This is a genomic window from Anaerolineales bacterium (assembly GCA_015075625.1).
GTDB lineage: Bacteria > Chloroflexota > Anaerolineae > Aggregatilineales > UBA2796 > UBA2796.
The window spans coordinates 576,715-692,057 of record JABTTZ010000002.1 but is presented as its reverse complement, the minus strand read 5'-3'; the positions used below and the strand labels follow the sequence as shown (position 1 = coordinate 692,057).

Below are 115,343 nucleotides of genomic sequence, written 5' to 3'. Positions count from 1 at the left end.
GGGGGTGGAGGCTGCCGGTAAGAGGTTTTAATGTGCCAAAATTTGCGATAAAAACAATTTTGTTCGCTCGTGCTGCGGGTTGGTAAAGAACGCCGACGGCGTATTTTCCTCCACAATCACGCCCCGATCAAAGAAGATGACGCGATCCGCCACTTCGCGGGCAAAGCCCATCTCGTGGGTCACACAGAGCATTGTCAGCCCTTCTTTTGCCAAATCGCGCATGACATCGAGAACTTCTTTGATCATCTCCGGGTCAAGGGCGCTGGTTGGCTCGTCAAAGAGCATGATGCGAGGCTGCATTGCCAACGCCCGCGCAATGGCAACACGCTGCTGCTGCCCGCCGGAGAGTTGACCGGGATATTTATGCGCTTGTTCGGGGATGCGCACACGCTCTAGCAGTTCCATGGCGATCTTTTCCGCTTTCCCCTTTGCCCAACGCCGGACATTGATGGGCGCAAGGGTGATGTTCTGCAACACGGTGAGGTGCGGAAACAAATTGAACTGCTGAAAGACCATTCCGATCTCGCTGCGGATTTTAGCAATATTACGGACATCATTCGTCAGGCTAATGCCATCCACGATAATATCGCCCTTTTCGTGTTCTTCGAGGCGGTTGATGGTGCGAATGAAAGTTGATTTTCCCGACCCCGATGGGCCGCAAATGACGAGAACTTCGCCCGCCATGATCTCTACACTCACCCCGCGCAGGGCGTGGTAATCGCCATACCACTTGTGGACATCACGGACGGTGATAATCGTTTCTTTGGTGGCTGAATCACCCATGATCAAATCCCCTTTGGGGGGATTGTAACGAGTTTGCCAAAAACGAGAAAGGTAGGGCGTTCGGTGACGCTGCTACAGAGTGAGACGGGATGGGACGGACGCCCCAGGGGGCGCCCCTACAAAGAGTGTACATCCCGCACTAGATAGTGCGATCTACTGCCTCGGCAATCTTCTTGATCTCACCCACCATCTTGGCAAATTTTTCCGGGCGGAGCGACTGCGCCCCATCGGAAAGGGCGTTCGCCGGATCGCAGTGGACTTCAATGATCAAGCCATCAGCGCCCGCAGCAATTGCTGCCCGCGCCGCTGCCGTGACATACTCTGCCTTGCCTGTCGCGTGGCTTGGATCGGCAATCACCGGAAGGTGTGTTTTCTCTTTCAGGACGGGGATAGCGTTAATATCGAAGGTATTGCGGGTATACGTCTCGAAGGTGCGGATTCCACGCTCGCAAAGCATAACACGTTCGTTCCCGTGTGAGAGGATGTACTCCGCCGCCATGAGCAGTTCTTCCATGGTGGACATCATCCCCCGCTTCAAGAGGACAGGATGCTGAGACTCGCCAGCGGCATGGAGCAGCGCATAGTTTTGCATGTTCCGTGCGCCAATCTGCAAGACATCGGCATACTTTTTCACAAGGTCGATCATGGCGGGTTCCATCACCTCGGTGACAACGGGCAGTCCGGTTTTTTCCCGCGCCTCGGCAAGCATCTCCAAGCCCTTCTCGCCTAGCCCCTGAAAGGCATAGGGGGAGGTACGCGGCTTGAATGCGCCACCGCGCAGTGCTGTTGCGCCAGCTTCTTTCACCGCTTGTGCCGTCTCTAAGATTTGGTTGCGACTCTCTACCGAACAGGGCCCGGCGATGATAGCAATCTTGGAACTGCCCACTTCCATCCCATTCAGGCGGACGAAGGTGGGGTGTGGGTGAAAATCGCGGCTGGCAAGTTTATAGGGGGCGCTGACGCGGGTAACGCGCTCTACACCGGGCATTACGGCGAAAATATCTGGCTCTGGGACTTTCCGATCATCCCCAATAATTCCGATCACGGCACGTTCCTCCCCTTCACTTAAATGCGCACGAAAGCCTAATTCCTTGATGCGGGCGATCACCGCTGAGGTTTCTTTGGTGGTAGCAGCGATGGACATTATGACGATCATCACGAGTTCTCCTCCTGTATTGGTTGTGTTTCTGGCTGATCTGGCTTAAAACCGTGTGGGTAAAGGGCATCTAGCTCATCGTCTTCAACAATGATGGGCATTTTCCGATCTGGACGAAGGTGTTCCGCCCCACGAATATAAACATGGTGAACTTCATTTTGCGCCCGTGTGGTATTCCAATGAACAAGCACGCGGATACATTGGGGCAGCCCGTGTGGGATTGCCATCTCGTGGGCGCACATCAGAGCGACATTCAACCACCCCAACTGCCGCGCTGCAATTGCAGGGTAATCGGCGTTTAGGTCAAGGGTCGTTGTGAAAAAAGCGCTTGCCACATCATCGGGGGCAATGCCGTTTGCTTTGATGATCAGCCGCAGCAGTTCTCGTGTTGCCGTCAGAATTGCCTCTCGTGTGTTCACGGTGACGGTGGTTGCCCCGCGCACACCTCGACAGACCTTCCCGCCGATTCCGTTTGGATAGCCCATCCCTTCCCCTCCCTGTGATATACCCCACCCTGAATAGCGCTGATGAACCTCTCTTATTCCCGATCTCTACGCAAAAAAAAGCCACTGAGCGGCTGCTCAGTGGCTTTTGACATCCATTGCCTTGCGGCGTTGGCGTTTTCAGCTACCCAGCGTCAACCGCTCTAAGGGGGTGCCCTTAAAGTAATAAAACGAGTAGCTAAAAAAGAATTTGCCGTTGCGCTGCATGGGTTTGGTTTGTATCTATTCTATGCGTTTTCGTAGAATGTCATTAGCATAACACGAGATTGTGTTAAGGATCAACAGTAATTTGTTGTGCGGAATATACAAAGCCGTTTTTCAACTCTTTAGGTTTGATCAGCTTAAACCCCGCCCCTTTCCAGACCTCTTGCCCATTCTGAACTGGTGAACGGTGAAGAAGGACATCGATCACACCGCGTAAAATACCATAACCATAGTTCAGATGGTAGAGCAAAAACAAAAACGGCAAGATGGGGAGCATCCATTTGCCATATTTGTAGCTTTGCTGTGCGGCACTGATCAGCGCCAAGATGCCGTAGAGGAGGAGAATCATCCCGTAGGGCAAGACCAACACCGGCAGCAGGTGGATAGCGAGTATCCCCTTAAGCAGCCCTAGCAAGAACAAGCCCGGTATGGCATGGCGGGGGGAAAAACTGTAGGGAGCAACTACCCACATGTAGGGATTCCAGCGCCCGGTATAGCGTGCCTGCTGAAACAACTCACCGAGTGTTGGCTCATTGTAATAATAGATGCGGATGTCGGGGTTCAGCCAGATGCGCCCTCCGGCAGAGGTCAGGCGGCGGTTGAATTCGTAATCTTGGTTGCGCACCAAGCGTTCATCAAACAAGCCAATCTTTTCAAAAACGTCTCGTCGGTAGCACCCGAAGGGAACGGTATCGACATAGGCGCTTGTTGTCTCTAAGCGGAATTCGGCATCGCCCACGCCAAAACTGTGCGTCGTCAGCGCTTGGATCAGGCTGGCTTGGCGTGTTTCATCTTTCCGCTGGGGAATGACAACGCCGCCCACATTATCGGCATTACTGCTCATCGCCGTATCTAGACATAAGCTGAGGTAATCCGAAGGGTACATGCTGTGGGCGTCCAAGCGAACGATCCAGCGCCCCCGCGCCTCCCGAATCCCAATATTCATTGCTGTCGGGACGATCTGATAGGGATTGTCTAAAACACGCATGTATTTGGGATAGCGCATTGTCCACCAGGCAAGGGCATTTCGCGTGCCATCAGTAGACATACCATCCACCACAATTACTTCAAAGGAGCCAGAATTTAATTCAAAATTTAAGACAGACGTTAAGCACGTATCAATAAAATTAATCTCGTTCAGACAAGGGATGATGATCGTTACAACAGGTATGTCATTCACCTTGCCTCTGCCTCCCCAGTAAGTTCGATGAGGGCGCGGCGCAGCACATTAACTGCCCGCAAGTATTCATCGATCTCGATATGTTCTTCCGGGGTGTGATCGAGTGTCGAGTCACCGGGTCCATAGGCGACAATCGGACACGACCAGACCGCTCCGACGATGTTCATATCGGATGTTCCTGTTTTGTAGACATAGCCCGGTTTGCCGCCTACATCACGAATGGCATTGTTAAATACACGAGTCAGTGGGGTATTTTTCTCCGCCCGATAGGTGCGTTCTCCCCCGCGTGGGGTCAACGTTCCCAATTCCGCAAAATCACCCAGACGGGCGAACAGATCATCGGGGGTAATATCGGGTGGCAGCCGAAAGCCGAGCGTCATTTCCGCCGTATCGTGGAAGCCATCGCTGCGCGACTGAATTGAACGGATGGAAGCAAACACCTGATCAAATGCCTTATCCCGCCCTTCGTTGATCTGGGCAACTGCCGTTTGCACAGCGTTCCAATAGCGCACCGCATGTTCAATGGCGTTTGGTTCAAGGCGGGCAGTATGAACGACAGGGCGCATACAGCAGTAATCGACCAACAGCCGCCCCTTATAGCCCAGTGTGATCCGATCCCAACGGCTTGGTTCACCAATGACGACGTATTCAGGGGTATAGACGCTGAGGGCATGGTGCGCCCCTTTACTGGTGATCGCTTCTTCTTCTGTTGCCCCAATGACGACAATTCGCCAGCCTTCCCGCGCCCCGACAAGGGCTGCTGCACAGGCGAAGGTGGCAAGGGGTCCTTTGGCGTCCACCGTCCCGCGCCCATACAGCTTGCCGTCCCCGAGGGTGACTGGAATATAGCCGGCAACGGTGTCAATATGCCCCAAGAGGACGATCTCCCGCGAACCTGTGCCAATGACACCCACCGCGTTGTCGGCGGCATCGACAAAGGCGTTGTCAAAGCCCATCGCCGTCATTTGGGCGGCAAGGTACTCCGACGCCCGCCGTTCTTGGTGGGAAGGGCTGTAGTGTTCAACCAGCCCTTTCAATACGGCGAGAGGATCAAGGCTGATTCCAGCGGGTGTGGTATGGGTCATAGCCATAATCGGGCGAGGATCGCCTCCGTCATTGCCTGTGTGCCAGCCTCACCGCCCAGATCGCGGCTGTAGATACCATCATAAAGGGTTGCCCACACCGCTCGTTCAATACGTCCAGCGGTTTCTGGTTGTCCAACATGCGCCAAGAGCATTGCCGCGCTGAGGATCGCCCCTGTGGGGTTGGCAACCCCCTGCCCGGCAATATCCGGCGCTGAGCCATGCACCGGCTCAAAATAGGCGATTTTTCCCGCCCCTATGTTTGCTGAGGGGGCAATACCCAACCCGCCAACCAAACCCGCCGCTTCATCGGAGAGAATGTCTCCAAAGAGGTTTTCGGTAACGATCACATCAAACCGCGCCGGATTTTTAACCAACCACATAGCGCAAGCGTCCACCAGAAGTTCATCGACTGCCACATCAGGAAATTCTGCTGCCACGCGGAAACACACCTCCCGAAACAAGCCGTCTGTTTCTTTCAAAACATTAGCCTTGTGGACGATGGTCACGTTTTTGCGGGGTCGTTTTTGGGCAGCGGCAAAGGCATAGCGGGCGATACGTTCTGTGGCGGGGACGGTGATCACCCGTTCGCTGATTGCCGTGTCGCCCTCGCGCCGTTCACGCCCGCTGTACATCCCTTCGGTGTTTTCGCGGACGATTAGAAGGTCAATCCCCGGCGGGCAGCCCGGCACGGGCAGCGAGACGGTGGGGCGCAGATTGGCGTAGAGATCAAAGGCGCGGCGCATGGCAAGGACAGGGGAACGGTAGCCTTCCACCTTTGTCGAAGGGGATTGCGTTGCCCCGAAAAGAGTTCCATCGGCGGCGCGGATTGCTTCTAGGGTTGCAGGGGGAAGAGCATCACCCTGTTTTTGGAAACAAGCCCAACCCGCTTCCGCTTCGCTGAAGTGAATATCCAGCCCTAATGCTTCTAAGACCCGCCGTGCAGCGGGAATGACTTCCGCGCCCACACCATCGCCGGAAATCAAACACACGTTGATTGCAGCCATAACGCCCTTTTGAGTCGATGTCTAAGACGATGATTTGGCGCTTTGCCGAGACTTAGTAGGTCTCGGTTGTCGTCAAATAGGAAGATGAGACCTTTATGCGGTTAGGGGTGTGACTGTGCCGCCAGTTTTACTTTGAGCATCTCGATCAGCCCGCCCGCTTCTAAAATTGTTTTCAGCGAAGGCGATAATTGGGGAAACTCAAAGATCCCTGCCCCACAGGTGATGGTGCATGTCTCTGTATCGACAGTGACGACCTCCCCGGATTCGATTGCCGCCACTGCCGCCGGACAGACCACCGGCAGCAAACCACCGTTCACCGCATTCCGAAAGTAGATACGGGCGATGGATTTGGCGATGAGAACGCGCACCCCCGCCGCCACCAAACAGGTCACGGCTTGCTCTCGTGACGATCCGTTCCCCCAATTGTTTCCACCAACGAGTATATCGCCAGCGCGGACGGTCTTGGCAAAGGTCGGATCGAGGTCTTCGAGGGCGTGCGCTGCCATCTGTGCCAGATCGGATACCGTGTAGGTGTATTTGCCGGGGAAGATTACATCCGTGTTGACGTTATCGCCGTAGACCCATGTTTTCCCTGTATAGCGCATCCTTATGTATTTGATCCTCTAAACGAACCACAAACAAGAGCAAATCATGATAGATTGAGACACTATAGCACTAAATTGCCTTGAAGGGAATTCTCCTCTTGCCGAATTTCCAAAATGCATTATACTAGTATCTTGATAGGGAAAGTTCAATAGTTAAGGTCACCCTCATGGTTGTTTGGGGAATGCTGAATCAGATGTGCTGTGGCTGTATGATGTGTAGTGCGCGTTGCGTACTATGGCGTCCGGTTGCGTCACGCTGAAAAGTCGCTCCCCTGCGACGGTGTGTGAAAAGCCCTGAGCCATAGTGCCGGGGCTTTTTTGTTGCCTTTTCTAGATGACTTGCCCTGCGATAGGGTGGTGTGGCGAAGTGGGAACGCTATGGTCTGCAAAACCGTAACGAGTGGGTTCGACTCCCACCACCACCTCTGAGCGAAACCTGTCCGTCCCAATTGCGCTCATCGTTCAAGGAGTTTTTCTACCATGTCTGGATCAAACGGAAACAACCACGAATTGTCGTTCCATACCCAAGCGCTTCATGCGGGGTACAGCCCTGACCCAACCACCCGCGCCCGCGCCGTGCCGCTTTACCAAACGACGAGTTATCAGTTCAAGAACACCGATCACGCTGCGGCGCTCTTTGCCTTGCAAGAGGCGGGGAACATCTACACGCGGATCATGAACCCGACGAACGATGTCTTTGAGCAACGCATCGCCGCCTTAGAGGGGGGTATTGGGGCGCTGGCAACGGCGTCTGGGCAGTTCGCTGAGACACTGGCAATCCTCACACTAGCCGATACGGGTGACGAGATCATTTCTTCGGCGGCGCTTTACGGCGGGACGTACACGCTCTTTTCGCAATCGCTCCGCCGTTTGGGGATCACCACCCACTTTGTGGAAGGGGATGATCCCGCCGATTATGAACGCCTGATTAATGATAAAACACGGGCGATCTACCTCGAAACAATTGGCAACCCAAAATTGGAAATCCCCGATTTTGAGGGAATCGCCAAGGTTGCCCATAAGCATGGCGTTCCAGTGATTGTCGATAACACCTTTGGGACGCCTTACCTGATCCGCCCCTTTGAATACGGAGTCGATATTGTCGTTCACAGCACGACGAAATGGATCGGTGGGCATGGCTTGAGCATCGGCGGGGTGATTGTGGACAGCGGGAAATTCGATTGGAAGGCAAGCGGGCGGCATCGCGGGATTGTTGCCCCCGAACCCGCCTACCATAACGCAGTTCTGGCAGATGTGGCAGGGGCAGCAGCCTTCATCATCCGCGCTCGCGTCGTCGGCTTGCGCGATTTCGGCGGCTCGCAAGCGCCTTTCAACAGTTTCTTGAACATCATCGGCTTGGAAACGCTTGCCCTGCGCGTTCAGCGCCATGTGGAAAATGCATTGGCGGTGGCGCAGCATCTTGAAAAACACCCCGCTGTCGCATGGGTGAATTACCCGGGTCTGCCCAACCACAAGAGCTATGAACGGGCGAAGAAATACCTTCCTAAAGGCGCGGGTGCGGTGATTGGGTTTGGGATTAAAGGGGGGCGCGAGAGCGGACGCGCCTTCATTGATAACTTGAAAGTGTTTAGCCACCTTGCCAACGTGGGCGATGCGCGGTCTCTCGCCATTCATCCGGCAAGCACGACCCACAGCCAACTGAGCGCGGAAGAACAGAAGGCGACGGGCGTCACTGAGGACTATGTGCGTTTGGCCGTGGGCATTGAGGATATCAAGGATATTCTTTGGGATTTGGATCAGGCGTTGGCGGTGGCGCAAAGCGCTCTGACAACAGCCTAACAAATCATACCGTTAGGGCGACCCTATAGAGTCGCCCTTGTTCCCTTTTCGCATATGATGGCGGAGAACTTATCGACACCCGCCTCTACACCCGATTTTGCACAGGATATTGCTATGTGTGATAGTCATTCAGTAGGCATTGTCCAGCGCCACCTCGTTCATTTTAACGAGGCGCTCCCCCTTCAGGGGGGGGGTGTTCTCCCCGCCTTCACCCTTGCCTATGAAACCTATGGAATGCTTGATGCCGACTGCCGAAATGCAATTCTGATCTGTCACGCACTCTCAGGGGATTCTCATGTTGCCGGCTACTACACCGATGATCCTGCCGAAGCGCCCGGCTGGTGGGACGAGGCGGTAGGTCCGGAAAAAATGTTTGATACGAACCGTTATTTTGTCATTTGCAGCAACGTCATTGGCGGCTGTCGGGGAAGTACGGGACCATCGTCGCTTGCGGCGGACGGTCAGCCCTATGGACTGCGTTTTCCGATCCTGACCGTTGGCGATATGGTAGCAGCGCAGCGGCATTTGCTCGATCATCTTGGCATTCACCGCCTGTTTGCCGTCGTCGGAGGGAGCATGGGCGGGATGCAGGCGCTTCAATGGGCAGTGGATTACCCAGACCGTGTTCAGAACGTCCTCTTTCTTGCCAGTACCGCCCGTTCGTCCGCACAAAACATCGCCTTCAACGAAATTGGGCGGCAGGCGATTTACGCCGATCCAAATTGGAACAACGGGGATTATTACGGGAAAACACCACCTGATGCGGGTCTTGCAGTGGCACGCATGGTTGGGCATATCACCTATATGAGCGAGTATTCACTCGAAACGAAATTCGGGCGCGATTTGCAAACGGGAGGGCGTTATACCTTTGCTCCCGAATACACCGTTGAAAGCTATCTGAAATATCAGGGTGAAAAGTTCGTCCAGCGCTTTGATGCCAACAGCTATCTTTATGTGACGAAAGCACTTGATTATTTTGATATTGCCGAGGGCTGCGCCGATATGGGCGAGGCGCTGGCGCATGTCACCGCAAAATTCTTGGTGATCAGTTTCAGCAGCGATTGGCTTTACACGGCGGCACAGGCACGCGAACTGATTACCGCACTGTCGGGGCGTGCCGTAGAGTACCATCATGTGGAGGCGTCCTTTGGTCACGATTCCTTCTTGGTTGAGGTGGAGACAATGACTCATTTGGTGGGAGGCTACCTAAACCGGCAGTGGGCAGCACTCATTGAAGCGTAAGTGAGAATTTCCTTCATTACCTGTTGTATTTTGCGGTTGGTGCTTTCAAAATGGGTCTCTATGCTGCACACTTATAGCATTCGGCTTGAGTGGCAGAATAGACCATGAGGATGGCACGCTGGTGAGTCGCTTTTTCGCTGCTGTATTACTATTGGTTACCGGAATCACGTTGATCCTCACCGTAACCTTTGGGCTACCCCGCCGCTTGGATACACGCCCCGCCGCCGTTTGGATGTTCCGCAATGCCGATGGATCGCCCTGCGCCACCCCCTGCCTGTTTGGGATTCGCCCGGGTGTAACGCCCTATAACGAGGCGTTGATGATTCTTCGCCAACATCCCCTCACCCGCGATCTGGCGCTTAGCCCAAGCATCACGAACAACGGCGTTTTGTTGAACGGGGAAGGAGTCGCTGTGGCGGTTCGGCGCGATGCCTACGGCGTCCTTGCGTCGGTTGCCCTCGAAATCAACCCGATCCATCTGCGCAGTGTGACAAACCTCCCTTATTCGCCGTTGAGGGGGTTAGTCTATGCGGATATGGTTGCCGCACTTGGCGCACCCGATTATGTCGAATTTAGCTCTGTTGGGCAGGGTCCAGTTGTGTATTCCTACTATCAAGCGCAAGCGCTGCGCTTTATCCACGTCCGCCCAGACTTGGAAGGACAAGAACGGCTTTACCCAGAACTGCCGCTCTTTCTAGTGTTTATGAACCGCGAATCGTTGGACACCCGTCCAAATTTATTTTCGTGGATCGGGTATAGTTCTCTGGAACGGTATTTTTTCAACGCGCCCCGAACACAGTGAGACAGAATTCACGGGCGACACAGCCATAGGAGACATACCTCTATGTCGGACATGATCGATCATTATCGCTTAGATCGCCAATTAGGGGCGGGCGGGATGGGTACAGTCTACCTCGCTACGGATGTCAATCTTCAGCGCCCTGTCGCTTTGAAGTTGATGCACCCGCACCTTGCCAGCAATACGGACTTTCAACGGCGTTTCCTCCAAGAGGCGCGGGCGGCTGCCAGCCTTGATCACCCAAACATCATCAAGGTGTTGGAATTCCGCGAGATTGAGGGCAAGTTGATCCTTGTCACCGATTATGTCAGTGGGGGGAGCGTCCGCGAATACCTGACCTACCTTGCCCGCGAGGGGAAGATGTTGGATGTCGGCGAGGCGCTGGATCTCACCCGTCAGGTGGCGGATGCGCTTGCCTATGCCCATGCGCAAGGGATGGTACACCGCGACATCAAGCCCGATAACGTCCTTCTCAAGCCCGTCACTAGCGGCGGCACGACGAATGGTTTCCGCGCTGTGTTAACGGACTTTGGCTTGGCAAAACTTGCCGAGAGCATCGTCCAATCTATGCCCGGCACAACCATGGGGACGTACCCGTATATGTCGCCCGAACAGTGTCGGGGCGAGGAAGTGGACGGGCGTACCGATATTTACGCACTCGGCGTCATGCTCTACGAGTTGGTCGTTGGGCGGCTGCCCTTTAACCCCAAGACGATCACCGAAGCGATTCGGATGCACACCAGCGATCCCTTGCCAATGCCAACGCAAATTCGCCCAGGTATTCCGGCGGCAATTTCAGAAATCATCTTGAAGGCATTGGCAAAAAGTCCCTCAGAGCGCTACCAATCGGGCAGCGATATGGCGCGGGCGTTGGGCAATGCGGCGGGCGCAGCGCGTTCGATGGTGACTATCCCCCCACCCAAGCAGCCCTCCGCCATGCCCGAATCGATCCCAACCACGCCGGAAAGTTTGCTGACCTACCTTGCCAGCCAACCGCCGATCAGCGATTTGCCGGCTTACACCGCCCAAGCGTTGCCCGCCTCCCAAGCGACGATGGATCGCGTCATTATCGCCTCGCAAAGTGGGGAGACAAAAACCTTTGCCCTGGATAAACCCGTTCTCACCATTGGGCGCGACAGCACCTCAGACATCATCTTAAAGGGGGAGAAGGTCTCTCGCAGCCACGCTAAGATTGAGCGCAAGGCGGACGGTAGCTACACCCTGACCGACCTCGGCTCAACGAACGGCTCGTATGTGGCGGGGCAAAAACTGCTCCCGAACATCCCCCAAAAGCTCGATTATGGCGTCCAAGCACGGGTTGGTGAATTTGGGCTGCGCATTGAGGCAGGGCGTGCGGCACAGCCTTCGCCAAGCCAACTGCGCACGGTGGGAGCATCGCCCGACATGGCGCGCACGGTTATGGCGGCGGGAATGGGTGGCAATGTGCCACCCCCCGCACAAGTGGGGTTTGCCATCAGCGGCTACCCGGCAAAGCTGAAAGCGCCGAACCCCTTCATGTTGACGATCAACAATCGCAGCAATGTTCGCGCCTCGTTCAACGTGAATGCCGCCGATAACCAACGATTACTCAGTTTTGGGATGGCGCAGCCTGTGGTAAGCCTAGAGCCGGGCGAGACGCAAACGCTGCCGATCAGCATCACCCCTATCCAGCGTCCAGCGCTTGGTGGGGCGTTGATTCCCTTCCGCGTCATCGTGGAGGTGATCCCCGATCCGGTCAACGGGATTCTCCCTGGGGCGGCTGACCCGCAGTTGGTTGACTCCGAATTGCAGGTGAGTCCCTCCATTCCATCATGGTTGTTTCCGGCGGCGCTCTTTGCCTGCGCGGTCTTGGTCGCGCTCAGCATCCCACTGATCAGCTTGGTGAACAACAATCGCGCCACCGAACAGGCGGTCATTGCTGGACGGACGCTGACCGCACAGGCGCTTCTCGTCACAGGGACAGGGACGAGTACCCCCACTGTGACGGGGACGGCAACCCCTGACTTCAATGCAACGATTGGCGCACAAATCACCCTGACACAAGTTGCCAACGCAACGCTGGCGGGCAATTTCGTCCTCACTCAACTGGCGATCAACCAGACGGGGACTGCCGCTGCGGGGAACAATGCGAATGGGGCGACCCAAACGGCAATTGCCAACTACCAAGCCACCCTGTTCACCTACTACAACATCCTGACAGCGACGGCGCAAGCAGCACAGGCAACCCAGTTTTCCTTTATCCAAACGGCGACGATGGCGGCGCTCATTGCCCAACAGCAAGGGACGCAAACGGCGATTTCCGTGAACAGCACGAACACAGCGATTGCCCAAACGCAGCAGGCAAATTTCCTGACCCTGACCAGCCTTGCCGTGACGGTACAAGCGCAAGGGACGCAGATTGCTGCTACGCAGACGGCGCTTGCTGGCAATGCAACGGCGACAGCAATCGCCGGTGCGGGGGCTGCCACCCAAACCCAAGCGGCGATCAACGCTCAAGCGACGATCAATGCAGGTGTGGCGGCAACCCTGACCCAAAACGCCATTAATGCGCAAGGGACAGCAAACGCTGGTGCAAATGCTGCGGCAACGGCGACGGCAAGCGCTGTCTTTGCGCAGGGGACGGCGAATGCGATTGTCTTTGCCACCCAAACACAAGATGCAATTAACCTTGGTGGGACGGCGGTTGCCGTTGCCGCCACCCAAACACAAGATGCGATCAACCTCGGTGGGACGGCGGTTGCCGTTGCTGCTACCCAAACACAAGCCTTCTTCGATGCCCAAGCGACGGCGAACGCGGCGCTCACTCTGACAGCGCTTGTTCCCACCGCCACCACCGCGCCGCCCGTGATCAACACCGATGGCTTCCGCTTCACAGGGGATGGCAGCAACACCTTTGGCAACCAGACGATCCTAGATGCACTGACAACGAACGGGCAGCCGGGGAAGGTCGTTTTTGCCGTTTCGATGGTCAATGGGGCAGCGCCCGTCTACAATGCGAATCCATTAGGGGTTTACTTCACCGGTTCGCAGTGGGCAGTGTTCAACGAAAACAACGCCGCCATGCCGATTGGCGCGTCGTTCCTTGTCTATTCGATCAACCCGGGCGCAGCGGCGTTCACCCATACCGCTGTTGGGCATAGTGGACCGACCTCACCTATCTTGAATCCGGCGCTAACAGGCAACAGCAGTGCCATTGTGATCGTCACCCAAAACTGGGGCGCTTCGGTGAACAATCCGAATGAGGTAGCTGTCTTTTTCGATGGGTCAAATTGGGTGGTGACGAACCTAAACGGGGCAGAACTCCCCCAAAATAGCGCCTTCAATGTCCTGGTGGGCAGCCCAAGTGGGAATGCCTTCATGGTCATTGCCGATGGGAGCAATACCATCGGAGCGCTGACCTACCTAGACACCCCCGCCTTAAACGGGCGTCCAGATGCGGTGTTTTTGATCACCAAAAACCTGACCACTGGTGGGGTCGTCGTCAATGAGCCCGTCGCTGCTTACTACGATCCAGCACGCAATCAGTGGGCGGTGTCGCTGCAATCGGGCGATATGTTCCCCCCGAACATGCCCATCGGTGCGGCGTTCAATATCATCGTGGTGCAGTAACTTTTTGTGCGTTTTTTCGCCCGACGCTTGCGCGTCGGGCGAAAAAGGAAAAGGGTGAGCCGGCGTAGCTCACTCCACCGCCACCAACACCTGCCCCTTCTCTACAATCTGACCCGGCGCACAACTGACCATCGTCACCACCCCATCCACTGGCGCGGTGATGCGCATCTCCATCTTCATTGCCTCCAAGACGACGAGGGGCTGCCCTCTGACAACGGCATCGCCCACTGTCACCAAAACGCTGATCACTTGACTATGCATGGAGGCGCTCAGGCTACCACCGCCCTCTCTCGCGCCGGAACGTCGCTGCCGTTGGCTTTCTGCCTTTATCAGGGTATGCGTCCCCCCGCGCCATGCCACATGCCGCGCCGCACCCTCTTGAGCATAATGCGCCGTTTGCCATACGCCATCGACACGAAAAAGCAGCCGCCCTTCCTCGGCGCGAACGTCCTCTACGCGATAGGTGACCCCATTCACGGTAATGTCGTATACCCCATCCGCCCGCCGTTCGATCTTGGTACGCACCCCGGATTGGTAACGAAACTCGCTCACAGCGCCCCTCCCATCCCTGTGCGATAGCCATCCGTCCGCACCCATGGGGAATAGAAATCGCCCTCGGCTACGGCAGCGTTCGCTGTAGGTGCCGCCGCCGTCCCTAAGAACATCTCTCCCAATGCCGCCGCAATAATCACCTCTGCTGGAGGGGGTTCGCTGAACGGCTGCCATGCGTTGAAATGCCGAGCGATCAGGTTTGTCGTTGTCTCGCCAGCGAGAAACACCGGATGGTTCAACAGGTCACGCAGGAAAGGGATATTCGTTGTCAGCCCCAAAATGACATATTCGGCAAGGGCGGCATCCATCCGCCGAATCGCCGCTTCACGTGTTTCGGCATGGACAATCAGCTTGGCGATCATAGGGTCGTAGTGGATAGTGATTTCATCGCCCGTCCCCACGCCAGAATCGACACGCACGCCCGGCGCACGCGGTTCAACGGCGCGGAGGATCGTCCCTGTTTGGGGGAGGAAGTCTTGGGCGGGGTCTTCGGCGTAGATACGGCACTCGATGGCATGTCCGCGCTGCATCACTTCCGCCTGTTGGAAAGGGAGAAGCTCCCCCTCGGCAATGCGCAGTTGCAGGTGAACGAGGTCAATGCCGGTGACCAGTTCGGTGATAGGGTGTTCCACCTGAAGGCGGGTGTTCATCTCCAAGAAATAAAACCGACCATCGCGGGCATCAACGATGAATTCCACCGTTCCGGCGTTCAGGTAGCCAATGGCGCGGGCGGCATTCACCGCCGCCTCGCCCATCTGTGAGCGGAGATCGGGCGTTAGGTAGGGAGAGGGCGTTTCTTCGATGATCTTCTGGTGGCGGCGTTGGACGGAACATTCGCGTTCAAATAGATGCACTGTGTTCCCCGCCGAATCGGCAAAAAGTTGAATTTCAATATGGCGGGCATCCTCGATGTATTTTTCGAGGAAAACTCGAGCGTCACCAAAGGCACGTCCCGCCTCACGCTGCGCCGATTCGAGGGCATCGGGAAGATCGCCTTCGGCGTGGACAATGCGCATCCCTTTGCCGCCGCCGCCCGCCGCCGCTTTGACGAGGACGGGGTAGCCAATGCCCGCTGCTGCCCGCAAAAAATCGGCTGTGGTGCTGGATGAATCGCCGGCAAAACCGGGGAGGGTTGGCACACCCGCCGCCCGAACGCGCTCTAATGCGGCGGTTTTGACACCCATCGCCCGAATCGATTCGGCAGTGGGTCCGACGAAGATCAGCCCCGACGCACGAACACGTTGGGCGAAATCAGCATTTTCGGAGAGGAAGCCAAAGCCCGGATGGACAGCATCGCAGCCCGCAGAAAGGGCGGCGGCAATGACACGCTCCCCTTGCAAATACGACTCAGCAGGCGACGATCCGCCAAGACTCACGGCGTGATCGGCAAGGCGGACAGGGATCGATCCAGCGTCAGGGTCGGCATAAACGACGACGGATTCAATCCCGCGTTCACGGCAGGCGCGGATGATGCGGACGGCGATCTCGCCCCGATTGGCAATCAACAAACGACGTATGGTATGGATTGTGTGGATCATGGCAAAAGTATAGCGTGTACAGTACCCTCCCTGGTTGGATTGCAATTAGCCTTCTCACAAGAAGGAAGGGCGTCGTGATTCTATCCCGTGATCACCACACCATACCCTAGTGGTAAGTATAGTGTGATGAGTAGGGCTGTCAACCAATAAGGGGTAATCTTTTTGAAACATGCTATGGCTATAGGGGGAGTCGCAATCCCGCCGCAAATCCGGTAAGCTCCCTCGCCATTCTGTGAAATGTGGAGTGTCTATGTGTGGGATTGTCGGCTACATCGGGCAGCGTGACGCAGCGGGCGTGATCCTCGGCGGTTTGAAACGCCTTGAATATCGTGGCTATGACTCAGCGGGCGTTGCCGTGTTCAAAGATGGGACGATCACCCTCCGGCGGGATGTCGGAAAATTGGAAAATCTAGAGCGTCAACTAGCAGCGAACCCCTTGATAGGGGCAACGGGCATTGGTCACACACGATGGGCAACGCATGGGCAGCCCAACGAACGGAACGCCCACCCTCATATCAGCATGGATGGGCAGTTTGTTGTCGTCCACAACGGGATTGTCGAAAACTATCTTGACCTGCGCGAAGACCTCAGAAAACGCGGGGTTGTCTTTGCTTCCGAAACGGATACGGAGGTGATTGTTCACCTCGTCGCTGAGTTTGCCCGCGCCGGTCATGATCTGACCGAGGCAACGCGCCTAACCTGCCAACACCTGCGCGGCGCTCATGCCATTGTCGTCATGAGCGCCGCGCAGCCGGATCGCCTCGTCGCTGTGCGCATTGGAAACGCTGGGGGGGTGGTCTTGGGTCTGGGCGAGGCGGAGATGTTCATCGCCTCGGATATTCCGGCTATTTTGGAATACACGCGGCAGCTTATTTTCCTTGAATCGCGGCAGATGGCAACCGTCACGGCGACGGGCTGCAACGTCCAAACGCTGGAGAGTGTCCCTGTGGATGCCGAGATTCACGATATTGCCTGGGACCCGATCAGCGCGGCACGAGGCGAATATCGCCATTTTATGCAGAAGGAAATCTTTGAGCAAGGGCGCTCATTGACGGACACCATCCGCGGACGGATTGACTTTGACTCTGGCTGTGTCTCGCTGCCAGAACTACCGCTGAGCGCAGAGGACGCGGGGCGGCTCAAACGGCTGGTCACCGTCGCCTGCGGGACAAGCGCCTATGCCGGTTTGGTAGGAAAGTTCATCATCGAACAGCTTGCCCGCCTGCCTGTGGAGGTGGATTACGGGAGCGAATACCGCTACCGTGACCCGATTCTTGATCCTGATTGCGCTGTCCTTGCCATTACCCAAAGTGGCGAGACGGTGGACACCCTTGCCGCGATGGAGGAAGCGCGGGCGAAAGGGGCGCGGTTGTGGAGCATCGTGAATGCCATTGGCAGCCAAGCGATGCGCCAATCGGATGGCTATATTGCCATGCACGCCGGACCGGAAATCGGCGTCGCCTCTACAAAGGCATTCACCGCCAGCGTTGTTGATCAATACCTGTTGGGGTTGTATCTAGGGCAGCTTCGGGGGACGATCACGGCGGAAGACGCCCGCGCTCACACCGCCGAACTTGCCAAACTGCCCGACCTTGTGGGGAAAATCTTGGATCGAGCGCCTGAAGTGGAGGCGCTGGCGAAAAAGCTGTTCCACTACACCGATTTTCTATACTTGGGACGGGGAATCAACTACCCGATTGCCCTTGAGGGGGCGCTCAAACTGAAGGAGATCAGCTATATCCACGCCGAGGGGTATCCGGCGGGTGAGATGAAACACGGACCCATCGCCCTCATTGATGAGGACATGCCCGTTTTGGCAATCGCCCTAAAAGACGCCGTGTACGAGAAAATGATCAGCCAGATTGAGCAAGCGAAGGCACGGCGCGGGGTGGTGATTGCCATTGCCACAGAGGGCGATCAGTTCATTGCGACAAAGGCGGATCATGTGTTGTATGTGCCGGAGGTCTCCCCGCTGCTTTCGCCGCTGCTGAGCGTGATCCCACTCCAACTACTGGCGTACTACATTGCGGTGGAACGCGGCTGTGATGTTGACCAACCGCGCAACCTAGCAAAATCCGTCACGGTGGAGTGAGCATCAGGGGAGGGGTGCTGCCCCTCCCACCCACTCTGTTTGAGAGCCTTCAAGAATCCATAAGCTGCTTGCCAACGGTGCGTTTTTCACCACTGTCTCAAAAATCACTCCCAAATTTATGGCTAGGGTGTTAACCACTGGCGCACACGAGCCAAGTCATCCGGTGTATTGATATTCGCAAAGGATTGTCCATTAGGATCAAACTGGCGGATTACCTGTGGTTCGATGAACACAGTGTGGATCGCGGCGAGATAGTTATTCATGGCTCCGGCTTGCAGCACTTCTTGCACAAGCTCATCTTCTTTTGAACCTGTCAAGATAACGACATGCATTTCTGGGTGCGCGGCGCGGATGGTGCGAGTCACCGTGATGCCATCCATGTCGGGCATGACCATATCCATCAGCACCACATTAGGAAGCAACTGACCCTACACAACCGGATCGCGTCGGCTCCATTCGCCGCCTCACCAACCAAGAGCAGATCCTCAAACCCGCTGAGAAACAAAGACAGACCACGACGTACAACATCATGATCGTCTACAATCATCACCTGAATATGGCTATTCACTGCGCTTACATGCCCCGCTGCTACGATAACGGCGTGCCTTCGCATGAGCGAATCACGGTCATGTGGGTGCCTTGACCGGGCATACTTTTCATGCGGAAATGTGCGCCGATCTGCTCGGCTCGTTCGCGCATGATATTCAACCCAAAATGACCCTCGCACAGATGATCCATTTTGAAACCGCGCCCGTTGTCACGGATATGCAGTTGTAGGTGGTCTTGCTCCATAGACACCTGAATCCAGACTTGGGTGGCGGAAGCGTGCTTCACAACGTTGTTGAGCGCTTCTTGGGCAATGCGGAAGAATGCCATTTGCGTCTCAGGCAAAAGGCACTGGCAGTCTTTAAGGTCAAGCTCAATTTTGAGGGGTGAACGCTTCGTGACCGACAGGGTGAGGTCGTTTAACATTACAGCAAGATTAGGCTGAGGAACTTTGGTGTTGTTATTGACGGGTCGCAGTTCAACCAACAGTTCGCGCATTTCCATCAAAGCACTGCTCGTTAATTGGTGTAATTCATCAAGATTGGCAGGAACTTGTTCGGGCGAACGACGCCACATGTGCGGTAGCATCTCGGCGATCACGCTGGCGGCGAACAAAGTTTGAGTCAAGGAATCATGTAAATCGCGGGCAAGCCGCTGGCGTTCTTCGAGTGCCGCTAATTTGCGGGACTGTTCTTGTTCTGCCAATTCGATGCGTTTGCGCTCGATAAACAGTCCAATTTAGCTGCCAATTGTATCCAGCATACGCAAAAGATCGCGATCCGTATTTTCGATATGACGGCTAAAGAAGGTCATTACGCCGATAACTTCGCCTTCTGTATGGATCGGAATACCGAGTCCGGCGTGTAAGCCGTCACGTTCAGCCAGCGATCCGCGCAGAAAGCTGCTCTCAATGACAACATCCTTGATCCACATTGGTTTGCCACTAGCCCACACTTGACCGGGTAAGCCCGTCCCCGGCGCAAACGTTACATCAAGGCAGCTAGGGGTAAACGCAGGGAAAGCATAGGCGGGCGTGTGCCAACTCGCCTCGCAAAACAACCAATTTGTTTCACGGTTAAGGTGCCACACTGCACCAAAATCCCACCCAATCATTTCACACAATGCTTGGATTATACGAGAGATAGCGTTATCGAGATTGCTTGAACGTGCAATAATCTGGGTTACAGCATGGTGCATTTGTTGACAGTGTTCAAGCTGCGCAATGCGCTGTTCAAGGTATAGAGCGCGATCTTTCCAGTTAATGACGCTGCTTAGGGTGCGCGTTACTGTCCGAACCAAAGGCATCTCAAATGCCATATCAACCTCCCCTTTGCTCAACCGATAGTAGTGACTATGAGTTGAGTACAAGGAGATCATAGTATTCGTAGAGGTAAACCTCAACGTACATAGTGTCTATGATGAATAGATAACTTTTCGTGAAAAATGCTCAAAACCAAGTTGCCGCCAACGGCTGTTCGCATACAGCCATCCATTGCCGCTATGGGGTGCGGCAGGCGTCCCCATGGTCCTTCAGATAGGCGGCAATGGTCGCTCCGGCAAGGTCATGCCCCGCCTGATTCCAGTGGGTATCGTAGGTGTAATAGAGAACTTCCCCTCGCGCCGCCGCCGCTTCAAAGACAGGAACAAGATCAATAAAGGCTATCCCACGTTTTTCGGCAAGCGCCCGCAGCGCATCGCGCTGGTTGCCTAAGCGCGGCAGCACATCTTCAAAGGCAGAGGGGATCACCGTCCCTTCGATCAACGCGCCGGCTTTCGGTAGGCTCATTTCCTCTACCGTCGAGAGCATCTGTGTACGGTCTTCGGGGACGACATACGGCGCGTAAATATGGGGTGCGGCAGGGAAATAGGCGATGAAAAGGCACGTTTCGGGAAGGGTTTCGCCCAACGCGGTTTGCATCTCGCCCCAATAGCGATCTACTTCACGGAGGTTGTCGGATTCGGCATAGGTGGCATAGTCACCGTTCACCCATCCCAAATAGCCATCTAGAAACGCTATGTCGTGGGTGATTCCCTTGATCGCTATGCGCACAGGAAATTGATAAGGCGGCGGATGGGGCGTGGGCGGGGTGTAGTTTGTGCCGAGCGTGTTCAGTTGTTCCCGTTGGACGTTCGGTGGAATGAACTCCCCTCGCCAGCGGGCAGAGACCGCATCGTAAAGATCGTTCCCCTCGAAAAAGCCAACAATGACGTAGCGCGGCGCGTGTTTTAGCCCGTAATCCTTCAACACGCGGGATTCTTCCGCCGGACCGAAGCCGCGAAAACCCATGTTGTAGACCGCCAAACCGGATTGCTCTGCCAGAACGTCCGACCAGGGGCGGGCGACGTTTGTCCCTTCCGTATAGGAATCACCAAGCGCCACCACATCGTAGCGGGCGGCGGGGCGGGCGGGCAGGCGAAAGCCATCGACATCCCAGGCAATCCGGTGCCGGCTGAGGATTTCATTGGGGTTTGGTGGGGGGGCAACTGCCGCCGGACGGTGGAAAAAAAGATCGCCCATTCCGGCGGTGAAGATCACCTCGCTGCGGCGGTCAACCACCCGCAGCAAAAGCAGGGTGACGAGGACAGCAACCAGAACGCCACCGCCCATGAGGGCAGCCCGTTGAGCGACGGTGAGACGTGGTTGGCTGCTTGTTGGTGTGGGCATGATGGCATGGCGGGTGATCGAGAGCGATCACCCGCTGAGTGGGGGTTAGTCGTTCCCGCGAGGGAGTTGCCCCAGACCGCCGGTGGTGGTGGTGATATTCGGGATGTAGACCCACCCCGTCAGATTATCATAGATAACCTTCACCCACGCCCGATTCGTGCTGAGTTTGGTGATCAAGAATGCCCCGCCTTTGGGAATCACACCGAGGCGTGTGCCGGTGCGTGTGCTTGGCGCACTACGCACGGTGACGTTCACCTTTGCCACCCCGCGTGCTTCATAAGCAACCACCGGATCGCCGGGCTGCCCCGACCCTTCCGGTGCGCTGAAGGTAGCAGCCGAGGTTGGCAAATCTGCTGGGATGTTATAAGGATAAAAGACGCGGCGGTAAATCCAACCTTGCCCACCACTGGGAAGGTTGATCAAAAACCACGTTTCCATCCCATAAATGCCATTGCGGGCGGCGACAAGGACAGTGGTATCGCGGAACAATTCGGCAACCACCGGATAGTTCACCCCCGGACCACTGCGGACGTTCGCCTTATCCACAATCACCACCCCTTTGGGGGTCAGTTGAACGGTGGGAACAACCGGAATCGGTGTGGCAAAGAATGCCGTTCCAACAGGGGTTGGCGAGGCAGCCCCTATGGCGCTGATCGGCAGCCAATCGAACAGGACGCCGGCATCGCCAACGCCTTCAAAGTAATCAACAATGATCTCGTAATCGCCCTGAGCAAGGCTGACATCCGCCGTGTTGATGGTGAATGCGCCGGGGGCGGTACTGAATCGGTTGATGATCAACTGCCCGTTGATCGCGACGCGAATACCATCATCCGCGCCTGCCCGGAAGCGGTATGTTCCGGCGGTGAAGAAAATCCGGTTGCTCCAGCGGACGCTGAAGTTATCGGCATTGATAATGCCGGGGACGGGCGAACCAGACGCCCAGTTAAAATTTATCGCCGGGTCGATCCGAGAGAAGGCAGGGCTTCCTGAGAAGTTTGTGTTGTTCCAGTAAAAGCCTGTCCAATTTGATCCGGTTTGCCCTTGCGCATGGGCAGCGGGCGCGGGCATCACCAAAACGGTGACGAACAGCGCAACAGCCAGCGCGAAGGCAGCGACGGAATAGAGCTTACGCATACAGCCCCCTGAAAGAAACGTTTCGCCTCGGAATAATACCCTACCCCTCGTCAGGCGCAAAATCTCACCGCGAATTCTACCCACCGCTTCCCCGCCGATCTGCCAGATCAGGGTGTTCCGGCGCGAGCGACCACGCTGGGTCGCCCCTACGGGGTGGGGAGACGTAAGATTACCCCACCCTTCCGCGCAAGAAGCGGCGGATAAAATCGTAGGGATAGACGCCCTCTGGTTCGCTCACGCGATCCAAGCGCTCTATGTGTTCCGCCGAGAGCATCCAGCCCACAGACGCCATGTTGTCACTGAGTTGATCCATCCGCCGCGCCCCGATGATTGGCGCAGTGACGGCAGGTTTTTGCAGCAGCCAACGGAGCGCCACCTGTGCGGGCGATTTCCCAATCTCGCTGCTGACCGCCAGCAGTTCGTCTAGAATCGTCCATGTCCGTTCGGTGGCAAGGTTGCGCCAAGACTCGCTCCAGCCGTGTTTTTCAGCATCTTCAACACGGGTATTTTGCGGTGGGGCGCTCATGCCGCGCTTGTATTTGCCGCTGAGCCAACCACCCCGCAGCGGCGACCAGGGGATGATCCCGATCCCTTCATTCCGGCAGACGGGCAGAAGTTCCCATTCCAACGTGCGATGCAGCAAATTGTAGAGCGGCTGCAAACAGGTGAACGTCTCCCATCCGTTTGCCTTAGACAAATCAACGGCTTTTTGAAGCTGCCATCCGGCGTAGTTGCTGACGCCGATATAGCGCACCTTGCCCCTTTGTACCAACCCGTGCAGCGTGCCGAGGGTTTCCTCAAGGGGCGTCCCATCATCCCAACAGTGAACTTGGTACAGATCGATGTAGTCGGTGTTCAGCCGCTTTAGACTGGCATCCACACCGGCAAGGATGTGTTTGCGGCTCAACCCCACATCATTCACGCCCGCGCCCATCGTAAAACGAACTTTCGTGGCGATAACCCACGCATCGCGCACTTTATTGGCTAACCACTTGCCGACAATCGTCTCCGAGACGCCACCCGTGTACACATCGGCGGTATCAATAAAATTTCCCCCTTGCGCGGCGAAATAATCCATCAGCCGGAAACTTTCCGTCTCGTCCGCCTCGCGCCCAAAGGTCATTGCGCCCAAGCAAAGCTCGCTGACGCGCAATCCGGTTTTCCCCATATAGCGATAATCCATCGTGGGTGTCACTCCTAATGTTTCAAAATCTTGCTCAGGAACTGCTTCATTCGGTCTGTTTGTGGGTTTTCAAAGAGCGTATCCGGTGCGCCTTCCTCCACAATCTCACCACGATCCATGAAGATCGCACGGGTAGCGGCGGCACGGGCAAAGCCCATCTCGTGGCTGACGACGACCATCGTCATCCCTTCGCGGGCAAGGTCAAGCATGACATCAAGCACTTCCTTGATCATCTCTGGGTCAAGGGCGCTGGTGGGTTCATCAAAGAGCATAATTTTGGGGTTCATCGCCAGCGAACGGGCAATGGCAACGCGCTGCTGCTGCCCGCCGGAAAGCTGACCGGGATAAACGTTCGCCTTTTCGGGAATCCCAACCTTTTTGAGCAGTTCCAAACTAACCACCTGCGCCTCTTTTTTATTTCGGCGGCGGACGACACGTTGTGCCATCGAAACGTTATCCAAAACAGTGCAGTGAGGGAACAGATTGAAACTTTGAAAGACCATCCCAATCTCAGCCCGTACCTTGTTGATGTTGTGGGCGGTATCCAGCGGCGTCCCATCCACAACAATCGAGCCGCTGTCAAACGATTCAAGGCGGTTCAAACAGCGCAGCATCGTTGATTTACCCGACCCACTCGGTCCGATAATCATGATCACTTCGCCCGTGTAGACCTTCAAAGACACATCGTTCAGGGCGTGAACCACTGCCCCTTGTGGCGTGCGAAAGCGCTTGTGGATATTTCTGACATCAATAATCGGCGTGCGTTCTGGTGTATTCATGAAACGTTCCCTTGTTTAAGCCCATTTACCCGTTTAAGCTGTCCTCAAATGCCTGTTTCGCGGCGTCGCTCAGTTCGGCGGCGTTCGCCTCGGTGGGGAAGGTGCGCCCTTGCACCGCCTCGGCATAGCCGCGCAGCGCTCTTACCATCACTTCACCCGCCTCGCCAAAATGCTGCGCATGTTTCGGCGTCCGTTCGGAAAGCCCAACCAAATCGTGAAAAACCTGCACTTGTCCATCGGTATGCATCCCCGCCCCAATGCCAATGGTGGGGATGTGAAGCGTCTCGCTGATCACCTTTGCGACGGTGATCGGGATCATCTCCAAGACGATGGCGAAAGCCCCTGCCGCCTCCAGCGCCTTTGCCGCCTCCAACAAGGCATTGGCGGCGGTTGCCTCGCGCCCCTGCACCCGCCAACCGCCCTGCTGGTGATAGCTTTGCGGCGTCAGTCCCACATGGGCAATCACCGGAATCCCGCTTTGGACAATCCGATAAACCGTTGGGGCAACCTCCAACCCGCCTTCCAATTTCACGCCGCCAGCGCCCGTTTCTTGCATGACGCGGGCGGCGCTCGCTAGGGCTTGTTCAGCGCTGATTTTATAGGTCATGAAGGGGAGATCAACAACGATGAGGGGTTTTTTCGTCGTGCGGACGACAACCCGCCCATGATAGATCATCTCCTCTAGGGTGACGCTGATTGGCGTCTCGTTGCCCTGTACCACCATCCCCAAGGAATCCCCAACAAGGATCAAGGGAATACCCGCCGTCTCTGCGATCCGCGCCGTTGTCGCGTCATAGGCGGTGAGGACGGGGATTGGCGTCCGTTCTGCCTTCATTTTTTGAATGTCGTAAAGGGTTGTGCGCATCGTGTGGCGTGCCTCAACGCCGCGTTTAACCATAGGTAGACGCTAACACGGAACAATGATCAAGTCACGCTGTGGTTCGTGAAGGTACTCTGCCCCTGTCTCGGTGACGACAACATCTTCCTCTAGGCTGACCAAGCCATAGCCCGCCACACTGACGCCTAATTCCAATGTGAAACAATTGCCAACCTCCACCACCCCATAGGGGGTTTGCCCATAGCGTTCCCATTTTGGACCCAAGAGCGTTGCCCCATCATGCACCGTCCGTCCAATGCCATGCCCAACGGCGTGCTGGTATTCAGGGTAGCCCGCTGCGGTGATCGTCGTGCGGGCGGCATCATCAACCACCCACCCTTCAACACCGGGTTTCAGCACAGCACGGGCGGCTTCAATAGCCGCCCGGACGGACTCGAAGGCATGGCGGACGGGCTGTGGAACGGCGCTTTCCCCGGCGGGCTGTAAATACCACACACGCTGAATGTCGGAGATGTAATCGTTCAGCACAACGCCCTGATCGATGCGCACAAGGTGACCTGCTTGCGTCACATAGTGCTCGGAGGCAGAGACATGCCCCACCGGAGACTCCGGACCCACCGTCACCGTTGGGCAGTAGGCAGCATCCCACGAGGCGATCACGCCGCGCTGTTTATATTCGTTATGGACGAATTCGTAAATCTGCTGCTCGCTCAGACCTGGACGCAAAAATTCGGTGATCTGATCGACAATTTCATCGGTCATTGCCACCGCCGCACGGATGCGGGCGATCTCGGCAGCAGTTTTGCGCCCACGCAAGGCATTCAAAACCCCTTCCGCCGAGATCAATTCCCACCCTTTTCCAGCAAAATAGCGCTGCAAGGTGAGGTACATCCCGTGCGAAAGCCCATCAGCGGCGGTATCGCTCTCCGAATAGTTCACGGCGATCTGACGGGGGGCAATTTTTTCCAGTACCTCTAGCAAGGCGGGTTGGATGCTCTTGTCGTAACCGATCACCTCGTCCCAAACATTCATGCGCTTAAAATTTTCGACCTCATAGCGCCCAACAATGACGACCTTTCGCCCCGTTTTCGTCAAGATGAAAGCAGAGTGCCAGGTGACATCGGCGGGGGAGATCAGCGGGAGGGCGGGGTCGGCATTGTGGCTTGTCTCGCGAACAAAAGTCAACCAGACATCAACATCTTTTTCCTTCAGGATAGCAAGGGCTTGGTGAATTTTTTCAATTTGAACAGAGGAATCCATCATGAGGTGTCATTCCTTACTCGGTGTTTTACGTTTTTAAAGAGGAGTTAGCTTCTGATCTCGTAGGCAAGCTGATAGCCGTCGTCCTGATAGCCCAACGCGGCATACAAGCCGATGCCCAAGGTGGAGGACGCCAACGCCGTCCCCGGATAGCCACAGCGGAGCGCCTCGGCATGGAGTGCGGTCATAATTGCCCGACCCACGCCGCGCCGTCGCACTCCGGGCATTGCCGCCACATTATAGACGCCGGCAACGCCCCCACACAGCATGACCGTTCCCGTTCCTACAGGCTCACCCTCTAGGTAAGCGACCACATGATAGCCATTCCGCAGGCGCAGCATCAGGTCGAGAAAGGATTTCGCCTCGTTCATCAAATCAAAGGCGGTAATCACCACGCGGGTGTAATCCTCTGTGCTTGCCCCCATTTCCAGACTGCGCACCCTGATCTCTGGTGTAGGAATAACGGGCAGCGCCCCACCATGCCAACGCAGCGGATCGATGAACAAATTGAGGTAATGCCCACGCTCCAGAATGGCAAGATCGGACTGCGGCTGGCGAAGGTGGTGGCAAAACTGAATCGAGTAAGGTAAGGGGATGTTCATCATCTGCACGCCAATCCGCTCCAACCGCCCTGCTGTCAGCGGTTGGCGATCCTCCAAAATGGCGACATTAAAGACAGAGGTATCCATGCCAGTGATGCCGTAAAAAACGCCGGCATCGCGCCAGCAATATGCCCCCTCAATCTCGTTGGCGATTGCCTCAAAGAGGGCTATCCAGTTTCGGTGAAAGTGCATCTGTGTCATAGCCACAAGTATATCAGCCTTCGCTCGGGAGGGACGATTGACGCTGTGCCTGTCTCATGATAGACTCGCGCTGATGATCGCACAGACGTTCTGAGACACAGCAGACACTATGGCACTCCCTTTTGAGAAGATTGAACCGCAAGTCGCGCAAATGGGCTTGGAAGTTGCCGATCAGCGCAGCAGCATTTTGGAGCAGACCGAAACTGCCTTTGATCTGCTGATGAAGGCAACTGATCTGAATGAAATTTGGGAGCGCATCTTACTCGCCCGTCACAATGACGCCGGGTTTCGCGGCGCTGCGCCAATGGATGAGCCGCTGAATAGACCGATTGACCTTTGCCCCGCGCCAGATTTGGCAACGATCTACGCGGCGGATGGTTCGCAAATCTACCCCGACCAACACGCGCCCGCCCCTTACTGGCTAACGAATATTGGTGTGTTCATCTATCATCACGGCACGGATCGCCTGCCGGAGATCGTGGTTGAGCCGCAGTTGTACTACCGCGAGGAAGACATCCGTGACAGCGAGGGGCGCTTGATCAGCAGTGGGGCAATCAATGCGCGGCGAACGGTCTATGAAATGCAAACCCTTGCCAAAGTCGCCATCCGTAAAGGGGACGACGCCACGCCGCGTATCGCGCTTTATGACGGACCCCTGATCGGAATGCCGATGGGGAAAGATATTCCGAACGCGGGCATGTTGACGATGGACTACCACGAGGCGATGGATTTCCTCTTTGATGAGGGTGTTGCCCTGACCGGCTATGTGGATCGCCCCTCCAGCCGCTTCCTTGTCTATACGCTTTACCTGATGACCCTCACCGAAGACGAAGTAACCCGCCTGAACGTCAGCGTTCCGCTTTTGGAGAACATCACCGACAGCGATCTCTATGCCCGCCTGCTGCCCCCTGGGAGTCGCTCTGGGCTGATGATTCAGCAAAGTCCGCTGAACAAAGAATACAAAGAACGGCATGGCGACCATCAAGAGATCGTCTTTTTCTATCTAAACGCCGCCTCAACCGGACAAGCCCCCTACATTGTGCGGGTGGAACTGCCCATGTGGGTGGCACGTAACAAGCCGCTGGTCAACGCCGTGCAGTCCATCCTTCACCGCCAGTGCCAGATCACAGATCGTTATCCCTATGCGTTAACCCGTGCCGATGAAATCGCTGTGGTGCAGCCCGCCGAGAAGCGTTATCTTGACGACATGATTGCAGTAGCGCTCTTGAAAAATCGGCAGCGGTTGGAAATGTCTCAAAAATTGAGCAGCAAACACCTTGCTCGCTATGGTCGCCGCCACCATGAAGGGGTTTAATTGAAGGAGTCGATGCCAACGTGGACGATTCGGGCTTGATTGGGCGCGTCTTACGCGCAAGCACAACAGGGTATGCCTGCGGGATGCGCGGCAGTGAGATTACGACGCCGTATTTTGGCGCGTTCGTCTACACCGAACATGATGAGTCCTTGCGCATCATCGGGCTGATCTACGCCATTCGCATTGACGACGATCCGCTCGTTCGCCAGTTGATCATGGCGAATAACCTGACCACCGCTGCCATCCGTGACCAGCGCGAAAACCGGATGATTCCGGTTGAGATCAGCATCGTCAACATTGGCTATCAGGTGCGCGGCGATATTTATCAAGCGCTGCCGCCGCGTCCGCCGCTCAGCCTTGATCCAGTCTACCTATGCGATGCCGACACCGTGATCGCCTTCACCGAGAACGCCGATTTCTTCCGCCTGATTCTGAACACCTCGGAAGTGCCGGCGGAGGAATTGCTGGCGGCAGCGGTCAAAAACGCGGCATTGGCACGTCATGAGCGCGAACAACGCGATTTTCTGGTACGATCTGGACGGCGTTTGGCGCAATTGTTAAGCGGTGATCTCCCCCGCTTAAATCACTTGCTGCGCCTCATCAAACCATAAGAAAGACACGAATCATGAAGATTACCTTTCATGGGGCTGCCCACGAAGTGACGGGTAGCAAACACCTCATTGAGGTCAACGGGCGGCGCATCTTGCTGGACTGCGGCTTGTTTCAGGGCAAGCGCTCGGAAGCCTTTGATAAAAACCGCAAACTTCCCTTTGATGCGGCGCAGATCGATGTGATGGTTCTCTCCCACGCCCATACCGACCACGCCGGAAATATTCCTATGCTGGTAAAGAACGGCTTTCGGGGGGATATTTTCTGCACAGGGGCAACTCAAGACCTGTGCGGGGCAATGCTCCTCGACAGCGCCCACATTCAAGAGAGCGATGTCAAATTTACGAACAAGATTCGCACCCGTGAGGGACTGCCCCCCTTCAAACCGCTCTACACCCAAGAGGATGCGGTGAAGGCACTGAAATACCTGCGGAGTGTGGGCTACGAACGCACTGTTGAGATTTTGCCCGGAATCGCACTCACCTTTCGTGATGCTGGACATATGCTAGGGAGCGCCATTACCAGCCTGACCATCGAAGACCGTGAGGCGGGCAAAGACATTCAGTTGGTCTTTAGCGGCGATATTGGCTCACCCGGGGCGCCCATCCTGCGCGACCCATCGACCATTGATGAGGCGGATGTGCTGATTATGGAAAGCACCTACGGCGATAAAGATCACGAAAGCTATGACGATGCGAAAGCGATCCTCCAAGATGTGATCGGACGCACCTATGCACGGGGGGGCAAGGTGATCATCCCCTCCTTTGCCGTTGGACGGGCGCAAGAGCTTGTGTACACCCTACACCAACTCACCCTTGAGCAGAAAATCCCGCCGATGGAGATATATGTCGATAGCCCACTCGCCGTGAATGTCACCGGTGTGTTCAGCAACCACCCTGAATGTTATGATGAAGAAATCCGCGAATTCATTAGCGGCTCAGCCGCCAGCCGCGATCCCTTTGGGTTTAGGGGGTTGAAATACACGCGCTCGGCGGATGACAGCAAGGCGCTGAATGGGATTGATCGCCCCATTGTGATCATTAGCGCCAGTGGGATGGCGGAATCGGGGCGCATTTTGCACCATCTGCGCAACAACATTGAGCAGAAGCGGAACACCATTTTGCTGGTTGGTTTTCAGGCGGAACACACACTAGGGCGTAAACTGGAAAACCATGAATCGCCCGTGAGCATCTTTGGCGAAAAGTTTGATGTTCGTGCGGAGATCGTTCGCATCAGCGGCTTTTCGGCACACGCTGGACGGACGGATTTGTTAAATTGGGCAGGGGCGATCAAGAAGAAGCCCCGCCGAACCTTCCTTGTGCATGGCGAAGAAAAGCCGCTGCTTTCACTGAAACAAGGCTTGACGGCAGAGGTGGGTTTGGAACACATTGATCTGCCGACCTTTGGGCAAAGTTTCACGCTGTAATTCCTAACAGAATTCATCTCGGAACGAGGAGGCAAAAGGTCTAACCGATGCCCACCTATAATCCCTTTGCGGAGGAATGGTACGCCTGTTTGATAGCACATTACCGTTTCGTGGTAGTGGAGCAAGATACCTCCAACGAGGCAAGTTTGCGCGGTGTCTTGCTCCGTATTGGGGTCGATTCTCACGAGTTGGACGCCCTTCAGTACGAAGGGATCCCTCCCTCGCACGATGCCGAGTCGGAAATTAACAGCCCACCCGTTGAGGAGGAATCAGACATGCCCCGCGTGGAGACAACCCCCGCCGAGGAGATGGCGCTGGCACGCTTGGAGGCTGCCCTTGCCGTCATGATTGAGCCGAAGCCGGATGTTTCCCCTGCCACATATGTTGAAGAACCACAGGCACACGACGAATCGGAAATTGCCTCAGCCCTCCCGTCGCCTGCAGAACAACCGCCGCCCCCCCCCGCCCAAGACCTGACGCAGTTGAGTTTGTTTTAGGCTGAGTTCGCTTTTGTATAGACCTTAGAAACGAGAGCTTATGACGCGCCGTTGGAATGGTTGGGGGGATGATTCGGTTAATCCCCCGCTGCACGGACTCGATCTGATCACCCGTCTTGTGGGGTCGCCTGTGCGCCTGAAGGATGCCACATTGGGCGATGTGCTGCGAACCGTCCCTCCCTCGCGCCTTCCCGCCCACGCCCTGATCAAGACCGATCCTGAGATTCGCCTGCGCCATGCGCGGGGGCAAAGCTTCCCGGACTGGGTAGCGCTCCGTTCGGGGGAAATCGGCGTTTTTCCTGATGGCGTAGCCTTCCCCGAAAGCGCCGATGAGGTGGCAGCGCTCCTCCGGTTTGCCCGTGATCACGGCGTGTGGGTGATTCCCTACGGCGGGGGGACAAGCGTCGTTGGGCATATCAATCCTCGCCGTGAGGATGCCGCCGCCGCACCCATTCTGACGCTTTCGTTGGCGCGGTTGAACCGCCTTCAGGGGCTTGATCGGGACTCTCAGATTGCCACCTTTGGGGCGGGGGCGAACGGCGTTGAGGTTGAATCGCAACTGCGGGCAGCGGGCTACACACTGGGGCATTTCCCGCAGTCGTGGGAATATTCCACCATTGGTGGGTGGGTTGCCGCCCGTTCCAGCGGTCAGCAGTCCCTCTACTATGGGCGGATTGAGCGGCTCTTTGCCGGCGGGCGGGTGGAAACCCCCATTGGGCGGCTTGACCTTCCCGTTTTTCCCGCCTCGGCAGCAGGGATAGACCTCCGTGAGATCGTTTTAGGATCAGAGGGGCGTTTGGGGGTGCTTACCGATGCCGCCATGCGCGTGATGCCGCTGCCCGAACGGGAGGTGTTCACTGGCGTGTTCTTCCCCGATTTTGCCGCAGGGATGGCGGCGGCGCGGAGCATTGTTCAAGCGGGTGTCCCCCTCTCCATGCTCCGGCTGAGCAACCCAACGGAGACGCTGACAAACCTTGCCCTTGCCGGACGGGAGCAGCTTATTGCCCTGATTGAGAGCGTCTTAGGTCGGTTGGGAATCAGCGCGGGAAAATGTCTTTTGCTTATGGCAGCTACCGGACAAAACCGCCTTGTACGGGCAGCCCTTGCCGAAGCTGGCGCATGGTGTCGCAAACACGGCGGTGTCTCATTGGGGCGTGTGGGGCGGCTCTTTGGCTCAACATGGCGCAAAGGGCGTTTCCGCACGCCCTACTTGCGTAACACCCTTTGGGAAAGCGGTTACGCAGTGGATACCCTTGAGACAGCGACGACGTGGGCGAACGTCCCCGCGACGATGAAAGGAATTGAGGATGCTATTCGCCCTGCGCTCAGTGATGTGGGCGAGCGTGTCCATGTCTTTACCCACCTCTCCCATGTCTACCCGCATGGGGCAAGCATCTACACGACCTATGTCTTTCGTCCCTCCCTCAACCATGAGGAAACGCTCCGCCGCTGGTTTGCCCTGAAGGACGCCGCCAGCCGCGTGATCATGGCGCGGGGGGCAACGATCAGCCACCAACACGGCGTTGGACTGGATCACACTCCCTACCTAAAGGCGGAAAAAGGTGTTTTAGGTTTGCAGGCAATGGGAACTCTATTCGCCACCTTTGATCCAGAGGGGCTTATGAACCCCGGAAAGTTACTGCCATGATCCACCGCAGCGAACGTTGGGAACGCTTGAAAACGACGGCATGGGATGTGCTGGTCATTGGCGGCGGGATCACTGGCGCAGGCATTCTTCACCAAGCGGCACGGTTGGGATTGAGGGCTTCGCTCATCGAACGGCGTGATTTTGCGTGGGGGACGAGCAGCCGATCCTCAAAGATGGTTCACGGCGGGCTGCGCTATCTGAAAACAGGCGATGTGCAGTTAACCTACGAGAGCGTCCGCGAACGAGGGGCATTGCTGAACGCCGCGCCCGGGCTGGTAGAAGAACTCGGCTTTCTGATCGCCACCTACGCGGGCGATACACCGGGGGCGCTTGCCTACCGCGCCGGACTATCCCTTTACGATGTCATGGCAACGGGCGAAAGACGTCACACCGCCCACAGTCATTACAGCGCAGAAGAATTCCTCATGCTTGCCCCCCATCTGCGTCGCGAGGGGCTGCTTGGCGGCTTTCGCTATGTAGACGCCCAAACGGACGACGCCCGCCTTGTCATGCGCGTGCTGAACGATGCCGACGCACGGGGAGCGTTGGCGCTCAACTACTGCGCCGCCGAACGCCTGATCCGTGAAGGCGGGCGGGTCGTTGGGGTGAATACCCTTGAGGGTGCGACGGGCGAAGAAGCGCCGATTCGCGCCCGTGTTGTCATTGCGGCGACAGGGGCTTGGGCGGATGATCTGCGCGGGCAAGTTGGCGCGGCAGCGAAAATCCGCCCCCTGCGGGGAAGTCACCTTGTCATTCCCGCGTGGCGTTTGCCAGTGGCGCAAGTGGTCAGTTTTGCCCACCCGCTGGATGGTCGCCCCGTCTTTGTCTACCCCTGGGAGGGTGTCACCCTCATCGGGACAACCGATGTTGACCATCACGACGATCTGCGGGCAGAACCGCGAATCAGCCCGGAGGAGGTGAGCTACCTCTTAGCCGGAGCGCTGTGGCAGTTCCCCGCTGCGGGGGTGACTCTGGACGATGTGATTGGGACATGGGCGGGCGTCCGCCCCGTCGTAGGGACGGGGAAAGCCGATCCCTCGAAGGAATCCCGCGATTATGCCGTTTGGGACGAGGAGGGGCTGATCACCGTCACGGGCGGCAAGCTGACGACCTTCCGTCTCATGGCGCTGGATGCCCTCGCCGCTGCCCACCGCTACCTTCCCGACATGCCCGAACCAGATCGCGCCGCGCCGCCCATCGATCCTAACCCGCCCATGCCCACCGAGGATGATTTAGCTGCGATACCTCTTTCGGTAGCGCAGGTTGAACGGATTATGGGGCGTTACAGCACGCACGCACTGGAAATCTTCGGCTTTATCGCCGCCCACCCGGAGGAAGCTGAGCCGATCCCCGGCACACTGTCTCTGTGGGCAGAACTGCGCCATTCGGCACACTGCGAGTCCGTTCAGCACCTTGATGATCTCTTGCTGCGACGGACGCGGATTGGGATGCTCCTGCCGCGTGGGGGCGTCGATCACCTGCCGCGTATTCGGGCGGTTTGCCAGCGTGAGTTAGGGTGGGACGATGGGCGATGGGCGGCGGAAGAAGCCGCCTATCAGGAGTTATGGGCGGCTCATTACAGCGTCCCGGATCGCGCCCTGATCTCCGATCCTGCCACGCTGCTGAGGGGCATTGTGCGGGCGAAAAAGAAAAACCCTCTGCCGCTGCTCAGCGCGTTTGCCGTGCTTATCGGCGTGTTGGGGGTGTGGCTGCTGCTCCGCCCTCAGCGGGGGTAGGGTGGGGGACACTCATCCTTTCAGCGCCTGTCGGATTGCCTTGGCGACAATTTCCACCTCTGACCCGTAGGAAAACTTACGAATGATTTCCCCTTGCGGATTCACCAGATAGGACGAGGCGGTATGATCCACCGTGTAGTTATCACGCAAGCCCCCCCCGTTGTTCAGGGTAAACTGCCCGCCAAACTGCCCGATCAGCGCTCGTGCGGCAGCATCGTCGCCGGTGAAGCCAAGAAAGTCTTTGTCGAAGTTGTTCAGGTACTCGCGCAGACGTTCGGGCGTATCCCGTGCGCCATCAACGCTGACGAACAGAATCGTCAACCCTGCGGCGTCCTCGGCAAGCGCCGCTTTGATCTGGGTGAAATAGCCAAGCGTAATGGGGCAAACATCGGGGCAATGGGTGTAGCCAAAGGACAAAAGCGTGTAATGCCCCTTAAGCGTGGCAAGATCGGCGGGGCTGCCATCGGCTGCGGTCATCGTGAAGGCGCTCAGGATAATCGGCGGGTCGAAAGTTGTCACCCCGGTTGAAGGTGTGCTGGTTGGGAATGCGGCGGGCGCGTTGCAGGCGCTCACGATGAGGACAAGGGCAAGGCATCCAAACCACAGACGGGCGATCCATTGACGCATACGGCACTCTCATGCTTTGTGTTAGAGGTTGCCACAGTGTAACATGCCCCTCCGTTAATGAGCAGTGAGGGGCGTCACGCCGAGGGGTGTCGTTTGTCAATATACTTAGAACTTACGCAGTTGAACTTGTTTACCCTATATTCATCGAAAGGGGGAGTTTGAGGGGGAAGCCCCTCAAAAAATGGATTCCCCCTTCTCCTACTGAGAGAAGGGGGTAGGGGATGAGGGCAACTGCGTAACGTCTATATGCTTTTGAAGGTCAGCGCTCTCGCACGGTTCAGACCCTTAGCACGCCGCGAAACCCCCTCGCCGCATAGTATGAGTCCGCGCCATTGTGATAGATGAATACCGCACCATAGCGGTAATCGGCAAAAATGGCGCCGCCACGTTCTCTAATTGCCACTGGCGTTTTTACCCAACTTGAGGTTTTTGTATCAAACTCCCCAAGCCTTTGCAATGCCCGGTATTCGCCTTCGGTCAAAAGAACAATGCCCATAGCGGCTGCTGCCCCCACCGCGCTGCCTGTTGGTTTATTCGCTTTCCGTGCCTCCAGCGCGTCGTCGTCATAACACAGGCTGCGGCGACCCTGTGGACTTTCTGGCGAACAATCATAGATGAGATACTCGCCCGTTGCCGCATCATAACCGACAACATCCGGCTCACCACCCGTTCGTTCCATCTCATAAAGCGCGTGCAGCGCACTAGGATTTGCCTCTAGCTTTGCTTGGACGCTCGCCCATTCGATTTTAGGGTGGCGTTTCAGGTGGGTCTCAAAACGGGCTTTCACAAGGCTGAGGAGTTCCTTCCGCTGATCTTTTGACAATCCCATGGAAAATAACCTTTCTACATTCGGCAAGCGATAGCTCGTATGTTCTATTGTGTAGGATACACGGACGCGCCACTGCCGTCAAGAGACCAGTTCTACGGGCGTGGGTCACGATCCAGCAGAATCGTGACAGGACCATCGTTGGCTAACTCCACGATCATCTTTGCGCCAAAAATGCCGGTTTCCACATGGCGAACACCCATGCCGCGCAGGTACTCTACAAAGCGATCACACAGCGGCGCGGCAATAGCAGGGGGAGCGGCTTTGATAAAGCTAGGGCGGCGTCCGCCAGCAGCATCGCCAAAGAGTGTAAATTGAGAGACGACCAGCGCTCCGCCGCCTGTATCGAGAAGGGATCGGTTAAATTTATCGTCCTCATCGGGAAAAATGCGCAGAACAGCGATGCGCTCTGCCAGCCATTTTGCCTCTGCCTCGGTATCGCCCTGCCCAATCCCGAGCAAAATGAGGAGTCCGCCGTCCACTGCACCCACAACCTGATCATCGACACGCACGGCGGCACGCCGCACCCGTTGAATAACTGTTTTCATCCCTCGCGCTCCGTTCACAGCCCTTAAAAGGAAACGATGATGCCCATTGAGGGGGAATCGTAAGGTTTGTTTCTCTCGGTGTGTCTAACAAACATATCAAGTTCACAACATTTCCCCGAACATACATTGAATCAGGGTTGTCAAAATAGGCTGCACACTGATAGAATTCATTTCTAAGTGGGCGTGTCCAAGATCATTGACGCAACCTAAGCGAGAACGCCACAATTCGCGCAATCCCTCATTTCCTACTCTGAGGATTCACCTGCTCGGTTGTGCGCCGGGTCATTTCGCCATTCTGCGAAAGATGTCGTGGACAAAACATCGTAACCCCCTGTTGAGGGGGAATCCTAAACCACAAAAGGCGGTTGAACGGGTCATGGGCGTGGATAAGTCGGAACGTGAGAAGCAGTTGCGGGCGGAATTTGAGCAGTTATTGGAAGAATCGCTCCAAGCGCAAAAACAGCCAGAGCGTGGGGATATTTATCCCGACGCGGAGATCATCCAGATCGACGGCAAAGGCGACATTATTATTGGGATGGGTTTGAAGCAGGATGGCATTGTCCCTGCCCAAGACCTTGACCACCTTGACGAGGATTACAAGGCACTTCTCGTTATCGGGGCGAAAGTTCCGGTCTATGTGTTGAGTACCCGCGATGCCGAAGGCAATTTGATCGTCTCGATCAGCCAGGGCTTGCAACAACACGACTGGGACGAGGCGCGGCGCTTGCACGGCACAGAAGATGTCGTTGAGGTCAACATCACCGGACACAATCGCGGCGGTGTGCTTGTCCGTTGGCGGCGCTTGGAAGGGTTCATTCCCACCTCGCACCTGTTAACGATGGGCGCCGGTGGAACAGACCGCCGCGATTCGCTTGGGACGCTGATGGGGCGGACGTTGGGAGTGAAAGTGATCGAGGTCGATCAAACTCGCCGCCGCCTGATCTTCAGCGAACGCGAAGCACAGAAAGAATGGCGTTTGCAGCAGAAAGCACGGCTGCTTTCCGAATTGATGGAAGGTGACGTGGTGAAGGGGCTGGTCACCGGGCTGCGCGATTTTGGCGCGTTCGTCAATCTGGGTGGGGCAGATGGGTTGATCCATGTCAGCGAACTGGCGTGGCACCGCGTTGACCACCCGAAAGATGTCTTGCGCATTGGCGATGAGATTGAGGTGTATGTCCTCAGCTTGGATCGCGATACCAATCGTATTGCCCTCAGCCGCAAGCGCCTGCTGCCTGATCCTTGGTCGGATGCGATGAATCGCTACCACGAGGGGCAGCAGGTGGAAGGCACAGTGACGAACGTTGTTGAGTTTGGGGCGTTCATCGCCCTTGATGACGGGCTAGAGGGGCTGCTGCATCTCAGCGAGATGGGCGACGGCACACTCAAAGAGCCGCACAGCTATGTGAAGAAAAGTGATCGTCTGGGCTTACGCATCAGCCGTCTAGAGCCGGATAAGCGCCGTGTGGGGTTCACCCAACGGTGGGGTGTAGAGCAGCCGATCATCGAAGGGATGGAAGGTGCTGAAGGTGGCGCGATACTCCTCCCTGGTGAGACACTCTTAGAGAGTGTTGAAGGGGCAGAGGGGGCAGTGCTGGAAACACCCCTTGCCAGCGCGAACGGCGGGGCAGAAAACGGTAGTAATGGACATGACGATCATAACGAGATGTCCGAAGCCGCTCCTGATGCCGAGGAAACAGAAGAACAAACCGGCATTTAACTGCCAGCGCATTTTTTCTTTGGGCGGGTCATCAGACCCGCCCTTTTGATTCCCTCAGCCCCTATGTAGGAGGAAGGGGGTGTGCGCCCCCCGTCATTCTTTACTCTTTCGGGGCAAATTGCAGTGCATCGTAAAGGGGGCGTGTCCCCCAATCGCTGTTCAGAACGCTGAACCCCGCCTCTGGCAGACTCGGCGTGTTCTCGTTGATATAGCCCGTTAGGGAAGCGAAATTCATGTTCCACAGAAACAGCGGGCCCATGAAGCCCGCTAAATCCCCTGTTTGGGCAAGTTCAAAGGCACGGATGACGTAGGTTGCTTGCTGTATTTCTGTCAGACGATTCATCCATCCCAACGCGGGGTCGCTAGGTGGGATAGCAGGTGGACCGCTGAGATGATCCTTGTAGCGCAGCCCATCGAAGGTTGCCCACCCAAATTCCGTTGCCCACAGTTTGCCGTTGGCATGATTGTTTTCGACCATAATCTGACGGTAATCGGCAATCGTATCGAGGAAAAAGAAAAAACGTTGATTGTCCCATCCTTGCGAGGGGTTCGCACAGCAGCGGGCATCCGGCGCGTTTGCCCATCCATAGGGGTGAATCCCAATGGCAAAATTCGGATCATTTACGGGCAAGCCCGCCGCGTAGAGTTCCCTCAACCAGCGCCGATCATCGACAGAGCCATCGGCGGTATCGCCCGCCGGAGCAAGCCCCGCCGTAATGACGACGATCTCGCCACTGTGGGCGCGAATGGCGTTGTAGGCAGCGTCGAAGTAGGGTTTGTAGGCGGCAGCGGTGGCGGGATGCCCCGTCCATTCGCGGCGGAGGTTTGGCTCGTTCCAGACCTCTACTGCTTGAATATACTGTGTCCCCCAAGCGTTGAAAATGGCGTTCAGAAAGTTTGCGTAGGTTTGGGGGTCGCTTGGCGCACCGTTCTGCTGCCCCCGCGCCGCTGCCGGACGCGCCCAATCGGGGGCGTTGACAACGCTGATCAGGATGTTAAAGCCGCGCTGTCCGGCATAAAAGAGATTATCCCGAACGACGCTGAATGCCTGTGAATAGACGCCCGGCTCTGTCTCCATCTCTGCCCAGTTCACCTGCACCTTGATCCACTTAAAGCCCATGAACTGCGCCCGATCCACCATTGCCCACCACGCGCTAATCTCTAGAATGGGGTGAATTTGAATGCCCATCATGGCGCTGTGTAAGGTGGGGAGGGTAGGTGTTGGGGCGGGTGGTGACGGGGTGAAGGTTGGCTGTGCTTGCCCGCCACCCCCCAAAATAGACCCAAATGTAGGGGGGATCGGGGTTGCCTTTGGTTGGGCAGCCGTGAGGGTTAGGGTGGTGAAGGAGAATGTCACTAGGACGACAAACATAACCAGCGCAGCGCCCCACAGCAGCGAGGCAGTTGATAAACCCGATAGGCGGCGTAAACTCACGAGGACTCCTTCACTACAGCGTGAATAGGACAGACCACAATCAGGGCGATTCTATCACAGCACGGTGGGAAAATGGCGCGTGGTGGGCTTTCTTGTATCAATTGCTCATGATCACGTACAATTCATGGTGATTTGGGGAAGGGATGAGACCGATCATCCCCTCTACTAGCGCTCATAATGGGTAATAAACGGTAGGCGGCGATTCTATGGGTGGACTGATCAACCTGATTCAGGTGTTTTTTTTCCTGTTCAATCTGCTCATCTTAGCGCGGGTGCTGATGAGTTATATCAATCCCGATCCAACGCTGAACCAAGCGTACAAGATCGTCTATAATTTAACCGAACCGATTCTTGCCCCCGTCCGGCGGATGCTTCCCCAACGAGGGATGATCGATTTCAGCCCACTCGCCGTTTTGGTGGGGTCGTTTGTAATTCAGGCATTGTTGATTTCCCTCATACGCGCACTTTTCTGATCTGTGTCGAAAGGATTATGGGATGACGACGCGCAAGGACGACCATAAGTTTTCTAATGCCAAGCTGGGCGCCGCGTTCGCCGTGCGGTTGGTAACACGCGCCCAACGGGATGAAGTGGTTGGTGTTCAGGAGGACGGCACATTGAAAATCCGGCTGACTGCCCCGCCAACCGATGGGCAGGCAAATGCCGCTCTGATCGCCTTCCTTGCCTCGCGTTTGGGCGTTCCCGAAAAAGCCGTTGAGATCATCGCCGGACACGACCACCGCGACAAAATGATCTCCATCGAAGGGGTGACTACCGCCGACATTGACGAGCGTCTGCGCCCCGATCCGGGCGTCTCGGATTCGGATTAGCCCGCTCTTGGCAAAGCCGAGCAGCTACTTTGAGTGTTCCAACTGTGGGAAGCGCTCCCCCCGTTCGATGGGGCGCTGTTCTAGCTGCGGGGAGTGGAACACCTTTGTCGAGGTGATGGAAACGCCCGCCGAACCGACAAAAAAGCGCGGGGCGGGGAGCGCCGCTGGGGTGGGTGGGAGCGTGCTTCCCCACTCGACGCCGCAGCGCCTGCGGGACATCCCCGCCGAAGATGATGCACGGTGGATACTGCCTGTACCGGAATTCTCCCGCGTCCTCGGTGGCGGGATTGTGCCGGGGAGCATCGTCCTTGTCGGAGGTGATCCGGGCATTGGCAAATCAACCTTGCTAACCCAGATCGCGGCTGTGGTTGCCGAGACGGTGGGAAAAGTCCTCTATGTTTCTGGCGAAGAGAGCGTCCGCCAAATCAAAATGCGGGCAGAGCGCCTAAACGTCAATGCCGAGAGCCTCTACCTTGTCACCGAGACAAATCTTGAGGCAATCCTGAACCACGCCCAAGCCCTTCAACCCCATGTGATGATCGTTGATTCGATCCAGACCACCTACAGCGACGACAAGCCATCCTCCGCAGGGACGGTGACGCAGATCCGCGAATGTACAGCACGCTTGCAGGCATATGCCAAAAACACCGGCACATGCGTTTTTCTAGTGGGGCATGTGACCAAAGAAGGCGTCATTGCCGGACCCCGCGTTCTTGAACACATTGTCGATACCGTCCTCTATTTAGAAGGGGATTCCTTTCAGGCGTATCGCCTTTTGCGCAGCGTGAAAAACCGCTTTGGGGCAACCAGCGAAGTGGGCGTTTTTGAAATGCGCGATTCGGGCATGGTGGAGGTGACAAACCCTTCAGAGGTGTTCCTTGCCGAGCGCCTTGTGAACGCGCCGGGGTCGGCAATCGTTGTGACGATGGAAGGGACGCGCCCCCTCTTGGTAGAAGTGCAGGCGCTTGCCAGCGAGACGGCATATCCCAACCCCCGCCGCACCGCGAACGGGGTCGATACGAATCGCTTGCAGTTGGTGACAGCGGTACTGGCGCGGCGGGTGGGAATCAAGCTCTTTAATCAGGATATTTTCGTGAACGTGATCGGCGGCTTGGCAATTGACGAACCTGCCGCAGATTTGGCGGTTGCCGTCGCCATTGCCTCCAGTGTGTGGGATCGCCCTATCCCTGCCGACATTGCCATTATCGGGGAGATCGGCTTGAGCGGCGAACTCCGCGCCGTGAGCCAGCTTAGCACGCGCCTGCGTGAGGCGGCAAAATTGGGCTTTAAGCGCTGCCTGATCCCCAAAACAATCCGGCGCGGCGACCCTCCTCCCGAAGGAATTGTGACCATCCCTGTGCGGCGCTTGATCGACGCGCTGGATACCGTCTTACCCCGCGAAGGACGCGCCAAAGGGGGCGAATCTAAGGAGTCTTCCTCCTGACCATTCAGAGTAGAGAAGGGCATTCCCTATGAATCTAAAGGATTTTTCTGCCTTAACACTTTTGAATGAAGAAGGCAAGCCCATCCATCTTGCCGAATATGTGGGGCGCCGTGTCTTGATCTTCGTCTTTCCCCGCGCCGATACGCCCGGCTGCACCACGCAAGCCTGCGGCTTTCGGGATGCCTTTCCCCAAATCACAGAAAATCATACCGTTGTCTTTGGCTTAAGCAGCGATCCCCCTAGCGCCCTTGCACGGTGGAAGAAAAAACAGAATCTCCCCTACACCCTGTTGAGCGATCCCACCCATGCCCTGATCGAAATACTTGGCGCGTGGGGTGAAAGATCGTTGTATGGGCGGAAATTTATGGGCATTATTCGCAGCCATTTTATCTTTGACGAGGCAGGGGACTTGGCAGTTTCACAGGTGAAGGTTAGTCCGGCGGATAGCATCCGCGAGGGGGTGAAGCGCCTGATTGAGGAAGGGTAGCTCAAATTGTTTGAACTCGTATAGTTCCCCCCTAAAGGCTTTTGTGATAGGCTAAGGGCAAGCCAAGAGCAATTCTTAAAAGCGATTTGGGGGTGATTTCATGACAAGACAGCCAACCATCCTCGTCATCGAAGATGAACTTCATATTGTCCATGGCATTCAAGATATTCTCACCTTGCAAGGCTACAACGTCGTCATTGCGCTGAACGGGCGAGAAGGCTTAACGGCACTTGAGGCGATGGGGCGTCCGCCAGATTTGATCGTCTCGGATATTATGATGCCAGAGATGAGCGGCTTGCAGTTTCTTGAAGAAATGCGCCAAAACATACAATGGGTGAATATTCCGCTCATTTTTCTGACGGCGAAGGGCGAAAAAACCGATATTCGGATTGGCTTTGAGGCAGGCGTCGATCATTACCTTACAAAACCCTTTGACCCCGATGATCTCGTCATGGTCGTTGCCAACAAACTGCGCCGTTTCCGCGATATGAGCGCCGCCCAACAAGAACAAATTGGCGAACTGAAAAAGCGCATCTTGACCATCCTTCACCACGAATTTCGCACGCCGCTGACGCCGATGGTTGCCTATGCCGACCTGCTGAACATGGATATTGGCAAACTCTCTCTAGACGACATGCGCGAATACCTGAAGGGTATCAGTTCGGGGGCAGATCGCCTCCGCCGTTTGGTCGAAAACTTCATTTTGCTGGTGGAATTGGAGACGGGCGAGGCACAGCGCACCTTCGGTATTCGCAAGCGCCCAACAAAGGATATTGCCGGAATTATCCGGGGGGCGTGTCAACACTGTGCCGTCCTTGCCAGCGAGCATGGGGTGCGCTTGATCAGCGATCTGAGCGAGAGTTATCCCTCCATTGTCACCGATAAGGAACTGTTTCGTTCGGCGCTCATCCAACTGATTGACAATGGGGTGAAATTCAGCGACAAACCGGAAGGATCAGTCACCGTGAGCGCCCGCGCCGAAGATGGGTTTGTTCTTTTTTCGGTCAACGATAAAGGGCGCGGCATTGATACTGAAGAACTGGAGCATATCTTCGAGATTTTTTACCAAATCAAGCGCCATGTCCATGAAGATCAGGGGGCGGGGGCAGGGCTGCCCATCGTCCAGCGCATCGTTGAACTGCACAACGGCGATGTTTTGGTAGACAGCACCTTTGGGGTGGGAACAACCTTCACCATCCGTATTCCGATTGCCCAATGAGGTGCGGAGTTAGCCAGAACTCCCAACCCCCATCCCCTTCCCCTGTGTACGGGGGAAGGGAAGAGCGCCGTGCGGCACGTCCGATGATGTGATGTGCCGTTGAGCGAGAGGTGGACACCCCTTGGGACGTCCCTACGGGGGTGTGGGGTGCTTACCCATTCACCGATAGGGGCTAAACCATTTGATGCCTTTTGATGGGAAACATCCCAAACGATTCCGTCTGGCAATGCTGTTTTTTGGCGTCGCCGTTTTTGTGTGGGTCACCCTTGATCTCAATGATCTGCGCATGGTTGCCACACTAGGGGTTGCGGGCGGGATTCTGGCGGGGTGGCGAGTGACGGGGAGTGGGCGCGGTGGGTTACGATGGCTATTTTTTGGGGGGGCGGCGGGGGTGAGCGCGGCGCTGATCAGCGTGGGGCTGATGTTCCTGAAAAACGCCGTCCATGCCCACCCCTTACCAGATTTTCCCCTGCCGATTTTGCTTGGTATGTTGGAACGCGCCCCCGCGTGGGGTGCGGCGGGGGCGTTGATCGGCGCGGCGGCGGCACTTATGGCGCAGGGGGAGTGAGCTTGATCGCCTCAATCTGGGCTTGGCGGGCAAAGTTGATCGCATCGCCTAAGACCCGTGCCGATTCTTGTGGGTTATGAAAGCCCGTGCTGTTTTCAGAAAAGACGAAATCCCAACGCATTTGAGCGCGACGGATGAAGATTAGCGCAGCGGAGAGCGTCTCATCGGTGGCGCCGCCGTTCCGCGCCGCAATGATAGCATCCATCGCATCGGTGAGGGCGCTTTCGGCGCTGCGCAACAGCAGACTGGTGTTGTTTTGAATGATGTCGATTCGGGCGCGGAGCGTCGCCTCGTCAAACTTGTGACAGGTTTGGCAGGCGTTGCTGATGTTGGCAATCGGGCTGCGCCAATGGTGATCGGAGACTTTGACCGCCCCTTCGCGGACGTAAGGCATGTGGCAATCGGCACAGCTAACCCCTGAACGGGCGTGCAGGCTGCTGCTGAACATCTCGTATTCGGGATGCTGAATCTTGATCATCCCCGCGCCGGTCTCTTTGTTTTTGAAATCGGTGAAGGCAATGTCTTGGTAGTATTGATCGATGGCGTCGATGGACAGCCCATTTTTCCAGGGGAAGGTCAGCGCTTTCCCCTCACCCGCAAAGTAATATTCAACGTGGCATTGGGCGCAGACATAGGTACGCATCTCTTGACGGCTGGCGGTGGCAATATCGACCCCGCGTACCGCCATAGCATTCATAAAGGCAGGGCGCGTCACGCGCAAGGTCATTGTGTTCGGCTCATGGCAATCGGCACAGACCGACCCCGAATGGAGCTTATCAGAGAGTTCAGCGTAGGGTGTTTTGTTAAATGCCTCCCACCCCATCGAGGCAATCAGCGAGGGCGCTTCACCAGCGTGGCAGTTGGCGCAGGCGCCGGGTTGCTTGACCACCTCTTGACGCTTCGTCTCTTTTTGGTCAATCAGGGCGTAATAATGCCCCCGTTCTTCGCTGTAGGCGACGCTGAAGGCATAGCCCGCCCACAACCGTGTGAGGACGGGGTAGCGCTCTAACTTATCAATCGGTTTGCTGCCGCCAAAAGGTGTTTCTAAGGTATCTTCTTTCGTCTCCATAAAACTAGCATATTGGCGGGGGAAATTCATCCCCCACACGGCGGGATCAATCTCGCCTTCGGGGATGGGTTGAATTTGGGCGGGGAACACCCGTGCCTCAACTTGGCGCTCGTTGATGTTCAGCAGCAGTGCCGCCAAGCCCATCACTAAGACACCGCCAAAGACAAACGCGCCAAAGAGCGCCGCCAGATGAACCCGTTTAAACTGTCGGGGGGATGAGGACATAATAGGCTATCTCCCTGAACGTTGTTCGTCGTGACCGACTTCAGCATGGCAATGCAAACAGTCATTCACCGCGCCGCGCCCATCGTGGGCAATCCACGAGACGGCGGTGGCATGACAAGAAAGGCAGTTATGAAGGGCAATCTCCCGATTCATGCCAGTGATCTGGATTGGCTCGTGAAAGTTGCCGGTGGTGAAGGCGACGCTGTGGTTGAAGCCATTGATCGCTTTGACGAGGTACTTTTCCACAAGGGAAGTATGCGGCGTGTGACAGTCGTTGCAGGTGGCAACGGCTTTATGGCTGCCCCGACTCCACGCCTTAAAAACATCGTTCATAATATGGCAGTTCGCGCAGGCGTTGGGGTCATCGGTAAGGTAGGAATAGCCCCGCGCATAAATGAAGGTGAAACTTCCCAAGCCGATGGTGCAGCCGATGATACCAGCGATGATCACCCACATGGCAAAGGGAAAGGGACGGCGTGGGGGGGCTACGGTTGGGGGATTTGGTGCAGAGTCCATGCCCACTCCTGACGTGTAAAAACTCACCCGCGAGGGACTGTAACAAATGGAAATATGATTTTCAAGTGTTCTCTGTCACTAAATTTCCCTAATTTTTGTCGATTGCGATCAAAGATGGGCATCCATTCGCCGTGCATCGATCTTCACCCCTTTTCCGACCCGACTGAGGATTCCCAACCAAGTTGGGGTACAATGCTCGTGTGATGAATACCCAACCCCAACACGTGATGAACCACCCACAACCAACCACCATTCTCAAACCGATCCTTTCTGTCGTGGCGCCCGTTTACAACGAAGGCGAAGGGATCGTCCGCTTTTATGAACGCTTGCGGAATACCCTTGACAGCATCGGAGACCCCTGGGAACTGGTCATGGTCAACGATGGCAGCCGCGATAATTCGCTAGAGCAAATGCGCCAAATTCACGAACAAGACTCCCGCGTGCGCCTTGTCGATTTCGCCCGCAACTTTGGACACCAAATCGCCGTCACCGCTGGTATGGACTTCACACAAGGTGATGCCGTGATCATCATTGATAGCGACCTTCAAGACCCGCCCGAAACGATTATTGATATGGTGGCAAAATGGCGCGAGGGCTACGAGGTGGTCTATGCGGTACGCAATAAGCGCCCAGGGGAAACGTGGTTCAAGCTCTTTACGGCGAAACTGTTCTACCGGATCATCTACCGCATCACCGATATTGACATCCCTCTTGATACGGGCGATTTTCGCCTGATGGATCGACGTGTGGTGAACGCCATCAACGCCATGCGCGAACACAACCGCTTCATTCGTGGGATGACCAGTTGGGTTGGCTTTCGGCAGGCGGGCGTGAACTATGACCGCAATCCCCGCGAATGGGGCAAGACGAATTATCCCCTCCGCAAGATGGTGAAACTGGCATGGGATGCCGTGACAGGCTTTTCCTTCTTCCCCTTACGCCTTGCCATGTACGCCAGCTTTGCCTTGTTCATCCTCTCGGTAGTGGCAATTCCCATTGTGGCGCTGCTGCGACTGGCGACGGGGATTCAATTTTTTGAGGGGCAGGCAACGGCGATCTCGCTCATTTTGCTTCTTAGCTCGTTCCAGTTCTTCTTTTTCTTCGTTTTGGGGCAATATCTGGGGCGGATTTACGACGAGGTGCGCGGGCGTCCGCTGTACATTGTTGCCGATACCTTTGGCTTGGAGCGCAACCATGCCCCCCGCCATCGCGCCCCCGCGCCTACACCAGATGCCCCCCCCTCTGAAACTGCGTAGGGACGCGCTACAGCGCGTCCGAAAATGTATGTAGGGTGGCATTAAACGCCTCTATGTCCATTGGGTCGCCTCCAAGTTTGATCACTTTTGAGTTTTCCCCTTCTTGGCAGAAGTTCCTTTTTCTATTTGCGGACACCCCAATTTCACATTGGGTGTATTACTGTTGCCCCAGTGTGTCGCACAAACTATTGAACAGGTACATGAAAAAATACGTGACGCGGATTGCAATTGCCTTGCTTATTGGTGTGATCATAATCGTCATTTCCGCCGTTGTGATCCTATCCATTGCCCCAGAACGTGCCGTCTTTTTCAGCCCTGACGGAAAATACAAAGTCATTACCTACACAAAGCCAGGAATCCCCATTTTTGCCATGCCCGGTCAGGGGAGTGACCGAGATGGGTTTGCCCGTGTTTATGATTTGGCTGGCAATCTTTTATGTCAAGTCGATGTGCCTATGGTTGGCAGTGTATACAGCACTGACATTCGATGGCGGAAAAAGTATGTGTCAATACCTAGTACCAATGGCTTTGAAACCTGTTCACTGCCAGAATGAAAGCGATACGCCTGGTCACGACCATCTTTATTGTGATGTTAGGCTGCTTCATCGCCACAGCAAGATCACTAGGGAATAGTCAGCCTATACATGCAAAATGCCGCTGAACCTATTTTTGCCAACTTAACTAAAACCTTCTAAAATCTACAGAAGCTCATCTTGTTTATGTAGATTTTAGGGGATTTCCCTCATGCAGCTTGCAAACACAGCGGGGAGCGCCGCCCCCCCGTTGACTCCTGCCGCGCCTTCCGAGGCGTCTACAACAAAGACGACAGCACTCTTTAGCAATCTCTCCCTGCTGCGTAACCTGAAGATCGGAACATTCCACATTGGCTCAGCCCTTGCCGATATTTTGGCAAATGGCGTGTGGAATCGAGTCATGATTCAAGAGCTAGGCTATGCAGCGACGCCTGTTGCCCTGCTTTTGGCGCTGCGGTACTTCCTTGCCCCCCTTTCTGTATGGGTTGGGCGGCGCTCAGATAAACGAGCGATCTTCGGCTACCACCGCCTTCCCTATGTGTGGGGTGGGCGGCTGATGATGGTTGCCAGCTATGTGCTGCTTGGGGGTTCCACACTGCTTTTGGCGCGGGGCTACGATCCCTTTGTGGAAATTTTCTCGCTAGGGACGATGAACATCACCGTCACCGTCAATCACAGTGATCCACTTGGCTGGTTAGGGGTGGTTGCCGCCCTCTTGCTCTTTAGTTTGGGATCAACCTTCAGCGGGACGACATTCCTCTCGCTGCTTTATGACCGCACGCCAAAAACGCAGCGCACCCGTGCCGTGAGTGTTGTGTGGATGTTTTTGATCATCGGGTTTGCGGTGGCGGGGATTTTCTACAGCCGCCTGCTGCCCGATTTCACCCGTGAGGGGTTTCTGAGCCTGTTTCTGATTGCCCCGCTGTTTATGGCGGGCATCTGGTTCTTCGCTGTAGTGGGCGAGGAAAAACCAGCGCAGAAAGGCTCTTACCGCGAAGGGGCGGAAAGTGCCCCGGATACGCTTCCTTTTTGGGGGGAGATGCGCCGCGTCCTCGCCAGCAAGCAAACGCGCCTATTTTTCATCTTCCTTGCCTTTGGAAATCTCTTTTTCTATATCCAAGATGTGATCCTTGAACCCTTTGCTGGAAAAGTGTTCGGGATGCCCCTTGCCACGACGAATCGATTCTCTACCTATTGGGGCAGCCTCGCTCTGATTGGGATCGTCGTCAGCTTGGTTTTGGCGCGTCGCTACCCCAAACGGGTCACAAACATGGCGCTCTCGCGGTGGGGGGTCGCCGTTCTGTTGATCACCTTTGCCTTATTCATCGTCTGTGCCGTTTTTCAAATCCGCCCGTTGGTGACGATTAACCTGATCGTCATGGGCATTGGCTTGGGGATGTGGACGGTCGGATCGCTCGGCTTGATGATGGACATGACGCGGGTCTGGGGGGCGGGGCTATACCTTGCCCTTTGGACGGTCTCTAGCACGCTGGCGCGGGGGATGGGCGTTGCGCTCGGCGGGATTATCCTTGATGTGGCGCTGGCGCTGACGGGTGAACGCGCTCCGCTTGCCTATGGGGCGGTGTTTGCCGCACAGACGGTAGGTTTTGGCGTGACATTAGCAATCTTAAGTCGGATCAGTGTAGGCGAATTTGAACGGGAAGTTCCCTCCACAGAGGCAGTTTTGGCGGGGTCGTTGGATTAAGGGGGGAAGGGGGAGGGAACAACCACGCCCTTGGGACTTTAAAGTGACGGGCGACCATATTGGGGCGCCCCTACGGGGTGCAGATGCGCAGCCTATAATGATGCGACGAAGGCACGGGGCGAAAGCCTGCGTGCCGAAAGCAGGGTATATCTCTTTCCCTGATCTCAGCCCGCTGCTTTCGCGGCGGGCGATTATACGGCTCGATCCTCTTTAATTCTTTTTCGCCCGCGATTCCATCTCCATCTTGACCAATTCGCGGCGGAGGACTTTCCCCACCAGCGTCTTGGGTAGTTCGGAGATGAACTCAATACGGTAGGGAACTTCGTAGGGGGCAAGTTTTGTTCCGGCAAATTTGATCAAGTCCTCGGCGGTGGCGGTCTGCCCCGGTTTGAGAATGATCCACGCCTTCACTGCCTCTTGCCCTTCCTTCGATGGATCGGGGTGTGGAATAGCAGCAACGCCCACATCTTGCACAGCCGGGTGTTCCATGAAGATTTTCTCAACATTCGCCGGATAGACGTTGAATCCGCCGATGAGCGCCATGTCCTTCTTGCGATCCACGATATAGAAGTAGCCGTCCTCGTCCATATAGGCAATATCGCCGGTGAAAAGCCACTTCCGTCCGTCGTCCATAACCCGCAGCGCCGTCTCGGTCTCTTTGGGTTTGTTGTGGTAGCCCTTCATCAAGTTGGGCGACCAAATCGCCAACTCGCCCGCCTCACCTTGCGGCATTTCCGTCTTGCCATCATCAATGTTGATGATGCGCATCTCAACATCGGGCAGGGGCAGCCCAATGCTGCCATCACGCGGGACGCCATCCAGCGGGTTGACGGCTACCGCTGTTGGGCATTCGCTCATCCCAAACCCTTCGCAAAGTTTGCCGCCAGAAAGCTGTTCAAAGCGCTGCTTTGTTGCCGGGGCAAGCGGGGCAGAGCCACTGCAACAGGCTTTGATCGACTTAATGTTGTACTTCCCCTCCAGCACACCCTTGTTGTTGTTGATCGCGTTGTAAAGCGCGGGGACGCCCATAAAGACCGTTGGTTTGTAGGCGGTGATCACCTCCAACATTTCGTCAATCTCGCGGGGGTTTGCCACCATCAGCAGTTTGCTGCCCGTAGAGATGCCGAGGGTTAGGACAGCAACCATCCCAAAGACATGAAAGAGGGGAATTGCTGCCAACAGCACCTCGCCAGATGGATCGAGATAGTTCCCAAACGCCGCTCGCATCATGAGCGCGTTATTGACCAACGCCTGATGGGTAGCTACGGCGGCTTTGGAAATGCCCGTTGTTCCGCCCGTGTATTGGAAGATCGCCTCGTCTTCAGGCGTCACCGTGACGTTCGGTTTGCGTCCGGCATATTTCCCCACCAGATCGCCCATCCAGTGATCGGCGGCGTGTTTCTCGATGGCGTGACCTTCCTTTTTTTCTTTGGCAATGGTAAAGAGGAAACCAGCAATGGGAGGAAGGTATTCTTTGATATTTGTGGCAATGACGTTCTTTACTGGTGTGTCTGCCTGTATCTGCTTAATCCCGTCGTAGAACTTCGTCAGGACGACGACGGTGTTTGCCCCGCAATCTTGGAGCAGTTCTTTCAGCTTGTCAGGCGGGTAGGTGGGGTTCAGGGCGCAGACAATCGCCCCCGCTTTCATAATCCCATAGAAGGCAATGACGAATTGAGCGCAGTTGGGAAGGATAATTGCCACCCGATCTCCCTTTTTCACCCCAAGTTCGGCAAGCGCAACAGCAAAAGCATCGCTCTTGGACTCGATCTCGCCATAGGTGGTGGTTGCCGCTTGCCTTCCCAAGAGGGGTAAGTGTGCCGAAGTGAGTGTACACAGCGCACTTGGGTTCTTTTTGGCGGCATCCGTCAGAAATTGAAAGAGGGTGTGCTTGGGGTAGGGCATACATGAGGCGGGAACACCCTTGTCATAGCCTTTGATCCAGGGTTTATCAGCGTAAGTAACTGCCATTGTGAAACTTCCTTTCAAAAAATCGTTTCTTACAGTCTTAACTATTATAACGCAGGGTACGAAAAGGGCGATCATCTTCTGGGCATGTCATAATTCATGACTTAGTGGTGAGGAATGTCACAACCAAAAATCCCCTCCCAAGGTAATGAGGAGAAGGAAGGCGTATTTTTGCTCGATGGGAGTCATTTTGAGATGAACAGACGTAGGATGAATGAAAGGGGAAAAGGGATTTCGATAGCAAGCATCTCTCACCCGATGCTAACGCACCGGGTGTTGATCAGATAGCGAAAAATTCCTGTCGCGTTGAGGGCAGCGGTTCAACACTTCCCACCCTCTGTTTATTTCGCTACGGGTAAGGTGAAGGTGATCGATGTCCCCACCCCAATCTGACTGGTCACCGCCAATTCACCCTTCATCGCCTCAATCAGCGCCCGCGTAATAGCAAAGCCCAACCCTGTCCCTGGCTGCTGTAAGCCGTTTTCTGCCCGCCAAAACTTTGTCCCTAGCTTGGTCACTTGTTCAGGGGAAAGACCCACTCCGTTATCCGCAACAGCAATCCCGACCAAATTCCCCGTGCGTTTGGCGCTGATCGTAATTTTGCCGCCATCGGGGGTGTATTTGTAGGCGTTGCTGGCGGTGTTTAAGAGGACTTGCAACAGCCGATCTTTATCCGCCCGCACCAGAGGCAAATCTGGCTCCACATCGACAAGGAGTTGGTGGTTGCGTTTCTCCACTTCTAGGATGATCGCCTCGCGGGTGGAGTTGATCGTATCCAAGACACTTGTTTCCACCACATCGACGCGCATTTGTCCGGTTTCGATGCGGCTGATATCGTTCAGATCGCTGACGAGCAGTTTCATCCGTTGGACAGCGTTTTTGATTGTGTTGATGAAGCCTTGCTGTCTCTCGGTGACGGGTCCTGCCATCGTCATCAGGTCAACATAACCGCTGATGCTGGTCATGGGTCCTTTCAGTTCGTGGGCGACAATTCCCACGAATTCGGTCTTTGCTGTGTTTGCCGCTTGTACTTGGTCATAGAGGCGAGCGTTTTCAATGGCGATGGCGGCACGGTCTGCAATGCGCATCAAGAGGGCGCGGTTGTCTTCTTTGAAACTTGCCGCGTCGGGGCTGCTGAGGGCAATGATCCCGATTACGCGGCGTTCGCGGCTGATCGGCACAATTAGGCGGTGCTTGCCCTCGGTGACATCCTGATACGCCGTTCGGCTCTCCAATACAGGGCGCATCAGAGGATGATCAAGGGGCAGGACTTGTTGATCGGTAAAAATATCGGGGGCGCCGTGTTGCGCCACAACCCGAATCATCATCCCCTCGCTATCCAAAAGCCCCAAACTTGCCCCTTCTGCCGCGCAGGAACGGCTTGACCACTCTAGGGTGGTCGCCATTGCTTTTGTCAGATCAAGTGTCTCGTTCAGTTGACGATCCATACGCTGCATTTGGGTGAGTTCTTCCACGCGGGCAGAGAGTGCCTGATCGGTGGCGCTGAACAACCGCGCATTCTCAATGGCAATACCCGCTTGTCCGGCAAAGGCATCCAACACATCAAGGTCTTGCTCACTGAATAAGCCCGCCCGCACCCGATTATCGACATAGACAACCCCGATCACCTGCCCACGTACCCGCAGTGGGGATGCCATGATGCTCCGCAGCGATTGAGCAACGATGCTGTGCTGTCCGGCAAAGCGCGGGTCTTCTTGGGCATTCGTGGTGACGATGGGCTGTCCGGTTTCGAGGACTTTGTTCGTCACCGTGCGGCTGATCGCCACAGCGCTTGCCTCAATGTTGTTTTGGTCAAAGTTGCGGGCAACCTTCACATCTAATTTGCCGTCATCATCGAGCATGACCAAAAAACCGCGCTCAGCGCCGCTCAGTTGGATAATGGCATCCATAACCTGATTCAACACGGTGGTCAGATCGAGCGACGAACCAATCACGCGGCTGACCTCGTAAAGTTTTGCCAAGCGTTGGTGCTGCCCGCTTCGTTTGCGGTCTTCCATCAGCGATTCAAGAAGTTGTTCCAGCGCTCCTAAACGCTGATCGACAAACTTTGCCTCTAAGCGCCCGGATTGCGCCTGCGAACGCAAGATTGAGAGAGTCTGGCGGGCGCTCACCAACGAAAGATCAAGCTCTTGAGCAGTGGGAGTTGGCTGTCCGGTCATGAGGATGTCCCTTTGGATTTCGTCTGAGATGATTTTTGAGAATGTTGATAATAATCGCACCACGCGGTTAACGGGCAACGCTCGCAATAGGCGCGGCGTGCGGTGCAAATCTCGCGCCCCAAGCGGATGAGATTCAGGTGTCCCGGATAATAATCTTCCGGGGGGATGATCGATTCCATCAGATCGTGTGCCTTCTCCGCGCTCATCTTCGCGGGGAGCAAGCCAATCCGTCCGGCAACACGATGAATGTGTGTATCCACAGGGAAGGCGGGCTTGCCAAAGGCAAAACAAAGGACGATGGCGGCTGTTTTGGGTCCAACCCCATCGATGTCCATCAACCACGCTTTCGCCTCGCTCACTGGCATGTCGCCAAGGAAATCAAGGGTGATTGATCCACGCTGTGCGGTGATATAGCGAAGGGCGTTTTGGATGCGCGGCGCTTTCTGGTTTGCCAGTCCTGCTGGACGGATCGCTTCTACTACTGCGCTCAGCGGCGCATCGCGCACAGCTTCCCATGTTGGAAAAGCGCCTTTCAAGAGGGCAAATGCCCGATCCCGATTCGTATCTGTCGTTGATTGGCTAAGAATACAATTGACGAGTTCATCCACAGGCGGACAGCAAGGAACCCATAGCGGTGTTCCGAATGACTGCCGAAGCACCGCAGCCACTGCTTGATAGGTTGCCTGTAAGCGAACGAGTTTGGATGATGGCACGCCGTAGACTCTTTCCCCTTTGATTATTATTCTAGCCGTATCCGGGGATGCGGCAACAGAGTAAACCTGTGTCAATCTGGTTTGAGAATGGTTTGAGATACGCCATAAGGGAAAATCCCTCCCTCTCATAGAATTTTCGGATAGAATTTAGAGAAAGAACACCCTGTAGTGAATATGGCGCCTAGCGGGGGGCGAGAAAATGCCCAATGTGACGGATATTTATTCAGAATATGTGAGGTTGCGGCAAAATGGCGCTTCGATTGATGCGGCGATCAAAGCCTTACAATCCCTTGTAGATCAGTTGGATCAGGGAGATCGCAGCCAATTGAACTTGCTTGTGCGGCAGTGGGAAGCGCGGGAGACGAACAACTACCTTTTGGAAAAAACAAAAGACACGCCCCCACCACCTAAGAAAAGCCCTGTGATTCGCCCGATTGGGGGGAACTCAGCCACGCCTTCAGGCGGCACATCCTCACCGATCAAGCCACTTCCTTCGGCTGCGCCAGATGTGAATGGCTTTGGCGATCACCCGCCAGCGGGAAAAGTGTTCTGTTCCCAATGCGGGAAACAAAATCGGCAAGGCGATAAGTATTGTTATGCTTGTGGGTCGCTTTTGGCAACAGCAGGCGCTTCGGTAGGGTCTACGAAGGGGTTGATCGATCAAAGTGGTGACCCCCGTGAACGGCTTGGGACAGCCTACTTTGGGATGTCCTCCAAAATTCTGATCATGATTCAAGGGGTCTCTATTCCGGTGAGTGTGTTTTCCGATAAAGAAATCGTTCTAGGGCGTTCTTCCGCAGATAGCCCGATGAAACCGGATGTTGATCTTTCCAGCTTTGACGCCGAAGGCTTGGGAGTTTCGCGCCTTCATGCCTCTTTGAAGCGCGATGAGCATACCGTCCAGATCATGGATTTGAGCAGTAAAAATCACACCTTTATCAACAATCAGCGCCTTCACCCGCGTGAGGTGCGCGTCCTCCGCGATGGCGATGAGGTTCGCTTAGGGCGACTCAGTTTCACAATCACTTTTCGGCATTCATAAGAAATCACCGAAAAACTTGATTGTCCCCACCTGGAGAGGAGAACCAGGGGAGGATGAAACGAAAAAGAAACGAAAAGGAGGGAAAGAAAATATTGCCCCTTGCGCGTGTGGAGAGGTGTGCTAGAATGTGGGACATAAGGCGCTGAGGGACTGAGAAGAAGCTGAGCGGCTTAAAACAACCAAAGGAGAGGGCGCAGGGTAAGAAGACGGCAGACAAGATGTGCAAACAATCTTGGATGGTAGTCCCCTGTGACCGGCGCGCAGCCGGTTTTGTCCCCTGTTTTGAACAAACAGCGTTGGTGGCACCTTAACAATTGAAACGTGAGAAGAAAGCAACAGCATACCAAGCAAGGTAGCTTGACCAACGGTTAGTCACTGTTGGCAAGCACAGTAAAGTCAAAACCCGTCAGAGGAAGGAACTTTCTCTGCTGTCCGAAAGGACACCAACTTGACGGAGAGTTTGATCCTGGCTCAGGATGAACGCTGGCGGCGTGCTTAATACATGCAAGTCGAACGGACGTAGCAATACGTTAGTGGCGACCGGGTGCGTAACACGTAGTTGACCTACCCCTCAGCGGGGACAACAACCGAAAGGGTTGCTAATACCGCATGACCTCGAAGGCATTAGAAAACTTTGAGAAAACTTACGGGGCTGAGGGAGGGGACTGCGACCCATCAGGTAGTTGGTGAGGTAACGGCTCACCAAGCCAACGACGGGTAGGGGGCTGAGAGGTGACCCCCACACTGGAACTGACACACGTCCAGACCCACGGGAGGCAGCAGTAAGGAATATTGGGCAATGGGCGAAAGCCTGACCCAGCAACGCCGCGTGGAGGATGACGGATTTCGGTTCGTAAACCCTTTTGAGGGGACGAGGAAGGACTGTACCCCTAGAAAAAGTCACGGCTAACTACGTGCCAGCAGCCGCGTAAAACGTAGGTGGCAAGCGTTATCCGATTTACTGGGCGTAAAGCGTGTGCAGGCGGTCTTCCGGTGGTGTATGAAAGCGCCCGGCTTAACCGGGCGAGGTTATGCCAGACTGGGAGGCTGGAGACAGAGAGAGGACGTGGAATTCCGGGTGTAGTGGTGAAATGCGTAGAGATCCGGAGGAACACCAGAGGCGAAAGCGGCGTCCTAGCTCTGTTCTGACGCTCAGACACGAAAGCATGGGGAGCGAACGGGATTAGAAACCCCGGTAGTCCATGCCGTAAACGATGCAGACTAGGCGTTGGGGTCTCAACCCCTCAGTGCCGAAGCCAACGCGCTAAGTCTGCCGCCTGGGGACTACGACCGCAAGGTTAAAACTCAAAGGAATTGACGAAATGGCCTGCACAAGCAGCGGAGCGTGTGGTTTAATTCGAGGCTACACGAAGAACCTTACCTGGCTTGACATAGACGTGGTAGGAAAGCGAAAGCTGACCGACCCTTCGGGGAGCGTTTACAGGTGCTGCATGGCTGTCGTCAGCTCGTGCCGTGAGGTGTTAGGTTAAGTCCTGTAACGAGCGCAACCCTCGGGAATAGTTACACGGTGTCTATTCCGACCGCCCGCGTTGAGCAGGGAGGAAGGTGGGGATGACGTCAAGTCAGCATGGCCTTTGCGTCCAGGGCTACACACACGCTACAATGGTCGGTACAATGGGTCGCCAAGTGGTAACACGGGCCCAATCCATCGAAAGCCGATCCCAGTTCGGATTGTGGGCTGCAACCCGCCCACATGAAGTCGGAGTTGCTAGTAACCGCCGGTCAGCCATACGGCGGTGAATACGTTCCCGGGGCCTTGTACACACCGCCCGTCACGTCATGGGAGCTGGTCACGCCTGAAGCCGGTGGGCTAACTGCAAAGAGGCAGCCGTTTAGGGCAGGGTCGGTGACTGGGACGAAGTCGTAACAAGGTAGCTGTAGCGGAAGCTGCGGCTGGATCACCTCCTTTCTAAGAGTCCGTGCGCGATGAGGGTGAAAGGTAACACGAGTACCCCTTCTGTAATATCATCGTCGCCAACTCGGTTGAGCTTGTTCTGGGATGCCCTTTCTCCTCACGTTTCAATGGTTAATGTGCCTTCGCACCGCCTGACCGCTCCTCATCGGGTGAGTAGCTCAGCTGGTTAGAGCATCCGGCTGATAACCGGAAGGTCAGAGGTTCGAGTCCTCTCTCACCCACTCCCTATATTCAATAAAAAAAGCGCCCACGCTCTCAAACAGCGCGGGCGCTTTCGTTGTGTGCCTAAGCAAGGCATACACGAGATAGTATGCCAAGCCTTTGTCTCCCTACGCGGTGCGCCCTGAAACGGCGCCGCCATAGCGGGCAAGACTGGCGCGGATTGCCGCTAATTCAAAGCCGGCGTGCAGCCGCCCACTATCATGCTGCGAGCGCACTTCTTCCAGCGTACACCACTGGGTATCAACGATCTCTTTACGATCAATGGTGAATTCCAATGAGCGCGGAGTCGCCAGAAAAATATGATGTGAGCGGTCCCGGAAGGTATACATTGCCACAAAGCCAACCAAATTAATCTGCATGGCAAATTCTTCGTGAAGTTCGCGCTCTAAGGCAAAGATCAAATCCTTGTCGGTTGCCTCAATGCGCCCACCCGGCAGTCCCCATTTTCCGGCATTCGCGGGCAGTTGGTTATGATGTTGGACAAGAAGAAACCGACCCTCGTGGGCAATTACTGCCCGAACCGCAGGTACACGGGCTGGCATCGCCATAATCTTTTCTCCGTCTGTGTGTGCGATAAGGCGAATCAGCCTCAAGAGGTGATTCGCCGACATATACACAAATTATATGCTATTTTTGCAAAAATTTAAACTTACAGAAATCTATCAGTTTGCGCTACGGCATGGCGGGCAGCACGGCGTTTTAAGGGATTCTCTATCCCTTTTAACGATTTTCACCTTCCTATCTGATAAAATCCTATCATTCACACGAGGCTCACCAAGATGACTCACCAACCTGCCCCATCAATGCCGGCTGCTCCCTCCCCCCAAGCCATACCCTTTCTGGAACGCCCATTGCTCACCTATACCATCCTTACTATCCTTATCGGTGCGCTCCTTGTCGAGGGCGTTTACCAACAGGTCAGCGACACGGCGACGCTCAGTTACCCGCTGCTCACATGGGGGGCGCTGGATTTTCAGCGTGTGGTACGCTATGGGGAGCATTACCGTCTATTCACGGCGATGTTCCTCCATGCCGGGCAAATCCACCTCCTGTTCAACGCCTTTGCCTTATTTTTCTATGGGCGCAGCCTTGAACACATGTGGGGACGGGGGCGTTTTGCCGCCATTTACCTTCTTGGTGGGCTAAGCGGTTCGCTTGCCAGCCTGATCTTCAATCGCGGAACGTCTATTGGTGCGTCGGGGGCGATCTTTGCCATCTTTGGTAGTTATATAGTATTCATCTACCAAAATCGCATCCTCTTTGGGGAACTTGGCAAGCGCGAACTGCGCAACCTCGCTGGCTTTGCTGCGTTGAATTTTGGGTTGGGGCTGCTGACACAGGTAATCCCCGGCACGCGGGGCATTGATAACTGGGGTCATATAGGCGGTTTTGTGGGGGGGATTATCCTCGGCAGCCTGATCACCCCGCTCTACCTCCCATCGGGTGAGTTCTTCACCCCTAGCGAGGGCGGAGCGCCACGCCAGCGCATCGTGCGCGGGCGTCCCTTTCGCCAGACATGGTACATCCCGCTCATTTATGCTGCTGCCCTTTTGGTGATCTATATCTTTGCCTTAGGGAGTCTGCGGTAGGGTAGGTCGTTTTCTTCTACACTCTTTTGCGTTCTTTTTATGATTCCGCAACCATTTTGTAAAACGAGTGTCATCTGTGGCGTCTGAAATTGGGCATATAATCAGAGGTAGGCGTTCGATCCGCCGTTATACGGATCGTCCCGTCTCGCGGGAGGTGGTGGAAACGTTGCTTTCTTTGGCAATCTGGTCACCTTCTGCGCATAACCGCCAACCATGGCGTTTCGCCGTTACTGAACAGGGCGAGAGGCGGGAGCGTTTGGCACAGGCAATGGGCGAGCAACTCCGGGCGGATTTGACGGTGGATGGTGTTTCTGCCGAGGCAATTGCGGCGGATACGGGGCGTTCCTACGCCCGCATCACAGCAGCGCCCATCGTGATTATTGCCGCCCTCAGCCTCATTGACATGGATCACTACCCCGACCCGCGTCGCAGCGCTGCCGAACACCTTATGGCGGTGCAAAGTACGGCAATGGCAGTCCAAAACATCCTTCTTGCCGCACACGCCGAGGGGTTGGGGGCGTGCTGGATGTGTGCGCCGCTTTTTTGCCCAGAGGTCGTTCGGGACGCGCTAGCACTTCCCGATGATTGGCAGCCGCAAGCACTCATTACATTGGGTTACCCCGCTGTAACGCGGGCATCGACCCGCCACAGTTTGGAAACGAGGCTTTTATGGCGCTAACACCTTCCGTTGTTGTCCTTGCTGGTGGGGGCGGCGGGGCGCGGATGGTCGATGGCTTAGCGCGGGCGCTTCCAGCCGGGGCGCTCACCGTCATCGCCAACACAGGGGACGATTTCCGTTTTCACGGTCTTGCCGTCTCGCCCGATTTGGATTCGATCCTCTACACGCTTGCCGGGCGGATTGGCGCGGCGGGGTGGGGCATTGCCGACGACACCCGCGAGATGATTGGCATGTTGGCAGCCTATGGCGAGGAGGTCTGGTTTGGCTTGGGGGATCGCGATGTGGCAACCAGTATCCTGCGCACGGAATGGCTCTCCGGGGGACTTCCGCTCAGTGTGGTGATGGCAGATCTGGCAAAGCGCTTAGGGGTGGCAACACGCTTGCTCCCGATGACTGATCAGCCCGTTGCCACACAGATTGACACCGCCGAACATGGACTGCTGGATTTCCAAAGCTATTTTGTTCGTCACCGTTGGCAGCCCACTGCACGGGCAATCCACTACGCAGGGGCGGCAAATGCCGACGCCGCGCCGGGTGTTCTCCACTCTATTGAGGAAGCCGACCTGATTGTGCTTGCCCCCTCCAACCCCGTTTTGAGCATTGCACCGATTCTTGCTGTACAAGAGATACGGACAGCGCTTGAACGGCGGCGCGGGATCGCCCTTGCCGTTAGTCCGCTGATTGGGGGGAAGGCGATCAAGGGACCTACGGTGAAAATCATGGGCGAATTAGGACTAGAGGCTAGCGTTGCGGGCATTTATGCCTACTATGCTTCGGCAAACCTGCTGGATGGAATGCTCGTTGATCCCCATGATGCCGAGGGGCTGACGGGGATGGCAGGGCTGACCCTTCACCCCGCCGAGATTATGTTGGACACCCCCGAACGCCGCCTGATGGTGGCGCGTACCTTGCTGGATTGGGCTGCTGCTGAACGCCGCCGTTTGCTGAGTGTGTTAGATTAAAATTGAGGAGATACTTTTATGCGCGTATGGGCGATCATCCCGGTGAAACCGTTTGTCCGGGCGAAGAGTCGGTTGGCAAACGTCCTCACGGCGGAACAACGCGAGGCGTTGGCAGAGCGGATGCTGCGGCATGGTATTTTGACCCTTAAAGAGGCGCCGGTGATCACCGGTGTGACCGTTGTCAGCCGCGATTCGCGGGCGCTGGCAATTGCCCGTGATATGGGCGTTTTTACCGTGCAGGAAAGCGGCGCTCCAGAGTTGAACGCAGCGTTGGCACGGGCGGCAGAGGTTGTCCGCGTACAGGGGGCAGAGGCGATCTTAGTCATGCCCTCCGATCTCCCGCTTTATACGGGTGAAGATGTCGAAAAGATCGTTCACATGGGGCGCTTTAATGCCTCGGTAGTCATTGCCCCGGATCGCTTTGAAGAAGGGACAAACGCTCTATTCATCGCCCCACCTGGGTTAATACCTTTTGGCTTTGGCGAGGGGAGTTTTGCCCGCCACATGACCTTAGCGCGGGAGGCAGGAGCTACCGTACAGGTTTACCGCTCAGAGCGGATCGCCCTTGATTTGGACACCCCCGACGACCTGACCCATTACGAACAATGGAGCGGCGCCGCGGCATCTCCGCTCTATTATTGATCTATTGAAAGGAGACATGCGGCGTCCTTTGTCGTCTAAGGGCAACAGAGGACGCCGTGAAATTACCTATGGAAATTGCCATCATGATTGAAGGGCAGGATGGGCTAACGTGGGCGCGGTGGCAGCGCCTTGCCCGTACAGTGGAAGATTGCGGCTTCGTCGGGCTTTATCGCTCCGATCACTACACGAACGCCGATGCCCCCGACAAGGACTCCCTTGAACTGTGGGTATCCCTCACTTGGTTGGCAAGCCACACAAAACGGATTGAATTCGGTCCGCTCGTCTCGCCAGTGTCCTTTCGTCACCCCTCCATGACGGCACGTATGGCGGCGGCAGTGGATGATCTCTCTGGTGGACGGCTGCAACTGGGTGTTGGCGCGGGGTGGCAAAAACGCGAACACGATCAGTATGGGTGGGATTTGCTCGAACTTCCCGCCCGCTTTGCCCGTTTCGAGGAAGGTTTAGAGGTTATGACGCGCCTCTTGGGGAGCGATACCCCCGTCCATTTTGAAGGGACATATTACCGCCTGCGAGGAGCAACCCTTCTTCCCCGTCCGGCACGCGCTCTCCCTATTGTGATTGGCGGACGCGGACCGAAAAAGACCCTTCCGTTGGTGGCGAAATATGCCCACGAATGGAATGCCGTCTTTATGCCCCCGGCTGATATTGCTGCGGGCAACGCCCGCCTTGATGATTTGCTGGTTGCCGCCGGACGAAAGCCTACCGATGTCCGCCGAACGCTGATGACTGGGTGTTACTTTGGGCGAACAGAGGCAGCGGTGAAGGGGCGGTTGGGAGAACGCTCGCGGGAGGGGCTGCGGGCACTTGGCGTCGTCGTTGGGACGCCAAGCGAGATTCAGGATCAGATTGGCGAGTATGAGCGCGTTGGAGTCCAACGGATCATGCTGCAATGGCTTGATCAGGACGACATAGACGGGTTGGAAGGTTTGGCAAAGGCAGCACTGGTGTAACGCGCCACAAACGCCGTGAGGATTCCGCCAGCCACAATCAGCGCCACCATGAGCGCCACCGTATCGACCATGCCCGCATTCAACCCTGAGAGCAGGCGAAAGACCGCCGTCCCGAAGGGGCGGTTGTAGCTTCCCACCAACGCCCATACCACAACAAGCGCATAGGCTGTATCATGCCGAAGGGCGATCATCAGCAGGGTGAGCATCCCCGCCACAGCCATCATGATTGCCGCCCATAGATCGGCATTGATCCCCATAAAAGGGTCACTACGCCAGCATCATAGAGCGCCGCCGCGATGTTTGCCACCGTCGCTACGGTGATCCAGCCTAAGTAGATGCTGAAGGACGTATGCACCAGCCAGCCTTCGCGGCTGCTTCCCCCACCACGCCAAATCCCTAAACGAAGGTAGATTATGATCAGGGAGACGAGGATAACCAGCATGGCAAGCGTGCTGATCGCCGTTTGGTTGGCGAGGGATAAGAAAAGCCAGGCAATATTTCCTACACTGCTGAGGATGAACCATCCGCTTATCTTGCCGATGATGGGGTTCTCCCGTTGGGGGGGGACGCCCCTGATAGAGGACATATGCTCCCAAGCCGAGGTAGATCATCCCCCAAATGGCGAATACATAGCCAGCAGGAAGGAAAAAGATTGCCCGACTTTCGCCTAGTTTGCCCACCGTTTGGGTAAAGACCCCCGGCGCTTGGGAGACGAAATTCATCAGGATCGTCGCGGCATAGGCGATTAGATTGAGAAGGGGGAGGCGATGATTGAGCGTCGCTCTGTTCACAGTGAAAATCCCATTTAGTTGCCACCTATGCTGCAAGTTATAAGAATTGTATAAAGATTGTAAAACCTTTACAGAAAACCTGCCCTCGGTGCTAAAGCCGTTGGGCTGAAAGCAGGGGTGATAGGGGAGTTGGGGGGGGCGCGTCTGAAGCCACTGCACTAGGGATAACCGCTCCGTAAGTGCGGTTGATTTCAGCCCGCGGCTTTAGCACGGGGTCAGACGGACGCCCCAGGGGGCGCCCATGCAGTGAAGGTGCTGGTCAGCGCCTCATTTATCGCGTTTCAAGATGAGCATCCCTAAAGGGGGGATGGTGAGAGAAAGCGAGGCGGGGAATTCGCCCCATGGACTGTCCGATGCCTGTACCCCGCCCCCATTGCCAACATTGCTCCCCCCGTAAAACGCTGAATCGCTGTTCAGCACTTCACGGTAGGCGCCTGCTTCCGGCACGCCAATGGTATACCTCTCGCGGACAACAGGGGTGAGGTTCAAAACCACCACCAGAAAGTTGGAGGCATCCGCCGCAAAGCGAGCATAGCTGAAGATGCTGTTATCAGAGTCGTTGGCGTTGATCCACTTGAACCCTGTCCAATCGAAATCAACCTCGTAAAGGGCGGGGTTCTCGCAGTAAAACCTGTTCAGGTCGCGTGTCCACGCCTGCATACTAGTGTGGGTAGGAAGTTCAAGCAAATACCAATCGAGCGAGCGTGTCTCGCTCCATTCGTTCCACTGCCCGAATTCCGCCCCCATGAAGTTGAGCTTTTTGCCCGGATGTGTGTATTGGTAGCCGAGCAAGAGCCGCAGCGTAGCGAATTTTTGCCACCAATCGCCAGCGATCTTGTGAATCAGCGAGCCTTTCATATGGACAACTTCATCATGGGAGAGGGAGAGGACGAAGTTTTCGTTGAAGGCATAGAGCATCGAAAAGGTCAGCGAATTGTGTTCCCAACGGCGGTACACGGGGTCTTTGCTGATGTACTTCAGGGTGTCGTGCATCCAGCCCATGTTCCATTTGTAGGTGAAGCCCAATCCGCCAATGTAGACGGGGCGGGAAACCATTGCCCATGCGGTGGATTCTTCTGCCACCGTGACAGCGCCGGGGAATTTATCGTGAACGATCTCATTGAACTGCTTTAAGAAACTGATCGCCTCAAGGTTTTCGTTGCTCCCATAGCGGTTGGGAATCCACTCCCCTGCCTTGCGAGAAAAATCGAGGTAAAGCATGGAGGACACGGCGTCCACCCGCAGCCCATCGATATGATATTTATCTAACCAAAACAGGGCATTCGAGATCAAGAAATTACGCACCTCGTTACGTCCATAGTTGAAGATCAGCGTCCCCCAATCGGGGTGTTCGCCCTGCCGCGAATCGGCGTGTTCGTAAAGGTGCGTCCCATCAAAGTAGCTGAGGGCATGACCGTCCTTCGGAAAGTGCGCCGGTACCCAGTCTAGGAGGACACCGATCCCATTTTGATGGCAGCGATCCACAAAGTACATGAAATCGGCGGGCGATCCGAAGCGGCTGGTGGGGGCAAAATAGCCTGTCACTTGGTACCCCCATGAGGCATCGAGGGGGTGTTCGGCAACAGGCATCAATTCAATGTGCGTAAAGTTCATTGATTTGACGTAATCGACCAATTCATGGGCAAGTTCCCGATAGCTGAGCCATGTCCCATCCTCTTTGCGCCGCCACGACCCCAAATGGACTTCATAAATGGCGACGGGCGCTTTCAAACCGTTTCGCGCTTCACGGCTGCCCATCCATTCGGCATCGCCCCAGGTGTAGCCGCTGAGGTCGCAGACAATCGAGGCGTTGTTGGGGCGGACTTCCGTGCGGAAGCCGTAGGGATCGCATTTTTGCCCCTTATAGCCGGCATTGTGGGAGAGAATGTCGTATTTATAGACCTCGCCATCTTTCATACCGGGGATGAAAAGCTCCCAGAAGCCATTGGATAGGTGGCGCATAGGGTGCATCCGGTCATCCCACCCATTGAAATTACCCACAATGCTGATCCGCTTTGCATTGGGCGCCCAAACGGTGAAGCGCACCCCCGCCACCCCATCAATCTCGATGAGGTGTGCGCCAAGTTTGTCGTAAGCGTTCAGGTGCGTCCCTTCGCCCAGAAGGTAAATATCATAATCGGTGAGGGTGGGGGGAAAACTGTAGGGATCATCAAAGGTGATCGGTTGCCCATCAGTGGTTGTCCCCATCATGTGATAGCCCTCGCCCGGTGTGGGGATGGTTACCTCCCACAACCCGTACTCATGGCGTTTTGTCATCGGGTGACGCGCCTTCCCTACAACCACCGTCACCCCCTGAAGGTGCGGTTGAACGGTGCGGATGATCGATTGTCCATCCCCGGCATCATGAATACCGAGAATCTCAAAGGGTGCGCCATGCATAGCGTGCATGAGGGCGTCAATTGCGGCAGTAAGGGTATCGTTGGGCATAGTAACATTACCTAAATAAGCGCGTACCAAAATGAACGATGTTTACAAAAAGGATTATAGCGTTTTCCCGCCAATCAACGCAGAATGGGAAGGGGCAATAGGGCAAGCCGACAAGCCCCTTCTTTAGGGAGTGAGCAGCAAGCGTTTAGGGGTGGCTGATGGTGAGCATTTTCGCTACCATAGAGTCATCATCGTTGGACGGATCGGCGGAGTAGACCAAAGCCATGCCTTCTTATGATTTTCGCTGCCCCGACTGCCGTTGGCGCGGGGTGCTTCGCTTCAAATCCTTTGCCGACTATGACACGGCGGAAAAAACCTGCCCGCGCTGTCAGGGAAAAAACGTCGTCCGCTCTATCCGGCGGGTGGCGATCTTGCGTTCGGAGGATTCGCGCTTCGACGCCATGGAGGACGACTCTGCATTGGCGGGACTAGAGGACGCCGACCCGCAAACGCTCGGACGCTTCATGCGCCGCATGAGCGCTGAGTCGGGCGAAGACCTCGGGGATGAGTTCAACGAGGTGGTCGGGCGCTTGGAGAAGGGCGAAGACCCCGAATCGATTGAGTCCTCGTTGGAGGCATCGGGGGCGGCAGGGGACATTCTCGGTGGCGGGGCTGATGATGGGGGGTTAGGCGGAGGTGATTTCTAGCTATGCCCGACAACGAAAAAACTACCCCGCTCCGCTGCACCCTTTGTGAGCGAGAGGTGAGTTACCTTTCCAAGCACCACATCATCCCGAAGTCGGAGGGGGGGAGGGAAACGGTGGAGTTGTGCAGTCCCTGCCACGCCACACTGCACCGTTTCTTCCGCAACCGGACGCTCGCCCGCGAAAAATCAACCCTAGAGGCAATCCGCGCCGACCTCGACATCCAAACCTACCTTGCTTGGGTGCGCAAGCAGCGGGATGGGCGGATTGCTGTCCGCCCGCGTCGGAATCGGTATTGAGGGTGCCCTTGTCGTTAGACTGAGGGGCGTCCCTACGAAATGATAACGAAAGGTGGGGGGGTGTCTCTGCTCACCCTGCCGCTCGAATTTCCGTCCAAATCTGATCCCACAACCGCATCGATTCTTCTGGCAGAGGACGCATCCACTCCAACGTTTCAATCACGTCCACTGAGGGCAGCAGTTCTTTCAACTCTGGAAGGAAGAACTCAAAGGCGGGCGTGTTTGTGGAGTAATAGCCGGTCACGTTGCTGTTGCGGGCGGCATGTTCAGGAATCATCATGAAGTTGATGAAGTGTTCCGCCGTCGCCTTCCGCTTGGCGTTCACCGTCGCTGGAATACACATCCCCTCCATGAAGCGCGTTGCCCCTTCCTTTGGCACAATATGAATCCACTCGCCAAGCGGAAATTCCTCGCTCTTGGTGGCAATTGCTGCCTTGACAGTAGAGCCATCCCATGAATGGGAGAGCGCCACTTCGCCCGGGATGAGCAGGGTATCTTGATAATCGCTGCTGTTATAGTAGAGGAAATTTCCCTTTGCGGCGATGATTAGATCGCGTGCCGCCTCAAGGTGCGCTGGATCGGTTTCATTCAGCGAATAGCCGAGGTATTTCAACGCCGCGCCGATCACCTCGCGCTGGTCGTCAAGGATGTTGATCCCGCCGTTTTGGGCGTAGTATGCCGCCTGTTCGGGGTCAAAAAGCGCCCCCCAACTATCGGGAATACGATCCAGCTTGCGCGAAACCGCCAGTCCCGTTGATCCCCATTGGTAGGGAACGCAGTATTCCGCACCGGGATCAAACCACACCTCACGGTATTCCCCGCCAACGTTACTCAGGTTGGGGACGTTCGCTTTATCATACTTTTGAAGCAAGTTCAGTTCAATCATGCGGGCGATCATAAAGTCGGAGGGGAAGATCACGTCATACTCTGCCCCAGCTTGAATTTTGGCGAACATCTCCTCTAGCGAGGCAAAGGTGTCGTAGGTGATTTTGACCCCAAACTGCGTTTCGTATTCTTCAAGCAAGGACTCATCCATGTAGTCCGACCAATTGTAGATGTAAAGTTCGCTGTCTAGTTCGGGCTGCGCCTTTGCCCGAACGCCGAGCGAGACGCCAACCAAAACAAGGATCACGACGAGGATCATGCCTTTGCGCATGGAGGTTACTCCTAGATTAGACAATCTCACAAGGTTAGGTCTGCCAAACGTCCCCAACGCTGACGCGCCGAGGGTCTACCGCACAGGATCATTGTAGCGAAGGGAGCATCAGAGAGCAATACGTATAGGGTGATGAGCCGGCAGATCAATCAATAAGGGCAATCTCCTTGAAACATGTTCTCGGTTGAGCAATTTGATTAGAGTAGACGTTACGCAGTTGCCCTCATCCTCCTACCCTCCTTCTCCCACAAGGAGAAGGGGGAATCACGTCTTTGAGGGGGAAGCCCCCTCACCCCCTCGCCCGCAGAATTTCTCCCCTTTCTCCGCGTGCGGGGAAAGAGGGGCAGGGGGGATAGGGGTTCTTTAGAAATTACTGTGGTGGACTACTAAGTACCGTCACAAAAGTCCATTGGGGTAAAGAAGGTAGAACAATCGGTGCAGCGATGCCTTTTAAGCCCCGAAGGGGTGGCTGTTTTCAGCCCGCTGCTTTATAGCAGCGGGATCATGCGTTATCCCGCCGTTTCATTGTATTTGTACTTAGGTTGAGCAATTTGATTAGAGCTTACCCAGTGAGATTGGGGTTCGTTTACCCTGTGTTATGTAAAGGGGTGGTTGAGCAATGCTGAACCAAAACCCTTAACACGTAGGGTGTTTTTTGCTGTTCCCTTTTTGCTAAATTGACAAAGTGGCGTAAGAATGACAAAGAACGATAATTAGCAGTGAAAATAACTAGCAGGACAGATCGTGATGACTGAGAAGCCTGTTCTCTATGACGAACGCCTTCCCAAACTGATTGATATTAGTCGTCAGATGGCGGAGACACGCGCCCTTGACCCCCTCTTGCAATACTCGATGGATACCACGCTTGATATGTTTGGGGCAGAATATGGGTTTCTTGTTCTTATAGGGGAAACGGGCGAACTCGATTTCCGCGTGAAACGAAGTCGTGGTGGGGGCGAGATTTCTGAACCAGAGATGCAGATCAGTTATACTATTTTAGGACAGGCAATCACCACAGAAAAAGCACTGATTACCGCCAGTGCCATTGAAGACCCTTTCTATTCCAATGCTCATAGTGTTCACGCCTTGAAACTCCGTTCGGTGATGTGCGCCCCTCTCATCGCACGGGGGACAGTGATCGGCGGGTTATACGTGGAGAACCGCACGCTAACAGATTTATTCCGCGATGCTGATTTAGAAATCTTTGGCTATATTGCCAGCCATGCCGCTGTGTGCATTGAGAATGCGCGATTCAACGAGATGCTTGAACAAAAGATTGCTGAACGGACAGAAGAAGTGAAGGCGCTTGCTGTCAACAGCGAACGCCAACGGCTTGCCCGCGAACTTCATGATTCCGTCACTCAGACGCTTTTTTCTGCCAGCATGGTTGCCCAGACGCTGCCCCACCTGTGGAAAAAAGGGAGTGACGCCGTTCAAGAAGGTCTTGTGGAGCTTGCCCGCTTGAATCTTGGGGCATTGGCAGAGATGCGAACGATGCTTTTTGAACTACGCCCGCATACCCTAGAAACAGCAAACATGCGGGAATTGTTAACGCACCTTATGAACGCCCTTGCCGGGCGTATGATGGTAGAGTACACCTTGAATGTTGAGGGTGAGCGTGATCTTCCCAGTAAGGTCCAGCTTGTCTTTTACCGTGTAGCACAAGAAGCGTTAAATAACATCTTCAAACATTCGGGGGCAACTTTTGTTGAGGCACACCTCATCCGCACGCTAGAGGGTGTGCGGCTCTCTATCCGCGATAATGGCAAAGGGTTCGATCTTAAGATGATTCAATCAGGGCATATGGGCTTGATGATCATGCACGAACGCGCCACCGGAGTCGGTGCGCAGTTCCAATGCATCAGCGCTCCCGACAAAGGATGTTTGGTCGAATTGGTTTGGAATGTCCAGGAGGATGCATGAGTGATGCGCCAATGATTCGGGTTATGTTAGTGGATGATCACGATGTTGTGCGGCGCGGATTAGGGGTTTTTTTACGCGCCTTCAGCGATATGGAATTGGTTGCCGAAGCCGCCAATGGCGAAGATGCCGTACAACTATGTGCCAATGCGAAGCCCGATGTTATCTTGATGGACATCCTGATGCCCCGTATGGACGGTATTGCGGCCACCCGCCACATCAAAACCGCCCAACCTGAGGTCAAAATCATCATTCTCACCAGTTCTAAAGAGGATGAAATGGTCAAAACCGCCCTTCAGGCGGGGGCAACAGGCTACGTCCTCAAGAGTGTTACCTTTGAGGAGCTTGAACGCGCCATTCGCAATGCTGTTGCTGGCTTGCGTTACCTTGATCCAGAGGCGACAGAAGCACTGGTACGAACGGCAACCCAACCCCCGCTCCCCGATTACATGCTTACCACACGCGAGCAAGAGGTGCTGACTCTCCTCGTGAAGGGGATGAGCAATCCACAAATAGCGGAGCGATTGACCGTCAGCCTTTCCACAGTGAAATTTCACATCAGCAGTATCCTCACCAAATTGGGCGTCACCAGCCGCACCGAGGCAGTCGCTTTGGCGCTGGAGAAGAAACTGGTGAAGTAATGGCTCTGAGCGACTAGGGAGAAAACTAGACTATCGGCTAGGGCAAAACCCCCCTCTTTACGGATGTATTCTCCACTATTTGAGCATATGATTATCGCTATTGGGGGAATCAGTACCGTGCCACAGTACTTAACGGAACGTACCATGATCCAACAAAATAGTCACATTGGCTACCCCTTGCACAGTGAGCCATTATCAAGAACGGTGCAGGTTGTTATAGCCGATGATTTTGCCCCCATGTGTCAAAGCCTAAAGCGCTTTCTAAGCGCAATCGATGGTGTAACGTTGCTTGGTATGGCACACGATGGTATGGGGGCGGTGGAGTTATGCCTGAAGACCCATCCAGACGTGATTTTTTTGGATATTTCAATGCCCAAGCTCAATGGAATTGACGTTGCCTATATGCTGCGCGAACGGTGTCCAGAAGTGCGTGTGATCGCCCTTATCGGGTTTGAGGACGCCCACCTGCGAACGGCAATGCTGCGAGCGGGGGCGGTAAGCTGTGTGGCAAAGTATGCCTCGTTCGAGCAGCTTCATGAGGCATTGGTTGAAGCACTAAAGGTATAGGCTGTGAATTTTTCCTGAAAAATGTGCATCCTGCTTGAAGACGAATTTCAATGTGTAGTATGCTTGCTTAGGGTTCCATAAAGGCACCTTCCACTGCGCTAATCCTGACCCATTTTCGCCCTTATAAAGCACAGAAGGCTTGAGTATTACAATGGCTAATTCAACCATGACCCCACCGCTCCCACCTCATAAAATCACCCGTGAAATTCCCCTCAGCGTGGAAGGTTGGAATATCCTTGTTGTGGACGACACCCCAGATAACGTAACCGTGATTCGTTCTGTGCTGAACTATCATGGCGCAATCGTCCACACCGCCCGCAATGGACGTGAGGGGTTGGCGATTTTAGAAAAAATCTGCCCGAATCTGATCCTTGCCGATATTCGGATGCCGGAAGTCGATGGGTACGAGATGATCGAAATCATCCGGGGAAACCCCGCTTATACCAATATTCCCACCATTGCCGTGACGGCCTATGCTATTGACGGCGACAAAGAGCGGATTGTGAGTGCCGGCTTTGATGGCTACATCAGCAAACCGTTCAATGTCATGACCTTGGTTAAGGATATTGGGCGCATCTTAAATCGCATCCCTAGCTCACGCAGCACCCTTTAAATTCGATTAGGTTCATTCCAACGAGAGTCCACACCCTATGCGCAGCGTTCTCATTGTGGAAGACAACGACGATCTACGGTTGATTTACACACGGGTGTTTCGCAAGGCGAATTTCGATGTTCGCCTTGCCTGTGACGGGATAGAAGGGATTGCTGCGCTGGTGAAACATCTGCCGGATGTTGTCATTATGGATGTCAACATGCCGAGGATGACGGGGTTAGAAGTTCTTGCCCATATCCGAAGGGAAGCCACGATGCGGATGGTGAAAGTGATTATGGTCAGCAGCAACGCAGTGGCTATGGGCACCCCTGAGGGAGAGCTTGCCGATTTGTTCTTGCAAAAGCCAATCAGTGTTCACGAATTGATCACCATGACGCGCCGGTTATTGGGAGATACGGGCAATTTGGAAGCGCCTAGTGATCCCCCCGCTCAGCCCATTGCCACAACAAACGCGAGTGCCTGATCATCCGTGTGGGTCAGGCTGATCTCCCATGTCGTTAACCTTAGGGCATGGGCAAGACGAGCCGCATCGCCATGAAGATGCACCGAGGGGCGCCCCTCTGAATCGCTGACCACCTCAATTTCTACCCAACGCACAGCGCCAATCCCTGTACCAAGTGCTTTCGCCACCGCTTCTTTGGCGGCAAAGCGTGCCGCCAAACGCGGCGCTGCACCGGCGCAGGTTGTTTGTTCTCCAAGCGTGAAACAGCGCATCAAAAAGCGATCCCCATGCCGCGCGAGCGCCTCGGCAATGCGCCTGACCTCAATCATATCGACACCAACGCGCAGCATTAATCGGACATCTTTAGCAGCGCCCGCACCCGCGCCACAAGGTCGTTGTGGAAGATGGGTTTCTGAATGTAATCTGTCGCTCCTGCATCAGCGCTTTGGACAACCGCTTCCCCATCGGAACGAGCGGAGAGCATTAGAATAGGCGTTTGCGCCGTCTGTGGGTGGTTGCGAAGTGTTCGACAGAGCGTGATTCCATCCATCCCCCCCATCATAATATCGAGGATAATCAAATCAGGGATATCCGCTTCCAAATGCTTTAAGGCGTCGTCGGCATTTGCCGCCTCAATAACAAAAAAGCCTACCCGATTAAGTAAGATATTCAGGATTTTACGTGCGCCTTGTTCATCGTCAACTACCATGACACGTTTCATCGTGATTGCGTCCTCCCCTGAATGCCCGTCGGATGATCATTCGCCCTAATCGAGTTAGGATGTCCCCAGTCGAACCACATTGCCCTGTGATTGCTCAAAGGGGTAGTGTGAGTGTGAAGGCTTAACCCCTTCAAAAACCTAATTTCCCCTTTTCCCATCAGGATAAGGGAGTAGAACGACAAGGGCAAGCATGTCACGTCTAAATAGTGTAGCATGACTTGAAAAATGAGGCTGTTGTCATGGTTATGTTGGCAAAACCACGTGCCGACTAAACGTTTTGAATGTCTTTCTAACGCACCTTACACACAACCCCTCGCCCCCTCTCCCGCATAGCGGGCTGAGGGGGACACTCTTTGGGAGGGGCGTTCCTCCCTCCCCGCCCTTTTATACAGCTAATCTCAAGGAGAATCAGACCGTTTGCCTAAGGCGAGTTCCTAGCGAAGTTTTCTATGGAGTCTTCTCTATCACATCCTCAATCCTGCGGTAGGGCAAGGTCTTTCCACGTTTCCACCGCGCCTAACGGGAGCTTTGCATCGCGCCGCGTGAGGAAAGGAAATACGCCTGCCAGCGCGTTCAAGAGATCACCAAGACGCGCCGTGAGCCAGGGCATAGAGGTTTGGGCGATCATCTTCCCTTCAAGGGTAATCGCTGCTGCCCCTTTGGGGACTTTGAAAATCATGGCGTAATCGACGCGCTGTTGTTGTTTCAATTCCGGCGTCGTCACTCGCCATTGGGCAATGTCGCTGCCCTCTCCGGCAACGGCAATCTCGCTTCGCCCTTGTTCATATTTGAAATCGGGCATGGCAATGACGGCTTTTCCTTTCAAGCCGCCGCTGGTGGTTAACGCCCCACGCACGCTGGCATTCAAGCCGGGAATCTCCAGGGAGCGCTCTGGTGCCTCAATGCCATAGTTAAGTTCGTTATCAACGCCCACACTAAACCCGCCTTCAACGCTAAAGACGGTTCGCCATTGGCTGGTGGGGAATAGGCTGTGCAGGATGGTTGTATCTGGGCTAAAGGTAAAACGTGTTAGAAGGGAACTAAACTGAACGCCCGTATCTCCGGTAAAGAGGTTGGCGGTCATCCCTAAGAAATAGTAGTCAAAGGTTTTCAAACTATCCTTTACCCATCCGGCAAGCTCAATGCCCTCGCGCTCAAAGCGTTTGGGGGTCAACCGGAAAAATTTTGCGTTAGGGTTAGAAAAACGTACTTCTACGGTTCGCAGTTTATCTAAGAGGGCAACCCCTTCAGCGGCAAGGTCGGTCTGGACACCGCCTGCCAATGTCCCAACTTGTTTTTTCGCTGCGCTAACCATCTGCTCTAATAGGCGGGTTGTTTCTTCTATGTCTTGTTGCGAGACATTGATCGCCGGATCGTCGCTCATCGTCGCCTTCTCCTTATGCCTATTCTGCTTGTTCCCAAGAAAGACATGCTCTTTAATAGTACCTGAGTTTTTGTTGGGTATGATTCTTGTGCATTGCCGCTCATCTTTTCCCAATAGAGGGCATGTGATAGACTCAGTATATCATTTTTTGCCATTATAAGCGGGAGAACCGTGATGACTGACCATCCGGTGAAGATCGTCTGTATTGAAGATGATCCCAAAACCATTGAACTTGTGAAATTGATTTTGAAACGGGAAGGGTTTGAGGTAACTGGCGTTGGGAACGGCGCAGATGGCTTGCGGGCGGTGGAGGCTTTAAAGCCAAACCTTGTCTTGCTTGACCTCATGATGCCCGATATGGATGGTTGGGAAGTCTATCAATCGATCCGGGCGAATGACGCTACGAAACATATTCCAGTGATTATTCTCACCGCAAAGGCACAGGATATTGATCGCCGTCTAGGGCTGAACATCGCTAAAGTGAATGATTATGTCACGAAACCCTTTAGCCCCTCTGACTTGATTCAGGCGGTGCGAAAGATTTTGAGGGTGGAGAATGTCGGTAGCGAAACGACTTCCAATGATGGAACCAGTTAAGCTCCAACCGGTATGAAACTTCAAATCATCACGCTGGAAGCGTATGATGATTCGATCTCTATCCGAGATCGACTCGCCTTTGTACGCGCTGAGCGGGCATTATTGGTCTTGCCGCAGTACAGTGATCGCCCCCTCTTGGGGCGTAAACTTGATCTCGTCTTGATTGGGCGCGAAGCAGCACGACGGGGAATACGCCTTGCTCTTGTCAGCCATGATGCCGAAGTGATCGCTATTGCCCACGATCTGAATATCTCTGTTTTTTCGTCCATTTACGCCAGCCAGCGTGGACGTTGGAAAGTGCCGCTGACGGCAGGCTTTGCCGAACGCCCCACCCGTGATAACGCTCCCGATCCCCATGAGCTTCTTCTCCGCCGCAGTCGTGAGCGTGTTCTCGCCCCGAAGCAGCGTCGCCGCAGGCAAATCGCCCGCTATGGGACGGTAGGGGCATTGGGGCTTCTCCTCCTTCTAATCGCCTATTTGCTCTTGCCGGCAGCCGATTTACAGGTCTTTCCTGCTTATGGACAGATCAACACTGCTCTTATTCTGACGGCAGATTCGACGCTCTCCCAGATTGATGTCGAAGGACGACGCATCCCTGCCGCCGTGCAGACCTTGGATATTGAGACACGGGCAAATATCCCCACCACTGGAATCAGTGATGTTCCAACCAACCCGGCAAGTGGGATTGCCATCTTCACCAACCGCATTGAGTCTGAGGTATTCATCCCACAAGGGACAGTGATCTTCAGTACAGGGCGCGATCCGGCACGATTTTATACCACCGCTGAAGCAACCTTAGGGGCAGGCGTGGGGCGATTCGTCAATGTGCCAATCCTTGCCATGCCTGAAAGCAACGGGACACGGGGCAATATTGAGGCAAACCTAATCATCAATATCGAAGGGGATTTGGGGCGGTTGCTCTCTGTTCGCAACCCCGAACCAACAACGGGCGGATCGGTACGTGAACAAGGAGTCGTCACGAAAAAGGATGCCGATGATCTGCTGATCCTTGCCCGTGAAAAGCTGCGACAAGACTCACTCGGCGCATTTGCCGCCCGTTTAGGGGGAACACAGATCGTCGTACCAGAGTCGATTCGCATCATCAACGAAGGGGCGGAGGAAGCTACCTATAACGCCTTTGTTGGCGATGCCGCTGATACGCTCACCCTCACCCTTCGCGCTCGCCTTCAAGCGTTGATTATTGACGAACAATCGGCACGCCGCGCAGCTATAGCCCAACTTTCAAAAGAGATTCCGCCGGGGATGGCGCTCGTTGTGGAGAGCGTCACCTTCAATCGGGGAGCGGCACGTCTAGAAGGGGATGGACGCATAGCGACCCTTCCGGTGAGCGCCTCAGCAGATGTCGCCGCACGTATTGACACCGAGGCACTCCGTCGGCGGGTGGCGGGTATGTCTATTTCGGATGTCCTAACAATACTAGATCGGGAATTTCTGCTTGACCCTCTCCGCCGCCCAGAAATTGTCCTCTACCCGGGCTTTTTGTCTAACTTCCCCGCTTTGCCCTTGCGCATTTCAATCACGGTGCGACGCGGATGAGTGTGCTGCTCTTACCCCCCACCTCACCGCGTGGGGTGCTGTTGGGCATTGATTACGGCACTAGGATCATTGGTGTGGCGCTTTGTGATGCTTCGCGGATTATCACTCGCCCCTTGCAGATTATTCAGCGTACCACCCGTGAGGCGGAATTCGCCATTCTACGGGCGTTAATCGCCAAGTATGAGGCAGTTGGGATTGTTGTTGGGCTGCCGCTGCCCATGGAAGATGATACTGAAGGTAGCGATTCAATTCGGGCGCTGGGGCGGACGGTGCGCCGTTGGGCGTCCCGTTTAGGGGCAGCGGTGAACGTCCCCATCTTCCTTTGGGATGAGCGCTATAGCTCGTTTGAGGCAGATTTGCAGGCGATAGAGCGTGGAGAACCCCCCTCTCGTGGTGAGCGGCTTGATCATCACGCCGCCGCCATTATCTTAGAGGCGTACCTTAAGGCTCATCGAGAACAGGGAGAACCAGGGGAAAAACGCCCGGATACCTCAGATGGCTAAACCGATCCTAAGGTGATGATCATTCGACGTTTCTGTGTGGTTGATGATAAATCTTTAACGATGGGATAGTGACAGCGATGCGCTACTTAGTAACCGGCGGAGCAGGATTTATTGGGGCTGCTTTAGCAAACCGTCTTGCTACCAGCGGGCATGAGGTACGCGCCCTTGACGATCTAAGTGCGGGTGATTCGGGGCGTCTTGATCCAAAGGTGCTATTCACCCGTGCCGATGTCAACGACACACCAAAACTATGGACACTTTTGCAAGGGGTGGATTGTGTTTACCACCTTGCGGCACGGGTTTCTGTCCCAGAGAGTATCCTTTATCCCCGTGAGTACAACGCCACCAATGTCGGAGGGACCGTCAGCCTGTTAGAGGCGATGCGTGCGGTTGGGGTGGGGCGACTTGTCTTTAGTTCCTCTGGGGCAGTCTATGGCGAACAAGAAAAACAACCCCTTCAAGAAGATTTCACGCCTGACCCGCGCTCACCCTATGCCGTTTCCAAACTTGCCGCCGAATATTATGTGCGCACCTGCGGAATGTTGTGGGGAATTGAGGCTGTCAGCCTGCGGATTTTCAATGCCTATGGTGCTTGGCAGCAGCTTCCGGCTGCTCACCCTCCGGTAATCCCCCAGTTTATCCGCCATGCCCAACGGGGTGGCTCAATCATCATTCATGGTGATGGACGCCAAACCCGCGATTACATCTACATTGATGATGTCGTCGATGCGTTGGTAGCTGCCAGCACCGCGCTGCATGTAGATCGCGAAGTGATCAACATCGGAAGCGGTGCGGAAACCAGTGTCAATGACTTGGTGCGGGAGATCGGCATTGTTCTAGGGAAGGACGTTCAGCCCCTTCATAGCGCAACGCAGAGCGGGGGGGTTTCCCACATGCGGGCAGGGCTGGAAAAAGCACGCCAACTGCTCAATTTTACCCCTAAAATTACCTTAGCCGAGGGACTCCGACGAACGGTTATTCTCGATTCGCGGTTTCAGGGTTAGGCGTTTAGGGCAACCGACCTTACACTCCACCGACCATACGGCGCAGCAAAGCGCTATCATCTAGCGCCCGCCCTGCGCCCACCGCCGTACACACCACCGGATCATCGGCACGGTAGGCAGGGACGCCAATTTGCTTTGTGATGTAATCATCAATTCCGCGCAGCAACCCGCCACCGCCAGTGATAATGACACCCCGATCAATAATGTCTGAGGCAAGTTCGGGCGGCGTTTTTTCAAGGACAGACTTCGCTACACCAGCGATTAGGCTGAGCGTATCTTGGATTGCCTCGACAATTTCCGAGGTACTGATGGCTACTGTGCGCGGCAGTCCGCTAACCTGATCGCGCCCCTGTACTTCCATCGTCAGTTCGTCTTTTAAGGGGACGGCTGCCCCAATCTGAATTTTGATCGACTCGGCAGTGGGTTGCCCAATAACCAAGCCATATTTGCGGCGCATGTAATTGATGATCGCTTCGTCAACGCGCATTCCACCAACACGGACACTATCGGCAACAACAATGCCATTCATGGCAACAACCGCCGCTTCGCTTGCCCCCCCACCCAAGTTCAAGATCATATTGCCAGCTGGTGTTTTCACCGGTAAGCCCGCGCCAATGGCTGCGGCGAGAGGTTCTTGAATCAAAATTGCTTCTCGTGCGCCAGCTTGTACTGCTGCCTCATGGACGGCGCGTCGTTCGACGCTAGTCACCCCATAAGGAACGCTGATCATCACCTGAGGTCCACCAAAAAGCCGCCCTCGCACGCCGATCTTACGCAAGAAGTAACGGAGCATCGCCTCAGTCACTTCGTAATCAGCAATAACCCCATCACGCAGCGGGCGGACAACCTCAATATGCTCTGGGTGGCGTCCATACATATCCCGCGCTTCTTGCCCAATAGCAACAATTTTTTCATCTTCAATCGTCAGCGCCACCATCGACGGTTCTTGGAGGACGATCTGCCCATTTTGGGACATGATCACATTGATCGTCCCTAAGTCGATGCCTAGTTTCCGATTAAACAAACCCATGAAGTATCCCTCGTTTCGGAGGAGGAATTATAGCCGAAGGGCAAGGGAGAGGATACCCCGTTTGCAGCCTTATGCCGTAATTCGCGTTGGGGGACGTTGTTTCCCGTTTAGGCGTTACGCATTTGCCCTCATCCCCCTCCCCCCCTTCTCCCACTGGGCAAACACGTTTAACTGCGTAGGTTCTACCGTTGTTAAAGCAGGGCGATACACGCCGCTTGCCGCCGTGCGCTCTTTGGATCATTTGTGCGCTTTTCCTCATAATCGTCTAAAATAGGGATGAATCAGGGAGTAAACCGTTGTGCAAACGCTTGCCAGGACCCTTGCCGAGTATGATCTAGAACTATTGCGGGTGATCGCCAACCGCTGGGATGTTGATCTCGCCACGCACCAACCCGCCGCTGCCGCCGAACACCTTGCTATCGTCATGCTAACCCCGGAAAAGGCACGGGGTATGTGGGCAAAGCTCCCCGACGATCAGCGGATGGCATTGCAAACATTGATTGGGTCAAAAGGGGCTATGCCCTTTCCGATGTTCAGCAAGATGTTTGGGGAGATCAAATCGGTTGGGATCGATAAACTGGTTCGTGAAAAACCGTATATGAACCCCGCCTCACCTGCTGAGGCGCTTTATTATCGGGGGATGGTGGCAAAGCGGATGCAAAAATCAACACAGGGGCAGCCCATCCCTGTGGTTTATGTGCCAAGCGACTTAGCAACATTGGCGGGAGAATTTCTACAAGCCACAAGCAGTTATGCACAGCTTGCCCAAGAACCCCTCCCCACTGTACTGCCCAAGATGCCACCCAATGCCAAACTTGCCGATACAACGATTGTAGACGACCTCACCACCTTCCTCGCCCTCTGCCGAATAGAGGACATTCCCCTGAAGGAGGGAGTCCTTCCCACCGAGTATCGAACAGGGATAAAGAAGTACTTTCTTGGGACAGGCAGCACGGCTCATCTTGCCCTGATGATTGCCCTTGCCCTTGATTTGCATCTTGTGGAATCCCCCGAACAAAACAATGGGTTGCTTCAACTGCACTCAGCCGAGGCGAAAAAATGGCTAGAACTCCCGCGCTCGGCACAACTTCATGCGCTGGTAAAGGCGTGGTATGGCAGCATCCGTTACAACGAACTCTGGCTTTTACCGGGCATTAAACCAGAAAAAACAGGATGGCAAAACGATCCAACACTGCCCCGCAAAACGATGCTGAGCGCCCTTGATATTGTTTCGCCTGGGGCGTGGTGTCCGGTGGAAGAGATTATCGAAGGAATTAAAGAAGATGAACCGGCGTTTCAGCGCCCGAACGCCGATTTTGATAGTTGGTATATCCGTGACGCCGAGACGGGGAAATACTTGCGCGGGATGGATTCATGGGATGTTATTGATGGCGCAGTTCTTAAATTTGTTCTGACGGGTGTTATGCATGGGTTAGGGCTGGTGGACATTACCGCTGACGCCAGCGCCTTCCGCCTCACCGGATATGGCACAGCCTTCATTGACGATGAGGAGGCGAAAGAAACGCCATTCCCTTCTGATACCCAGATTGCAAAGCCCATCCTAATCAAACCGGATCTAACGATTGAGGTACCTCGCGCTGCAAGCCGCTTCCAGCGCTTCCAAATCGCCCGTTTCACCGAATGGGTGTCAGCGGGCGATCCCTATCTTTTTAAACTTTCTCCAACGGGATGGGAGCGGGCAAAAGGGCAAAACCTGAAAGCCGAGCCAGTCATCACCTTTTTACGCCATGCCAGCGGGGAAAAACTCTCCGATGAGATTATCGCTATGATCGAAGGATGGGACATGAGCGGCAGCACCAGCGTTCCCTGCCGAATGAGCCAACCAATCATCCTCGAAACGCCCACCGCTGATTTGCTCACTCGAATTCTGAACAACCCCGGATTGCGCCGTTATGTCGGACGGCAGTTGGGGGCGGCGACGGTGGTTGTTCGGGAAGAACATTGGTCATCCCTCATGGATGCCCTAAAAGAAGAAGGTATTATGGTGGTTTTGGAAGGTGGTGAAGACGAATCATGACAACTACGGCAATTCCCCTAGCCGGAAAAGTAGCGCTGGTAACAGGGTCGGCACGGCGGGTAGGGCGAGCTATTGCCCTTGAACTGGCAGGGCGGGGGATGAACCTTCTCGTTCACCATAGCAACAGCGATGCCGATGCCGAAAGCGCTGTCCGTGAGATCGAAGGGCTTGGCGTTCAGGCGTACATGGTGAAGGCAGATCTTCGTGATCCCCTTCAGATTGCCCTCTTGTTTAGGACGATTCGGGCGCGGTTCGGGCGACTTGATTTGCTCGTGAATAACGCTTCCGTCTTTTACCCGAAACCGATCCTCGATGTGACAGTGGACGAATGGCGAGATGTGTTGGATGTGAACTTGACTGCACCATTTCTGTGCAGCCAAGCGGCAGCCGGGCTTATGAATGGACGCAGGGAAGGCGGATCGATTATCAATATCCTTGATCTGAGCGCCTTCCATCCATGGAAGACATACCCTCATCACAGCGTGTCTAAAGCCGGATTAAAGATGCTCACAGAGGTCTTAGCGGTGAGCCTTGCCCCGACTATTCGCGTGAATGCGGTAGCACCCGGTCCCGTCCTGCGCGATGCGGGGAACAGCCCTGAACAATGGGCAATACTAGGAGAACGTCTCCCCTTAAAGCGCACGGGCGAACCAACTGATGTGGCACGGGCAGTAGCCTACCTTGCCTCTGAACCTTTTCTGACGGGGGCAATCATCCGTGTGGATGGTGGTGAAGGGCTGCTTTAGGGCGGTCTAAGGGCGTCCGCCCTCGATTTTTTCATCGGCAGATGCTATTGTTAGGGAATTGCCTTTCAAGAGGATCATGCCATCTGTGAATCGCCCAGTGAATCGTCGTCAGTTTTTACGTACACTTCTGCTTGGAGCAGGTACTGCCGCCCTTTCCCCTACAATAGATTGCCTTCTTCCTCGTTTGGCACAGGCTGCCGCCCCGTTGCCTTTTGATGTGTATCTGACCTTTGATGACGGACCAACAACAGAAAAAGATTTATCGGGTCCGACCACCGAAGTCCTTGATCTTCTTAAGGCAGAGGGCATCCCTGCCTCGTTTTTCGTTCACGGGCGTTCGATCAACGATTGGGAAGGACCCATCCTCGCCCGCATTATCCGCGAGGGTCATGCCTTAGGCAACCATCTTTGGCGGCAAGGAGGGAACACCGTCCTTGATGAGACTAAGTACACCATTCTTGCCCAGCAGTACTTTGAAGCGGAAATTCGGATTCGCACTATCCTTCAAGCGGCGGATGTGGAAGCCTATGAACGCTACCTAAGTCAGCCACACATGTACCGCCGTCCGGGGGGAAACAACGGTCTTACACCGTTTCTTGACCTGAAGAACTACCGCACTCTAGAGTATTCAAAAACGATGCGCGGCTACCTTGATAAACTGCCCTGGCTCAAGGGCGTTTATGATTACAGCGGGTGGCACGCCCTCAGCGGCGATGGTATTCCGGCAATACGGGCGCACCCCACAACACCCGAAGAAGCTATCCGCTGGACATTGGATGGTGGCTTTGGTTATTACGGCGTGAATCACTACCTTTGTACCGATGAGCCACCCCGTCGCAGTTTGGAAGCCAGAGATGGCTTGGTAATCTTGCTCCATGATGCTGCTGAACTTTGCCGCAAAGCCCTGCCCACGATTATTTTTCGGTTGCGGGCGCTTGGTGCGACATTCAAGGCGCTCCCCCGTCCGGTGGATGAGCCAAATAGCAAAACAGTGGGAATTGGCTATGCCCCAACGCCCGATCCAAAGGGAGCAGTGTGCCAATGAGTCGATCAACCCCCCTCCCAAAAGGCAAAAATTCAAAACGCATTGCTTGGTTTCATCACCTTTGTGATAACGCCCACTACGAAGCGGCGGCACTTTACCTTTTTGCCTTCTCGCAAGAGTTGTTCAAACAAGGGGAGTTTCGTTTATTGGCAGAACTCCATGAACGGCTGATTGGTAACTTAGCGGATAAGCCTCAACTAGCGCAAAGCAATTGGGGGGAATTGGGGAGTATCTATGGGCAGTTAGGGGAATTGGAAAAGGCGATTATGTATCAACAGAAGGCATTAGAAATCACCGAACAGATCGGGGATGTTGCCAATGAAATGACGTGGCGAACGAACATCGGCAACCGCTTGTTCAGTTTAGGGCGGATTGAGGAAGCCGTTCACCATTATCAGGTGGTCTTATCCATGGCACGCCAACACGAGGATCGTCGGACAGAGATCGTCGTCCTACTGGCGTTGGGATCATGTGCGGCGGGAGTTGGTGATTTTTCTAATGCATTGACCTTCTATAAAAAAGTACAAACGATCCTCGAAACCTCACCAGAAATTGACGCAACAGGCTTGATCGGCGTCCTGTTTGGCAACATGGGGAATGTCTATCATGCCCTCGGCAACCTCAGTATGGCGATAAGCCATCATGATCAGGCGTTGGAGGGAACGCGGGAAAATGCTGTTGCCTATTCACGGGCGCTTGGTAATCTTGCCGAGGCACTCATAAGCGCTGACACCTTTGCCGAGGCATTGACCTGCCTTAAAGAAGGTATTGCCCGTGATAAGCGCATGGGCTACAAACTGGGGCTTAGTTATAAGCATGGCTCGTTGGCTTCCTTTTACCTTCTTCAAGAGGATTTCAAAGCAGCCCTTGCCACGGCAAACGCCGCAGTCGCTTACCATAACCCCAAAAACGATCCGCAAATTGCCTTGTTACGAGGAATTGCCCACCTCCGTTTAGGGGAAACCGCCGCCGCCAATGCCGATTTTCATGCCGCCAATGACAGCGCCTCAAAGCAGCTTACGCTCAACACACGCAACCCAGAGGCGTTAATTACGGACATCCTGGCTCACTGTGGGATGGGGATCAGCGGCGTCAATAATATGAATGAGAGCATTGCTGCCTTGCAGTTAAAGCGCCTGCGCGGATTTTGCCAAGCACCGGGCTTAGAGGCGCGGATGAAACGCCTCCTCGCTCTACTTGAGCCGGTGGATTCAATTGGCTTGATTGCGGCGTTTTGGTCATTAACGGACAATGTTTCGTAGATCATCAGGCTAAGAGGGCAGCACAAGCCGCCCCTCTATCCCCCACAGGAACCAACGAACGGGCGGCGAGCGGCGCTATTTCCCGCGCCGCTCCGAGCATCCTTCCAATTTCGAGCAGAACTGCGAGCAAAGCGGCTCATTGGTGGCAATGAAGCCAATATAAAATTCGTTGTTATCTTTGGGCAGTGTATAGACGAATGCGCAGGGTTGGTATTCATCCCCAATCGTGGCTGCCCCGGCTAGGTTATTCGGCGCAATACAGCCCAAGAGCGTGGCTGGATCGATCAGTTTATTCCGGTTCACAATGATGACCAGCCCAGAGTCAAGCGGATTTGCTTGGTTTAGATAGGTGCGCCCTTGCACAGCGCCTGCCTTTTGATAGCACTTCGCCAATTCATTAGCAAACAAGACAGCGCCGGTCACTTGCAACTGACCGCCACTTGCCGCCGCACCAGCAATCGCTTTGCTCACGGTGTCGACAATATCCATCGTATCGGTGACATTGTAGCCGGATAGTGCGGGCATCATATTCGCGGCGGTGGGGTCGGAAGTTGCTCCCCCACAAGCCGCTATCATTCCAGCGACGAGCAAAAAGGTAAACGCACGCATCAGGGTTTTCCGAGCGATCATGGGTTGTCTCCTCACTGCACATAGGCACAAGTCTCTGTAGTGTAGATCGTTTTTCAGAATTGTGGGGCGCTGATCTTTATAGAGTACGGTGGCGCTGAAATTGTGTGAAGTCTGTTTTTCCGGTATTTCCCTGTTTAGGGCGGATCACGGTACAATCCCTCTCAATCCGTTTTTTGCGATATGTACCGGACTTTTTGGGGGAGGATTCATCGTGGGACGCTGGGCTGGCAAATACGTGATAGGACTCACGGGGAATATCGGGATGGGCAAAAGCGTCGTGCGGAAGATGTTGGAACATCTTGGCGCATACACGATTGATGCCGATGGCTTAACGCACCAAACCATGGTGCCGGGTGCGCCCGCGTACCATCCCGTTGTAGAGCAATTTGGGAAATGGATATTGGATAAAGATGGCAAGATCAACCGCTCCAAACTGGGGGCAGTGGCATTTTCTCATCCGGAGGCGTTGACGCTCCTTGAATCGATCACCCATCCAGTCATTGGGCGGGGGATTGATACGCTCATCAGCCGCGCCAAACAACCCATTATTGTCTTAGAAGCAATCAAACTGATTGAAGGGAGTTTGGCAGCGGGGGTCGATACGATTTGGGTCGTTGACAGCGCCCCCCAAGTCCAACTTCAGCGGTTGATTGAAAAACGGGCAATGCCCGAAGGGGAAGCGCGGAAACGTATTGAAGGACAAAACCCACAGCGCGAAAAACTTGCCCGCGCCAACGCCGTAATCACGAACAACACAACCCTTCAGGATGTTTGGGTACAGGTAGAGCGCGAGTGGGGAGTGCTTATGAAGCGCTTGGGCTTGCATGTGGAAGAAGAAGAAGTTCTAACTTCCGCTGCGCCACAAACCCCACCTTCGGTGACGGTTACGCCCATGTCCAATATCAATTTGGCGCAATCGTCTGCCCAAGCCGCTGCCCAACCGCCAAGCCCAACTGCCCAACCCGTCGTCGCGCCCAAACCACCCACGCAGCCCATCCCGACTCCAACGCAGCCGACTCCCCCGCCGAGTCGTCCGGTGTTGCCTGCTATGCAACCGCCAACGCCCCAACCGGCACAGCCCTCGGCAGCGGGGATGACAGGAACAGCCGAAACTGCACGCAGCACGCAAGCCGCGCCAAGTGTGCCGCCGCAGCCACCAGCAAGTAAACCTGTCCCTGTTCCTCCGCCAGCGGGGGCTGCCCAACCGGGGCTGATCAAAACGCAGCGGGTGATGCCCAAGACTTCCGAGGCACTGGCGGGGTTCATCAACCGCCTGACGGGGAAGGCACTCAACCGGATGGACATTATGGCGGCGTTTGGGCAGAAATCCTATTGGATAGCCACTGCCAGCGGGCAGATCATTGGGGCAACCGGCTTTCAGGTGGAAAATCTGATCACCCGCGTGGACGAATTTCTGATCATCCCCGGCGCCCCCCTCGGTGTGGTGGCAAAGGAATTGATTCTCGCCGTCGAAGAAGCCTCACGTCAGTTGCAAAGCGAAGTGGGGTTCTTCTATATGCCGACGAATACGCCGCCGCTCTTGGTACAGGCGTTCCGCGAGCAGGGTTACCACCCCACACCGTTAGACGCGATCACCATCCCGGCATGGCGAGAAGCTGCCCAAGAATCCCAACCAAGTGGGACAGCAATCCTCATGAAACAGTACCGTGAACGGATTTTGAAACCGATTTGATCCTCGTTCTCCGGTGCTTACCCGCCGGGGACTGATGGGACGGTGTGGCAATGTGTTCGGACGCCGTAGATTAGCCGTGGAGATGTTTTTGGTGGATGCCTTCTATGCCCGTTTGAAAAAATTTCCGGTGGTGGGAACACTCCTCGCCTTTGCTGAGAATCGCCCACGCCTTGCGGCGTGGATGGTTCTTTCCATTGGGATTGTTGGGTTGCTGCTCATCACCGCTCGTGATGTTGGTTTGTTGGTGGGGCAGTGGATCGCCCTGATTATCGCCTCTGTTCTTGTCGCCGGGGCGTGCATTTGGATTGTCAGTTGGGAAGACGCCGAAGAAGCCGCAACTCCTAACGAGTGATCAGATAATAATCAGGGTAGTTTTTCCAAGTGACGGGCGTTCCAAAGGATGAATGCCGCGCCGATGAACGTCCCCCCACTAAAGAGAATCATTGTCGGGACAACGCCAAGTGCCTGCCCCGACACCCCAATCAAGAGGCTGCCAAATGGCGATAAGCCAAAAAAGGTGATGGTGTACAAACTGAGGACGCGCCCCCGAAATTCGTCGGGGACGGTGTTCTGGATCAGGGTGTTGGTGAGGACAAACTGACAAACAAAGGCAAACCCCGAAACAGCAATCAAGGGGAGGGCTAAGGTCATTGTCCGTGTTAGGGCAAGGGCGATCACACTTGCCGGACCAACCAACGCACCGATCATCATCACCCGCCCGCGCACCCCTCGCCCCGTGATCATCGTAATTAAGACCGTTCCGCCCAACGCTCCCAACCCTTGCGCTGTCAGCAGCGCCGATGTGCCGTCTTTCAGATTGCCCAAGATTTTGTCCGAAAAGGGGGAGATCAGAACGCTGAAGGTCAAGCCAAACATGCTGCTTATGGCGCTCAGCAATAACAGAGGGCGAATCACAGGATGCGAACGGGAAAAGCGCAGCCCTTCCTTGAAAGACGCAAAAAAATGGATAGCCTCTGTCACCCGCGTTATGGGGCGCAGTTTCATCAAGGACAGTCCGGTAATCACGGCGAGGAAACTCAACCCATTCAAGAGGAAACACCACGAGACACCAATGTAGCGAAGGGCTAACCCCCCAAATGCCGGACCCAAAATTCGCGCTACATTGAACATCATCGAATTCAAGACGATCCCGCTTGGCAAGTCCTCTCGCCCAACCATCTCCGTAAAAAAGGAAAGCCGTGTAGGGGCTTCAATGGCTGTACCAATGCCCAATGTAAAGGAAAGGGCAATGACATGCCAAATTTGGAGTGTTCCGGCAAAGCTCAAGCCGGCGAGGGTGAGCGCCGTCAGCATCATCAACGTTTGCATCAGGATCAACACACGACGACGCGGAAAGCGCTCGGCTATCACCCCGCTGAAGGGGGCAAGAATGAACGCTGGAAAGCCCTGCGCACAGGCGACCAAGCCCAACGCCAATTCTGACCCCAATGCCTCAGGAACACCTGCCTTAAGTTGCGCCTCGGCAAGTTGGTAAACAACGATCTGCTGCGCCACAGTTTGCATCCATGTTCCAATGAGAGAGACGATTTGCCCGCCGAAAAAATAGCGGTAGGCGGGGTGGCGAAGTGCCGAGAATGCCCCATGCCCAGAGGGTTGCTTTTGCTGCTTAGGTTGGGTGTCGTCGGGGAGCGGCTTTAAAATTGCCTCAGTGGGAACGGGTCTCATGAAGGGTATGATTGTCCTCTTGATTAAACATCATACAACCGAACGCCGGGAGTTGCCATGATCAACGAGGAATCGATCCGCGCCGTGCGGACGAGCCGCCTAAACAGCCATTTTGGAAAGCCGCTCTACGATGGTTATGGCTTTGCCGCCTTACCGGGAACAATCCAGACAATGCTCACTGGACACCTCTCCCCACATCGCCTGCCGTCCCCCGCATTGGGACTTTTTCCACCTCACTATGAAAAGGTGATCGTTCTATTCATTGATGCTTTTGGCTGGCGGTTTGTGGAACGGTTTTACAAAAAGTACCCTTTTTTACAACGGATTGCCCAAGAGGGGGTCATCAGCGTTCTTTCTACGCAGTTCCCTTCAACAACCTCCGCCCATGTGACGACCTTCCATACGGGGAAGCCCGTCGGGGAAACGGGTATCTACGAATGGTTTATCTACGAACCAACCTTAGATGCGATGATTATCCCCCTGATGTATTCCTACGCCGGAGATGAGATACCGGAAACACTTCGCAAAAGTCCGGCAAACCCCAAGACGATCTACCCCCGTCAAAACGTATACAGTGATCTTGCCGCACGGGGGGTAAAAAGCTACTTGTTCCAGCCCCACAATATCATCCATTCCACCTACACAGAGACTCTTTCTCAGGGGGCGAGCTTGATTGGCTATCGGACACTCTCTGAGGGGTTGGTGAACCTTGCCGAACTTGCGCTACGGGTCAAGGGGAAGGCGCTCTTTTACTGGTACTATGATGCCATTGACTCGATCTGTCACCGCTATGGACCCGACTCTCCCCATGTCGCCGCCGAAATTGATACCTGTATGAATGCCTTAGAGCGTCTTTTTCACGCGGCAGTGGCAGGTAAACTGAAAAATACAGCCGTCATGCTTATTGCCGATCATGGACAAACGGAGGTCAACCCTGAAACGACGGTCTACTTAAATCAGGCACTCCCCGCACTCGTACCATTGATCCGCCAGGGGCAGCGGGGAGACCTTCTCACGCCCGCCGGCTCCAGCCGTGATATGTTTCTCCATGTCCTTCCCAATGCCGTAGACGAGGCGCAAACGATGCTCACCCGCCGCTTGGAAGGCTATGCCGAGGTGTATCGAACAAACACCCTGATTGAGCAGGGATTCTTTGGGGAGACCATTTCGGATAGTTTTCGGGCGCGGATTGCTGATCTCGTTGTCTTACCCTATCAGGGGAATACGGTTTGGTGGTATGAAAAAGGCATTTATGAGATGCGCTTTTTGGGGATGCATGGCGGCTTGGGGGCGGAAGAAATGGAGACAAATCTGCTGTTCTATCCTTACATATAACGGTTATTAGGAGTAGGAGTTACGCACAGACCCTCACCCCCTAGCCCCCTCTCCCGCTGCGCGGGAGAGGGGGAAATCATCCTTTTGAGGGGGAAGCCCCCTCAATCTTCCCCTTCCGATGAATACGGGGTAAACACGTTCAATTGCGTAAGTCCTAAGGAGATAAGGGAGATGGTCAATAAACGAATCCCCTTTGGGGGTTGTCTTTGTGGTGAGATACCATCTCTCCCTCTACAATTGAGTTTACCTATCTAACGGTTTTTTTGCGGAGTTCCCCCTTCATGGTGTTATCAGTTCTACCCTCGCCTTCGTTGCGGCAAAGCAAACCTCTCTGGCAGATGGCAGCGATCACAGCCGCTGTGGGGATCGTCTACGCGCTCACCGCGCAAATCGGCTTTCAATTTGCTATTGCTGGAAATGTCACCGCTGTTTGGCTGCCTTCTGGGGTGGCGCTGGCGGCGGTTATTTCGTTTCGGCGGACTGCCTTGCCGGGGATTCTACTCGGCTCGTTTTATGGGAATATTCGTGCGTTTTACGCCCCAGAGAGCCTACCTACAGCGTTGACGGTAAGCCTTATTATCGGGCTAGGGGCAGTCCTTGAAGCCTATCTGGGGGATTATCTTCTCCGGCGTTTCACCAAGATACCTCATTATCCGTTCACCCTGACGAATGATGTCCTTATCTTCGCGGGCTTGGCGGCATTGGGCGCGTGCCTGATTAACGCCACCATGGGGACAATCAGCATCACCCTTGCCGGCTATGCAAAACCAGAAAATTTCGCCATTACGTGGGTCACTTGGTGGCTAGGGGATGCCGTTGGTATCCTCATTATCACCCCTGCCCTACTGATCTTTTCTCGCCGCCCACCTTATGGGATTGAACGCCTGCCAGAGACACTTCTCCATCAAGGGTTATTCCTTCTGCTCGGCTTTCTTGCCTTTCGCAGCGGCTACCCCATTGAATATACAATAATTCCCATCTTGCTGGTGAGTGTTTTCCGTTTTGAGCAGTATGGCGCTGCCGGATCAATCCTCATTGTTGCCCTCATCGCCTTGGTGACGACCATTCAGGGCGTCAGCAGCTTTCGTCGCCCCGATTTAAACGAATCGCTGCTCTTGGTACAGGCATTCGTCTCCACAGTAGCGATTACTGCGCTTATTTTGGCGGCAGAAATCAGCGGACGGCGGGCATCTCAGGAAAACCTTGAGGAGCGCGTCCGCCTGCGCACCCGCGAATTGGAGGAGACAAACGCACAGCTAAACAAAGCCCGCCTTGACGCCGAAGCCGCAAACAAGGCAAAGAGCGCCTTCCTTGCCACCATGTCCCATGAACTGCGCACCCCGCTAAACGCTGTTGTTGGCTATACGGAGATTCAATTGGCGGGGATGGCGGGCGAACTGAACGACGAACAGCGCAACTATCAAGAGCGTGTTTTGGTCAATGCCCGCGATCTTTTGGGCTTGATCAATGAGATTCTTGATCTTTCCAAGATTGAAGTCGGACGCCTAGATATTATCAACAAGCCCTATACCCTGCGGACGATGGTCAATGAGTTGATTGCCCAATACCATGTCCTTGCCGAAGAAAAGCAAATTGCCCTGACTGTAGACCTTGACCCCGCTCTGCCCAATCGTATCATGGGCGATATGGGGCGGGTGAAACAAATCGTCGTCAATTTGCTCTCCAATGCCCTTAAATTTACCGAAAAAGGCGCTGTGGAGGTGCATCTTAAAAAAGTGAGTGATGCCTCGTGGTCACTGGCGGTAACCGATAGCGGAATGGGGATTCCTTCCCACCTTCAGGAGACGATCTTTGATGAGTTTCGTCAAGGTGATTCTGCTGCCAACCGCCAACACAATGGGACGGGCTTAGGCTTGGCCATTGTCCGCAAACTTGCCCTGCTGATGAGCGGCAATGTGCGCGTTCAAAGCACGCCCGGTCAAGGCAGCACGTTCACCGTGACCCTCCCCCTGATTCCCGCCTAAATCCCACTTTGTAACGAAAGATGAATAAGGTCAAAGGGAGAAATCGCCTAAAATGTCTCTAAGGACACAAAACAGTATTGATCTAAAGGGATGGATTGTTCTTATTGTCGAGGATGATCAGGATACCCTAACTGTGGCATCTAAGTTGTTGGAGTTTTATGGTGCAACCGTCCACACAGCGCTTTCCGTAGAGCGCGGTTTAGCCCTGTTAAAAACGCTCTAGCCAACCCTGATTCTTTCGGACATTTCAATGCCTTCTATGGATGGTTACGCGCTTTTGGGGGTAATTCGTTCCCGCCCCACAGTTCAAAGCGTGCCAGTGATTGCTCTCACCGCCAACGCCATGATTGGCGACGAAGACAGCATCCGTAATGCGGGGGTTGATGGGTACATTGGCAAGCCATTCTCGCTTATCACCTTCGTCAAGGAAATTACAGAGGTTGTTACACAGCTAGACACCGCAGGAACATGACGAACCGCATAGGACACCTACACATGAACGATCAAACGTGGCGAATTCTCTTGGCGGAAGATTCCTTTGACGATGTTCAATTGGTCACCAAAATTTTGACCCATTACGGGATTGAGGTGCATCATGCCGCAAACGGCGTTGAATGCCTGGCAATGCTTTTTGACCTTGCCCCTGATCTGGTCATTACCGACCTTGCCATGCCCGAAATGGATGGGTGGCAAACGCTCCAAAATATCCGTGCCGATGCCCGCACAGAAGACCTTCCTGTGATTGCAATTATCGCCTATCACTCGACCACCGTTGCCGAGGATGCCCAAAGCGCTGGCTTCAATGCCTATTTCTCGAAGCCAATCAGCCCAACCACCTTTGTCCAAAGCCTGCGGGATTTGCTGTTGGTGGGTTAGGCTCACCAGGCAATAAAAGATCGTTACCAGATCATTGTAGCGAAGGGGAATTAGAGGGCAACGTCCAAGCGTTTCGTTGCCAGCCGCATTGTGCTGTAGGCAACAATGAGGGGGACGAGTAGGACGAGGGCAACCAAGATCACTGTTTGCAAGAGGAACATCGCTCCATCTTTAGGTGGCACAACGGCGGCAAAGAGGGGTGTCCAATGCCCTAAGGGGATGAACATTGCGCCAAGCGACCCCATTGGAGAGGTGAAAGTGAGCCACGCGCCCATCAATCCGTTGGTCAGCCCCAGAGCCAAAGCCGCCCCCCCAAGCGCGGTAATCCGCGCCCAAAAGGTCTGCCGGATGAGGACGGCGGAGAGCGCCGCGATGCCCATGACCATTGCCCCTTCGGCAAAGGGCTGAAGCATGAACACGCCAAAGCTGGCGAGATCAAGCCCGGTGAACAGCGTCGTCTCTCGTGTCCGTTGGGAGACAACCGAGATCGGCAAAATGAGGGCGGCGATCAGCCGCACAATGAGCAGCGTTCGCACGATTCCCGCCCAATCACGGGCGACGGCGGCAAGTTTTGCTAAAACAATCTCGTGTGTGGGATAGGGCGTCAGCCGTAAGAAAACCCATGAACCCCGTTCCAATTCGGCGCTAAGGGTTAGCGTCGTGTGGTAGATCAGCCCGATCAGCATTGCCCAATAGAGCAGGGAACTCAAAAAGGCGGCGGCAAGGGGCGTCCCAAAGGGCGTCAAAAAGGGGGAGAGGATGGGCAGCACCACACCGCCGCCGCCAAAGCTGTTCATACGGTTGTAGGAAATGACCGACACCACAAAAAGAACCCCGTGTACCATTGCCGCGTAGCCGAGCAGCGTCCAGATGTTTGTCAGCCGCCGAAAGGTGAGCGGGAGCGGCTGTGGATGAGCGAAGTGTGCCTCCCGCCGCGCAATAGGGTGCAGCGGGTTGAGGTAGGGATAGCGGGTGATGAAGTGTCGATAGAGTAAACGGAACATGGCACAAAAATTCTTTGCAATGACCTAGTTATATTGTATCAAAAAACACGCCTCGTCGCGGATCACAAAAGGGTCATAACAGAATAGCTCCACCTCACCACCTTAGCGATACAACCCCATGTCTCGAATGTATGCCGCCACTGGATCGGGAATTTGATAGCGGACGGAGCGCCCCGCCGCGATCAACGCCCGCACGCTGTAGCCGGAAAGACTCATCAAAGGGGCATCCATAATCACCGCCCGTTCCTCGATCTGCGGGATCACCGCCCGCAGTGCCTCAAAACTGACGGCATCTCCCGGACGGCGGATCACTGCCAAGCGTGCCAGCGCAAGAATCCCCTCTGGATCACGCCACTTGGGAAAATCCGCCAGCGAATCGCCCCCCATCAGGAAATAAAGCTGCGCCGTAGGTGATTCCTCGCAGAGCAAGCGCAGCATGTCCACCGTATAATGGGGTCCCTCCCGATCCAGATCAACGCGGGAGAGCGCAAAGCGAGGGTTCTCGGCAATTGCCCGTTCAACCATCGCCACGCGCTGCGGGGCGGGGGTCATCGCCCCTTGCTGTTTGTGGTGCTGCTTATGGGGCGGATCGGCGGCGGGGGCAAACAGCACGCGGTCTAGACTCAGTACGTCGGCAGCCGTTTCAGCAAGGATCAAATGCCCAATGTGCGGTGGGTCGAACGTCCCTCCAATGATCCCGATGTTCCCGCTGATGCCCGTCATTAGTGCGTCCACTCCAACTCATAGTCACCGATAAAGACGGTATCGCCCACCTGCACGCCCGCCGCGATCAGCGCCTTCGTGATTCCCAAGACCTCTAAGATTTTTTGGAAGCGGTTGAGCGTTTCCTCAAATTCCCAATAGGTCATTGCCGCTGCCCGCTCAATGCGCTTTCCGCGCACATGGTAGGCGCCGTTCGCATCGCGACTGATGGTGAAGGCGGATTCTTCATCCTCGGTATAGGCATAGAGGGGCATGACTTCCTCAGTGAGCGCCTCCAGTGTGTCGGGGAGCGCTGCCAAGATCGCGGCGACACGGTTCATTAGGTCTTGCGTGCCGCTTTGGGTAGCGGCGGAGAGTTTCACCACCGTGTAGCCCTTGTCCGTCAGCGCCCGCTCTACTGCCTCCCAATGCGCCTCGGCATCGGGGAGGTCTATCTTATTGAGGGCGACAATCTGCGGCTTTTTTGCCAAATCCTCGTCAAAGAGGGCGAGTTCGGCGTTGATCTGGTTGAAATCGGCAAGGGGGTTTTCGCCCGCCCCGTCTAAGAGGTGAATCAGGACGCGAGTGCGCTGGATATGGCGTAAAAAGGTATGCCCCAAGCCGATACCCATGTGCGCCCCTTCGATTAGACCGGGAATGTCGGCAACGACAATATCTCGATCCCCGACCACAACAACGCCCAACTGCGGTTCTAAGGTGGTGAAGGGATAGGCGGCAATCTTCGGTTTGGCATTGCTAATCACTGAGAGAAGTGTTGATTTTCCGGCGTTAGGGACGCCAACAATGCCCACATCGGCAATCAGGCGGAGTTCCAGTTTGATGCGGCGTTCTTCGCCCGGGACGCCGCGTTCCGCCATGCGCGGTGCCTGGTTTGTACTGGTGGCATAGTGCTGGTTTCCGCGCCCGCCGCGCCCGCCCTTTGCCACCACGATCTCTTGCCCCTCGGTGGTGAGGTCGGCAAGCAGGTCATTCGTCGCCGCATCGCGAACAAGCGTGCCGAGGGGAACATCAATACGCAGGTTATCCGCGCTGCTTCCCGTGCGGTTGACAATGCTGCCGTTTTTGCCATCAGCGGCAACAAATTTTTTCTTGTGAAGGAAGGAATAAAGGGTGTTTACCCGCCGTGTTCCAACAAGGATCACGCTTCCGCCCCGTCCGCCGTCACCGCCATCGGGACCGCCTCTAGAGACAAATTTCTCGCGGTGGAAGTGGACAAATCCATCGCCACCCTTCCCGCTTTTTACGTAAATGGTTGCTTCGTCAATCATGGGGATGATTCTCGCTGAATCGGCGGCGGATAGCAATCCCCGTTCTGGGGAAGGTTACCCCCAAAAGCACATCGAAAGGAGCGATACACAGCAACCTAGTACCTCACCGCAGGGATTTCTAGGAATCCCCCATCCCTACGAACTACATCATAGAGGACGTGGTTACCGATCACCACCTAGTAGGGGCATGACATGTCATGCCCCTACTAACCCCGCACTATTTTGCAAAGGGGTATGGTGGGAATAGGCGGCGTAGGGGAAAATGACCACTGTCGGACTGCTCACAGAAGGGTGCTGGTGTTACTGAGTGATCGTCACTTTGCGCAAGCCCTCTGGCTGATCGACGCTGTGTCCTTTTGCCAGCGCCAATTGGTAGGCGAACACCTGCCCCGGAATGACAGCGAGAAGAGGCGTCAGCCACTCAGGGACGCCCGCCGGAATGCGCATTGCCCGCACACCAAGCGCCGCCGCCGCATCGTCATTGGTGATCACGATGTTTTCTGCGCCGCGCTCGTTTAGTTTTTCCAGAAGGCTAATCATGTTTGGCAGCGCCTTTCCCGCCGGCGCAATGCTAAAGACGGGAAACCCCCTGCTGACCATCGCAATCGGTCCGTGCCGGAAATCCGCCTCGCTGTATTCAACGCCCGTGACATAACACAGTTCCTTCACCTTCAGGCTGATCTCAAAGGCGGTGCAGTAGTTATAGCCGCGTCCGGTGGTGACAAAGCGATCCATATAACGGTAGCGCTCTGCCCACGCCCGAATCCCTTCCGTCCCCCGAATCGTCTCAGCGGCAAGATCGGGGAGTTTCGCCAGATAGTCGCGCATTTCGGCGTTCTCGGTCAGGGCGGCGGCAATCAGCGCGACGGCGGTCAATTGGGCGGTATAGGTTTTTGTGGCAGCAACGCTGATTTCCTCCCCCGCCATTAGCGGGAGGTGGTAGAGGGCGCTTTGAGCAAGGGGCGATTCGGCGTTGTTTGTCAGGCTGATGGTGAGCGCCCCCTGCGCCCGTGCGTCATCGAGTACCTTGCGCACATCTTCCGCCCGCCCCGATTGTGAAATACCAATGACGACAGCGCGACTCAGGTTGGGGGCAGCCTCGTAAAGGGTGTGGACGGAGGGTGTCGCCAAGCCAACGGAAAGTCCGGCGCGAATACCCCATAGGTATTGCGCATAGCGTCCGGCGTTATCGCTTGTTCCCCGTGCAGCAATCGTGACAAAGGCGGGGTTAAAGGCACGGATAGCAGCGGCAATCTGCTCGGCAAGGGGCATTCCCTCGGTAATCAGGCGGCGCATGACCTCTGGTTGTTCGGCAATTTCGCGCTCAATGTGATACATGACCAAACTCCTCGAATATCCTAACAATTTCTTGACAAATTCCCGTTGACTCGGTTTGCCTTATGCGCCTATACTACCACTAATCCGGTTAGTTAGTAAAGTTACTTAACTAACTGTGAACGTTGTCACAAACACGTGGCTTCGAAATAGAGGAGCGAAAATCATGTCTCGTAAACTGTTCCGCGTTTTTAGTTTGATCGTAGTCGCCGCGCTTATTGTGGCGGGCTTTGCCGGTGCTGCACGTCCCGTCCGTGCGTCGGGGACGAGCCTCGAAATTTACATCACGGGCTTGTCTGATGACACGATGAAGTGGTTCCGCGAAGTCGTCTTCCCTGCCTTCCAAAAGGATCATGCAGACGTCACGCTGGAAATTTTGACCGGTGGTTGGGGCGATTTTGACGCCACCGTTGCCGGCTGGATCACAGCGGGCGATGGTCCCGACATTGTGTATCTTGGCTCGGAATACGCTGCCACCTATGGCAAACTCCTCACTGATATGGACCCCTTGCTTGCCGATTGGTCTGAACTCAGCAACTTCCTCCCCGCTGCGTTGGACACGGCGAAATTTGATGGCAAGCTGCGCGGTTTGCCGCTGCTCATGTCCCCCCGCCCGATCTTCTACCGCACGGACTTGGTGACGGGCGAATTCAAAGCGCCTTTGACCTTTGCCGAGGCGTTGGACTTCGTGAAGGCGAACACCGAATTCAGCGCTGATGGCGCAGTCTCCAAGCAAGGCTTCATCGACATCGGTGGTGGCTTGTTCGACGCGCAGGAATTCATCGCCTATGTGTGGTCGGCAGGTGGGGAACTCTACAACGAAGACGGCACGAGCGCCTTTGACAGCGCCGCCACCGCCGAAGCGTTGCAGTTCATGTATGATCGCCGCCGTTTGGTTCTGCCCACCGAGCAAACCGCTGGGCTGCCCCCGATTGAAGGGACACCTCTGGGGTCGGGCAAGGTCGTCAGCGGTATCTTCCCCATGTGGAACGTACCTGCGCTGAGCGATAAGGTGTGGGAGAGCGTCGCCATTGAGCCGTATCCGGCGGGCGCGAACGGCAGCCCTGTAGTGCAGGTCTTCACCGACTGGCTCTCCGTCCCCGCGTATGTTCCTGCCGAAAAATTGCCAGTGGTGGCAGACTTCCTGAAGTTCCTCGGCACGAAAGAATATGCGCTGGCATTGAACAAGGCGGCTGGCTTCACCCCTGTGCGTACTGACGCATGGACGGACATTCGCGCCAACAGCCCGGTGTGGGATCGCTTGCTCGGACTCGCTGAAGAGTACGGGCGTGGCTTCTCCGACATCCGTGCCAGTGCCGAACTGCGTCCGCTGCTCGTTGAGCAGATCACGAAGTTCCTGACCGACCAACAATCACTTGAGGATACGCAGGCGAATCTCAAGAGCGAATACGACGCTATCTTGAAGGCAGCCGGCTTTATCAACTAACGTCCTTCCGCACTCCACGACACACCGCGCCGCGCCCCTAACCGGGCGCGGTTGCGGTATCTCCTATCACTCTGCCTGATGCACTACTTTAGTATTAGGGATTTATGCCATGCCACTCTCAACCGCTGCTGACTATCGCATCCACAATCTGCTTTGGGCGTGTGCAACCCTTGTCTTCATCGCTGTGACGAGCGTAGCCTTGGGCTATCTTGGTCGCCTCGTTGCACGGGCGCGGGGGCTTTCCGCTGGCGAACAACGAAAAGTGTTTGTGGGGGTTGCCTTTGCCGGACCGTGGATCGTCGGCTTTTTTATCTTCGTCTTGGGTCCGTCTCTCGTCAGTTTTTACTATAGCTTTACAAACTATAAATTAGGCGAGCCAATTACAACCTTGAGTTTGGGAAATTATCAGACCCTCTTCAACAGCGCAACGACTCAAGGGCGGCAGTTTGCCGGAGCGTTGTTTAACTCGTTATACTACGCCCTGATCGGCGTGCCGCTTCAGATTTTTGCCGCGCTGGGCATGGCGCTTTTGCTCAACCGCGACTTGCCGTTGATCAAAGGCTTTCGGACAATTTTTTATCTACCTGTCCTCTTGGCGGGGAGTGCGGCGGCGCTGCTGGCATGGCGTTACATGCTTGGCACAAACGGCGGTTTTGTAAACATCGCCTTACGCAAGCTTGCTGATTCATTCTTTGTCTTTGGTTGGCTGTATCGCGGCTTCATCTATGTGATGGAGACCTTCAGCGCGTTGTGGGCAGGCTTCACGCGGGGTGACCCGATTGGTCCGTTCAAGTACGCCATTCCCGTTGTGATCACTGTTCTCACCCTGATTTACCTCTCACGCGGGGATTGGACAGATGGAAAACGGGCAAATGCGTGGCGTGTGGCGCAGATTTTTATCATCATTTTTTGCTTTGGGCTCGTTATCAAGCTGTTGACTGATGCCCCCATCACTGGATCGTGGGTGCAGCCGGGCAAGGTCGCCCTCATAGGGAAACTGTTCACCTTCCAAACGACGCTAGAGCAGCCAGAAAACCTTGATTATCTGCGGAAAGTGTATGCCAGTGAGACGCTTTCCAGTTTGTGGTTCTACCTTGCTGGTGGGCTGACCCTGATCGGCGTCTCGTCGGTCAGTACCATCGCCGTGATTGGGGACGGCGCACGGGCGCAGTTACGGCGGCGTTTAGTTGCCGGGGCGTTGATCATTTTTGGGATACTCGCCCTGAGTACCATCATTGATGGAGCGCGGTATTTTCAGGCATTTGACGCCTACACTGCGGCAACGGGTAAACCAAGCTACCATTTCACACTATTCCGACAGATGGCGACGACCTTTCCAGAGCCAAACCGCCTACCTCTGTGGATGACGAATGAATTGTGGTCAAAACCGTCGCTTGTCTTAATCACGATGTGGAGCAGCGGGGCGGGGATGTTGATCTTCCTTGCCGCCTTGAAAGGCGTGCCAAAATCGTTTTATGAGGCGGCACAGGTAGACGGGGCGAGTCGGATTCAACAATTCTTCAAAATCACCCTCCCGCTCATCTCCCCAGCGATGTTCTATAACCTTGTCATTGGCGTGATCGCCGCCTTACAGACGTTTGATACGATCTACATTCTTCAGAACACGAATACCATAGACAGCCTACGCAGTGCAGCGTACTTCCTGTTCACACGGACGTTCCAGCAAGGGCAGATTGGCGAAGGGGCGGCGGTTTCCTGGATTCTCGCCGCATTGATCCTGACCGTGACGGCGCTCCAATTCCGTTGGAGTCGGCGCTGGGTACATTACGAGGCTTAAGGCAACCATGGCAACTATCACCAGTTCGTTCGACACACCGAAGACCGCAATGCCTCGCTTTGAGTTTCGGCGAGGGGTCATTGGTATACGTTTATTCATCTTCTATGCGTGCATGGCATTTCTCTCCTTGTTTTTCGTCTTTCCTCTTATGTGGATGGCGGGAACATCGCTGAAAACCATTGAGGAAGTCCAGCAGCCGCAGTTGAACCTTCTGCCAGCCATTCCGCAGTGGAATAACTTTGGGAAACTGATCAGCGAGGAATCCTTTTCCCGTGCCTACACCAACAGCATTTTCATTGTCACCTTAGTGTTGTTTGGGACGGTTCTCTCGATCTCGTTGGTGGCATTCGCCTTCAGCCGCCTAGACTGGAAAGGGAAGGGGCTGGTCTTTGCTATGATGATGGGGACTCTCCTGCTGCCCTATCAGGCGACGCTCGTCCCGCAGTATGTTTTGTTCCACCGGTTGGATTGGATTCAAACCTTCAACCCAATCACCATCCCCGGCTTTTTCGCTGGTGGCGCGTCGATGATCTTCTTGCTGCGGCAGTTTATGCTAGGGCTGCCGAAGGAACTTGATGAGGCGGCAATGCTTGATGGGGCAAACCCGCTCCAAATTTGGTGGTTTGTGATCATGCCCCTGTGCCGTCCGGCAATTGCCACCATTTCGGTGTTCTTGTTTGTGGGGCAGTGGAACAACCTGTTGCAACCGCTGCTTTACTTGCAGAAATCCGTCTTGTTCACCATGCCGATCTATGTGGCACAGAAGAACAACCTACAAGTGTCGCCTCTGCCCTGGCAAGATGTCATGGCGGCATCGGTCTTGTTTGTCATTCCGCTGTTGGTTGTCTTTTTTCTGACCCAACGGTATTTCGTGGAGAGCATCGCGCTCACAGGCTCCAAAGGCTAGGGTGTTACCCATCATGCGCCAATTCATGCACAGTTTCGTGGGGTATACCCCGCCCCCGGATGTGCTGCGGGGTGTGGAAAGCGGACAGATCGCAGCCTTCTGTTTATTTCGGGATAAAAACGTCCTTTCGCCATCCCAACTGCGCGATCTGAGTGGATCGCTCTACCGGGCGGCGAAAAAGGGCGGACACCCCTCACCGCTGATTGCCATTGATCAAGAAGGGGGGCAGCTTGTTGCCATCACCGGCGGGGCAACCGAACTCCCCGGCAACATGGCATTGGGGGCAACACGCTCAAGCGATCTTGCCTTTGAAGCAGGACGGCTTCTAGGGCGCGAACTCTTGGCGATGGGCATTACGATGAATCTTGCCCCTTGCCTTGATGTGAACGTGAATCCCGCCAACCCCGTCATTGGCATCCGTTCCTTTGGCGATGATCCTGAATTGGTAGGGACATTAGGGGCAGCCTTTGTGCGCGGACAGCAGTCTGTGGGAGTGTTAGCCGTAGCGAAGCACTTCCCCGGACATGGCGACACCGCCACCGATCCCCACCATGACGCGGCAATCATCCAGCACAATCTTGAGCGTGTGCGGCGGGTGGAATTTCCGCCCTTTGTGGCTGCCATCGAAGCGGGGGTGGCAGGGATTATGACGGCGCATCTGCACTTAACCAACCTCGATCCTGATCTTCCGGCGACGCTCTCCCCGCGCATTTTGCAAGGGGTACTGCGCGGCGAACTTGGGTTTGGTGGCTTGATCGTCACCGACGCGATGGATATGGGCGCGGTGGCACGCTATGGGACGGATTACAGCATCCAACAGGCACTCTATGCCGGCGCCGATGTGATCCTCTTGGGGCATCTTGAGCATCAGATCGCACTGGCGGAGAGGATGGGGCATCTTGCCAACCCCGAATCGCTGCGGCGGATTGCCGACGCCCAAGCCCATCTGCCGACGACGATCCCGCCCTTAGAAGTCATTGGCAGCCCGGAACACCTGCACACCGCCCGTCAGATTGCCGAACGTTCAATCACGGTAGTGCGTGGGCTGGCAATGCCGATTAACCCCGCCCCCGATGAAACGCTGGTGGTGATCACCCCGCGCCCAGTGAACCTGACCCCCGCCGACACTTCGGCAAGCGTTGAGATCACGCTAGGGCAGGCAATCCGGCGGCGTCACCCACGCACGCTGAACTATGAACTGGCAACGGATGGCTCGAATCTGGCGGATATCCTGGCGGCGGCGGCGGTAGGGGATACCGTTATTGTGGGGACGCTGGCGGCGGAGAATGATCCTTTCCAAGCAGAATTGGTGCGGGCGCTTCATGTGGCGGGGAAAAACCCTCTGGTGATCGCCATGCGCACACCCTATGATTTGGCAGCCTTCCCGATGATCGAAACGTATCTGTGCTGCTACGGCATTCGGGCGGTGACGCTGGAGGCTGTGGCACGGGTGATCTTTGGAGAGATCAAGCCGGTGGGCATCTTGCCCTGTGCCATTCCTCTTATGATGTAACTAGGGTGGCTTAGGCAGGCAGGTTTTATGGGGGCGCACGCTTATGCGGTTGCGCCCGATACGCTCTACCCCCCGCATCCCCAGTCTCGCTTTTTGGTGGTTTTGCCTCGTTTTTTTCTGCTTTTGGGGAACATCCTCCTTCAACACAACAGATGGCGTAGGTGACCAGATTGCTCCCCTGCGGTATGCTCATGGGCAATGGAGTAAGACCTTTCATGCCCACTCAGACAGCTACCGCCAGCGCGTTTTCTAACATTGCCCTGATCAAATATTGGGGCAACCGTGATGATGTTTTTCGCCTTCCCGTCAACGGCTCAATCTCAATGAACCTTGCCGGATTGCGAACCCGCACCACTGTCACCTTCGATCCCGCCCTTTCCGAGGATGTGGCGGAGGTTGATGGCAGCCCTATGCGTGGCGGCGGGTTGACGCGGATCACCCGCCACCTTGATCATATTCGCCGCCGCGCCGCCATGACCACCTTTGCCCGTGTCGCCTCGGAGAGCAATTTTCCCGCCGGAGCGGGCATTGCCTCCTCTGCTTCGGCATTTGCGGCACTTTCTCTTGCCGGCGCAGAGGCGGCAGGGTTAGCGCTTTCTGAACGGGAATTGTCGGCGTTGGCGCGGTTAGGTTCAGGGTCGGCGTCGCGTTCTGTCCCCGGCGGGTTTGTCGAATGGTATGTGGGCGATTCGGACGAGACGAGTTATGCCGAGAGCATCGCCCCCGCCGAGCATTGGACGCTGGTCGATTGCGTTGCTCTCGTCAGCACCGCACACAAGACGACGGGCAGCACGGAGGGTCACAGCCTTGCGGCGACGAGTCCGCTCCAAAATGCACGTGTTGCCGATGCCCCCCGCCGCCTTGATCTGTGTCGGACGGCACTTCTGGCGCGGGATATTGAAAAACTCGCCCACATTGCCGAACTTGATTCAGATATGATGCACGCGGTTATGATGACAGGCACGCCGTCACTCTTTTATTGGCAGCCAGCGACGCTCGCAGTTATGGCAGAAGTGCGGCGCTTACGAGGGATGGGGACACCCGTTTTCTATACGATTGACGCGGGCGCAAACGTTCATTGCTTGTGTTCGGCGGAGGCGGCGGGGGAGGTAGAAGCCGCCCTTCGTGCCGTGCCGGGCGTGATCAGCGTCCTTTCGGCGGGGGCGGGCGGGGCGGCGTGGGTTGAGCGCTAGCGCTAAGGGATAACTTCCGCCTGCCGCACCCATTTGATCAAGCACAAGCGCCCTTTGCTCATTGGGCTGCTAAGGGGCAAAACATCAAAGTCATGATCGCGCAAGAGCGCCAGCATGTGTGGTTCTTCAGAAAGGGTATTGAGGGCGATCCAATCACGGCTTGCCTCAACCGTCTCTAAGGTCCGTGCCAGCAGCGCTCGTCCCAACCCATGCCGTTGATAGCGCGGCAAAACAGCAATCATTGAGAGCAGCACGCCCCGTCCCGATGGCGTAGGGACATGCTCACGCGGGCTGAAACGCGGACGCCAACGATCATTCAATTCCCGCCCACTCACATCAAACCATGCGCTTGCCCCGGCATACTTTCCATTGACCTTAAGCAAGTAACCCCCGAAGCCATCGCGGGTGCTATCGCTTTGGTACTTTGCTAAAACATCACTGAGGGCAGAGATTTCGTTAAGCGGTGGGGCGGTAACAATTTCTTGAATGATCTGTCCGGTAATGTGTAACAAATCGGGAGTGTAGGGGAGAATATCGTAAGAAACGCTCATGGTGCGGGTGCTTTCGTCCTTTGCGTCCGAGCTGATCGTTCTGACTGCTCAGTATAGAGGAATTTTACGCGGACACTGTTACGTGATTGTGCAAGAAGTCACAAAAACTTGTAAAGGAACGTCTGATGTCAAATGCGGAACGCTGGCATTTTGGTTCAGAACCCCTATCCCCCACCCCTTTCCCCGTAAGGCAGGGGAAAATTCATTCCTCCTCTTTGTTTACGGCTGAGGGGGCGAGGGGTGGGGTTGTTGGATCAGTCTATCCATACTTATCTGTGTGGTGGACTACCAATAGAAAGGCTCAACGCACGCGGGCAATCACCCCATTGTGGGCTTTGATGACGCCATGCCTCAGAATCTCAAAGCCATTTTCATAGACATACTTCCCTAAATGCCGAATATCCATCAATTCGCGGTAGGCAAAGTTCATCACATCGGCAAAGAGGGTGTAAAACAGTTTTGAGGTGAACTGAATACGCGGGGTGGTGAAGATGACATACCCGCCCGGACGAACGAATTTACGGTGCATTTCAAAAGCAAGCGGTTTGTACTCGTCGGGGAAATGCTCTACCAAGCCAATGCTCAGCACAATGTCGAATTCTCGCCCATAGCTCAACTCACGAATGTCGGCAACCTCAAAATCAATGTCCATCTGCTCTCGATACCATACTTTGGGATGCCCACTCTCCCGATTCATGCCCAAGAAGGGGTATGCTTCTGGAAAACGCCCAAAGCGATCCGTTCGGCAGTAGTCATCATAATCGACCAACACAGCATGACCGCCCGGATACATTGCCATAAGCTGCATCGCTTCGTACCCATCCGCCGCCCCTAAGAACAAGATGTTGGGGCGTTCTACCTCCAACCCCTCAAAAAGCGCTCGCTTGCCGCGTGGGTCCCAAATGGCATCCTCAGTCCGATGAACTTTGTTCCACAGAGTCCAGCGGATCGTTTCCGCCAGCGATTCCCATGCCTCGGCTAGTTGCAGTTTCGTCAGCCCACCGCCGATGCTTGCCAGCGCTTTTTTCCGTTCGCGCATCACCTCGGAATCAAACAACGTCTGAAAGGAACGGTTAAAATGCTCCCAACAGGTTTTGACAGGCATCGTCTGATCGTGTTCTTTTTCCCATTGTTTTTTTTCTTGTGACCATCGTTCTACGCGGTAGGGGCGTCCAATATCCTCCCACGAGAGCGCCGCCCAATCGCTGATCGGATTTGCGTCAAAAAAGACATCTTTATCCAAAGGGCGCAGATCAACCCGATAGGAGGGGGTGAGTTCGGTCTGCCCAATATGCGTTTCATCGTAGGGATAGTGGGGATCGGCGGAATCGATGTGGGAAGGGTCAGCGGTTTTAAGCGCCATCGTAAAATCTCCCAAAGTGTCAAAAGAAATTTTAGGCGTTGCCTGCTCCCATTGTAGATCACTTTTTCCGAAATTCTGCCGAGTCACGAGTTCTTTATTAGGGAAAGGGTCATCTGAGTGTTTGAGCGGGCTTCCCCCTCACCCTTTGCCTTTATCCAAACAGAGGGAAAACGACGTGGGCGCATACAAGGTGACCCTATTCGCTTTCCTCAAGGGCATCCGCCCAAATGTCCGTTGCCGATTTATCGAGTTCGAGAACGGAATTTACATAGCGCTCTGTGGTGGCAATCGTTGAATGTCCGAGCGCCTGCCGGATCAATTCAAACGAGACGCCCGCTTCATATGCCCCCCGCGCAAAGGAACGCCTCAAATCATGGGGGGAGACTTTCTGCAACCCTGCCCGTTTCGCCGCATCTTGAACGACGATCCACACGGCGCGGTCTGTGATACCACTGGTAGTGACACGCCCGTTCTTCCAAATGCGGGTGAAGATCGGACGGTTGCCTTCGGGAAGGGGGTGCTGCTCACGCCATGCCTCAATCGCAGCCAGAGTCATCTCTGGAAGTTTCACGGTGCGCAGTTTTTCGCCCTTGCCGTGAACGCGCAGGACGTGATTTCGCCCTTGTTTCCCTAAATCGCTCCAAACCATCGTGGAGATTTCATCACGGCGCAGCCCACAGGTGACCATCAGAACGATGATCGCCGTGTTGCGGGTGGTGATCGCCGTGTTGCCGCCTGTGCTGCGGCGCATGGCGCTGATCAGGTGACGGATTTCGTCTTGGGTCAGCCATGTTCCGCTGCGCTGTCCGGTTTCGGCGCGAGGGGCTTTCACCCGGCTTAAGCCGCTTGCCACCGAGTAATCCAGCCGCTCTAAATCTGCCATAAACTGCGCCAACCAGACCACTGCTGCCTTCGCCTGCATGATCGATTGCTTGCCGAGGTTTTTCGCTTTCAGACTCCCTAACCATGCTTTTAGGGGAGCAGTGCCGAGGCTTTGAGTGGCAAATTCAACGGAGAGCGCTTTCAAATCAATTTCTTTGAGTGGGCGCTGATTCACCGCGCTGAGGTACGTCCGAATCCAACGCCGATAGGCACGCTGCGTATGCGTCGAAAGCCCTGCCATCGCCACCCAGACATTGACCGTCTCGGTTTCGGGAAAGCCCGCAGGTTGCGGTTGATAGGGGACGAGTTGGGTCATCGTAGCGCTCTCCGCATCACTAGTCCTAAATCCCTAAAAGGCATCCTGAACGTGCGTTCGAGGGTGAATTATACACCGACTTCCATTGTGGGTGGGGTGCGGAGATTTGCTTATTGCTCTTTAGGAAAGACCCGCAAAGGGATTTTTTTGATGCTTCCGCCGCCCCGCTGCTAAAGCAGGGAACTGAACCCAGTCTCCTACGCGGCTGGCACTCCACCGCTCAACCCTGTGCAGGGTTGAGCGGTATAGATAAGGTGTTCGTCTGGACATGACCGTTAGACATGACCGTTTTAGAAAGGGCTAGATTTCGCCCATCCAATCGACCGATGCGGTCATGCTTGACACATGGTCACGCTATTGACCTTCTGGTGAGTCGGCGGCATCAACCACTTCGGCAGGGGCTTTTGCCCCGTTGCCGTTTGCAGCGCGGCTCTCCACCGCATTGAGGGTGCTCGCTTCGGGGGCATCCATGATCTCGATGTGCGGGTCACGCGGGGCGGGCAGCGCCGGCGTCTTGGGTGCGGGCAGCATCGGCAGCGGTGGTTTGTCGGGATCAAAATTCAGCACGTCTGGCGTCGTCAGCACAGTGTAGACCTTTGAGCCGACGGTTGCCGCCGTTGCCGCCATGCGCTGTTTCAGGCTCAGCGGGATGCGCCGCTCCACCTTGAGCAAATAGACAATACAGGCGAATGCGGTCAGAATGAGAATCACCCCCCCAATCACTAAGCCGGTTGGCGCATAGTAAAAGCGGATATGAGTGGGTGTCCCGCCGCCGGGGGCGCGTCCATTGGGAAGTAACACGCCCAAACGTCCTCCAATGGATTCCAACTGCGCACGCTGTCCATTAACCTCTACAAACCAGCCCGGGTGGGCAGTTTCCAACGCTACCACCACCGAATTCGGCGGATACGCGCCATCAATAAAGAGATCAATGCTGTCCATATGATGGAAATAGGTGATCGGCGTCACATCCCCGCGACGGACGACCTCCCAACTGCGATCTGTCAACTTCCAGCGTTCGATCCAGAAGGCATAAGGCGGCGACTCAGGGTTATACCAGAGCGTTGGTGTGCCGTTGTAATCGGGGGCATTGGCAATGGGGATGTAGCCATTTGCTGTCAGCCATCCGACATAGGAAAGATTGGCGCCCACCGCATATTCGGGCGAGATGGTCATGGACGAATCAAAGCCTATCGTGGAGGGCATTCCCATCGTGAAGATCGTGGCGTCACCGTGTGTGGTGCGCCCTAAGTTATTGACAAAGCTGAAGTGCGTAATCCACCCCTGTGTAAGGGTAGAGAGCATCTGGTTGGGACGGAGCGTGCGGAGGAAGTCCATTCCAAGCTGCTCATCACGGGCATATTCGTTGATGTACGAGCGGTAGACAAGGCGCTCCCAGTTTGCCATAACATCCAGCGAGGCGAGGAGCATGGCGGCGGTGGCAACGACCAACGTCCCTCGCGCCAATGAGGGCGGCAAGGCAAGCCGCGCTTTTAGGCGGGCAATGGGCAAGAGCGTTGCCGGATCAAGGCGCAGCCCCCGCGCCCACCGCGACAAAACGACAACGACATCATCAAACCAAATCGCCGCGATCATGATGATCAAGGGGGTTGCCGCCGCGCCCACGCGCCCAGAGTTTTTCCAATCTTCCAGTGCGGGGATCAGTTGGTAAATATCGCGCACCGCCTGAATATCGCCCTGCGCCCAAAAAGTGAGGACGAAGATCATGAAGGCGCTAGGGACGATCACCCGCCAAATGCCCCGCCGCGAATCATCCGCCGGATGGACGATCAGAGCGCGGACGATGAGCAGTCCAATGACAAAGAGAAGCGGAATCACGTAATGGTAGTTGATCCACTGATCATCAAAATCGGGTTTCGGTGTGTAGGGGGCAACATAAGTATTGATGATCTCTAAAAAGGTGCTGCCCGGATTTGCCCAGTTGTTGGGGTGGTAAACAAGCCATTTTTGGATGGAGAGAATCTTGATCGCGTATAAGCCAACAGCGAACACACCGGCGAGGACAACCCGCTGAAGCATCGGAATATCGATGAAAAACTGCTTGCGTTGAGGATCGCGCTGAATGAGGGCAAACGGCACAACGACCAGCGCCACTAGCGCCATCGGAAGGGCATACCAGAGCGCCCCGGTGAAGGGCATGAGCGCCGCCGCCAGCGCCAGCATGACGACGCACCAGCGTTTTTGCAGGTAAAGCGTGCCGATCAAGCCGGCAACGACATAAGGGACATAGACCTGCCCAAAGGCAAGGTGGACAAAGCCGTGTCCAAACTGAGTGACGATGCTCCCACTTCCGGCAACAAGCGCCCCCGCCAGCAAGCGCCCGCCCCACCCCAAGCGCAAGACGCGCCCAATCAGCCAGCCGCCCCACCCCATCATGAGGATGGCGATGATCAGGGCAACCTTGCCGCCCTGCACCGGACCAAACCAAAAGACGGGGTAGATCAAGAGTGGGCTAAGCGCTTGCGAGGCAAGGTTTTCGATCATCGGTTCACCCCACCCAATGAAGGGATTCCAGAGGGTGATCGAGCCACTTTCACGGAAAACCTGATAGAGAAACGAGGTTTGGTGCATTGCCGAGGGGTAATCACGCCCTCCCCACATAATATCGGGACTGAAATCGAGCGCATGGCGGGCGAAGAAAAACGCCGCCAAGAAGATGAACCCGAACTCCAACAGGATATTCAGGAGGGTGAGTGGCTGAAGTTGATACCGTAAGCGGTGGGTGGACATGCGTCGCCTCGCCCAAATAGGGTTGGGATGATCGTTTAAGGGTTTTCTATACTTAGAACTTAGACGTTACACAGTTGCCCTCATTCCCCTAACCCCCTCTCCCCGCGGGAGAAGGGGGAATCTCGTCTTTGAGGGGGCTTCCCCCTCAAATGTCCCTTTTCGATGAGTACAGGGTAAACAAGTTCAACTAGGTAAATCCTATATACTAAAAAACATTATAGCCTTTTGCACCTAGCCTTCGCTGAAGTCTGTACAAATCTTGACAGATTCGCATTGATGTTTGTCCAGTGGAGGATGACGATAAGGCGATAACTGGTTGCTAGGTAAACGCTTGCTAAAGGGGCAACACAGACTTGCCTATTCTTGATAGAATTGTGAGAGACAAAATCAGTGTACAATGTGGCACATTCAGCGCAGCAAGGCGCGGCGGCTGACAAGGCACACGAAAGAGGGATCAGGATGACGAAACAACCAACTCGACAGGAGTTGATCGACGATACGCTCCGCAAAATGCACGCCGTCGTTCCGGGGATCAAGGCGTCGGTGGTTGTCAACCGTGACGGATTGCTCGTTGCGGCTTACCCCCCCACCGAAGACGATGACTATCTAGCAAACCCCACCAGCAGCCCCCAAGTGGCGGCAATGGCAGCCACCTTGATCAGCCTTGCCGAACGGACGTTAGGACGCCTCGAACAGGGTGATCTTGCCCGCTTGCTGATGGAAGGGGAAGATGGGGTTATGGTTGTTTACCCCGCTGGACGGGCAACCCTTGCCGTATTGGTCGATAAAGAGCAGCGTATGTCTCCTGTTTTGTATGCCGCCGGGCGCACCTCGGAAGATATTGCGAAGGTTTTGGCGGGCTAAGCCCCGCATTCACCGCCCCTCCCCAACAACAGAGTCACCCGGCGCTGAAGCGCCGGGCGGAGATCAGCAAAAGGCAGCACTCGTTTCAGTCGGGGGCTTTTGCGGCGGCTGTGGGTGCCCAACGCTACCCAACAGATTTATTCGCCCGCCTCTTTCAACGCCTTTGCCATTGCCTCAATCTCATCGAGGCGGGGCTTGTAATTCGCCCCCAGACGCCCACGTAACACATCGACCATCGCAATAATCTCATCCCACATCGATGCGCTGACGAGTTGATCGGTGAGGGCACTTGTATAATCACGGGGGGACATTCCCGCTGGAAAGACGACCATCATTGGATCAATACCGCTTTGGACAAGTAAGGCGTTTGCCGCCATTGGGGTCAGCATGCTGCGGCTGTCCAAAAGAACTTTTTCCAGTTTTTCACGGAGCAATTTTTTCAGGGTAATGGGGTCGTTCATGGAGATCGGTTCACTTAGTTTTCTGGTACTGTTAGCGGGTGAATGAGTATTTGTCTGATAAGCTATCTTATCGGAAACAGTGTGTGGATCAAAAAGCGCCCCATCGCCCTCGCCAACAAAGACAACCGGGGTGGCAAAGCCTCTATCGGTAAAGCCCTGCGTGGTCAGTGCTAGACGCCCGCGCTGCGTCGCCTCTGGTGCGGGCAGGCGTTCAAGGATGAGCGCCTTGTAAAATGCCCGAAAAAACGTCGTTGCGTGGTGATTCATGATTTCATAGCCCATCGCCACGATGGTGCGCACCCCTTGTTTGATTAGGGCGGGGGGAATCCCACTGGCACGTTCCGCTGTAAGCATCCCCGTCTCACAGGCTTGAAAGACAGCCAGTGGGGGAATATGTGTGAAACGGGCGACCAACCGTTCGGTGTTCACTTTATCCGCATAGCCAGCAAGGTTTTGGAGAAATACGAAATTATCTTGACTGATGCCATCTAGGGCAATCAATTTGCCATGCCCAATAAAGTGAAAAATGTGCGGCTTGCGATCTTCAAGAAAGGTTTGAAGGGAATCGACGGTGACAGGGGGGACAGCCTGCCGGTAATCGAGGTTATAGCGGCTGTCGATGGTCATTTCGTCAATGAGGCGAATGGTATCTTGCCCCTCAACCGCAGACATCTCCGAAGGCTGGACAAAGGCAACACCAACCCGCAGCCGTTCATGCTCGGTAAGCCGCACCGCCGGAACAGCCCCCGCGCCAGACTTCACGCGGCGGTAAAGGGCAAATGCCCCATCGGTTGCCAACCACTGCGGGGGATCGTCGGGAGTACAGAGGAACTCCCAGGGCAAGGCAGCCACCTTGCTATGCGCCCCACGTTGATCGATCTCAAGGCGTGTGTGACGGCTGTTTGCACGCGAAAACTGAACGGCACGGCTGAACAGATCGCCCGCCTCGCCGGAAAAAATCATGGTAAAAAGGGTTACCCCTAGTTCCTTGATCTCGGCGGGGGTGATCGTTGGAACGCCGCCGTTTTGCCGTCCTGATACCTTATCGCCTAATTCACGGAGGCGCTTTTCCCGTGCCGAGAAATTCAAGGTGACCAGTGTGCTTTCACCCTGAAAGGCGATGCGAGCCGTATCGTCCGTACCTAATGTGATCGTCAGTAAGGGGCTATCGGTCATGATTCTGAGCCTTTTTTGTGGGCGTGTGGTTCATCCCGCCAAGTGCAGCTTAAAGTGTAGCTTAATTCGGGGAAAAGAGAGATGGGTCGCTGCGCCAGCGTTTTCCCTCTTGCACCATATGCCGAAGAATGGCGGCTTCGCGCCGGAGGATACGCCCTTCTTCGTGGATCATCGTCATCAGATCGGGGAGGTTCAGAATGCTCTGTTTGTCTTTCATGGGGACGTGGAGGACGAATGCCGTGAGATAGGCAAGTAAGGCGGGGTCTTCGGGAAGTTGATCGATTCGTTGGTCAATCTCACCCAGTTTGGCAAAAAAATTCAAGTAATCTTTGACAATAGGTGCTAACCCACGCGCTGCTTGGGTAAGTTCGGCTTCGTTGCTGCGCTCAAGCGGGTATTCATGAGCAACTCCGGTGAGGAATGGGCGGCGGGTGTGCGTTGCTTCCAATCGAAAGCGGTTTAGTCCTCGTGCGCGAATGTCCATTTCCCCGCCGGGATGTTTCTTCACATCGGTGATAAGTGCTGTTGTCCCAATGTCGTAGACTTCTGCTGTCCCTCCCACTTCCTTGCCGGCGCGAATCAAGACGACGCCAAAGGGATCGCCGGAACGGATGCATTCCGCGATCATGAGCTTGTAGCGCGGCTCAAAAATATAGAGATCGAGTGGCATCCCCGGAAACAAGACGGTGTTCAGCGGGAACAGCGGTAATTCGTGGTGTATCACAGCATAGTATCCGGTAAATGGTTTCCCTCCCCTCCGCAGATTGTAGAGAAAGTCCGATCATGCGCCAACCCTCGGCGGGGGATTATCGTTTTCTGCTTATGTCCCGCCCTCTATGCACTCTTTTAGAGGTAGGTTGAGTCGTACTTGAGGTAAAATAGACCACCATCATCACCAAGAACAACAAAAGGCTCTTATGACGAATCACGATCATCCTGCCTCGGACGCCCTTCAGCCCAGTTCGCGCCAGTGTTTCGGCTGTGGGCTGGAAAATATTGCCGGATTGCAAATACGCTTTTACAACGACGGTGAGGGGCAGGCACGCGCCGAGGTGACGCTCAGCGCAAAGCATCAGGGCTTTCCCGGCATTGCGCATGGCGGAATCACGGCAACAATGCTTGATGAGGTCATGGGGCGGGCGGCAATGACAAGGGATTTTATGCGCTTGCTCTACACGGCGAAGATGGAGATACGCTACCGGAAACCTGTCCCCATCGGCGTGCCGATCACGCTGCGCGGGCGAATTGAGAAAGATCGAGGGATGATCGCTTATGCCATTGGGGAAGTGATCTTGTCCGATGGAAGTATCGCCGCTGAAAGCACAGCGACCCTTATGGAAGTGCCGAAACCAGAACTGGCGAAAATGAACACCGAGGAAGTGGGCTGGAAAGTCTACCCCATCCCATGAGCGGACTTCTCTGTCAGACCGGACAGCCACAATGAAGGCTCTCACCTCTCATCCTCTGTTTCCTTATGGCATCCTTGCCGCACTGGTGATCGGCGCGGCGGCGTTTTACCTCAGCGGGGCGGCAACCTATGAGGGGGGGCGTGTCTTACCGCTTGACGATGCCTACATTCACCTTCAATATGCCCGTGCTGTTGCCGAAGGTCACCCCTTTCAGTACATCGCTGGACAGCCGCCCACCTCCGGCGCGACAAGCCTGCTCTACCCGCTTCTGGTCGCCCCCGCCTTCACCCTCAGGCTTGACCCGCCTCTATGGGCGCTTGCCATTGGTATGTTCAGCACCCTTGCCTCGGCATGGCTGGTTTATGGCATAGTTGGGGGAGTGGTTGGGATAGCGCTGGCGGCGTGTTTTGTCGTTCATGGGTCGCTGTTGTGGGCGGCGCTTTCTGGGATGGAAACGGCGCTCTTTAGCGCCCTGTGCTTGTGGACGCTTCGTTATGCGCGAGGAGGTGACCCCCGCAAGGCGATCTTCAGCGGAACGCTCGCCGCCCTCATCCGTCCAGAAGGGGCGGTTATTGGCGTGGGGGCAGCGCTCTATGCCTTTGCCCGCACGCGCTCGCGGCGCTTTTTTTGGAAACACCTGTGGCTCTATGCCTTGCCCCTTGCTGCCGCGCTGGTGCAGCCCCTTCTAAACTTCATCTATACGGGATCGCTTACGGCGTCGGGAATGCAGGCGAAGGCATTTTTGTTCAATGTCCCCCCCAACACGGGAGAGATGCTGCGCTCTGTATCAGGCTATGCCGTCCGACTCTGGCGTGAATTCCTAAGCCTCGGTGAACCCGATTACGGGACTCTCGTGTTGACTGGGGCGGCGTTGGCATGGATAGCCTTTGCACTATGGCGCGGTGTGCGCCGTCCCGATCACCGTCTGGACGGCTATCTAGCAGGGATGATCGTCCTCTGGTTCATCGGGATCACGGCGCTTGTCTCGCTGCTGGAAACGGGATTTTGGCAGTTTAAGCGCTATCAGCAGCCGCTGATCGCCCTCTTTTTTCCGCTGGCGGGCTGGCTGATGCTCCGTTTGTGGCGGGGTGGCGGGTGGGGGCGGCTGGCGGGTGGGCTGATCCTCGCTGGGGTTGCCCTGCAAAGCCTGACGAGCGGGATTGCCTTTCGGGGCTATTATGCCGAAAATACCGCAGAGGTGGCGGGCAGCCAACGTCCGATGGCGAGCTATGTTGCCGAAAGCGTTCCCGCCGGGGCGGTGGTCGGCGTCCATGATATTGGCGTCGCTGCTTTTTATGGGCAGCACCCCACTTATGATCTTGTGGGCTTGACGACGCCCAACGCAGCGGTGGCATGGCGCAACGGACCCGGCGCCGTCTACGAGAGCATGGCGCGGAGTCCCTACCGCCCCGATTATCTCGCCATCTATCCCGACGCACGGGGGCTGACCTACTTCGCTGGAACGGGGTTGTTTGCCAACCCACTGGCAGAATTCCCCTCCCTTGCCCTGCCGCATAATGTTGCCTCGGCAACGAACAGCGGGCAGACCGTTTACAAGATTGATTGGTCGCCGCTTGATGGTCAAGAGCAGCCGCGCCAACCTTCGACATTGACGGCAATCGGTGATCTGCGCTTGGTCGATGTGCTGAACATTGCCTACCTTCCCGACGAGGCGACGCACGAGTATCATTGGTGGCAAGCAGCACAGCCGCCCGGCTTCCCTACCGAACTTTACCGCCAATCCTATGTAGCGTGCGCAGCGGATTGCACCGTGCAAGACGGCGGACGGCTGATCACCGGCGGCGAGTCCTTCACGATGGCAACGCGCCCCGCCGAGGATGCCCTGTGGGTGATCCGCGTCCATCCCCGCCAGGCGATGACGATCACCCTCTACGCGGGCGATCAGGTGGTTGGGCAGCGGGTGATCCCCGCCATTCCCGGAACCTGGATTGAGATTCCCACCCTGATCACAGGGGACAAAATCACCACCGAACGGACGACATTCCGTGTTGAGGCGGCGCTTAACGATCCCTCTGCCGATCATTATATGCCCTATCAACACTGGCTCTATCAGGGGAGGTATCCCCCTGTGGAAACCCCCACCGAGCCACCGCTGGCACAGTTTGATGCGGGCTTTGCCGTTCAGCGTGCCGTTCTGAACTACGCCCCGGACTCGCGGGTGTTCTCGGCAACGATCACGTGGTTCAACGGGAATTCTCCTGCACCAGTGGATGGGATTCTGTTTATCCATCTTTACGATAAATATGATGG

The 115,343-nt window shown here is 55.4% G+C and carries 106 protein-coding genes, 2 tRNA genes and 1 rRNA gene (1 of these 109 running past the window's edge); 60 read left to right on the top strand and 49 right to left on the bottom strand.

Features of this window, described 5'->3' with window-relative positions:
- Nucleotides 1–27: 27 nt before the first annotated feature.
- The 7 genes from HS103_11675 to HS103_11645 all read right to left on the bottom strand — a co-directional run bounded on the left by HS103_11675 (nt 28) and on the right by HS103_11645 (nt 6,520).
- Nucleotides 28–783 carry an amino acid ABC transporter ATP-binding protein gene (locus HS103_11675; protein MBE7513454.1) on the bottom strand — a complete coding sequence of 252 codons (756 nt, stop codon included), beginning with the start codon at nt 781–783 and terminating at the stop codon, nt 28–30.
- 139 nt (nt 784–922) lie between these two features.
- Nucleotides 923–1,939, bottom strand: a complete 1,017-nt coding sequence (gene aroF, locus HS103_11670) for a 3-deoxy-7-phosphoheptulonate synthase (GenBank protein ID MBE7513453.1) — start codon at nt 1,937–1,939, stop codon at nt 923–925.
- Nucleotides 1,939–2,424 (bottom strand): chorismate mutase, encoded by a 486-nt coding sequence (gene aroH / locus HS103_11665; protein ID MBE7513452.1) that lies wholly within the window; start codon nt 2,422–2,424, stop codon nt 1,939–1,941. The genes aroF and aroH overlap by 1 nt, the downstream gene beginning before the upstream one ends.
- Nucleotides 2,425–2,713: 289 nt before the next feature.
- On the bottom strand, nt 2,714–3,826 hold the full coding sequence (locus tag HS103_11660) for a glycosyltransferase family 2 protein (GenBank protein MBE7513451.1): 1,113 nt from the start codon (nt 3,824–3,826) through the stop codon (nt 2,714–2,716).
- On the bottom strand, nt 3,823–4,887 hold the full coding sequence (locus HS103_11655) for a [LysW]-lysine hydrolase (protein ID MBE7513450.1): 1,065 nt from the start codon (nt 4,885–4,887) through the stop codon (nt 3,823–3,825). Before HS103_11655 ends, HS103_11660 begins: the two co-directional genes overlap by 4 nt.
- Before the next feature lie 20 nt (nt 4,888–4,907).
- Entirely contained in the window at nt 4,908–5,915 is a 1,008-nt protein-coding gene (locus tag HS103_11650; protein MBE7513449.1) for an isocitrate/isopropylmalate dehydrogenase family protein, read from the bottom strand.
- A gap of 101 nt (nt 5,916–6,016) precedes the next feature.
- Nucleotides 6,017–6,520, bottom strand: coding sequence for a 3-isopropylmalate dehydratase (locus HS103_11645; GenBank protein ID MBE7513448.1), 504 nt, complete (start codon nt 6,518–6,520; stop codon nt 6,017–6,019).
- A gap of 353 nt (nt 6,521–6,873) precedes the next feature.
- Here HS103_11645 and HS103_11640 point away from each other — a divergent pair.
- From HS103_11640 to HS103_11620, 5 genes are all read left to right on the top strand, one after another.
- Nucleotides 6,874–6,945 (top strand) — tRNA-Cys (locus HS103_11640).
- 55 nt (nt 6,946–7,000) lie between these two features.
- Complete coding sequence (locus tag HS103_11635; GenBank protein MBE7513447.1) at nt 7,001–8,320, top strand: O-acetylhomoserine aminocarboxypropyltransferase/cysteine synthase; 1,320 nt, start codon at nt 7,001–7,003, stop codon at nt 8,318–8,320.
- 114 nt (nt 8,321–8,434) lie between these two features.
- Entirely contained in the window at nt 8,435–9,562 is a 1,128-nt protein-coding gene (locus HS103_11630) for a homoserine O-acetyltransferase (protein ID MBE7513446.1), read from the top strand.
- A gap of 121 nt (nt 9,563–9,683) precedes the next feature.
- A complete protein-coding gene (locus HS103_11625; protein MBE7513445.1) occupies nt 9,684–10,364 on the top strand; it encodes a hypothetical protein in 681 nt (226 codons plus the stop codon).
- 42 nt (nt 10,365–10,406) lie between these two features.
- Entirely contained in the window at nt 10,407–13,970 is a 3,564-nt protein-coding gene (locus tag HS103_11620) for a protein kinase (GenBank protein MBE7513444.1), read from the top strand.
- Nucleotides 13,971–14,039: 69 nt separating this feature from the next.
- On the opposite strand, the gene HS103_11615 is transcribed toward HS103_11620, so the two are convergent.
- Together HS103_11615 and HS103_11610 are read right to left on the bottom strand one after the other, a co-directional pair.
- Nucleotides 14,040–14,522, bottom strand: coding sequence for a biotin/lipoyl-binding protein (locus tag HS103_11615; GenBank protein ID MBE7513443.1), 483 nt, complete (start codon nt 14,520–14,522; stop codon nt 14,040–14,042).
- On the bottom strand, nt 14,519–16,060 hold the full coding sequence (locus HS103_11610) for an acetyl-CoA carboxylase biotin carboxylase subunit (GenBank protein ID MBE7513442.1): 1,542 nt from the start codon (nt 16,058–16,060) through the stop codon (nt 14,519–14,521). Before HS103_11610 ends, HS103_11615 begins: the two co-directional genes overlap by 4 nt.
- Nucleotides 16,061–16,310: 250 nt before the next feature.
- Between HS103_11610 and glmS the strand changes: the two genes are divergently transcribed.
- Complete coding sequence (gene glmS, locus HS103_11605; protein ID MBE7513441.1) at nt 16,311–18,152, top strand: glutamine--fructose-6-phosphate transaminase (isomerizing); 1,842 nt, start codon at nt 16,311–16,313, stop codon at nt 18,150–18,152.
- Between the two features lie 122 nt (nt 18,153–18,274).
- Here the strand turns inward: glmS and HS103_11600 are convergent, their stop codons facing one another.
- The 10 genes from HS103_11600 to HS103_11555 all read right to left on the bottom strand — a co-directional run bounded on the left by HS103_11600 (nt 18,275) and on the right by HS103_11555 (nt 27,366).
- Nucleotides 18,275–18,574: a response regulator gene (locus HS103_11600; protein MBE7513440.1), complete on the bottom strand. Its 300-nt coding sequence runs from the start codon at nt 18,572–18,574 to the stop codon at nt 18,275–18,277.
- A 166-nt stretch (nt 18,575–18,740) separates the two neighbouring features.
- Nucleotides 18,741–19,403, bottom strand: a complete 663-nt coding sequence (locus HS103_11595; protein MBE7513439.1) for a sensor histidine kinase — start codon at nt 19,401–19,403, stop codon at nt 18,741–18,743.
- Nucleotides 19,404–19,436: 33 nt separating this feature from the next.
- Nucleotides 19,437–20,015 (bottom strand): GAF domain-containing protein, encoded by a 579-nt coding sequence (locus tag HS103_11590; GenBank protein ID MBE7513438.1) that lies wholly within the window; start codon nt 20,013–20,015, stop codon nt 19,437–19,439.
- Between the two features lie 181 nt (nt 20,016–20,196).
- Entirely contained in the window at nt 20,197–21,363 is a 1,167-nt protein-coding gene (locus HS103_11585; protein MBE7513437.1) for a hypothetical protein, read from the bottom strand.
- Nucleotides 21,364–21,408: 45 nt separating this feature from the next.
- A complete protein-coding gene (locus tag HS103_11580; protein ID MBE7513436.1) occupies nt 21,409–22,497 on the bottom strand; it encodes an SH3 domain-containing protein in 1,089 nt (362 codons plus the stop codon).
- A gap of 169 nt (nt 22,498–22,666) precedes the next feature.
- Complete coding sequence (locus HS103_11575; protein MBE7513435.1) at nt 22,667–23,680, bottom strand: aldo/keto reductase; 1,014 nt, start codon at nt 23,678–23,680, stop codon at nt 22,667–22,669.
- A gap of 14 nt (nt 23,681–23,694) precedes the next feature.
- A complete protein-coding gene (locus tag HS103_11570) occupies nt 23,695–24,459 on the bottom strand; it encodes an amino acid ABC transporter ATP-binding protein (protein MBE7513434.1) in 765 nt (254 codons plus the stop codon).
- A 25-nt stretch (nt 24,460–24,484) separates the two neighbouring features.
- Nucleotides 24,485–25,324, bottom strand: coding sequence for a 3-methyl-2-oxobutanoate hydroxymethyltransferase (panB, locus tag HS103_11565; GenBank protein MBE7513433.1), 840 nt, complete (start codon nt 25,322–25,324; stop codon nt 24,485–24,487).
- 42 nt (nt 25,325–25,366) lie between these two features.
- Entirely contained in the window at nt 25,367–26,560 is a 1,194-nt protein-coding gene (locus HS103_11560; GenBank protein MBE7513432.1) for an aminopeptidase P family protein, read from the bottom strand.
- A gap of 44 nt (nt 26,561–26,604) precedes the next feature.
- A complete protein-coding gene (locus HS103_11555) occupies nt 26,605–27,366 on the bottom strand; it encodes a GNAT family N-acetyltransferase (GenBank protein MBE7513431.1) in 762 nt (253 codons plus the stop codon).
- A 103-nt stretch (nt 27,367–27,469) separates the two neighbouring features.
- Here HS103_11555 and HS103_11550 point away from each other — a divergent pair, with 103 nt between their 5' ends.
- The 6 genes from HS103_11550 to HS103_11525 are packed head-to-tail and all read left to right on the top strand — an operon-like array spanning nt 27,470 to nt 34,591.
- Nucleotides 27,470–28,675 carry a DNA double-strand break repair nuclease NurA gene (locus tag HS103_11550; GenBank protein MBE7513430.1) on the top strand — a complete coding sequence of 402 codons (1,206 nt, stop codon included), beginning with the start codon at nt 27,470–27,472 and terminating at the stop codon, nt 28,673–28,675.
- Between the two features lie 20 nt (nt 28,676–28,695).
- Nucleotides 28,696–29,286 (top strand): hypothetical protein, encoded by a 591-nt coding sequence (locus HS103_11545; protein MBE7513429.1) that lies wholly within the window; start codon nt 28,696–28,698, stop codon nt 29,284–29,286.
- 14 nt (nt 29,287–29,300) lie between these two features.
- A complete protein-coding gene (locus tag HS103_11540) occupies nt 29,301–30,710 on the top strand; it encodes an MBL fold metallo-hydrolase (protein ID MBE7513428.1) in 1,410 nt (469 codons plus the stop codon).
- Nucleotides 30,711–30,757: 47 nt separating this feature from the next.
- Complete coding sequence (locus HS103_11535; protein MBE7513427.1) at nt 30,758–31,207, top strand: hypothetical protein; 450 nt, start codon at nt 30,758–30,760, stop codon at nt 31,205–31,207.
- A gap of 40 nt (nt 31,208–31,247) precedes the next feature.
- Nucleotides 31,248–32,855, top strand: coding sequence for an FAD-binding oxidoreductase (locus HS103_11530; GenBank protein MBE7513426.1), 1,608 nt, complete (start codon nt 31,248–31,250; stop codon nt 32,853–32,855).
- Complete coding sequence (locus tag HS103_11525; protein ID MBE7513425.1) at nt 32,852–34,591, top strand: glycerol-3-phosphate dehydrogenase/oxidase; 1,740 nt, start codon at nt 32,852–32,854, stop codon at nt 34,589–34,591. The genes HS103_11530 and HS103_11525 overlap by 4 nt, the downstream gene beginning before the upstream one ends.
- A gap of 12 nt (nt 34,592–34,603) precedes the next feature.
- Here HS103_11525 and HS103_11520 read toward each other — a convergent pair whose 3' ends face one another.
- The 3 genes from HS103_11520 to HS103_11510 form a co-directional block, all read right to left on the bottom strand.
- A complete protein-coding gene (locus HS103_11520; protein ID MBE7513424.1) occupies nt 34,604–35,218 on the bottom strand; it encodes an SCO family protein in 615 nt (204 codons plus the stop codon).
- 277 nt (nt 35,219–35,495) lie between these two features.
- Nucleotides 35,496–36,047 (bottom strand): DUF4256 domain-containing protein, encoded by a 552-nt coding sequence (locus HS103_11515; GenBank protein ID MBE7513423.1) that lies wholly within the window; start codon nt 36,045–36,047, stop codon nt 35,496–35,498.
- Nucleotides 36,048–36,139: 92 nt separating this feature from the next.
- Nucleotides 36,140–36,592 carry a D-tyrosyl-tRNA(Tyr) deacylase gene (locus HS103_11510; protein ID MBE7513422.1) on the bottom strand — a complete coding sequence of 151 codons (453 nt, stop codon included), beginning with the start codon at nt 36,590–36,592 and terminating at the stop codon, nt 36,140–36,142.
- 382 nt (nt 36,593–36,974) lie between these two features.
- Here HS103_11510 and HS103_11505 point away from each other — a divergent pair, with 382 nt between their 5' ends.
- Nucleotides 36,975–38,309: a 30S ribosomal protein S1 gene (locus HS103_11505; GenBank protein MBE7513421.1), complete on the top strand. Its 1,335-nt coding sequence runs from the start codon at nt 36,975–36,977 to the stop codon at nt 38,307–38,309.
- Between the two features lie 100 nt (nt 38,310–38,409).
- On the opposite strand, the gene HS103_11500 is transcribed toward HS103_11505, so the two are convergent.
- Nucleotides 38,410–39,744, bottom strand: coding sequence for a hypothetical protein (locus HS103_11500; GenBank protein MBE7513420.1), 1,335 nt, complete (start codon nt 39,742–39,744; stop codon nt 38,410–38,412).
- Nucleotides 39,745–39,950: 206 nt separating this feature from the next.
- On the opposite strand from HS103_11500, the gene HS103_11495 reads away from it, so the two are divergent.
- The 6 genes from HS103_11495 (at nt 39,951) to HS103_11470 (ending at nt 44,290) form a co-directional block, all read left to right on the top strand.
- Nucleotides 39,951–40,217: a YggT family protein gene (locus HS103_11495; protein MBE7513419.1), complete on the top strand. Its 267-nt coding sequence runs from the start codon at nt 39,951–39,953 to the stop codon at nt 40,215–40,217.
- Between the two features lie 22 nt (nt 40,218–40,239).
- A complete protein-coding gene (locus HS103_11490) occupies nt 40,240–40,572 on the top strand; it encodes a DUF167 domain-containing protein (protein MBE7513418.1) in 333 nt (110 codons plus the stop codon).
- A gap of 7 nt (nt 40,573–40,579) precedes the next feature.
- The gene (gene radA, locus HS103_11485) at nt 40,580–42,016 is read left to right on the top strand and encodes a DNA repair protein RadA (GenBank protein MBE7513417.1); all 1,437 of its coding nucleotides are present in this window, start codon (nt 40,580–40,582) and stop codon (nt 42,014–42,016) included.
- Between the two features lie 28 nt (nt 42,017–42,044).
- Nucleotides 42,045–42,503 (top strand): peroxiredoxin, encoded by a 459-nt coding sequence (locus tag HS103_11480; protein MBE7513416.1) that lies wholly within the window; start codon nt 42,045–42,047, stop codon nt 42,501–42,503.
- Between the two features lie 100 nt (nt 42,504–42,603).
- Nucleotides 42,604–43,722: a response regulator gene (locus HS103_11475; protein MBE7513415.1), complete on the top strand. Its 1,119-nt coding sequence runs from the start codon at nt 42,604–42,606 to the stop codon at nt 43,720–43,722.
- A gap of 181 nt (nt 43,723–43,903) precedes the next feature.
- Nucleotides 43,904–44,290: a hypothetical protein gene (locus HS103_11470; protein MBE7513414.1), complete on the top strand. Its 387-nt coding sequence runs from the start codon at nt 43,904–43,906 to the stop codon at nt 44,288–44,290.
- Here the strand turns inward: HS103_11470 and HS103_11465 are convergent.
- Both HS103_11465 and nrfH read right to left on the bottom strand, forming a co-directional pair.
- Nucleotides 44,271–45,584: an ammonia-forming cytochrome c nitrite reductase subunit c552 gene (locus HS103_11465; protein ID MBE7513413.1), complete on the bottom strand. Its 1,314-nt coding sequence runs from the start codon at nt 45,582–45,584 to the stop codon at nt 44,271–44,273. The two genes, HS103_11470 and HS103_11465, sit on opposite strands and share 20 nt — an antisense overlap.
- A 6-nt stretch (nt 45,585–45,590) precedes the next feature.
- Nucleotides 45,591–46,100, bottom strand: a complete 510-nt coding sequence (gene nrfH, locus HS103_11460) for a cytochrome c nitrite reductase small subunit (protein ID MBE7513412.1) — start codon at nt 46,098–46,100, stop codon at nt 45,591–45,593.
- 227 nt (nt 46,101–46,327) lie between these two features.
- Between nrfH and HS103_11455 the strand changes: the two genes are divergently transcribed.
- The 3 genes from HS103_11455 to HS103_11445 all read left to right on the top strand — a co-directional run bounded on the left by HS103_11455 (nt 46,328) and on the right by HS103_11445 (nt 49,594).
- Entirely contained in the window at nt 46,328–47,356 is a 1,029-nt protein-coding gene (locus HS103_11455) for a glycosyltransferase family 2 protein (GenBank protein MBE7513411.1), read from the top strand.
- Between the two features lie 212 nt (nt 47,357–47,568).
- Nucleotides 47,569–47,910, top strand: coding sequence for a hypothetical protein (locus HS103_11450; protein MBE7513410.1), 342 nt, complete (start codon nt 47,569–47,571; stop codon nt 47,908–47,910).
- A 190-nt stretch (nt 47,911–48,100) separates the two neighbouring features.
- Complete coding sequence (locus tag HS103_11445; protein ID MBE7513409.1) at nt 48,101–49,594, top strand: BCD family MFS transporter; 1,494 nt, start codon at nt 48,101–48,103, stop codon at nt 49,592–49,594.
- A 210-nt stretch (nt 49,595–49,804) separates the two neighbouring features.
- Here the strand turns inward: HS103_11445 and HS103_11440 are convergent, their stop codons facing one another.
- The 3 genes from HS103_11440 to HS103_11430 form a co-directional block, all read right to left on the bottom strand.
- Complete coding sequence (locus HS103_11440; GenBank protein MBE7513408.1) at nt 49,805–51,565, bottom strand: long-chain fatty acid--CoA ligase; 1,761 nt, start codon at nt 51,563–51,565, stop codon at nt 49,805–49,807.
- A gap of 338 nt (nt 51,566–51,903) precedes the next feature.
- On the bottom strand, nt 51,904–53,742 hold the full coding sequence (locus tag HS103_11435; protein ID MBE7513407.1) for a GAF domain-containing protein: 1,839 nt from the start codon (nt 53,740–53,742) through the stop codon (nt 51,904–51,906).
- Nucleotides 53,739–54,455 (bottom strand): endonuclease III, encoded by a 717-nt coding sequence (locus HS103_11430; GenBank protein MBE7513406.1) that lies wholly within the window; start codon nt 54,453–54,455, stop codon nt 53,739–53,741. Before HS103_11430 ends, HS103_11435 begins: the two co-directional genes overlap by 4 nt.
- 199 nt (nt 54,456–54,654) lie before the next feature.
- Between HS103_11430 and HS103_11425 the strand changes: the two genes are divergently transcribed.
- From HS103_11425 to HS103_11415, 3 genes are all read left to right on the top strand, one after another.
- Nucleotides 54,655–55,497 (top strand): FHA domain-containing protein, encoded by an 843-nt coding sequence (locus tag HS103_11425; GenBank protein ID MBE7513405.1) that lies wholly within the window; start codon nt 54,655–54,657, stop codon nt 55,495–55,497.
- 448 nt (nt 55,498–55,945) lie between these two features.
- Nucleotides 55,946–57,430: ribosomal RNA gene (locus HS103_11420) — 16S ribosomal RNA — on the top strand.
- Nucleotides 57,431–57,580: 150 nt separating this feature from the next.
- A tRNA-Ile gene (locus HS103_11415) sits at nt 57,581–57,654 on the top strand.
- A gap of 108 nt (nt 57,655–57,762) precedes the next feature.
- Here the strand turns inward: HS103_11415 and HS103_11410 are convergent.
- The gene (locus tag HS103_11410) at nt 57,763–58,203 is read right to left on the bottom strand and encodes an NUDIX hydrolase (GenBank protein ID MBE7513404.1); all 441 of its coding nucleotides are present in this window, start codon (nt 58,201–58,203) and stop codon (nt 57,763–57,765) included.
- A 231-nt stretch (nt 58,204–58,434) separates the two neighbouring features.
- On the opposite strand from HS103_11410, the gene HS103_11405 reads away from it, so the two are divergent.
- The 5 genes from HS103_11405 to HS103_11385 all read left to right on the top strand — a co-directional run bounded on the left by HS103_11405 (nt 58,435) and on the right by HS103_11385 (nt 62,498).
- Nucleotides 58,435–59,244, top strand: coding sequence for a rhomboid family intramembrane serine protease (locus HS103_11405; GenBank protein ID MBE7513403.1), 810 nt, complete (start codon nt 58,435–58,437; stop codon nt 59,242–59,244).
- A 67-nt stretch (nt 59,245–59,311) separates the two neighbouring features.
- Nucleotides 59,312–59,923 (top strand): nitroreductase family protein, encoded by a 612-nt coding sequence (locus tag HS103_11400; GenBank protein ID MBE7513402.1) that lies wholly within the window; start codon nt 59,312–59,314, stop codon nt 59,921–59,923.
- Complete coding sequence (locus tag HS103_11395; GenBank protein ID MBE7513401.1) at nt 59,914–60,885, top strand: 2-phospho-L-lactate transferase; 972 nt, start codon at nt 59,914–59,916, stop codon at nt 60,883–60,885. Before HS103_11400 ends, HS103_11395 begins: the two co-directional genes overlap by 10 nt.
- A gap of 18 nt (nt 60,886–60,903) precedes the next feature.
- On the top strand, nt 60,904–61,527 hold the full coding sequence (gene cofC, locus HS103_11390) for a 2-phospho-L-lactate guanylyltransferase (GenBank protein ID MBE7513400.1): 624 nt from the start codon (nt 60,904–60,906) through the stop codon (nt 61,525–61,527).
- 68 nt (nt 61,528–61,595) lie between these two features.
- Nucleotides 61,596–62,498, top strand: a complete 903-nt coding sequence (locus tag HS103_11385) for an LLM class F420-dependent oxidoreductase (protein ID MBE7513399.1) — start codon at nt 61,596–61,598, stop codon at nt 62,496–62,498.
- Here the strand turns inward: HS103_11385 and HS103_11380 are convergent.
- The 3 genes from HS103_11380 to glgB form a co-directional block, all read right to left on the bottom strand.
- Complete coding sequence (locus HS103_11380) at nt 62,447–62,755, bottom strand: hypothetical protein (GenBank protein MBE7513398.1); 309 nt, start codon at nt 62,753–62,755, stop codon at nt 62,447–62,449. The two genes, HS103_11385 and HS103_11380, sit on opposite strands and share 52 nt — an antisense overlap.
- The gene (locus tag HS103_11375) at nt 62,719–63,084 is read right to left on the bottom strand and encodes a hypothetical protein (GenBank protein ID MBE7513397.1); all 366 of its coding nucleotides are present in this window, start codon (nt 63,082–63,084) and stop codon (nt 62,719–62,721) included. The genes HS103_11380 and HS103_11375 overlap by 37 nt, the downstream gene beginning before the upstream one ends.
- A gap of 472 nt (nt 63,085–63,556) precedes the next feature.
- Nucleotides 63,557–65,737: a 1,4-alpha-glucan branching protein GlgB gene (gene glgB / locus HS103_11370; GenBank protein MBE7513396.1), complete on the bottom strand. Its 2,181-nt coding sequence runs from the start codon at nt 65,735–65,737 to the stop codon at nt 63,557–63,559.
- A gap of 224 nt (nt 65,738–65,961) precedes the next feature.
- On the opposite strand from glgB, the gene HS103_11365 reads away from it, so the two are divergent.
- Both HS103_11365 and HS103_11360 read left to right on the top strand, forming a co-directional pair.
- Complete coding sequence (locus HS103_11365) at nt 65,962–66,384, top strand: zinc ribbon domain-containing protein (protein ID MBE7513395.1); 423 nt, start codon at nt 65,962–65,964, stop codon at nt 66,382–66,384.
- 2 nt (nt 66,385–66,386) lie between these two features.
- The gene (locus HS103_11360; protein MBE7513394.1) at nt 66,387–66,680 is read left to right on the top strand and encodes an HNH endonuclease; all 294 of its coding nucleotides are present in this window, start codon (nt 66,387–66,389) and stop codon (nt 66,678–66,680) included.
- Nucleotides 66,681–66,750: 70 nt separating this feature from the next.
- Here HS103_11360 and HS103_11355 read toward each other — a convergent pair whose 3' ends face one another.
- A complete protein-coding gene (locus HS103_11355) occupies nt 66,751–67,836 on the bottom strand; it encodes a spermidine/putrescine ABC transporter substrate-binding protein (protein ID MBE7513393.1) in 1,086 nt (361 codons plus the stop codon).
- Nucleotides 67,837–68,583: 747 nt separating this feature from the next.
- Between HS103_11355 and HS103_11350 the strand changes: the two genes are divergently transcribed.
- From HS103_11350 to HS103_11330, 5 genes are all read left to right on the top strand, one after another.
- Nucleotides 68,584–69,759: a GAF domain-containing sensor histidine kinase gene (locus HS103_11350; protein ID MBE7513392.1), complete on the top strand. Its 1,176-nt coding sequence runs from the start codon at nt 68,584–68,586 to the stop codon at nt 69,757–69,759.
- Nucleotides 69,756–70,397: a response regulator transcription factor gene (locus HS103_11345; protein MBE7513391.1), complete on the top strand. Its 642-nt coding sequence runs from the start codon at nt 69,756–69,758 to the stop codon at nt 70,395–70,397. Before HS103_11350 ends, HS103_11345 begins: the two co-directional genes overlap by 4 nt.
- Nucleotides 70,398–70,541: 144 nt before the next feature.
- Complete coding sequence (locus tag HS103_11340; protein MBE7513390.1) at nt 70,542–70,964, top strand: response regulator transcription factor; 423 nt, start codon at nt 70,542–70,544, stop codon at nt 70,962–70,964.
- Nucleotides 70,965–71,115: 151 nt separating this feature from the next.
- Nucleotides 71,116–71,577, top strand: coding sequence for a response regulator (locus HS103_11335; GenBank protein MBE7513389.1), 462 nt, complete (start codon nt 71,116–71,118; stop codon nt 71,575–71,577).
- 37 nt (nt 71,578–71,614) lie between these two features.
- Nucleotides 71,615–72,040, top strand: coding sequence for a response regulator (locus HS103_11330; GenBank protein MBE7513388.1), 426 nt, complete (start codon nt 71,615–71,617; stop codon nt 72,038–72,040).
- On the opposite strand, the gene acpS is transcribed toward HS103_11330, so the two are convergent.
- The 3 genes from acpS to HS103_11315 form a co-directional block, all read right to left on the bottom strand.
- On the bottom strand, nt 72,007–72,369 hold the full coding sequence (gene acpS, locus HS103_11325) for a holo-ACP synthase (GenBank protein ID MBE7513387.1): 363 nt from the start codon (nt 72,367–72,369) through the stop codon (nt 72,007–72,009). The two genes, HS103_11330 and acpS, sit on opposite strands and share 34 nt — an antisense overlap.
- A complete protein-coding gene (locus tag HS103_11320) occupies nt 72,369–72,740 on the bottom strand; it encodes a response regulator (protein ID MBE7513386.1) in 372 nt (123 codons plus the stop codon). The genes acpS and HS103_11320 overlap by 1 nt, the downstream gene beginning before the upstream one ends.
- A 472-nt stretch (nt 72,741–73,212) precedes the next feature.
- Complete coding sequence (locus tag HS103_11315; GenBank protein ID MBE7513385.1) at nt 73,213–74,124, bottom strand: hypothetical protein; 912 nt, start codon at nt 74,122–74,124, stop codon at nt 73,213–73,215.
- A 174-nt stretch (nt 74,125–74,298) separates the two neighbouring features.
- Here HS103_11315 and HS103_11310 point away from each other — a divergent pair, with 174 nt between their 5' ends.
- The 4 genes from HS103_11310 to HS103_11295 all read left to right on the top strand — a co-directional run bounded on the left by HS103_11310 (nt 74,299) and on the right by HS103_11295 (nt 77,785).
- Complete coding sequence (locus tag HS103_11310; protein ID MBE7513384.1) at nt 74,299–74,721, top strand: response regulator; 423 nt, start codon at nt 74,299–74,301, stop codon at nt 74,719–74,721.
- A 12-nt stretch (nt 74,722–74,733) separates the two neighbouring features.
- The gene (locus tag HS103_11305) at nt 74,734–76,278 is read left to right on the top strand and encodes a hypothetical protein (protein ID MBE7513383.1); all 1,545 of its coding nucleotides are present in this window, start codon (nt 74,734–74,736) and stop codon (nt 76,276–76,278) included.
- Nucleotides 76,275–76,781, top strand: a complete 507-nt coding sequence (gene ruvX / locus HS103_11300) for a Holliday junction resolvase RuvX (protein MBE7513382.1) — start codon at nt 76,275–76,277, stop codon at nt 76,779–76,781. The genes HS103_11305 and ruvX overlap by 4 nt, the downstream gene beginning before the upstream one ends.
- Nucleotides 76,782–76,858: 77 nt before the next feature.
- The gene (locus tag HS103_11295; protein ID MBE7513381.1) at nt 76,859–77,785 is read left to right on the top strand and encodes an NAD-dependent epimerase/dehydratase family protein; all 927 of its coding nucleotides are present in this window, start codon (nt 76,859–76,861) and stop codon (nt 77,783–77,785) included.
- A gap of 19 nt (nt 77,786–77,804) precedes the next feature.
- Here the strand turns inward: HS103_11295 and HS103_11290 are convergent, their stop codons facing one another.
- Nucleotides 77,805–78,815 (bottom strand): rod shape-determining protein, encoded by a 1,011-nt coding sequence (locus HS103_11290; protein ID MBE7513380.1) that lies wholly within the window; start codon nt 78,813–78,815, stop codon nt 77,805–77,807.
- Nucleotides 78,816–79,113: 298 nt separating this feature from the next.
- Here HS103_11290 and HS103_11285 point away from each other — a divergent pair, with 298 nt between their 5' ends.
- The 4 genes from HS103_11285 to HS103_11270 all read left to right on the top strand — a co-directional run bounded on the left by HS103_11285 (nt 79,114) and on the right by HS103_11270 (nt 83,906).
- Complete coding sequence (locus HS103_11285) at nt 79,114–80,853, top strand: hypothetical protein (protein MBE7513379.1); 1,740 nt, start codon at nt 79,114–79,116, stop codon at nt 80,851–80,853.
- The gene (locus HS103_11280; protein MBE7513378.1) at nt 80,850–81,599 is read left to right on the top strand and encodes an SDR family oxidoreductase; all 750 of its coding nucleotides are present in this window, start codon (nt 80,850–80,852) and stop codon (nt 81,597–81,599) included. The genes HS103_11285 and HS103_11280 overlap by 4 nt, the downstream gene beginning before the upstream one ends.
- A 76-nt stretch (nt 81,600–81,675) precedes the next feature.
- Nucleotides 81,676–82,644, top strand: coding sequence for a polysaccharide deacetylase family protein (locus HS103_11275; protein ID MBE7513377.1), 969 nt, complete (start codon nt 81,676–81,678; stop codon nt 82,642–82,644).
- On the top strand, nt 82,641–83,906 hold the full coding sequence (locus HS103_11270; protein ID MBE7513376.1) for a tetratricopeptide repeat protein: 1,266 nt from the start codon (nt 82,641–82,643) through the stop codon (nt 83,904–83,906). The genes HS103_11275 and HS103_11270 overlap by 4 nt, the downstream gene beginning before the upstream one ends.
- A 75-nt stretch (nt 83,907–83,981) precedes the next feature.
- On the opposite strand, the gene HS103_11265 is transcribed toward HS103_11270, so the two are convergent.
- Nucleotides 83,982–84,536, bottom strand: coding sequence for a hypothetical protein (locus tag HS103_11265; protein ID MBE7513375.1), 555 nt, complete (start codon nt 84,534–84,536; stop codon nt 83,982–83,984).
- A gap of 211 nt (nt 84,537–84,747) precedes the next feature.
- On the opposite strand from HS103_11265, the gene HS103_11260 reads away from it, so the two are divergent.
- Nucleotides 84,748–86,229 carry a dephospho-CoA kinase gene (locus tag HS103_11260; GenBank protein ID MBE7513374.1) on the top strand — a complete coding sequence of 494 codons (1,482 nt, stop codon included), beginning with the start codon at nt 84,748–84,750 and terminating at the stop codon, nt 86,227–86,229.
- Between the two features lie 52 nt (nt 86,230–86,281).
- Nucleotides 86,282–86,581, top strand: coding sequence for a hypothetical protein (locus HS103_11255; GenBank protein ID MBE7513373.1), 300 nt, complete (start codon nt 86,282–86,284; stop codon nt 86,579–86,581).
- Nucleotides 86,582–86,592: 11 nt separating this feature from the next.
- Here the strand turns inward: HS103_11255 and HS103_11250 are convergent, their stop codons facing one another.
- Nucleotides 86,593–87,915 (bottom strand): MFS transporter, encoded by a 1,323-nt coding sequence (locus HS103_11250; GenBank protein ID MBE7513372.1) that lies wholly within the window; start codon nt 87,913–87,915, stop codon nt 86,593–86,595.
- Nucleotides 87,916–87,972: 57 nt separating this feature from the next.
- Between HS103_11250 and HS103_11245 the strand changes: the two genes are divergently transcribed.
- The 5 genes from HS103_11245 (at nt 87,973) to HS103_11225 (ending at nt 92,111) form a co-directional block, all read left to right on the top strand.
- Complete coding sequence (locus HS103_11245) at nt 87,973–89,250, top strand: alkaline phosphatase family protein (GenBank protein MBE7513371.1); 1,278 nt, start codon at nt 87,973–87,975, stop codon at nt 89,248–89,250.
- 338 nt (nt 89,251–89,588) lie between these two features.
- Nucleotides 89,589–91,235 carry an MASE1 domain-containing protein gene (locus tag HS103_11240; protein MBE7513370.1) on the top strand — a complete coding sequence of 549 codons (1,647 nt, stop codon included), beginning with the start codon at nt 89,589–89,591 and terminating at the stop codon, nt 91,233–91,235.
- A 52-nt stretch (nt 91,236–91,287) separates the two neighbouring features.
- Complete coding sequence (locus HS103_11235) at nt 91,288–91,458, top strand: hypothetical protein (protein ID MBE7513369.1); 171 nt, start codon at nt 91,288–91,290, stop codon at nt 91,456–91,458.
- Between the two features lie 27 nt (nt 91,459–91,485).
- Nucleotides 91,486–91,707 (top strand): response regulator, encoded by a 222-nt coding sequence (locus HS103_11230; protein ID MBE7513368.1) that lies wholly within the window; start codon nt 91,486–91,488, stop codon nt 91,705–91,707.
- Between the two features lie 23 nt (nt 91,708–91,730).
- The gene (locus HS103_11225; GenBank protein MBE7513367.1) at nt 91,731–92,111 is read left to right on the top strand and encodes a response regulator; all 381 of its coding nucleotides are present in this window, start codon (nt 91,731–91,733) and stop codon (nt 92,109–92,111) included.
- 50 nt (nt 92,112–92,161) lie between these two features.
- Here HS103_11225 and HS103_11220 read toward each other — a convergent pair whose 3' ends face one another.
- The 4 genes from HS103_11220 to HS103_11205 form a co-directional block, all read right to left on the bottom strand.
- A complete protein-coding gene (locus HS103_11220) occupies nt 92,162–93,115 on the bottom strand; it encodes a hypothetical protein (protein MBE7513366.1) in 954 nt (317 codons plus the stop codon).
- A gap of 102 nt (nt 93,116–93,217) precedes the next feature.
- A complete protein-coding gene (gene nadD, locus HS103_11215) occupies nt 93,218–93,850 on the bottom strand; it encodes a nicotinate (nicotinamide) nucleotide adenylyltransferase (protein ID MBE7513365.1) in 633 nt (210 codons plus the stop codon).
- Nucleotides 93,838–95,106 carry a GTPase ObgE gene (gene obgE / locus HS103_11210; GenBank protein MBE7513364.1) on the bottom strand — a complete coding sequence of 423 codons (1,269 nt, stop codon included), beginning with the start codon at nt 95,104–95,106 and terminating at the stop codon, nt 93,838–93,840. Before obgE ends, nadD begins: the two co-directional genes overlap by 13 nt.
- A 300-nt stretch (nt 95,107–95,406) precedes the next feature.
- Nucleotides 95,407–96,444 carry an SIS domain-containing protein gene (locus tag HS103_11205; protein MBE7513363.1) on the bottom strand — a complete coding sequence of 346 codons (1,038 nt, stop codon included), beginning with the start codon at nt 96,442–96,444 and terminating at the stop codon, nt 95,407–95,409.
- A gap of 163 nt (nt 96,445–96,607) precedes the next feature.
- Between HS103_11205 and HS103_11200 the strand changes: the two genes are divergently transcribed.
- The 5 genes from HS103_11200 to mvaD all read left to right on the top strand — a co-directional run bounded on the left by HS103_11200 (nt 96,608) and on the right by mvaD (nt 103,299).
- On the top strand, nt 96,608–97,888 hold the full coding sequence (locus tag HS103_11200) for an extracellular solute-binding protein (GenBank protein MBE7513362.1): 1,281 nt from the start codon (nt 96,608–96,610) through the stop codon (nt 97,886–97,888).
- 109 nt (nt 97,889–97,997) lie between these two features.
- Nucleotides 97,998–99,686, top strand: a complete 1,689-nt coding sequence (locus HS103_11195; protein ID MBE7513361.1) for a sugar ABC transporter permease — start codon at nt 97,998–98,000, stop codon at nt 99,684–99,686.
- A 7-nt stretch (nt 99,687–99,693) separates the two neighbouring features.
- Entirely contained in the window at nt 99,694–100,593 is a 900-nt protein-coding gene (locus HS103_11190; protein MBE7513360.1) for a carbohydrate ABC transporter permease, read from the top strand.
- Nucleotides 100,594–100,606: 13 nt separating this feature from the next.
- Complete coding sequence (locus HS103_11185; GenBank protein ID MBE7513359.1) at nt 100,607–102,106, top strand: hypothetical protein; 1,500 nt, start codon at nt 100,607–100,609, stop codon at nt 102,104–102,106.
- 215 nt (nt 102,107–102,321) lie between these two features.
- Nucleotides 102,322–103,299 (top strand): diphosphomevalonate decarboxylase, encoded by a 978-nt coding sequence (mvaD, locus tag HS103_11180; GenBank protein MBE7513358.1) that lies wholly within the window; start codon nt 102,322–102,324, stop codon nt 103,297–103,299.
- Between the two features lie 2 nt (nt 103,300–103,301).
- Here the strand turns inward: mvaD and HS103_11175 are convergent, their stop codons facing one another.
- From HS103_11175 to HS103_11160, 4 genes are all read right to left on the bottom strand, one after another.
- The gene (locus HS103_11175) at nt 103,302–103,850 is read right to left on the bottom strand and encodes a GNAT family N-acetyltransferase (protein ID MBE7513357.1); all 549 of its coding nucleotides are present in this window, start codon (nt 103,848–103,850) and stop codon (nt 103,302–103,304) included.
- Nucleotides 103,851–104,151: 301 nt separating this feature from the next.
- The gene (locus HS103_11170; protein ID MBE7513356.1) at nt 104,152–105,213 is read right to left on the bottom strand and encodes a class I SAM-dependent methyltransferase; all 1,062 of its coding nucleotides are present in this window, start codon (nt 105,211–105,213) and stop codon (nt 104,152–104,154) included.
- A 196-nt stretch (nt 105,214–105,409) separates the two neighbouring features.
- A complete protein-coding gene (locus tag HS103_11165) occupies nt 105,410–106,411 on the bottom strand; it encodes a tyrosine-type recombinase/integrase (GenBank protein ID MBE7513355.1) in 1,002 nt (333 codons plus the stop codon).
- 354 nt (nt 106,412–106,765) lie between these two features.
- A complete protein-coding gene (locus HS103_11160; protein MBE7513354.1) occupies nt 106,766–109,162 on the bottom strand; it encodes a hypothetical protein in 2,397 nt (798 codons plus the stop codon).
- Between the two features lie 459 nt (nt 109,163–109,621).
- On the opposite strand from HS103_11160, the gene HS103_11155 reads away from it, so the two are divergent.
- Nucleotides 109,622–110,026, top strand: a complete 405-nt coding sequence (locus tag HS103_11155; protein MBE7513353.1) for a roadblock/LC7 domain-containing protein — start codon at nt 109,622–109,624, stop codon at nt 110,024–110,026.
- 137 nt (nt 110,027–110,163) lie between these two features.
- On the opposite strand, the gene HS103_11150 is transcribed toward HS103_11155, so the two are convergent.
- Nucleotides 110,164–111,663 carry a CHAT domain-containing protein gene (locus HS103_11150; protein MBE7513352.1) on the bottom strand — a complete coding sequence of 500 codons (1,500 nt, stop codon included), beginning with the start codon at nt 111,661–111,663 and terminating at the stop codon, nt 110,164–110,166.
- Nucleotides 111,664–111,724: 61 nt separating this feature from the next.
- Nucleotides 111,725–112,387 (bottom strand): LON peptidase substrate-binding domain-containing protein, encoded by a 663-nt coding sequence (locus tag HS103_11145; GenBank protein ID MBE7513351.1) that lies wholly within the window; start codon nt 112,385–112,387, stop codon nt 111,725–111,727.
- Between the two features lie 193 nt (nt 112,388–112,580).
- Here HS103_11145 and HS103_11140 point away from each other — a divergent pair, with 193 nt between their 5' ends.
- A complete protein-coding gene (locus HS103_11140) occupies nt 112,581–113,072 on the top strand; it encodes a PaaI family thioesterase (protein MBE7513350.1) in 492 nt (163 codons plus the stop codon).
- A 31-nt stretch (nt 113,073–113,103) separates the two neighbouring features.
- Nucleotides 113,104–115,343: the 5' portion of a hypothetical protein gene (locus HS103_11135; protein ID MBE7513349.1), read on the top strand. The gene runs 238 nt beyond the window's last position; the window shows 2,240 of its 2,478 coding nt (coding positions 1–2,240); it begins with the start codon at nt 113,104–113,106; its stop codon lies beyond the right edge, outside the window.

Bases quoted from the DNA above. Each gene is read 5' to 3' on its own strand.
- HS103_11155 (MBE7513353.1), top strand. From the start codon at position 109,622: ATGACGAAACAACCAACTCGACAGGAGTTGATCGACGATACGCTCCGC.
- glgB (MBE7513396.1), bottom strand. From the start codon at position 65,737: ATGCCCAACGATACCCTTACTGCCGCAATTGACGCCCTCATGCACGCT.
- HS103_11395 (MBE7513401.1), top strand. From the start codon at position 59,914: ATGGCGCTAACACCTTCCGTTGTTGTCCTTGCTGGTGGGGGCGGCGGG.
- HS103_11315 (MBE7513385.1), bottom strand. From the start codon at position 74,124: ATGAGCGACGATCCGGCGATCAATGTCTCGCAACAAGACATAGAAGAA.
- HS103_11535 (MBE7513427.1), top strand. From the start codon at position 30,758: ATGCCCACCTATAATCCCTTTGCGGAGGAATGGTACGCCTGTTTGATA.
- HS103_11230 (MBE7513368.1), top strand. From the start codon at position 91,486: ATGCCTTCTATGGATGGTTACGCGCTTTTGGGGGTAATTCGTTCCCGC.
- HS103_11520 (MBE7513424.1), bottom strand. From the start codon at position 35,218: ATGCGTCAATGGATCGCCCGTCTGTGGTTTGGATGCCTTGCCCTTGTC.
- HS103_11320 (MBE7513386.1), bottom strand. From the start codon at position 72,740: ATGAAACGTGTCATGGTAGTTGACGATGAACAAGGCGCACGTAAAATC.
- HS103_11140 (MBE7513350.1), top strand. From the start codon at position 112,581: ATGACGAATCACGATCATCCTGCCTCGGACGCCCTTCAGCCCAGTTCG.
- HS103_11510 (MBE7513422.1), bottom strand. From the start codon at position 36,592: ATGAAAACAGTTATTCAACGGGTGCGGCGTGCCGCCGTGCGTGTCGAT.
- HS103_11455 (MBE7513411.1), top strand. From the start codon at position 46,328: ATGAACCACCCACAACCAACCACCATTCTCAAACCGATCCTTTCTGTC.
- panB (MBE7513433.1), bottom strand. From the start codon at position 25,324: ATGCGCACAACCCTTTACGACATTCAAAAAATGAAGGCAGAACGGACG.
- HS103_11290 (MBE7513380.1), bottom strand. From the start codon at position 78,815: ATGGGTTTGTTTAATCGGAAACTAGGCATCGACTTAGGGACGATCAAT.
- HS103_11645 (MBE7513448.1), bottom strand. From the start codon at position 6,520: ATGCGCTATACAGGGAAAACATGGGTCTACGGCGATAACGTCAACACG.
- HS103_11580 (MBE7513436.1), bottom strand. From the start codon at position 22,497: ATGCGTAAGCTCTATTCCGTCGCTGCCTTCGCGCTGGCTGTTGCGCTG.
- HS103_11570 (MBE7513434.1), bottom strand. From the start codon at position 24,459: ATGAATACACCAGAACGCACGCCGATTATTGATGTCAGAAATATCCAC.
- acpS (MBE7513387.1), bottom strand. From the start codon at position 72,369: ATGCTGCGCGTTGGTGTCGATATGATTGAGGTCAGGCGCATTGCCGAG.
- HS103_11380 (MBE7513398.1), bottom strand. From the start codon at position 62,755: ATGGGGATCAATGCCGATCTATGGGCGGCAATCATGATGGCTGTGGCG.
- HS103_11435 (MBE7513407.1), bottom strand. From the start codon at position 53,742: ATGACCGGACAGCCAACTCCCACTGCTCAAGAGCTTGATCTTTCGTTG.
- HS103_11490 (MBE7513418.1), top strand. From the start codon at position 40,240: ATGACGACGCGCAAGGACGACCATAAGTTTTCTAATGCCAAGCTGGGC.
- HS103_11585 (MBE7513437.1), bottom strand. From the start codon at position 21,363: ATGCCCACACCAACAAGCAGCCAACCACGTCTCACCGTCGCTCAACGG.
- HS103_11360 (MBE7513394.1), top strand. From the start codon at position 66,387: ATGCCCGACAACGAAAAAACTACCCCGCTCCGCTGCACCCTTTGTGAG.
- HS103_11305 (MBE7513383.1), top strand. From the start codon at position 74,734: ATGAAACTTCAAATCATCACGCTGGAAGCGTATGATGATTCGATCTCT.
- HS103_11405 (MBE7513403.1), top strand. From the start codon at position 58,435: ATGACTCACCAACCTGCCCCATCAATGCCGGCTGCTCCCTCCCCCCAA.
- HS103_11350 (MBE7513392.1), top strand. From the start codon at position 68,584: ATGACTGAGAAGCCTGTTCTCTATGACGAACGCCTTCCCAAACTGATT.
- HS103_11195 (MBE7513361.1), top strand. From the start codon at position 97,998: ATGCCACTCTCAACCGCTGCTGACTATCGCATCCACAATCTGCTTTGG.
- HS103_11225 (MBE7513367.1), top strand. From the start codon at position 91,731: ATGAACGATCAAACGTGGCGAATTCTCTTGGCGGAAGATTCCTTTGAC.
- HS103_11205 (MBE7513363.1), bottom strand. From the start codon at position 96,444: ATGTATCACATTGAGCGCGAAATTGCCGAACAACCAGAGGTCATGCGC.
- aroF (MBE7513453.1), bottom strand. From the start codon at position 1,939: ATGATCGTCATAATGTCCATCGCTGCTACCACCAAAGAAACCTCAGCG.
- HS103_11220 (MBE7513366.1), bottom strand. From the start codon at position 93,115: ATGTTCCGTTTACTCTATCGACACTTCATCACCCGCTATCCCTACCTC.
- HS103_11575 (MBE7513435.1), bottom strand. From the start codon at position 23,680: ATGGATTATCGCTATATGGGGAAAACCGGATTGCGCGTCAGCGAGCTT.
- HS103_11190 (MBE7513360.1), top strand. From the start codon at position 99,694: ATGGCAACTATCACCAGTTCGTTCGACACACCGAAGACCGCAATGCCT.
- HS103_11245 (MBE7513371.1), top strand. From the start codon at position 87,973: ATGATCAACGAGGAATCGATCCGCGCCGTGCGGACGAGCCGCCTAAAC.
- HS103_11185 (MBE7513359.1), top strand. From the start codon at position 100,607: ATGCGCCAATTCATGCACAGTTTCGTGGGGTATACCCCGCCCCCGGAT.
- HS103_11590 (MBE7513438.1), bottom strand. From the start codon at position 20,015: ATGGCATTTGAGATGCCTTTGGTTCGGACAGTAACGCGCACCCTAAGC.
- HS103_11165 (MBE7513355.1), bottom strand. From the start codon at position 106,411: ATGACCCAACTCGTCCCCTATCAACCGCAACCTGCGGGCTTTCCCGAA.
- HS103_11340 (MBE7513390.1), top strand. From the start codon at position 70,542: ATGATCCAACAAAATAGTCACATTGGCTACCCCTTGCACAGTGAGCCA.
- HS103_11275 (MBE7513377.1), top strand. From the start codon at position 81,676: ATGCCATCTGTGAATCGCCCAGTGAATCGTCGTCAGTTTTTACGTACA.
- HS103_11270 (MBE7513376.1), top strand. From the start codon at position 82,641: ATGAGTCGATCAACCCCCCTCCCAAAAGGCAAAAATTCAAAACGCATT.
- HS103_11335 (MBE7513389.1), top strand. From the start codon at position 71,116: ATGGCTAATTCAACCATGACCCCACCGCTCCCACCTCATAAAATCACC.
- HS103_11675 (MBE7513454.1), bottom strand. From the start codon at position 783: ATGGGTGATTCAGCCACCAAAGAAACGATTATCACCGTCCGTGATGTC.
- aroH (MBE7513452.1), bottom strand. From the start codon at position 2,424: ATGGGCTATCCAAACGGAATCGGCGGGAAGGTCTGTCGAGGTGTGCGC.
- HS103_11530 (MBE7513426.1), top strand. From the start codon at position 31,248: ATGACGCGCCGTTGGAATGGTTGGGGGGATGATTCGGTTAATCCCCCG.
- HS103_11385 (MBE7513399.1), top strand. From the start codon at position 61,596: ATGGAAATTGCCATCATGATTGAAGGGCAGGATGGGCTAACGTGGGCG.
- HS103_11610 (MBE7513442.1), bottom strand. From the start codon at position 16,060: ATGATCCACACAATCCATACCATACGTCGTTTGTTGATTGCCAATCGG.
- HS103_11235 (MBE7513369.1), top strand. From the start codon at position 91,288: ATGTCTCTAAGGACACAAAACAGTATTGATCTAAAGGGATGGATTGTT.
- HS103_11170 (MBE7513356.1), bottom strand. From the start codon at position 105,213: ATGGCGCTTAAAACCGCTGACCCTTCCCACATCGATTCCGCCGATCCC.
- HS103_11200 (MBE7513362.1), top strand. From the start codon at position 96,608: ATGTCTCGTAAACTGTTCCGCGTTTTTAGTTTGATCGTAGTCGCCGCG.
- HS103_11620 (MBE7513444.1), top strand. From the start codon at position 10,407: ATGTCGGACATGATCGATCATTATCGCTTAGATCGCCAATTAGGGGCG.
- ruvX (MBE7513382.1), top strand. From the start codon at position 76,275: ATGAGTGTGCTGCTCTTACCCCCCACCTCACCGCGTGGGGTGCTGTTG.
- HS103_11560 (MBE7513432.1), bottom strand. From the start codon at position 26,560: ATGATGGATTCCTCTGTTCAAATTGAAAAAATTCACCAAGCCCTTGCT.
- HS103_11365 (MBE7513395.1), top strand. From the start codon at position 65,962: ATGCCTTCTTATGATTTTCGCTGCCCCGACTGCCGTTGGCGCGGGGTG.
- HS103_11295 (MBE7513381.1), top strand. From the start codon at position 76,859: ATGCGCTACTTAGTAACCGGCGGAGCAGGATTTATTGGGGCTGCTTTA.
- HS103_11345 (MBE7513391.1), top strand. From the start codon at position 69,756: ATGAGTGATGCGCCAATGATTCGGGTTATGTTAGTGGATGATCACGAT.
- HS103_11355 (MBE7513393.1), bottom strand. From the start codon at position 67,836: ATGCGCAAAGGCATGATCCTCGTCGTGATCCTTGTTTTGGTTGGCGTC.
- HS103_11445 (MBE7513409.1), top strand. From the start codon at position 48,101: ATGCAGCTTGCAAACACAGCGGGGAGCGCCGCCCCCCCGTTGACTCCT.
- HS103_11265 (MBE7513375.1), bottom strand. From the start codon at position 84,536: ATGATCGCTCGGAAAACCCTGATGCGTGCGTTTACCTTTTTGCTCGTC.
- HS103_11525 (MBE7513425.1), top strand. From the start codon at position 32,852: ATGATCCACCGCAGCGAACGTTGGGAACGCTTGAAAACGACGGCATGG.
- HS103_11425 (MBE7513405.1), top strand. From the start codon at position 54,655: ATGCCCAATGTGACGGATATTTATTCAGAATATGTGAGGTTGCGGCAA.
- HS103_11515 (MBE7513423.1), bottom strand. From the start codon at position 36,047: ATGGGATTGTCAAAAGATCAGCGGAAGGAACTCCTCAGCCTTGTGAAA.
- HS103_11250 (MBE7513372.1), bottom strand. From the start codon at position 87,915: ATGAGACCCGTTCCCACTGAGGCAATTTTAAAGCCGCTCCCCGACGAC.
- HS103_11630 (MBE7513446.1), top strand. From the start codon at position 8,435: ATGTGTGATAGTCATTCAGTAGGCATTGTCCAGCGCCACCTCGTTCAT.
- HS103_11440 (MBE7513408.1), bottom strand. From the start codon at position 51,565: ATGGCAGTTACTTACGCTGATAAACCCTGGATCAAAGGCTATGACAAG.
- HS103_11475 (MBE7513415.1), top strand. From the start codon at position 42,604: ATGACAAGACAGCCAACCATCCTCGTCATCGAAGATGAACTTCATATT.
- HS103_11240 (MBE7513370.1), top strand. From the start codon at position 89,589: ATGGCAGCGATCACAGCCGCTGTGGGGATCGTCTACGCGCTCACCGCG.
- HS103_11160 (MBE7513354.1), bottom strand. From the start codon at position 109,162: ATGTCCACCCACCGCTTACGGTATCAACTTCAGCCACTCACCCTCCTG.
- HS103_11280 (MBE7513378.1), top strand. From the start codon at position 80,850: ATGACAACTACGGCAATTCCCCTAGCCGGAAAAGTAGCGCTGGTAACA.
- HS103_11465 (MBE7513413.1), bottom strand. From the start codon at position 45,584: ATGTCCTCATCCCCCCGACAGTTTAAACGGGTTCATCTGGCGGCGCTC.
- mvaD (MBE7513358.1), top strand. From the start codon at position 102,322: ATGCCCACTCAGACAGCTACCGCCAGCGCGTTTTCTAACATTGCCCTG.
- glmS (MBE7513441.1), top strand. From the start codon at position 16,311: ATGTGTGGGATTGTCGGCTACATCGGGCAGCGTGACGCAGCGGGCGTG.
- HS103_11375 (MBE7513397.1), bottom strand. From the start codon at position 63,084: ATGTCCTCTATCAGGGGCGTCCCCCCCCAACGGGAGAACCCCATCATC.
- obgE (MBE7513364.1), bottom strand. From the start codon at position 95,106: ATGATTGACGAAGCAACCATTTACGTAAAAAGCGGGAAGGGTGGCGAT.
- HS103_11310 (MBE7513384.1), top strand. From the start codon at position 74,299: ATGACTGACCATCCGGTGAAGATCGTCTGTATTGAAGATGATCCCAAA.
- HS103_11410 (MBE7513404.1), bottom strand. From the start codon at position 58,203: ATGGCGATGCCAGCCCGTGTACCTGCGGTTCGGGCAGTAATTGCCCAC.
- HS103_11175 (MBE7513357.1), bottom strand. From the start codon at position 103,850: ATGAGCGTTTCTTACGATATTCTCCCCTACACTCCCGATTTGTTACAC.
- cofC (MBE7513400.1), top strand. From the start codon at position 60,904: ATGCGCGTATGGGCGATCATCCCGGTGAAACCGTTTGTCCGGGCGAAG.
- HS103_11480 (MBE7513416.1), top strand. From the start codon at position 42,045: ATGAATCTAAAGGATTTTTCTGCCTTAACACTTTTGAATGAAGAAGGC.
- HS103_11635 (MBE7513447.1), top strand. From the start codon at position 7,001: ATGTCTGGATCAAACGGAAACAACCACGAATTGTCGTTCCATACCCAA.
- HS103_11650 (MBE7513449.1), bottom strand. From the start codon at position 5,915: ATGGCTGCAATCAACGTGTGTTTGATTTCCGGCGATGGTGTGGGCGCG.
- nrfH (MBE7513412.1), bottom strand. From the start codon at position 46,100: ATGGACTCTGCACCAAATCCCCCAACCGTAGCCCCCCCACGCCGTCCC.
- HS103_11540 (MBE7513428.1), top strand. From the start codon at position 29,301: ATGAAGATTACCTTTCATGGGGCTGCCCACGAAGTGACGGGTAGCAAA.
- HS103_11150 (MBE7513352.1), bottom strand. From the start codon at position 111,663: ATGACCGATAGCCCCTTACTGACGATCACATTAGGTACGGACGATACG.
- HS103_11330 (MBE7513388.1), top strand. From the start codon at position 71,615: ATGCGCAGCGTTCTCATTGTGGAAGACAACGACGATCTACGGTTGATT.
- HS103_11495 (MBE7513419.1), top strand. From the start codon at position 39,951: ATGGGTGGACTGATCAACCTGATTCAGGTGTTTTTTTTCCTGTTCAAT.
- HS103_11550 (MBE7513430.1), top strand. From the start codon at position 27,470: ATGGCACTCCCTTTTGAGAAGATTGAACCGCAAGTCGCGCAAATGGGC.